This is a genomic window from Amycolatopsis minnesotensis, from assembly GCF_039529815.1.
GTDB lineage: Bacteria > Actinomycetota > Actinomycetes > Mycobacteriales > Pseudonocardiaceae > Amycolatopsis > Amycolatopsis minnesotensis.
In genome coordinates this window covers 57,672-173,014 of sequence record NZ_BAAANN010000007.1, presented here as the reverse complement: position 1 = coordinate 173,014, position 115,343 = coordinate 57,672, and the positions used below count along the sequence as shown (strand labels likewise).

Genomic DNA, 115,343 nt, shown 5'->3' with positions numbered 1-115,343 from the left:
GCCTTGTCGCGCACCAGGCCGTGGTTGCGGAACGCGCGCGCCCGCTCCAGCAGCGCTCCGGCGGCCACCACGGCGCCGCCCTCGGCGGTGGTGAGGTTCTTGGTGGGGAAGAAGGAGAACGTGGTCAGGTCCGCGATCGAGCCGACCGGCCTGCCGTGCCACGCGCCGCCGATGGAATGCGCCGCGTCCTCCAGGAGCAGCGCGTCACCCGCGACGGCCTTCAGCTCGTCCAGTTCGGCGGGGTGCCCGGCGTAGTCGACGGCCGCGACGACCTTCGTGCGCGAGGTGACCGCCGCCTTCGCCGCGGCGGGGTCGAGGTTCGCGGTGTCCGCTTCGACATCGGCGAACACCACCTTCGCGCCCTGCAGCACCGCGGTGGCCGCCGTCGCCACGAAGGTCATCGGCGAGGTCACCACCTCGTCGCCGTCGCGAAGACCGGCCGCCGCATAGGCCGCGTGCAGCGCCGCGGTGCCCGAAGTGACGGCAACCGCGGGCACGCCACCGGTGTGCCCGGCGAGATCGCTTTCGAACCGCGCCACCGCGGGCCCGGTGGTCAGCCAGTCACCGCGCAGCACCGCCGCGACGGCTTCGACGTCTTCGTCCACAACGGACTGACGGCCGTAGGGGAGGAAGTCACCCATACTGCTCGACCAGCCGCCGCAGCTCGTCCGCGTCGAGCCACAGGTCGTTCGTGTCGGACCGGTAGGCGAACCCGTCCGGCACCGATTCGCCTTCGGACGGCGGTTCGTAGCCCCAGCCCGCGATATGCGGCTGCACCACGTACCGGTCGCTGAGCCGCACGGTCCGCCGCGCGTCGTCCGGCGCGATCATCTCCTCGTGCAGCTTCTCGCCCGGCCGCACGCCGACCTCGTGCATCGGGCTGCCCGGGGCGATCGCCTGCGCCAGGTCCACCAGCCGCATGCTCGGGATGCGCGGCACGTACAGCTCGCCGCCGTGCATCTGGTCGACCGAGCCGACCACGAACTCCACCGCCTGCGGCAGCGTGATCCAGAACCGGGTCATTTCCTTGTGCGTGATCGGCAGCGATTCGCCCTTTTCGGCGAGCGCGCGGAAGAACGGGATCACGCTTCCCCGCGACCCCATCACGTTGCCGTAGCGCACCACCGAGAACCGGGTCGGGTGCGTCGCCGCGTAGTGGTTCGCGCTGATGAACATGCGGTCCGCGGTCAGCTTGGTCGCGCCGTAGAGGTTGATCGGGCTCGACGCCTTGTCGGTGGACAGCGCGACGACCTTCTTGATGCCGGTGTCGATCGCGGCCTCGATCACGTTCTGCGAGCCGATCACGTTCGTCTGCACGAACTCGAAGGGGTTGTACTCGCCGGTGTCGACCTGCTTGAGCGCGGCGGCGTGCACGACGTAGTCGACGCCGTGCATGGCGCGCTCCAGGCGGCGGCGGTCGCGGATGTCGCCGATGAACCAGCGGAGCCTCGGGTCGTCGCCGAAGAGCTGGCGGGCCTCGTACTGCTTCAGCTCGTCCCTCGACAGCACGACGAGCCTGCTCGGGTTCAGCTCGGCCAGCGCGTAGGAGATGAACGCCTTGCCGAAGGAGCCCGTCCCGCCGGTGAGCAGGATGCTCGAACCTTCGAGCTCGCTCATCGATGACCTCCGCGTTCGACGACTTCTGCCGTCGGCCATCATGTCACCCATGCGTGGTCAGCCCGCCGGGAACACCGTGAACGCCGTCATCCAGGCGCGCGCGTCGTCGAACAGGCTGCCAGGAAAGGTCCTGCGCCCCCTGGGCGGGCGCAGCGTGCTCGGCTGGGTCGTGCGCGCCGCCGCGGCCACGCCCGGCATCGACAAGGTGATCGTGGCCACCTCGCAGGCCCCCGACGACGACGGCGTGGCCGAGGAGGCCGTGCGCGTGGGTGCGGAGGTGGTGCGCGGCCCGCTCGACGACGTGCTGGCGCGGTTCGTGCTGGCCTGCGAGCGGCACCCCGCGGCCGCGATCGTGCGGCTGACCGCCGACTGCCCGCTGCTCGACCCCGAGGTGATCGGCCGCATCGTCACGCTGTGGCGCGCGGACCCGTCGATCGACTACCTGAGCACCACGCTCGTCGGCGGCACGCTCGGCCGCACCATGGCGCGCGGGTTCGACGCGGAGCTGGTGCGCCACGACGTGCTCGCCGAACAGGACGTGATCGCGACCGGCGCGGCCCGCGAGCACGTGACCTCGGGCGTCTACGGCGACCCCGGCCGGTACTCGTGCGTCGGCGTGGTCGTGACCCCGCCGTCGGAGGACCTGCGGGTCACCGTGGACACCCCGGAGGACCTGGCGCTGCTCGAAGCGGTCGTCGCGGAACTCGGCGACGGGATCCCCTCCTGGCGCTCGGTCGTGTCGCTGCTGCGGTCGCGCCCCGACCTGGTCGTGCTGAACGCGCACGTCGAGCAGAAGAAGCTCACCGGGTGACCCGGCTCCTGCTGCGCGCCGACTCGTCGGCGACGATCGGCGCCGGGCACATCGCGCGCGTCGTGGCGTTCGCGGAAGAGGCCGTCGGTCGCGGATGGACGGTCGAGTTCTCCGGGCACACCGAAAACGCGGGCTGGCTCGCGTCCCGGTTGGACGAACTGGGCGTCCGCCGCCTGCCGCCCGTCGAACTCGGATCCGCCGCCCGCGCCTTCGACGCGGTGCTCGTCGACCACTACGGCATCGGTGAAGTGCGCGCCGAGGTGCGGGCGGCGGGCGCGGTGCTGGTGTCCATGGAGGACGGCACGTTCGGCAGGCGCGCCGCCGATGTCGTGGTGGACTGCGGGTTCGCCCCCGCGCCCCGGCCGGACGACGGGTCTTCGATCGTCCTTCGCGGACCGGAATACGCGCCGGTGCGCGGTGTGGTCCGCGCGGCGAGGGAAAAGCGCGCGGCACGCGAAACCGAGAACGCCCCGGTGCGCGTGCTCGTCGTGCTCGGCGGCGGTGGCGTGTGGGTTGACGCCGTCGAGTCCCTTTTTGCCGCTTTGCGGGACACCGGGTTGCCGTTCTCGGCGGAGGCGCTCGTGCGCGGTGAGCCGTCGGTGCCCGAAGCCCGCCCCGGCCAGGAGTTCCGGCTGTCGCCGCCGGGGACGAACCTGCCCGAACTGCTCGCCGGAACCGATCTCGCGCTCAGCGCCGCCGGGGTCACCCTGCTCGAACTGTGCTGCGTCGGCGTGCCGACCGCGCTCGTGCAGCTCGTGGACAACCAGGCGACCGGCTACCGCGCCGCGCTCGACCTCGGGCTCGCCGCCGGGATCGGCACCGTGGACCACCTCGACGCGCACGAGGTCCTCACCGGGCTCCTCGGCAGCGCCGCACGACGCGCCGGGCTGGCGTCCGCCGCGTCCGCCGTCATCGACGGCCGCGGCGCGGCGCGCGTGCTCGACGCCGTGCGGTCCCGGACGGACGCTCGGTAGCACCGCGGTCCCGGCTTGCGTCACCCGGTCGTGGCGTGCCTAGCATGGGGCGATGGCGGATTCGGACGAGCGCGCCGAGCGGGCCGGCCCCCCGAGGCGCGCGCGGTACTACCTGGTCGCGCCCGCGGGTTTCCCCAACTACGGCGACGAACTGATCGCGGCGGGGTGGCTGCGCCACCTCGCCGAGGTGGCGCCGGACGCCGACGTATGGGTCGACACGCACTCACCCGGCTCCGCGGCCGTGCTGCTCGACGGGCTGCATCCCCGGCTGCGCTTCACCGAGACGCTGTGGCGGCTGTGCTGGGAAGCCCCCTCGGACGAGCCGTGGGAGATCGCGTCCTGGGTGCAGTCCGCGGTGCACAACCCCGGGATGGCGCCGCGCTGGCACCACGGCATCGAACTGCTCGCCGGCGCCGACGTGGTGCACCTCGTCGGCGGCGGGTACGCCAACGCGCTGTGGCCGCGGCACATCGGGCTGCTCTCGGGTGCCGTCGCGGCGGTCAAGCGCTCCGGCGGGCGCGCCGCGATGACCGGGCAGGGCCTGCTGCCGGTGCGCGACGAGACCACCGCGCTGCTGTGCGCGCTCGCGGACCGGTTCGACGTCGTCGACGTCCGTGACGAGCCGTCGGCCGAGCTGCTCTCCGTCAGCACCGGTGTCGACGACGTGTTCCTCGCCGTGCGGCCCGAGCTGTACGCACCGGCCGAGGACGCGCCGGAGGTGATGCTGTGCCTGCAGTCCGACCTGCTCGAAGGCGGTTCCGCGAAGCTCGCCGCGATGGTGCTGTCGACGCTGCGGTCGTGGAAGGTCGACCCGGAGCGGATCGGCGTCGTCGAAGGCATGCCGCGCGCCGACCGTGACGTCTACGCGCTGTTCGAGCACGAAATCCCGGGCGCCCGGTTCTACCCGTTCGCCGAGATCTGGGACGGCGGGCTGCCCGTCGCACCCGGCCAGACCTGGCTGTCCACCCGCTTCCACCTGCACCTCGTCGCCGCCGCCGGTGGCGCGCCCGGCGTCGCGATCTCGGTGCGCCCCGACTACTACGCGGTCAAGCACCGCTCGCTGGCCGCGCTCGGCTCCGGGTGGACCGTGCACGAGGACCTCGCCGCGGTGCCCGACCGGCCGGCTGGCTCCGGTTTCCCGGCGGCCGCCGTCGAGGACTACGCCGCCGCGAAACGGGCCGTCGCGAACCGGATCTACCCGGAGCCGCCCGCTCCGCGCCGACTCTGGCCCCGCCTGGGCCGCTCCTGACCCGGGCCGCCTGAGGCGCGTGCGGCGCTAAAACTCGCGCTGGGCGGGCCACGCGCTCGATCAGGTCCCCCGCTTCGTCTCTTGGGTACAGCTCGCCGAACTCGTCCTGCTGCCACTGAGCCCGGGGGTCGGCTACGGCATCGGCCGTGCCTGCCACCGCGACGAATACACCTCGTTCCACGCGGCGGGCCCACCCGGCCCGGCGGGGAGGTCTTCGCCGCCGAGCCCGGCCGGGGTTCGTCAGAGGTACTGGCCGGTGCCGCTGATACCGGGGATCGGGCCCTCGTGGGCCGCCGAGCTGCCCGGCGGCAGGCCGCGGCGCATCTGCTCCAGCTGCACCCGTGCCGCCATCTGCTGCGCGAACAGCGCGGTCTGGATGCCGTGGAACAGGCCCTCCAGCCAGCCGACGAGCTGGGCCTGCGCGATCCGGAGCTCCGCGTCCGACGGCGTCTGGTCCTCGGTGAACGGGTGCACCAGCCGCTCGAGTTCGTCCTGCAGCTCGGGCGCGAGGGCCTGTTCCAGCTCCTTCACCGAGGTCTGGTGGATCTCGCGCAACCGGTTGCGGCTCGCGTCGTCGAGCGGTGCGGCGCGGACCTCCTCCAGCAGCTGCTTGATCATCGTCCCGATCCGCATCACCTTCGCGGGCTCTTCGACGAGGTCGCCGACGGACTCGGTGTGTTCGATCTCGCCGTCGGCCCCCTGCGTGAGACGCGCCGTGCCGACCGGGGAGCCGTCCGGGCCAACGACCACCACGTGGTGTGACTGTTCGTCCTCGCCGTTACCGGCTGTGTCTGGATTCGAGGAAATCGGCTCGCTCATGTGCTCCATCCTGGCCTACGCCCGGCACGCTCCGCAGCGCGTGCCGGTGACATACCGGCGGTCCGTATCCGAGCGTAGCGAGACCGGTCGCGCGGCGTGGCCGCGAGCCCAACCCCGCCCGCGAGGCGAAACCGCGCCTCCGTACGGTGTCACCATGGCGTTCGACGTCGCTCGAATTCGTGGGTTGTTCCCCGCGCTGGGTGACGGCTGGATTCACTTCGACGGCGCTGCCGGAATGCTGGTACCTGAACAGGTCGCTTCGGCCGTGTCGACGGCGATGCGCGCGCCGGTTTCCGGACCGGGGGGTGCTTTTCCGGCCTCCCAGCGCGCGGAAACGATCGTGACCGCCGCGCGGCGCGCGGTGGCGGACCTGGCCGGGGCCGACCCGGCCGGTGTCGTGCTGGGCCCGAGCGCTTCGGTCCTGCTGCGCCGCCTCGGCGACGCGCTGTCGGAGCGGTGGACGCTCGGCGACGAGGTCGTGGTGTCCCGGCTCGACGAGCAGGCGAACCTGGCCCCGTGGAAGCGCGCCACGAAACGGGCCGGTGCCGTGCTCCGGTGGAGCGAGATCGACATCGAGACCTGCGAGCTGCCCGCGTGGCAGTACGAGAACCTCGTGTCGGCGCGCACCAAGGCCGTCGCGATCACCGCGGCCTCCGGCTCCGTCGGCACCCGGCCGGACGTCCCGACTATCGTCGAGTTCGCCAAGCGGGTCGGCGCGCTGGTGGTCGTCGACGCGACGTACGCGGCCCCCTTCGTGCCGCTCGACATCGCCGAGCTCGGCGCCGACGTGATGGTGCTGTCCGCCCAGTCCTGGGGCGGGCCGTCGATCGGCGCGCTGGTCTTCCGCGATCCCGAACTGCTGGAGCGGCTGCCGTCGGTCTCGCTCGACCCCGGCGCGCGCGGGCCGTCGCGGATGGAACTCGGGCCGCACGCCTACCCGCTGCTCGCCGGTGTCGTCGCCTCGGTCGACTACCTCGCCGGCCTCGACGACGCCGCCACCGGCTCACGCCGCGAACGGCTGGTCACCTCGCTCGGCTCCGCGAAGTCCTACCACGCGGGCCTGCTCGCGCAGCTCTCCACCGAGCTGCGCTCGCTGCGGCACGTGATGGTCATCGGCGACGCGATGCGCAGGATCCCCGCGCTCGCGTTCACCATCGCCGGCAAGAAGGCACCCGAGGTCGCGGACTACCTTGCTTCCCAAGGACTCTGCGCGTTCGCCGACGACGGGTCGAGTGGGGTGTTCGCGTCGCTCGGGGTGGGTGAGGTGGGTGGCGCGGTGCGGATCGGGCTGGCGCACTATTCGAACGTGTTCGAGATCAACCAGCTGGTCCGGGTGCTCGAAGAGCTGCGCTAGGACTTCGCCGCCAGCAGCACCTTGCCGAACACGCCGCCCTCGTCCAGCGCGCGGTGCGCCGCCGAAGCCTCCGCCATCGGCGTCACCTGGCCGACGATCGGTTGCACCGAGCCGCTTTCCACCAGCGGCCAGAGCCGTTCGCGGACGTCGGCGACGATCCGGCCCTTGTCCTCGACGGGGCGGCCGCGCAGTCCCGCCGCGGCGACGGAAGCCCGCTTGCCGAGCAGCGCGCCGATGTTCAGCTCGCCCTTGAAGCCGCCCTGCATGCCGATCACCGCGAGCCGCCCGCCGATCTTGAGCGCGTCGATGTTGCGGCCGAGGTACTTGGCGCCCATGTTGTCCAGGATGACGTCCGCGCCGCCGAACTCCTTGCGCACCTCTTCGACGAAGTCCTGTTCGCGGTAGTTCACCACCAGGTCGGCGCCGAGCTGACGGCACCGGTCGAGCCGCTCCGGCGATCCCGCGGTCACCGCGACGGAGGCCCCGAGCGCCTTGCCGACCTGGATCGCGTGCGTGCCGATCCCGCCGGCGCCGCCGTGCACCAGCAGCACCTCGCCCTCGGTGAGACCGGCGCCCATCGCGACCATCGACCACACCGTGCAGGCGACCTCGGGCAGCCCCGCGGAGGCGAGCAGGCTCACCTCGCCCGGCACGGGGAGGAGTTGCACGGCGGGCACCACGACCTTTTCCGCGTAGCCGCCGCCCGCGAGCAGCGCGCACACCTCGTCGCCGACCTGCCAGCCCTCGGCACCGGGGCCCAGCTCGGCGACCGTGCCGGAGCATTCCAGGCCGAGGATTTCGCTGGCACCCTGCGGCGGCGGGTAGTTTCCCTGGCGCTGCAGCAGATCGGCGCGGTTGACGGCGCTCGCCGTCACGTCGAGCAGCACCTCACCCTCGCCGGGCACCGGGTCGGGCACCTCGGCCCACTCGAGAACGTCAGGGTCGCCGAATTCGCGGATCGTGATCGCGTGCATGCGCCCGACTGTATGCCCGCCGCGACGGGCTGAGCCAGGTGAGCCGCGTCAACCCAGGTCGCGCGCGCCGAACGTGTCGCAGCGCGCGGGGTCACCGGTGGAATAGCCGGTGGTGAACCACTTTTCCCGTTGCTTCGAGGTGCCGTGCGTGAACTTCGAGCGGTCCACCCTGCCGCCGCCGAGCTTGGTCTGGATGTAGTCGTCGCCGATCCGGGACGCGGTGTCCAGCGCCCGCTTGACGTCGTCGTCGGTGATGTCGGAGATGAGCGGTTTCCCGCTCTCCGCCGGGGTCGTGGTGGCGTGGTTCGCCCACGTACCCGCGTAGCAGTCCGCCTGCAGCTCCAGCCGGACGGAGCCGGACGACGCGCCGCTGCCCTTGCCGACCCGCGAGGACGTGCCCAGCAGGTTCTGCACGTGGTGCCCGTACTCGTGCGCGAGCACGTAGGCCTCCGCGAACGGGCCGCCTTCCGCGCCGAACCGCGTGCGCAGCTCGTCGAAGAACGCCAGGTCGATGTAGACCTCGGAATCGGCGGGGCAGTAGAACGGGCCGACGTCGGACGACGCGTTGCCGCAGCCGGTGCGCACGCCGCCGTTGAAGAAGTTCGTCGGCGCCTTGCGGTAGGTGGTGCCGGAGCGCTGGAGCTGCCCGCCCCAGTAGTCCTGGATCGAGTTGATCGTCGCGACGATCGCGCAGTCGTGCTTGCGGTTCGCGTCCGCGCCGGTCCGGCACTCCTGGGAGAGGGAGCCGTTGTCGACCTGCCTGCCGGAGCCGACCCCGCTGAGCCCGCCGGGCGCCGCCGCGTTCGAGCCTCCGCCGATCCCACCGCCGATCCCGCCGCCGAACTGGGAGAACAGGAAGTAGATCACGAGCCCGACGACGCCGAGCCCGCCGCCGCCGAGCGCGACCCTGCCGCCGATCCCGCCGCCACCGCCGCCACCGCGCAGGTCTTGGACTTCGGACGTGTCGAGGCCTGCGTCATCGTCGAATCTCACGGTGCGGAGAATATCGTGCAGACCCGGCAAATGCCTGGGTGCGGCCTCCCGTCGGAGACCGCACCCAGGACTTACCGAGGTTTGTCCATTGTGCTGGACAGGTGTTGTTGTTGGACAGGTTGTGCTCACTGTCGGGCGGTTGGCCACACGCGGGTCGGTTCGGCGTCCTGCGCTGCCGGCACGTCTCAGAGGCCGCGCCGAAACAGGCTCGAATCACGCCGCTGTGCGCGAAGAGAAGTGGATGAGCGCACTCGGAGGTTCACCCGTAACTGCTCACAATCGCGACCGGGCTGGTGTCAGGCCACCTCGATCGTGGGGTCACAGCAGGCGGTCAACCGCAAGGAACCGTTCGTCACCACACCACCTTGCCTCTCCCGGGAAGGGGCCCGAACAGTCGAACCCGGTGGTTCGGCTCGGCTCGGGTCTGGCATCCGATGACATCCAAGGATGCGCTTCTGTGGCGCAAGTCTCAACCGTTTCGTAATCGCTCGAACGGGGAAACTTTTCACGCCGCGGCGGCGGCATTCCCGCGACGAGGCCGAGATCGGCCGGGCGGAGCTTTCCGCGCGTGGAGGTTCTACTCTGCGTAGGTGACCGAGGGAGCAGTGTGAGCGAGGACCCCCATGGTGTTCGCTGGCTCAGTGACGACGAGATGCACGCGTGGCGTTCCTACATCGTCGCCACCATGAGACTGCGCCAGCGCCTGCACAGGGAACTCGCCGAACGTCACGACGTGTCACTCACCGACTACGAAGTGCTCGTCTGCGTCGCGATGCAGCCGGACCACCGGATCCGGATGAACGAACTCGCCACACTGCTCGGCTCCACCAAGAGCAGGCTCTCCCACCAGGTCGGCCGGATGGAGACCGACGGGTACCTGCGCCGCGTCAAGGACCCCGAAGACCGCCGCGGCGTCGTCGCCGAACTGAGCCCCGAAGGCATGGCACTGCTGGAAAGCGCCGCCCCCACCCACGTCGAAGGCGTCCGCGCGCACCTCATCGACCTGCTCTCCACCGGCGAACAGGCCGCACTCGGAGAAGCCTTCACGAAGGTCTTGGAACACCTGTCGGCCACCGACACCTGAACCGCTACCCTCGTGGCAGGGAAGCGTGGCAGAGCGGCCGAATGCACTCGCCTTGAAAGCGAGCGTTGGGAAACCAACCGGGGGTTCAAATCCCTCCGCTTCCGCATTGGGGAGTGTGCCGGCGGAGTGCGCCGACCATCATGCTCCAGTCATTTCCCCCGGGGCCGAGCCCCGGACCCCGGCCGGAGGCTCCGCCCTCGGCACCCCCGCTACTGGGGGCGGGCGGGTCTGGGGAAGCGCGCGTTTCTTGGGGCTGGGTAAGGGCGCGTTGCTGTTTGCCGGGAAGTGTGCGGTGTCGCTCGGGGAGGGCGGGGGACCTGGCCGGTCAGCGGGGGCTGAGCGGCCAGGCGGGGCCTACCGCGTGGTGCCGGGTTTGGGTGGGCAGGTCTGCCAGTGGAAGTGGTAGACGGTGCTGTAGTCGGTGTCGGTCGAGTCCATGGTGGCGAAGCTGGTCGTCTCCTTGGTGTTCGACGTGCCCGCGTCCACCCGCAGTTCGGTGTTGATGTTGAAGTTGCGCTCTTCACCGCACGGCGCGTACACGACCTGGTCGACCCCGATCTTGTCGGTGGACTGCCAGTTGTCGTCCTTCGGCCCGTCGAACTTGTGCGAAACCGGGATCGTCTGCGACATTCCCTGGAAGTAGTAGTTCGCCTTTTCGGTGAAGCTCGCCCCCTTCTTGATGTTCGCGTAACCGCGGTAGTCGGTCTGCGCGATCGCGTAGGTGAACCCCGACGGAACGTGCACGACGAGGCTGAGCTGGCAGTTCTTGCGGAAGTCCGTCGGTTTCGCGCCGACGCCGACCTGGGCGAGGTAGTCGCTGTAGGTCACCGTGAACTTCGTGTTGTCCGTGGAGACCGCCACCGCCGCACTGCCCTGCGGACAGCCGGAACCGTTGACGGTAACCACATCGATGACTATCTTGTCCGGCGGCGGGTCCGGGAAATGCGGCCCTTGTGCGGCGCTCGCGGGTGCCGTGACCGCCGAAAAAGCCAATAGGGTAGCGGCTATGGAATTGAGCATCGAATTAACCTCCGGCATCATGCCATTCGTTGGCCGATCGGAACGTCAACAACAGAATGTTCGGCAGAGCGGGGTGTGCCAGTGTCGGTAGCTGCCAGGCAAACCGGAAGCAAGCGCGTCAGATCGCATTCATGGCCGACGTGCTTCCGGGGCAGTTGTTAAAACGCGGCGGCCGTTCTTTGGCGCGAAGAGCGGTCGCCGCGCGTGGTGGGTCTTCGGTCGTCAGCACTTCTTCCAGTGGAAGTGGTACTTGGTGCTGACGCCGCCGTCGGTGGAGTCCATGGACACGAAGCTGCTGTTGTTGCCCGAGGAGCCCGCGTTCACCCGCAGTTCGGTGTTGACGTTGAGGAAGCGCTCCTCGCCGCACGGTGCGTAGACCAGGTCCGCGGTCTGCGTGCGGTCGGTGAACTGCCAGTTGTCGTTGTACGGCCCGCCGAACGGGTGCGAGGACCGCGTGGTGGGCGAGGTGCCCTGGATGTAGTAGCTGGCCTGCTGCACCGCGCTGGCACCCTTCGACAGGTACGCGAAACCGCGGTAGTCGGCCTGCTCGACCGCGTAGGTGAAGCCCTGCGGAATGTGCACGCGCAGCCCGAGCTGGCAGTTCTTCCGCAGATCGGTCGGGCCGGAGCCGTCGCCGACCTGCGCGGTGTACTGGCTGTAGGTCACGGTGAAGGCGGTGTTGTCGGTCGCGGTGGCCACGGCGGCCGTTCCGCGCGGGCAGCCGGAGCCGTTGACGGTTTCGACGTCGATGACTACCCGGTCGGGCGGGGGAGGATCGGCGACCTGAGCGGCCGCGGGGGCGGACATCATGGACAAGGCCATGCCGGCGGCGGTGATCATGGTGAGCATGCGTTACCTTCCAACGAATGGCAATTGTTCCGGGGTGCACCGGGCAGGCGGGGACGAATCTGCCCGACTCGACTGTCCTCGTCCACCATCGGCCGAACAAGCGCGGTAACACCGGGCGGGCTACGTATTTATTGGCGCCCTGAAACGTTTTGTCGTCCGCCCGGCGGCGGGATGCGCCGATCGGCCCTACCTAGCCTGACGCACGCCACCCGGGTGTGAACGCGCGTCGACACCAGCGTTTTCGCCGCTATGAACCGGCGCGACGGGAACGTGCGCCAAGCGTGCCCGAATCGAGACCGGGACCGGTGGTGCGATTTCGCGTGAAAACCCACTCGGCGAGAATGGGAAAGCCCCCCGGAAAGGGAGGGTCAGGACTTGGCTGCCTTCGCGGCGATCCGGGCCTGCACTTCGGGGCGGCGCAGCGGCGGCACGGTGGCGGGCGGCTGGCGCCGCTCGGGCAGTGCCGCGAGCAGGCGCGTGGTCGTTTCGGTCACCTCGGCGACGGCGGTTTCGAAGGCATCGCGGGTGGCGTCCGAAAGGGATTGGACCCCGCTCACCTTCCGCACGTACTGGCGCGCGGCGGCTTCGATTTCCTCGGCGGTGGCCGACGGCTCCAGGCCACGCAGCGTGGTGATGTTCCGGCACATGCACTTCAGCGTACGCGCGGGCGCCCGGCGGCACAGGCGATTTCGGACCGTCGCGGACGGCAACCGGGAGGTCACCCGATCGAGTCTATTTTCGACGGTCTTGCGTTAATTCATGGTGCTGACGGTCGCATTACCGGCGCGCGCTGCTAACTTCGGTGCTGCCTCGAGCTAGCAGTGCGTGCCGCTCCGGTCACGCGACGCACGCGGCGGCCGCGGCGGCTGCAGTGCTGAAGCTGCAGTGGTTGAGAGCGAACTGTTGCAGGCGAACTTTCCCCGTACTGGGAGGCATTCGTATGGTGCGCGTCGCCACGCGGCCCCGCTCCGGCGCCGAGCCGGACATCTCCTTCACCGACCGCACCGGCATCGTCGCGGCGAGCGTGCCGACGCCGAGGGCCCCGCTGCCCGCGGAACGCGTGCCGGGGTCGCCGAAGCGGAAGCACGGCGTCCTCGCGTGCGCGGCGCTCGCGTTCGTCATGGCCGGCTGGGTCGCGGGCACCGTGTTCGGCGGCCAGTCCGAGACGCGCACCACGACCCAGCTCGCGGATCCCTCGCCTGCCCTCGTCGAGGCACCCGAGGCCGGATCGGTACCGCCGCGGGCCCCTTCCGCCGCACTCGAACCGATGCTGCCCGCGCCCGCCCCGGCATCCGTGCGCGTTCAGCGACCGCAAGCGCCGAAGGCCACCGCCGCGCCGCCGAGCAGCAGCACCCGCAAGGCGCCGCCGCAGACCGTGCGGCCCCGCGTGGACACGCCGCCGCCGGCACCGAAGCGGAACGATCCCGTCGGCGGCCCGATCGAGCAGATGACCCGCCCGTGGCTGGACGCCGCGAAATCGGTCCTGGACGGGTTCATGGGCGGGAACGATCGGGCCCGTGCCACCGGTATTCGTGCTCGGGACGGCCGGTAGCGCCGTAGCGCAGGCCCATCGTCACCGAGCCCGATTCCGTCAGGGCGGTCAGGTACCGCTGCGCCGTCGCGCGCGCGATGCCGAGCTCCCCGGCGATTTCCGCGGCCGAAAGCGGCCCGTCAGCCTGCTTGAGCTGGTCGGAGATCAGCCGTGACGTGGCGCTCGACTGCCCCTTCGGCGCGGCGCTGCGGTCCTGTTCGTGCAGCGTGCGGAACGCGCGGTCGATCTCGTCCTGGCCGAGGTTGCCGTCGGCGGGCAGCAGCGAGCGGTAGCGCGCGTAGCTGAGCAGCCGTTCGGTGAGCTGACGCGTGGTGAACGGTTTCACCAGGTAGTTGACCGCGCCGCCGCGCACGGCCGCGCGCACCGAGCGCGCGTCCGCCGCCGCGGACAGCACGATCGCGTCCGCCGGCAGGTCCGGCAGCAGCGCGAGGCCCGATTCGTCGGGCAGGAACACGTCCAGCAGCACCAGGTCCGGCGCCAGCTCCCGCACGCGCGCCCGCGCCTCGGCCGCGGTGTGCGCGGTGCCCACCACGGTGAACCCCGGTGTCCCCTCGACGAAACCGGCGTGCACGCCCGCCACCCGGAAGTCGTCGTCGACGATCAGCGTCCTGATCATGGGAGTTCCCCTCCGTCCGGTCCGCCGCCCACGATTCCGGGCAGTGCCGCCACGAACAGCGCGCCGCTGTTCTCGCCGCCGGGGTCGCCCAGCCACACGTCACCGCCGCGTGCCCGCGCCGCCTGCCTCGCGAGCGCGAGGCCGAGGCCGTGTCCCGGCGTCAGTTTGGTGGTCGCACCCTCGGTGAAGAGGGTTTCCCGCAACTCGGCCGGGATCCCGTCTCCACTGTCCACTACGGACAGGTGCAGTTCGCTTCCCTGCGCCAGCAAAGCGATCTCCACGGTCGCCGGCCGCCGGTCGCCCATCCTGGCCGCGTGCAGGGCGTTGTCGAGGAGGTTTCCCGTCACCGTGTTGAGCGCGATCGGGTCGGTGGTCGCCGCCGGTACCCACGAATCGTCCGAGACCCGCAACGCGACGCCCTTTTCCACGGCCTGCTCGGTTTTCGCGACGAGCAGCGCCTGCAGGTACGGATCGGCCACCGTCTCGCCGACCGGGCCCGCGCCCGACGCGACGGAATCGGTGAGCGTCTGCAGGTACTCCACGGCCTCGTCGCGGTGTCCGAGCTGCAGCAGCCCGGACAGGGTGTGCAGCCGGTTGCGGTACTCGTGGCGCTGCGCGCGCAGGCCGTCGGTCAGCGAGCGCACCGAGTCGAGTTCCCTGGTCAGCGTTTCGAAATCGGTGCGGTCGCGCAGGGTCAGCACGGTGCCCAGCTCGCGGTCGTCGTGGCGCACCGCGCGGGAGTTGACCACCAGCACCCGTTCGCCCGCGACGGCGAGCAGGTTGGTGACCTCGGCGCCGTCCGCCAGCGCGGTCCGCAACCGCGGCGAGATGTCCAGTTCGGACAGATCGGCGCCGACCGGCAGCGCGATGCCGAGCAGGCGCCCGGCTTCTTCGTTGCACACCGTGATCCGGTTCTCCCCGTCGACGGCCAGCACGCCTTCGCCGATCCCGTGCAGCACGGCTTCGCGTTCGTAGAGCAGTTCGGTCAGTTCGTGCGGTTCGAGGCCGTGGGTCTGGCGGCGGAGCCGCCGCGTCAGCAGCGCGGAGGCGCCGATGCCGAGCAGCAGCGCGAGCCCGCCGAATCCGCCCGCGACGAGCAGCAGGTGCTGGAAGTCGGCGGTGGGGTCGTCGGTTTCGAAGCCCACGCTCACCTCGCCGACGATGCGGCCGCCAGGTGTTTTCACGTAGGTCTTGCTGCGCACCGACAGGCCCAGCGTGCCCTTTTCGACCGCGCTGGCGACCTCGCCACCACCGATCGGTACGCGGTAGTCGGTGCTGACCGGCTGGCCGATCTGCGTCGGATCGGGGTGCGCCAGCCGGATTCCCCGGTCGTCGGTGATCACCACGAACGACGTGTCGGTACGCGTCCGGACGGCGAGCGCGTGCGACTGGAGCGCCCCGCCCGCGCGTTTCGCGGCGACATCGGCGACCACGGCCTGGTCCGCCGCCACCGAACGCGCGATCGCGAGCGCGCGCTGCCCGTAATCGTCGGTCAGCGTGTTCCGCAGCAGCGCCGCGACGAGCGCGAGCCCGACGACGAGGAGCAGCACGACCACGCCGACCTGCAGCAGCAGGATCTGCCTGCTGAACCGCAGCCGCGCGAACAAGCCCCGTTCCGCCATGCAGCGCACCGTACTCGCAGGTCAAGAGCGTGAGCAAAACGTGCGAAACGCGAAGAAGGCGCCGTGGCGAAGCAGAACGCGGACAAGCTTCACCTCGCGGCGACGGCCTCCTACCTTGCACTGTGACCGGCAGCACATGACCGGCAGCACAGACGAAGGAGTCGCCGCGATGGCCCCACCGCTGATCGAACTGGCGGGTGCGACGAAACGGTTCCCGAGCGGGAGCGGATCGGTGCACACCGCGGTTCGGGACCTGGACCTCACCGTCGGCGAGGGCGAGTTCGTCGCCGTCGTCGGCCCGACCGGGTGCGGGAAGTCGACGACCCTCTCGCTCGTTTCCGGCCTGCAGCCCGCGTCGGCGGGGATGGTCAGGGTGAACGGTGCCGACGTCCGGTCCATTCCGGACGGTGTCGGGTACATGTTCCAGACGGACGCGGTGATGCCGTGGCGTTCCGTGCTGGACAACGTGGCCTCCGGCCCGCGGTTCCGCGGGGTGCGCAAGGCGGAAGCCCGCGCGCGGGCCGCGGACTGGATCGAACGCGTCGGGCTCAAGGGTTTCGAGAAGTACTACCCGCACCAGCTTTCCGGCGGCATGCGCAAACGCGTCGCGCTCGCGCAGACGCTGGTCACCAGCCCGCGGATCCTGCTGATGGACGAGCCGTTCTCCGCGCTCGACGTGCAGACGCGCGCGCTCATGCAGGACGAGCTGCTGCGCCTGTGGGCCGGCAGCGACGCCGCGGTCATCTTCGTGACGCACGACCTCGACGAGGCGATCGCGCTCGCCGACCGGGTGGTGGTGATGACGGCCAGCCCGGCCACGGTCAAGGACGTGTTCGAGGTGCCGCTGCCGAGGCCGCGCGCGGTCGAGGAGCTGCGGCTGACCGAGGAGTTCATGGGGTTGTACCGCCAGGTCTGGGAATCGCTGCGGACCGAGGTCGACAAGGCGCGTGAGAGGGGTGCGGGCAATGCCGCGTGATGCCGTGCTGACGAAGGAAGAACCGGCCTCGCGGGTCTACGAGTCCGAAGAGGACATTCTCGCCAGGCAGCGCACGAAGACGCGGCGCCGCAAGCGCAACATCTGGTTGCTGCGGCTGGGCATCCTGGCCGCCTGGCTGGGTAGCTGGGAGCTGACCGCGACGCTGTGGATCGACCCGTTCTTCTACTCGAAGCCGTCGAAGATCTGGGAACGGCTCGTCGAATGGTTCAGCATCGGCACCGATTTCGGATCGATCTGGTACCAGCTCTGGGTGACCGTCGAAGAGGCCGTGATCGGGTTCGCCATCGGCTCCCTCGCGGGGGTGGTGCTCGGCGTGGTGCTCGGCCGCAGCGCCTACCTCGCCGATGTGCTGGCGCCGTTCATCAAAGCGGTCAACGCGGTGCCGAGGATCGTGCTCGCCGCGCTGTTCGTGATCTGGTTCGGCCTCGGGCTGACGTCCAAAGTGGCCACCGTGATCGTGCTGGTGTTCTTCGCGGTGTTCTTCAACGCCTTCACCGGTGCCCGCGAAGTGGACCGCAACCTCATCGACAACGCGCGGATCCTCGGCGCGAGCCGGTTGCAGGTGATGGGCTCGATCGTGCTGCCGAGCGCGACCTCGTGGATCCTGTCCTCCTTGCACACCGCGTTCGGGTTCGCGTTGATCGGCGCGGTGGTGAGCGAGTACGCGGGCGCCCGCGCCGGTGTCGGGTTCCTGATCTCGAACGCGCAGGGCACCTTCGACTCGGCTGGCATCTACGCGGGCATGATCATCATGACCGTGGTCGCGCTGATCGCCGAGTGGGGGATCGGCTGGCTGGAGCGCAAGCTGCTCCGCTGGCGGCCCAATGCCGGTGACAACGCCGCTTCCCCGATCTGAGGTGATGACGACGATGCGCAGGAAGATCGGGCTGCTGCTGGCGCTCGTGCTGGTGGCGGCGGGCACGATGGCATGCCGTGATTCGCGGACGCTGGACCTCGGCGAGGGCACCCCGCACCTCAAGATCGTGGTGGGCGGCCTGGAAAAGGTCATCTACCTGCCCGCGATGCTGACCCAGCAGCTCGGCGGGTTCAAGAAGGAAGGGCTCGACGTCGAACTGCTCGGCGAGCAGTCCGGTGCGACCGCCGAGACCGGGCTGATCTCCGGCGAGGTGCAGGGCGTGGTCGGGTTCTACGACCACACCATCGACCTGCAGGCCAAGGAGCAGTGCATCACGAGCGTGGTGCAGATGGCGAACATCCCCGGCGAGGCGGAGGTCATTTCGGCGAAGAAGGCGGGCGAGATCCGGTCCGCGGCCGACTTCCGCGGCCGCAAGCTCGGCGTCACCTCGCTCGGCTCGTCGACGGACTTCCTCACCAAGGCGCTCGCCGCGAAGGACGGAGTGTCCTCAAGCGACTACACGCCGGTGAAGGTCGGTGCCGGGCAGACGTTCATCGCGCCGCTCACCCGCGGCGAGATCGACGCGGGCATGACCACCGACCCGACGATCGCCCAGCTCACCACCACCGGCCAGGGCAAGGTGCTCTACGACCTGCGCACCGAGCAGGGCACGCGCGCCGCGCTGGGCGGGCTCTACCCGTCGACCTCGCTGTACATGAGCTGCGAGATCGTGCACCGGTACCCGGAGGTGGTGCAGAAGCTGGCGAACGCGTTCGTCGGATCGTTGCGCTGGATTTCCGCGCACAGCCCCGAGGAGATCGCGGCGAAGATGCCGCAGTCGTTCGCGGGCGGCAACCCGCGGCTGTACGTGAAGTCCATCAAGGACAGCATCGGGATGTTCAACGCCGACGGCAAGATGGACCCGGCCGCCGCGCGGAACGCGTTGCGGGTGCTGGCGAGCTTCTCGAAGAACGTGGCTCCGCGCAAGGACAAGATCGCGCTGGACAGGACCTACACCACGAAGTTCGCCGACGCGGCGGCCACCAAGCCGTGAGGGCGCCGGTGGCCCGCGCTCACCCGCGCAGGCCACCGACCGCCCACGCGACGACCATCAGCGCGAGGATCAGGGAAAGCCCGGCCTGGGCGAGCATGGTGAGCTTCGCCCAGCGGCGCAACGGCATCACGTCGGTCGGGCTGAACGCGGCGGCGTTGGTGAACGAGACGTAGAGGTAGTCGAGGTACCCGGGTTCCCAGTCGGGCGGGGCCAGCTTCGGGTCGCTCATCTGCGGGAACATGAAGTCCGGGTAGTCGGCCTCGCCGAGTGCGCGCGCCGCCGGGCCGCCGCGGTCGAACTCCCAGTACCACAGGGAAAACACCACGATGTTCGTCCAGTAGACGATCACGCCGGACAGCAGCACGCGACCGGCGCTGCCGGTGATGGACCCGTCCACGATGCCGATCACCAGCTCGATCGCGGACAGCGCGTTCGCCGCGCTGACCAGCGCGACGAGCACCAGCGAAATCAGGCGTTCGCGCCTGCTCCGCCGGTCCACCTTGCCGGGGTTGACCAGCAGCAGCGCGACAATGAGCAAAGTGGACAGTGCGGGCAGCAGCCAGCGCGGGCTCAGCACGAGCGCGCCGGGCAGGGCGAGCTGCGACGCGAGCGTGCCGGTGACCACGGCCATCGCCTGCCAGCGGCTCTCCCCCTCGGTCCTCCGCTGCCAGGCGGGCACACTCTCGGCGGTCATCGGCCCACGGTAATCGGGTCTGCCGCGCTTCCGCATGCTCGCCGCTTCTCCGCGGGGCGCTTCGTCGGCGGTAGGCAGCGGATCGTCCCCGAAGGCGCCTTTCGGGGAGTCTGACGCCGCGGACTCGGCCTTCGCGGTGTGCGGAGCATGCCTGGGGCTGGTGCCCTGAAGGTGGCCTTCGCGGCGTCAGATTCCCTCAAGGGCGCCTTCGGGGCATGAGCGCGGGAGTGGGGGAGGCGTGCGGGAGCGGCGAAGGCTCACGAGGTGGGGTTGAACCCGGGGTCGCATCCACGGCGTTCACGCCCCTGAAGGCGTCTTTCGGGGAGTCTGACGCCGCGAATCCCGCCTTCGCGAGGTGGCGGCTTCAATCGAGTATGCCCCGAAGGTGGCCTTTGCGGCATCTGAGTCCGTCAAGGGCACCTTCAGGGCATGCGGGAGCACCCTTGACCTCTGCAAGAGCATCATCAGGGCACCGGATGCCTCCTCATGAGGGGCACCGTGCATGCCCTGAAGGTCGCCTTCGGGGACGTGAGCGCCGCGAATTCCGCCCTCGTAGGAACTCGTGCTGTCCGGAGGGGATCGCGTGATGCCCCGAAGGGGACCCTCGGGGACCTGAGCACCCCCGAAGGGCACCTTCGGGGCATGAGCAGCGCCCCGCCGCGCGCCCGCGAGGGGGAGAACGTGGTGCTCACGTCCCCGACGGTCGCCTTCAGTCATCTGTGTCCCCTGGCGGGGACGGTCCTGCCAGGGGTGAAAATATGGCGCGCGCCTGCGGTGGAGGGGCGATCTTGCTGTGCCCGGCGAATCTGCCTATTTTCGAGCCAGGACAGTGCGCGCCGGGGAGGAACGCGTCAGACGGCTTCGGGGGAGCAGGTGGGGCTGTCGGCTTCGAGCCAGACGACTTCGGTGCGCGAGCGCGCGCCGAGTTTCCGCAGCACCTTCGCCACGTGCTGTTCGACCGTGCGCGGCGACAGGAACAGCCCTTCGGCGATCTCCTTGTTCGTGCGCCCCGCCGCCAGCATGCGCGCGACTTCCCTTTCCCGAGGCGAAAGTTGCGTCCCGTAGCCGCGCCTGCCGCGAGGCGAAGGGGTCCACGCGCCGTGTTCGCGGAGCGCGTGGCGGCAGCGGCCCGCGTCCCTCGTCGCACCGAGGCGGGCGTAGACCTCGGCGACCTCGCCCAGTTCGGCGGTCGCCGCGCTGTCACCGCAGGCCAGCCTGCTCAACGCGGCCCGTTCCTTCGCCCACGCCGCGGCGTAGGGCATCGGGAGGTTCGCGTAGGCCTTCGCCACTTCGGCGAAGTCCGCGCCCGCGTCGGCGTGCTTTCCCCGTGCCACCAGCAAAACCGCCTTCGCCGCGGCGAGCGCGGCGGCCGCGACCGGCGCGTCCCTGCCGTCGATGCCGCGGGTGAACTCGTCGACGAGGGTTTCCGCGGCGTCCCACCGGCCCGCCGCCGCGTACGCCTCGGCCGCCACCGGGATCAGTTCGGCGGCCCACACCCACACGCCCTTGCAGCGCACCGAGGTCATGCCGCTGTCCACGATCGCGCAGGCGGCGGCGATGTCACCGGCGCCGAGCCGGACACGCGCCAGCATGCCCGCCGCGGCCAGCACCACCGGGACGACACCGTGTTCGGGCGCGTGCACGCTCGTCTCGGCGAGATACCGCTCAGCCTCGGAGAATTCGCCGCGCACGGCCGCCAGCCCGCCGAGCACGAGCGCCGCTTCGGCGGTGACCGGGCCGAGATCGGGGTAGCGGCGGCGGAGCGTCTCCCCGGTTTCGGCGAGGCCCGTCCAGTTCCCGGTGAGCCAGTCCAGCCGCAGCCGCGTGCCCCTCGCCAGCTCGATGGTGAACAGCGCGCCGGTGGAGTTGGCCTGCACCATGCCGTCGCGCAGGAGCCGGTCGGCACGCCCGTGGTGCCCGATCCAGGACTGCGCGTCGGCGAGGTTGCACCACAGCCGCGCGAGCTGCACGCGTTCGGCGACCGTGCGCCCCGCTTCGGGGAGCCGTTCGAACTCGGTCCACGCGCTGCCGTCGCCGATGTGCGCGCGGCAGGCGATCCGGTCGCCGGTCAGCGCGAGCCGCAGTTCGGGGTCGTCGAGCCGCTCGTACACCTCGCGGGCGCGTTCGCCCCACTGTTCGTGCCAGCTCAGCGGCATCAGCCCGTCGATCGGCATGGCGAGCAGGTTGATCCCGCGCGCGGCGAGCTCCGGGCGGTCGGACAGCTCGTCGATCGCCTTCTCGACTTCGAGCCGCGCGCGGCCGAGCTCACCGGCGCGGCGCACGAGCAGCAGCCCGAGGTTGAGCCGGATCGTGCCCCGCATGGTCTGGGACAGCGTCCGCTCGGCCAGCACGCGTTCCAGGGTCGCGGACACGTCGGAGCGCAGCCCGCGCAGCGCGATCTTGCTCAGCTTCGTCGCCAGTCGCTCCACATCGGACTCGGCGAGCTTGCCCTGTTCGAGCAGGGCCTGGAGGGTGTCGATGGCGAGCGCGGTCTCGCCGAGTTCGATGGCGCGGTCGGCCGCGGCCTCCCCGTAGCGCTGCCACTGGTCCGGCAGGCCACCGGCGCGCGCGTGCCTCGCCAGGTCGGCGTACGGCGGCGGCACCACGTTCGCGAGCGCGCGCAAAGCGTTGGCGTGCAAGGGTTGCCGCTCGGGTGCGCTGGTCGCCTCGTACACCGCGCGGCGGGCGAGGGTGTGCCGGAAGGCGTACCGGCCGCGGTCGGCCTCGCCGAGCAGCCCGCCGTTGACCGCTTCCGAAAGCGCCGAGGACAACCGCGCGCCGCGCAGGCCCGCGATCATGCCGAACAGGCTCGACTCGCCGGGGGTGCCGAGCACCGCGGCCGCCCTGACCAGGCGCGCGGCGGGCTCGGACAGCACGCCGAGCCGTTCGACGGCCGATTCGCGCAGCAGCACGGGGACCGCGATCCGGTCGAGGACCTGCGGAGACGGTGCCGCGCCGGAAAAACCGAGATCGCGGACGGCGCGCAGGGTTTCGGTGACCACCTGCGGGATGCCCGCGGTGTGCTGGTGCAGCACGCGCACGAACTCGTCGTCGATCCGGGAGAGCCCGAGCACGTCGGTGGCGACGGTGCCGACCGCCTCGGTGTCGAGCGGTCCGAGGTGCAGGGTCGCGACGGGCACGGAATCGGCCGCGCGCAACGGAACGCCGAGCGCGGCACCGGTCTGGCCCGCGCGGTAGGTGAGCAGGAGCGTGAGGCGCCGCGGCGGCTTGGCGACGAGGAAGGCGAGCAGGTCCTTGGTGTTTTCGTCGGCCCACTGCAGGTCTTCGAGCACGAGCACGGTGGGACCGCACGCTTCGAGCAGTTCGCGGACGGCGCGGAACTGGCGGTGCCGCTGGGCGGCCGGTTCGGCCATCGGCTCCGGCGCGGGCGGCAGCAGATCGGAGATCTCGGGGAGCAGCGGGCGGAGTACGCCGGTCACCGGGCTGAGCGCGCCGACGGGCTGTCCGGTGACGGTGCGCAGCGCGTCCAGGATGGGGCCGTAGGGAAAGGGTTCGCGCAACGGCGGGCACGAGCCGGTGAGCACGCGCACGCCGTCGAACTCGTGTCTTCGCAGCAAAGCCGCGACCAGCCTGGTCTTCCCGATCCCGGCCTCGCCTTCGATGAGCAGCACGGCGGGGCGCTCGCCGCTGATCCGCGCGAGGGTGGCGATTTCCTCGTCGCGGCCGGCGAGCACCGGCGTCGGCGTTCGCACCGACACCAATGACGACGGAACCGTTTCGGAAAGGGGCCGGCCTGCCATCCGCACCATGGCGCTCGCTCCCTCGATGGGCGGGCGACTGGGTGCCGCCTGCCAGGATTGGCCGAGCCTAGGCAGTCCGTGATCGGTTCGTAAACCAGGCAGAACGGGCGGTCCGCAAGCGCCGCTCGACCGTACGAAAACCGACCGTCACCGTTTCGCCTACGGAAAGGCAGAGTTTCATCACGGTTAGTAGGGAGTGCCAGGACCGGGTCCCGAAGGACGGCATATCACTCGAAAGTGGTGTACGAATGACTACGTTGAGTGGTTCCCGGAAGTTCCTACTTTAGGCTCGGCCCGATCGGGTGATGTTGAACCGGTGCCCCGCCCGGCCCGGAGGATACTGCGCCATCCGAACCGCGCTGGTGAGGTCCTGCGAGTTGCGTCGTCCCTGAAGGCGTCCTTCAGGGAATCTGACGCCGCGTTCTCGCCCCCCGCGGTGCGGAGTATGCCGCCGCTGATGCCCCGAAGGGCGCCTTTGCGGCATCAGTCTCCCCGAAGGCGACCTTCAGGGCATGCGTAGCGGACCCCACCTGGGCCTCCGTAGCAGCATCTTTCAGGGAAGGCGCACGCCGATTCCGGCGAAGTGGATGACCGAAGCTGATGCCCCGAAGGTCGCCTTCGCGGCATTAGATTCCCCGAAGGGCCCCTTCGGGGCGTGCACGCCGCGTTCCTGGCCCTCGCGAGGCGTGGCATGGCGATGCTGGCGTCCTGAAGGTCGCCTTTGCGGCATCAGTCTCCCCGAAGGCGACCTTCAGGGCATGCGTAGCGGACCCCACCTGGGCCTCCGTAGCAGTATCTTTCAGGGAAGGCGCATGTCGATTCCGGTGAAGTGGATGGCCGAAGCTGATGCCTCGAAGGTCGCCTTCGCGGCATTAGATTCCCCGAAGGGCCCCTTTCGGGGCGTGCACGCCGCGTTCCTGGCCTTCGCGAGGCGTGGCATGGCGATGCTGGCGTCCTGAAGGGCGCCTTTGCGGCATCAGTCTCCCCGAAGGCGACCTTCAGGGCATGCGTAGCGGACCCCACCTGGGCCTCCGTAGCAGTATCTTTCAGGGAAGGCGCATGTCGATTCCGGTGAAGTGGATGGCCGAAGCTGATGCCCTGAAGGGCGCCTTCGCGGCGTCAGATTCCCCGAAGGGCCCCTTTCGGGGCGTGCACGCCGCGTTCCTGGCTCTCGCGAGGCGTGGCATGGCGATGCTGGCGCCCTGAAGGTCGCCTTCGCGGCATCAGATTCCCCCAAGGCCCCTTCAGGGCATGAGCGCGGGAGCGAAGCAGATACGCGGAAGCGGACAAGGTTCGTGAGGGTCGCATTCGCGGCGTTGAGGTCCCTGAAGGCGTCCTTCAGGGCAGGCGGGAGCACCCGCACCCCCAACACCCGATCTCCACAGAAGCGCCCTTCGAGGCCCGCACCGCTCGCCCGCCTACCCCGAGTGCCGCGAGGTCCGGGCCGGAGGCCCGGACACTCCCAACCCGGCCAGGCACCGGCGAGCCGACGTGCCCCGCGGCGGGGAGCGTCCAAGTCGCGTGCAGGGCCGCCAGGCCCTCCGAATTTGCGATGGCGGGGGCGCCCGCGACTCAACAGCCACTCACCTCGAGTGCCGCGCCCCCGGCAGCGCGAATTTCGACACGCGACATCAAACGTTGGTGATCTCTTCGATCAGGGCTTCCACGTCGAAGTGCTCGCTCTCGGCACCGGCGGGCACCAGTTCGAGGGTGTTGGCGACGAAGGATTCGAGATCGGCGAGTTCCATCTCGACGAGCGCGTAGCCGTCGGGGGATTCGATCTCGAGCGCGATCAGGTCCTCGTCGAGGGCGAGATCGGGCCGGACGCGGACGTCGCCGATACCGGAGGGCTCGGTGAGGCCGGTGACCAGCAGGTCGCGGGCGAACACCCACTCGATCCAGCGGCCGCGCTCGCTGCGGAAGGCGATCGTGACCGCGAACGGCTCACTGGCCAGAAAGGACAGTCGCGAAAGGACAGGTGCGGTGCTGCCGTTCATCGACACGAACTGGGTCTGGTGCACTGCGTCGGTCTGCACGGTGCCACTCCTCGCGGTTGGCGAAGGTTCGCGTCGTGCGAACCAGTCGGACAGCGGGGAGAGCGCCGGTGGCCCCGCTCGTGATGCCAGTTCCGTGTCATTCACGCTATCCGGTGGCAGGCGGGGTGAGGTGTAACACTTCGGCCACTGTCTGACGACTTCTCGTGGGAAATCCACAGTGGCCTGGAGCACAGCCCGGTTTTCGCTACCGACCGCAGTTCCGCGGTTACCAGGGGGCCGCGCCGGTGGTCCGTTCAGTCGAGCGGGACGGTGAGCCCGACCTTCACCCGATCCATGGCGACGCTCGTGGTGAAGTGCCGGACATCCGGGTTGTCGAAGAACATGCGGTGCGTGAACGCCTCGAAGCACGCCATGTCGCGGCAGACCACCACGAGGATGAAGTCCGCCTGCCCGGTGACGTAGTAGCACTGCTGCACCGCGTCGTCGGCGAGTGCCTGTTCGCGGAAGGCGTGGATGACGTCGATGCGTTCGCGTTCCATCTCGACCGAGACCACGAAGGTCATCGGCACGCCGAGCACCCGCTGGTCGAGCACCGAGACGTCCCGCGCGATGACCCCGCACTGGCGCAGCCGTTTGATCCGCCGCTGCACCGCGGCCGCGGACAGCCCCACTTCGGCGCCGATGGACTCGGCGATCGTGCGGGCGTCGGTCTGCAGGCGGTCGAGGATCTTGAGATCCACCGCGTCGAGAGGTGGCGTCGGCACGTCGGCCAGGCTATCCGGATACGCCGGACGGGGCGGGCAGGCGCTCGGAGCCGATGGTGTAGCCAGCACCACCGCGCCCGGCGGGGGCGTACTGGAGAATCGGCGCATGGCAGACAGACGGCCCGTGCGGGCCACGGGCAGGGTGCGCGCAGTGGTGTCCGCGGTGCCCTTCTCCCTCATGACCTTGGTCACCGGGCTCGTGGCGATGGTCGCGCTGCCGGTGCTGCTGGGCACGGCCGTGCTGTGCGTGGTCTGGATCGGGGTGTTCGCGCTGCCGGTCGAGTTGCGCCTCCTCGGCAAGGTCACCGATTTCACCCGCGCGCTCGCCGCAAGGCGGCTGGGCGGCACCATTCCCGGGCACGGGCCGCGCGGGCGCTCCCTGCGCGAGCTGCTCGGCGAGCGCGGCACCTGGCGGGACCTGCGCTGGGTCCCGGTGGCGATGCTGTGCAACACGGTGGCGGGCATCTTCGGCCTGACGCTGGCGCTTCTTCCGCTCGTCGCGCTCTTCTCGATCGGGTTCTGGTGGCTGTTCCCCGCGGACGCGCCGATCAAGGTGATCGCCGACATCCCGATCGAAAGCTGGGCCGGCGCCGCCTACGCGGGCATCCCGATGTTCGTGATCACCGTGGTCCTTTCGCTGTGGCTGCTGCCCCTGCTGACTCGCGGGAGCGTGGTGCTGAACGCGAAGCTGCTCGCACCGTCCGAAAAGGACGAGCTGGCGCAGCGCGTGGAGACGCTGCGGGAAAGCCGCGCCGGAGCCGTCGACGCGCACGGCGCCGAGCTGCGCCGGATCGAACGCGACCTGCACGACGGGACGCAGGCGCGGCTGGTCTCCATCGCGATGCGGCTCGGGCTCGCCGAGCGCCAGCTCGAAAAGGATCCGCAGGCGGTCGCGAAGCTGCTTGCCGACGCGCGCGCCGGTGCCGAGGACGCGATGACCGAGCTGCGCACGGTGCTGCGCACGATGTACCCGCCGATCCTCGCCGACCGCGGCCTCGACGGCGCGCTGTCCGCGATCGCCGCGCAGAGCACCGTGCCGACCGAGGTGACCGTCGGCGAACTGGGCACGCTCGCCGCGCCGGTGGAGGCCGCCGCGTACTTCGTGATCACCGAGGCGCTGACCAACGTGGCCAAGCACGCGGACGCGTCCAAGGTGGAGGTGACGCTGACCCGCGACGTGGACGTCCTGCTCGGCCAGATCGTCGACGACGGCGCGGGCGGCATCGACGAGACCAAGGGCACCGGTATCGCGGGCATGCGGCGCAGGCTCGCCGCGCTGGACGGCACCCTGTGGGTGACCAGCCCGGCCGGCGGGCCCACCAAGATCGTGTGGGAGTGCCCGTGCGGATCGTGATCGTCGAGGACAACGTCCTGCTCGCCGAGGGCATCAAGCTCCTGCTCGCCACCGCCGGCCACGAGGTGGTCGAGCACGTGGACACCGCGGCCGCGTTCGTCGATGCGGTGGTCGCGCACGAACCCGATGTGTCCATTGTGGATGTCCGGCTGCCGCCGTCCTTCCGCGACGAAGGAATCCACGCCGCGATGCGGGCGCGGCGCGCCCGCCCGGGGACCCCGGTTCTCGTGCTTTCGCAATACGTCGAGGAGACCTACGCCGGAGAACTCCTTTCCGACGGGCACCCCGGCGTCGGCTATTTGCTGAAGGACAGGGTGGCCCGCGTCGAAGAGTTCCTGGAGGCGCTGGACCGGGTCGCCCGCGGCGGGACCGCGCTCGACCCTGAAGTCATTTCACAATTGCTCACCCGCAAGCACGATCCGCTCGTCGCGCTCACCGCGCGGGAACGGGAAGTGCTCGATTTGATGGCGCAGGGCTTCGCGAATGGCGAGATTGCCGGGAAGTTGACGGTGACCGAACGCGCGGTGCACAAGCACATCGGCAACATATTCGCGAAGCTCGACCTGCCCCCGAGTGATAGCGGGCACAGGCGAGTCCTCGCCGTACTCGCCTATCTGGGCTAACGCGAGCCCGTCCGAGTGAGTGAAATGTGACCTGGAACACAACTGACCGGTCTACCGGTTGGTAGGGCTTAGAAGTGTGCGGAATGGGGTTTCACGGGGTCCAACGAGGAGGGTTCGCAGTGCGCACGCAGGATGCGCCCGGGTTTGCGGGGCGCCGCGCGGCAGTGCTGTGCGGGCTCGGCGGTTATCTGCCGTCACGGGTGCTGGACAACGCGGAACTGTCCGGCCGGATGGACACCTCCGACGAATGGATCCGCACCAGGACCGGAATCGCCGAGCGCAGGATCGCCGATGATATGTCCACTGTGGACATGGCGGTGGAGGCGGGCCGCGCCGCGCTGAACAGCGCCGGCCTCGACCGGGTCGACGCGCTCGTGCTCGCCACCTCCACCCCCGACTACGTGTGCCCCGCGAGCGCGCCGCAGGTGGCCGCCGCGCTCGGGCTCTCCGGTATCGCCGCCTTCGACGTGAACGCGGTGTGCAGCGGCTTCGTCTACGCGCTCGCGACCGCCGCGGGCATGATCTCGGCCGGGATCTCCGGCTCCGTGCTCGTCGTCGGCGCCGACAAGTTCAGCGCCGTGGTCGACCCGGGCGACCGGGGCACCGCGCCGATCTTCGGCGACGGCGCCGGCGCGATCGTGCTGCGCGCGGGCGCCCCGGCCGAGGACGGCGCGCTCGGCCCGTTCGACCTGCACAGCGAGGGCGAGGGCACGGATCTGCTGTACGTGCCGGCGGGCGGGGTCCGGCAGCGGTTCGCGGCCGAGGAGCAGGACAACTTCCTCGTCATGCAGGGCCAGAAGGTGTTCCGGCAGGCGTGCGCGCGGATGGCCGAGTCGTCCCGCGCGGTGCTGGACCGCGCGGGCTGGGACGTGGCCGAGGTCGACCGGTTCGTCGGGCACCAGGCCAACATCCGCATCCTCGACGCGGTGGCGAAGAAGCTCGGGCTGCCCGCGGAGGCCGTGGTCGCGAACATCGGCACGGTGGGGAACACGGTCGCCGCGTCGGTGCCGCTCGCGCTGCTCGACGGCGTCAAGGAAGGCCACCTCGTGCCGGGGCACCGGGTGGTGGTCAGCGCCTTCGGCGCGGGCCTGACCTGGGGTTCGACGGTGCTGCGGTGGCCGGAGGTCACTCCGGGCTGACGGCACGGACGGCCCAGGTCGTGGTGGGGGTCTCGCGGCCGCGGAGCTGAACGGTTTCGTCCTCGGCCCAGCGCGCGCGTTCGCCGGCGGCGGCGGCCGTCAGGGTGACCTCCGAGGCGAGGATGCGGCCGGAGGTGTGCTTCGCGTACTCGGTGAGCCGCGCGGCCTCGTTGATCGGATCGCCGATCACGGTGTACTCGAACCGGCTGCTCGTGCCGAGCTGACCCGCGAACACCGGTCCCGACGCGACCCCGATGCCGAGGTCCAGTTCGCCGTCGGCGCGCACCGCGTCCCTGATCGCGCGCGCCGCGCTCAGCGCCGAGGTGGCCGGGTCCGCGAGCTTCGTCGGCGCGCCGAACACGCACAGCGCGGCGTCGCCCTGGAACTTGTTCACCAGTCCGCCGTGCGCGTTCACGGCGTCGACGACGCTGGTGAAGAACCGGTTCAGCTTGTCGACCAGCTCCTGCGGCGGGGTGCGGGCGGCCAGCGCGGTCGAATCGACGACGTCGACGAACAGGGCCGTCACCTCGCGCACGTCACCGGAGAGCGAGGCGCCGAATTCGAGCGCGTGCCTGGCCACCTCGGTGCCGACGTGCCTGCCGAACAGGTCCCGCATCCGGTCCTGCTCGCGCAGCCCCGCGGTGAGATCGTTCACCGAGGTCTGCAGCATGCCGATCTCGCTCGAATCGTCGACGTCGACGCGCACCTCGGTGCGCCCGCGCGCGATGTCGTCGAGCGCGACCCGCAGCCGGTGCAGCGGCGCCGCGACGGCCTTCGCGAGCAGCGCGGTGGTGAACGCGCCCAGCACCAGCCCGGCCACCGACAGCAGGATCAGGCTGGCCGCCGGGTCGGCGTGGCTCAGGTTCGGCGGAGTCGCCACCAGGAACACGCCGAGCAGCGGGACGCCGCTGGCGAGCGACCAGGTCAGCACGAGCCTGGTCAGCACGGTCGTCGGCAGCTTCTGCTTGGGCTGGTCGACGGCGAGCGCCAGCATCATCACCGGCCGCGCCACCCATTCCGCCGCGAGGTAGGTGATCCCGGCGGTGGTGAGCCCGCCGAGGCCGATCGTCAGCGCGACGGCCACCGCGTCCGCGGCCGAGCCGAGCACGCCCGCGAGCGTGGCCAGCAGCACCGTGCCGACGAGCCACAGCGTGCCGCTCACCCGCGCCATGTCGCCGGGGATCCGCAGCGCGCGGCGCGCCTCGTCCGGGGCGGGCGGCCTGCCGAGGATGAACCACACCGCGGTGCGGCGCTGCAGCCAGGCCGTCCACGCCGTCCCGGCGAGCAGCGACACCGCCACGTACCCGGCGGCCGACACGGTCATCACCCACGACCGGTCGCCGATATCGCCCGGCGTGCCCTGGAGCAGCAGGAGCAGCGCCACCACCCCGGCACCGACCACACTGGACCCGAACCCGAGCACGGCGAACCCGATGCCGGTGCGCAGCACCAGCCTGAACCGGCTCCCGAGCCGAAGTCCCTTGCCCACACGTCGATGCTATGGGTACGCGGCCCAGGGATCTAACGGCCGATCTTGCCCAGTTCGGCGATGTCGCGGCATCAGCGCCGCCACGGAGGTCCCCGCCAGGGTCAGGATGCCTTGACCGCCTTCTCCAGTTCGGCGCGCGTCATCTTGGACCGGCCCTTGACGTCCTGCTCGCGCGCGAGCTTCTCCAGGTCCGCCTTGCTCAGGTCGGACACGGCAGCCTTCTTCTTCGCGCGCTTGCCGCCCTTCCGGCCTTCCACGCTGCGGGAAAGCGCCTCGAACAGGTCGACGACCTTCGTCGGCTCGGCCGGTCCGGACTCCGGCGTGACCGTGCGGCCCGCCTTCTTGTCGTCGATGAGCTTCTTGACGCGTTCGGTGTAGGTGTCCTCGTACTCCTCGGGCCGCCACGGCCCGGTCATCGAGTCGACGAGGCTGACCGCCATGTCGAGCTCCTTGCCGCGCGCCTTCTGCTCCGGCAGCTCCTTCAGCTCCTTCGCGGGGTCGCGGATGTCCGCGGCGAAGTGCATGGTGTTCAGCGTCAGCACGCCGTCACCGGCGCGGACCGCGGCGAGGTACTCCCGGCCGCGCATCACGAAGCGCGCGATCCCGGCCCGGTTCGTCTTCGCCATCGCCTGCAGCAGGAGCACGTACGCGCGGTGGAACTCCTCCTTCGCCGGGGCGAGCCAGTAGGTCCGCTGGAAGTAGATCGGGTCCACCTCTTCGAGATCCACAAAGGACTCGATATCGATCGTGCGCGAGCGGCCCGGCGCTATCTCGTCCAGTTCCTCCGGCTCGACGAGCACGTACTCGCCGTCGTCCAGCTCGTAGCCCTTGACGATCTTGTCGTAGTCGACCTCTTTCCCGGTGCGCTCGTTGACCCTGCGGTACCGGATGCGGTCGGCGGTGCCGCGTTCGAACTGCCGAAAGTGGACCGAATGGTCCTCGGTCGCGCTGTACAACGCCACCGGCACGGTGACGAGGCCGAAGTTGATCGACCCGCTCCAGATCGGCCTCGCCATCAGCCCCTCCTCAGCTTCCGCAACGCCTTCTCCGCGGACGCGCCGCCCTTGTGCAGGTCGCGCCACGGGTCTTCCTTGCGCGCGAGCCGCTTCCCCAGCTTCGCGGGCGGCCAGCCGCCCGGTTCCGCCTTGCCCAGTTCGGCCCAGTCGAGCGGAGTCGCGGCGGCGGCGCCCGGCCGCGCGCGCAGCGAGTAGGGCGCGACGAAGGTCTGCGCGTAGCCGTTGCGGTTGGTGTCGAGGAAGACGCGGTCGCCGCGCTTGTCCTTGCGCTGCGCGGTGGTCAGGTGCTCGGGGTCGCGCTCGGCCAGCTTGTCCGCGGCTTCGCGGGCGAGCGTGCGCACCAGGTCGTGGTCCGCGGTCGCGTCGAGCGGGACGACGAGGTGGAAACCGCGCCCACCGGTCGCCTGCAGGTACACCTCGAGCCCGATCTCCGCGAACTGGTCGCGGGCGCCGCGGGCGATCTCGCGCAGTTTCGCGGTACCCGTGCCGCCGGGCGGGTCGAGGTCGAGCACCATCAGGTCCGGCCGCTCCGGACTGTCCACAGTGGAGGTCCAGATGTGGAACTCGATGGTGGCCTGGTTCGCCAGGTACACCAGCGCCGCCTCGTCCTCGCACACCACGTGGTGCACGGATCCGCCGTCGCGCTGCGGCATTTCCTCGACGCGGACCCAGTCCGGGAAGTGCTCCGGCGCCTCCTTCTGGAACCAGCCCGCACCGTCGATCCCGTCCGGGTAGCGGCGCAGCGTCAACGGCCGCCCCCGCAGGTGCGGCACCATGGCGGCGGCCACCGTCCGGTAGTGCGCGATGACGTCCCCTTTGGACAGTCCGTCTTCGGGGTAGAAAACCTTGCCGGTGTGCGAAACTTCGACGTCTTCGGCCTTCATCGAGCCTCCCGGACCACGTCTTCGGCCGCCTTGTCGTTCCGGAGCCCGACGAACCGCGCGTGGCGCAGCTTGCCGTCGCCGGTCCACTCCGAGAAGCCGATCTGCGCGACCAGCTCCGGCCGCACCCAGTGGATTCCCTTCTCGTGCACGGGTTCGGCGAACGGCGAGGACTTCCGTTCGAGCTTCTTCAGCTTCGCGGTGAGGTCCCGCAGGATTTCCTCGGTGTACCCGGTGCCGACCTTCCCGGCGAAGCGCAGGCCGCTCTCGTCGTGGTAGCCGAGCAGCAGCGCGCCGAACCCGTGCCGCGCGCCCTGCGGATCGGTGAACCCGCCGATCACGAACTCCTGGTCCTTGACGCACTTGAACTTCAGCCAGTCCCGCGACCGCCCGTGCTGGTACGGGGCGTCGGCGCGTTTGGCGATCAGCCCTTCCCAGCCGTTCGCGCAGGCTTCCCGGAAGAACTTCTCCCCGTCGCCGTCGCGGTGCCGGGACAACCGCAGCGGGTCTTCGAAGTCGAAAGCGTCTTCGAGCAGTTTCTTCCGCTGCCACAACGGCAGGCTCGTCGCGTCGTGCCCGTCGAAGTACAGGAGGTCGAACAGGTAGTAGAAGACCTCGATGCCGGTCTTGCGGGCGCGCTCGGGATCGGTCAGGTGGATGCGCGGCTGCAGCGCGCCGAAACTCGTCTGGTTCCCGGCGAACGCCACGATCTCACCGTCCGCGACGAACCGGTCACCGCCGTGCTTCGCCAGCGCCTCGACGATTTCGGGGTAGGCGCCGTTCATCGCCTTCTGGTTGCGCGACCACAGTTTCGGCTCGTCACCGTCACGCGAGCAGATCGCGCGGACGCCGTCGAGCTTGCGCTCGTAGAGCCAGTTCTCACCGGAGAACGGCTCGTGGGTCAGCGTCGCGAGCGTCGGTTCGCGCCAGCCGGGCCCGGTCACCCGAGGTCCTCGTTGGTGTCACCGGAGAGCACGGACTCGGGCCGGGTCTTCGCGGGCTTGCGCCGCCGGTCGGCGCCCCCGTCGTCCTTCTTGATCAGCAACCACTGCTCCTGCCTGCCGGAGTAGCGGGTCTTGACCAGGGAGAAAGCCCCGCTCACCTTCGTCCCGTCGAGCTTGACGCGAAGATGCCCGTCGCGCAACGCGTCACAGGGTGAGCCGTCGCCGAGATGGCTGAACGTGCCGGTGTCCCACACGATCACCGTGCCGCCGCCGTACTCGCCTGCCGGGATCACGCCCTCGAAGTCCACATAGTCCAGTGGATGGTCCTCGGTGCGGATCGCCAGCCGCTTCTCGTCCGGATCGAGCGACGGTCCTTTGGGGACGGACCAGGACACCAGCACGCCGTCGATCTCCAGGCGGAAGTCGAAGTGCAGGCTGGAGGCGTCGTGGCGCTGCACGACGAAGCGCGACCCGGCGAGCCGCGTCGAGCCCTGAGGCTCGGGCGTCCGCTTCGGATCGCGCTTCGAGCGGTACGGGCCCAGCTCGTCCTTCGCCATAACCGCTGGATACCCGCGGGTGGATCACCTCAAAACCGGCAGCGGACCAGGTGGCTCATGTTGCGCACGAACGCGATCCGGCTCAGCACCTTGAGCGACCAGCGCGCGGCGGCGGAGAACCGGTCGATGGTCTCCGGGCCGGCGAGGTCGATCGCGCTCACCGCGTCGACCACGGTCAGCCCGAGGCCCTCCAGTTCGGCGGGCCCGCTCAGGCCCCAGCGCAGCGTCGCGCCGGAGCGGCGGACCGGCGTGTTGATCTTCTGGGTCGCGATCGAGGCCCTGCTGAACACGTCGAAGGCCATCTCGCCGGACGGGAAGCGCTCGACCAGCGCCCGCAGCAGCGCGCGGCCCTTCGCCGGGTCGAGGTACATGGTCAGGCCCTCGGCGACGACGAGCGCGGGCCAGTCCGCGGGGACTTCGCCGAGCCAGCCGAGATCGGTGACGGAGCTGCCGATCATCCGGTAGCCGTCGCGGGCGGGGTAGAGCCGCTCCCGCAGCTCGACGGTCTCCGGGTAGTCGACGTCGAACCAGCGGACCGCCGGGGGCGGGTCCATCCGATAGACGCGCGTGTCCATCCCGCAGCCGAGGTGGAGCACGGTCGCGGCCGGGTTCGCGTCGAGGAACTCCCTGGTCCAGGCGTCGAGCGCGGCGGCGCGCGCGGCGACCGACAGTGCCGCGTCGGTGTTCATCCCGAACCTGCGCCAGTCGTAGTCGATCTTGTCGACGGCTTCGGCCGCGGCGTGGTCGCCGAGGATCGGCCGGTCGAGCCTGGCGTCCACCGCGCGCCCGTACAAGGTGGCGAGCATGGTCGCCTTCTCCTCGGTGAAGTGCACCTTTTCCATCCGACGGCCCCCGCGCTGAGAACTTTTCACAACTTTGTGAAAAGTTTAGCGGAAACGGGGTCACCCGCGCGCGCGGTAGGCCCTGGTCTTCATCCGGTTGCCGCAGCCCGCGGTCGAGCACCAGCGCGCGTTGCGGGGCTTGGAGTGGTCGTAGAAGACCCACTGGCAGTCCGGCGCGCCGCAGGTCTTCATGCGCGCCCACGAGCCGTCCGCCGTCGCGATCACGACGCTGGCCAGCAGCTCTTCCAGCCGTCCGCGCAGGCCGGTGTCGATCGGCGCGAGGCCGTCGACGCGGGCCTTGAGCGGGAGTTCGGCGCCGAGCGCGTCGAACTCGGCGGGTCTCGCGGCTGTTCCGTCGCGGTTCGCTTCGGTCAGCCCGCGCAGCGCGGTCCGCAGGCGCACGGCGAGCGCCGCTTCGTCGTCGGTGTGCTCGCCGAGCCAGTCCGGCAGGTCGTCGCTCGTGCTCCGGCCACCGAACGAGCGCGCGTCCAGCGTGTTGACGAAATCGAAGACGGGGACGAGCGGCGCGGGCACCCGGTGGAACTCCGCGGCCGCTGGACGGCCCTGTTCCCAAGCCATGGCGACACCACCTAACGGTTTTACTATACACTGACACCGGTAAACTCGTTAGCTAGTGTTTGGGGATGAAAAAATGCACGCCAAGAACGCGATCGTCACGGGCGCGAGCAAGGGGATCGGCCTCGCGGTGGTGGAGGCGCTCGTCGCCGACGGGTACCGCGTCGTCGCAGGCGCCCGCACGGTTCCGGAGGAGCTGACGGCGCTGACCCCGCTCGCGATCCCGGTCGACCTGACCACGGCCGAGGGCAACGAGCGCCTCGTGGAGTACGCGGAGGCCGAACTCGGCGGGATCGACCTGCTGGTCAACAACGTCGGCGGTACCGCGCTCGCGGACGGCTTCCTCTCGGCCACCGACGAGGACTGGGCGCACACGCTGGACCTCACGCTGATGAGCACGGTCCGCGCCACCCGCGCCGCGCTGCCCGGCCTCATCGAACGCCGCGGCAGCGTGGTGAACATCGGCTCGGTGAACTCGCGGCTCGCGGTGCCGCACCTGGTCGCCTACTCGGCGGCCAAGGCGGCGCTGGCGAGCCTCGGCAAGTCGCTCGCCGAGGAGTTCGGCGCGCGGGGCGTGCGCGTGAACACCATCTCGCCCGGACCGGTCCGGACCACGGTGTGGACCGAACCGGGCAGCAACGGCGAGGAACTGGCGCGCCGGGCTGGCCTGACGCTGGCGGAGTTCGTCGACCGGATCCCCGAGCTGACCGGACTGTCCACAGGGGACATGACCGAACCGTCCGAAGTGGCCGCACTGGTGGTGTTCCTCGCGTCGCGGCAGGCGCCGAACATCAGCGGCTCGGACTTCGTGATCGACGGCGGGATGCTGAAGGAGATCTAGTCCGGAATGTCCTCTTCGGACAGACCGCGGCGAAGCTCGGTGAGGCTCCTGGCGAGCAGCCGCGAAACGTGCATCTGCGAGACGCCGATCCGCTCGGCGATCTGGGTCTGCGTGAGGTTGTGCACGAACCGCAGTGCGAGGATCTTCCGTTCGCGATCGGGCAGCGCCGCGACCAGCGGCTCCAGCGCGCCGCTGTTCTCCACCCCGGTCAGCCCGGCGTCCTCGGCGCCGAGCAGGTCGCCGAGCGCGGCGCTGTCCGAGTCGGCCGTGAGCACCTCGTCCAGCGAGGTGGAGTTGTAGGCGTTGCCCGCTTCGAGTCCTTCGTAGACATCGTCCTTGCTGATGCCGAGGTGCTCGGCCAGTTCGCTCGGCGTCGGGGCCCTGCCGAGTTCCTGGGAGAGCTTCGTGCTCGCGTTGGACAGGGAAAGGTGGAGTTCCTTGAGTCTTCGGGGGACGCGCACCAGCCACCCGGTGTCGCGGAAGTGCCTGCGCACCTCACCCATCACGGTGGGCACCGCGAAGGACAGGAAGTCCGCGCCGCGCTCGGCGTCGAAGCGGTCGACCGCGTTGATCAGGCCGACGGTGCCGACCTGGACGAGGTCCTCCTTGGCGACACCGCGGCCGGAAAACCGCTGCGCGATGTGCTCGGCGAGCGGGAGGTGCCCGGTGACCAGCTTGTCGCGGATCCGCGCCCGGCGCGGGTCGTCCGCTTCGAGCGAGGCGAGTTCGGTGAACAGCGGCCGAAGGTGCTCGTATTCGTGGGACGAGGTGGGATACCGCGTGCCGGTTTCGCTCACGGCGTGGCCACCGGCTTCCGCTTGGAGAGCTGGATGTGCATCAGGTTGCCCTGCCCGTTCGCGGCGATCCAGCCGGTGGCGGAGTCGGTGAGCGTGGTCAGCACGCGCCAGCCGAACGTGCCGGTGCTGGGTGCCTGCTGCTCGCGGGTGAGCACCCGGCCGGTGAAGCGCAGTTCGTCGTCCGCCAGCGTGAACGTGCACACCATGGTCGATTCCGGTGCCGCCTTGGTGATCAGCGTGGAGGCCGCTTCGTCCACAGCGAGCCGCAGATCCGCGATGGCGTCGAGGTCGAAGTCGGCCCGTGTCGCGATCGTGGAAGCGAGACCGCGGATGATCGGGAGCTGCACGAGGTCCGCCGGGAGCCGAAGCTCTATGTCGTGGGAGCCCTTGCCGGTTCCATCTGTCACGTCAACCCGCCGATCAGCGCCCGAGCGCCTGCTGGAGTTCCTTTTTGGTCATCGTGGACCGGCCGTTGATGCCTCGCTTCTTGGCGTCGTTGTAGAGCTGCTCCTTCGTCGGGCCACCGGGCCCCTTGCGGTTCCCGGCGCGCTCGCCGCCCCGCTGCTGCGGTGACTTGTCCTTGACCGAGGTCCTGCTGGCCCGCGCGGACTCGCCGCTGCGCGCGCGGTTCTTGTTGACCGTCCGCGCGGCGATCTCCTCGGCCCTGCCCTCACCGGCGCCACGGTCCTTCTGCGACGCCTTGACGTGTTCGTACTGGCGCTCTCGCTTGTCGTTCCATGCTTGCTGGGGCATCTCGCACCTCCTTCAGCACGGGATACCCGCTCCGGCCATGGTCAAACCGGGCCGAACAGGGGTGTTCCGGCGCCGCGCCGCTGCTCGAACGCGGTTTTGGCGAATCCCGGACCCGGCTCAGCGAATTCTGTCTGACCAACCACAACCGCTACGCGTGAAGTGTCCACAGTGCTTAAGGTGCGCAGCGTGACGTGGTGGCATGCGGTGCTGATCGGACTGGCCGGCGTGTGGGCGGGCACCATCAACGCGGTGGTGGGATCGGGCACGCTGGTGACCTTCCCGGTGCTGGTGGCGCTCGGGTACCCGCCGGTCACCGCGACCACCTCGAACGCGATCGGGCTGGCCCCCGGCACGGTCACCGGGGCGTACGGCTACCGGCACGAGCTTGCCGGGCTGTGGCCGCGGGTGGCGAGGTACGCGGTCGCGTCGTTCCTCGGCGCGATCGGCGGCACGATCCTGCTGCTGTCCCTGCCCAAGGACGCCTTCGAAGCGATCGTGCCGGTGCTGGTGGGGCTCGCGGTGGTGCTGGTGATCGTCCAGCCGAAGGTCGGCGGCTGGGTGACGAAGCGGCGCGAGGCGAACGGGACGCCGCAGTCGCACGGCGGCCCGCTGCTGCTGTTCCTGATCTTCCTGATCGGCATCTACGGCGGCTACTTCACCGCCGCGCAGGGCGTGATGCTGGTCGCCGTGATGGGCATGCTGCTCAGCGACACGCTCCAGCAGCTCAACGGCATCAAGAACGTGCTCTCGGCGGTGGTGAACCTGGTCGCCGGGACGATCTACGCGTTCACCGCGCCGGTGGACTGGGCGGTCGTCGGCCTGCTCGCGCTCGGCTCGACGCTCGGTGGCTTGCTCGGCGCGAAGATCGGCCGGAAGCTTTCGCCCACCGTGCTGCGCGCGCTCATCGTCGTCGTCGGCGTCGCCGCCGTGATCCAGTTGATCCTGCGGTAGTTCCGGGTACCGGCTCCAGCCCGGGAGCCCTCCCGGAAGGGAGCCGTACCGTCGCGGCCCATGACGAGAATCGGCAAAGCCCTCGCGACCGTCGCCGCAGCCGCGCTCCTGGCCGTCACCGGCGCCGCCACCGCCGCTGCCACGACCGCTGCCACGACCGTGACGCCACCGGGAACCTGGATGTCGTTCATCGCCTACGGTTCGGGACCGAGCCAGGAGGCGGCGAGGGACAACGGCATCTACTACGTCCAGATCCAGGTGCCGTCCAACGGCTACGACTGGGCCACGCAATGCCAGGTCGACTCCGTCAACTACACCATGCTCACGCCCGAGCCGTACCTGTCCTGGCAGGCCTACGTCGCCGCCCACTGCCTGAACTGACCGCCGCGCCCCGGTATCAGGCCCGTATGCCCTGAAGGATGCTCCTATAGAGGTCAAGGTGAGGTCCGCTGCGCATGCCCTGAAGGTGCCCTTCGGGGAATCTGACGCCGCGAAGGTCACCTTCAGGGCATGCGCTGGGATTTCGCCGCCCGCGCCTCTTCCCCCCGTCCGCGCCCAGGCCCCTGCAGGGGCCTTCAGGGATGTGCATGCCGCGGATGCGGCCTTCACCGGGGCTGCTCCGCTCCAGGGCGCATGCCCTGAAGGTGCCCTTGAGGGAATCTGACGCCGCGAAGGTCACCTTCAGGGCATCAGCACCACCACGCCGCCCGCCGTGAGGGGCGAGATCGCGGCGTCAGATTCCCCGAAGGCGCCCTTCACGGACCAAGGCCCCGACGGCTCCACGCATCCGCCACCCACCTCACCGGAACCGACGCGCACACATCACTGTGACTTTCGGGGACTCAGATGCCCCGAAGGTCACCTTCGGGGCGCTGCAGGGTGGTGAGGAGGGCGCGCCAGGCGGGGGCGGAGGCGGCGAGCTGGCCGGAGGCGGGGGCCTTGGAGTCGCGGATCGCGGTACCGGTGGCGTGCTTGGCGACTTCGACGCAGCCGCCGTTGCCGCCGCCGCTGTGGCTGCTCTTGTTCCAGACGAGCGCGACTTCTACGCAGCCGCCGTTGTCGCCGCCGCTGTAGCTGCTCTTACGCCAGACCAGTCCGCGGTTGTCCACTGGAGGCATCCTTCGCGTAGTTGTACTCGCTTGCCAACCTGGCAAGCCACTCTCGGGATTCTCCTCCATCCAATGCGAATTCGGCCACTCTGGACAAGCGCTGGCGATACACATCGAGGTCTTCGGACTTCTCCAGGAACAGGCTCGCAGTCTGGTTTTCGACATACACCACGGGTCGATGTTCGGCGAACCGCATCAGCTGGAAGGTATGGCCGAGAACCCCGCTCGGGCAAGCGGCCTCGGGCACCACCCGGATGGTGCAGTGATCGAAAGAGCTGATCAGCAGGAGATGCATCACTTGGTCATGCATCAGTGCTGCGGGAACAACCTGGGCACGCAAAGTCTGCTCTGGCAGGTAGAACGTGAACGCGGGGGCATCCGGTTGCCGAAGCCGCTTTTGGCGTGCCATGCGCGCTCGGACCCGCATCTCGATACCGGCGTCATCGAATCGGCCGGTCCATCCGAACAGTGCTCGTGCGTAGTCCTTGATCTGCAACAAGCCCGGAACGACCTGCGGTTCGAAGGAGATGATCGAGGTCGCCAGGTTCTCTTGCGCGATCAGTGAGCGCAGCTCGTCCGGCAACCGTTCCTGGTGCGGTCGCAGCCGATATCCGTCGTCGCTTTCCCGCAAGACCTCCAGCAGCTCCACGACCTCCTTCCTCGGCGTGCCGCAGTTCGCCAGGAACATGGTCAGGTCCAGCTCGGCCACACCCCGGTGGCCGCTTTCCATCCGCGAGACCTTGCTGGCCGAGCAGTCCAGCCGCCCGGCCAGCTCCGCCGCCGTCAGGTTCGCCCGTTCACGGGCGTTCCGCAGCGCTTCGCCGATCTCGCGCTTGTGCGCCGATGAGTTCCGTTTCCGCACCATGCGGCCAAAAGTAGGCCGCCGCCATACCGGAAGGACACAGCGCCACGGCCGGATCATCCCAACGGGCGTGGCCGTGACACCTGGTCAAGCGTCGCGAAAGGCGCGAGCCGCGTCGAGGAAGGTGTCGTTCTCCGAAGGCGTCCCGATCGTCACTCGCGCGCCTTCGCCCGCGAAGGGGCGTACGACGAGTTTGCGGTCGAGCATGAACTCCGCGAACTCCACGGTGCGCTCGCCGAGCGGGAACCACACGAAGTTCGCTTGCGTTTCCGGGATCTCGTAACCCAGTTCGACCAGTGCCGCGCGCACGCGGTCGCGTTCCGCGGTGATTTCGGTGCAGCGCGCCAGAAGCTCGTCCTCCGCGTCCAGCGAGGCCACCGCCGCCGCCTGCGCGACCGCGTTGACGCTGAACGGGGTGAACACCTTCCGCAGCGCGACCACGACGTCCTCCGGCGCCACCGCGTACCCGACGCGCAGGCCCGCGAGCCCGTACGCCTTCGAGAAAGTCCGCAACACCGCCACATTGGGGAATTCGCGTGCGAACTCCATGCCGTCCGGCACTTCCGGGTCGGTGACGAATTCGAAGTACGCCTCGTCGAGCACCACCAGGACGTGCGGCGGGACCTTCGACAGGAACTCCCGCAGCGCTTCGCGGTGGAGCACGGTGCCGGTGGGGTTGTTGGGGTTGCAGACGTAGAGCACCTTCGTGCGCGGTGTGACCGCGGCGAGCAGCGCGCCGAGGTCGTGCGTGTGCGAGGCGTCGAGCGGTGCGGTGACCACGCGCGCGTTCGCGACCTGCGTGGTGATCGGGTACGCCTCGAACGAGCGCCACGCGAAGAGCACTTCGTCACCGGGCTCGCACAGCGACTGCACGAGCTGCTGGCACAGCGAAACCGAGCCGCAGCCGACCGCGATCCGGTCGGCGGGCACGCCGAGCTTCTCCGAAAGCCGGTTCACCAGCGTCCACGCGCCGCTGTCCGGGTAGCGGTTCGCTTGCGCGGCCGCGTCGGCGATGGCCGAGAGCACACTCGGCAGCGGTCCGCCGGGCACCTCGTTGCTGGCGAGCTTGATCGCTCCAGGAATCGAGCGTCCCGGCTTGTAACCGGGCAGCGACACCAGATCGGGTCGAGTGGTGACGGACATGCTCAGCGCTCCTCGTCAATCGGGGCCGGTAAGGCCAACCTGAAAGGTATACGCCTTGTCGAGTCCCGTGCCCGTGACTTTCGTCGTGAACCTTCGTGAGCCGAACTCCTTCTCCTGTTCACTCTGCGGTGGTTGAGTGTGTACATGACGCAGACCCACACCGATGACTACGAGCGTTCGGACGGCCGCGCGATCCGCCTGACCTACGCCGAGCCGGACGGCTCGGTGCGGGGTGGTCTCGTCGTCCTGCACGAAGGCGACGGCGTGACCGACGGCGTCCGATTGCTTGTCGCGAGCCTCGCCGACGAGGGCTGGCTCGCCGTCACGCCGCATTTTTCCGGCGAGAACCTGACCCGCGACGACGTGCTCGGCGCGACCGACATCACGCTCGCCTGGCTCGTCGACCACGGTGTGCAGGCCGATCTGCTCGGGGTGGTCGGCTTCGACCTCGGCGGCACGGCCGCGCTCGTGGTGGCCTCCAACCGCAGGCTCGGCGCCGCGGTGAGCGTCGGCGGCCAGGCCGCGGGTGAACTGCCGGTGCTCGTCGACATCGCGGGCAAGCTCACCAGCCCGTGGCTGGGCATCTACGGCGACGCCGGTGACGAAAGCGGCGGCGAAGAGGTCGAACAGCTCCGCGAGGCCGCGGCCCACTCCGGCGCGGTGACGAACGTGGTGCGCTATCCCGGCGCCAACCACCGGTTCGACGCGGATCCCGAAGCCGCCGTGGAAGCCTGGCAGCGCACGCTGAACTGGTTCGACGCGCACCTCCGCTGAGGCGGGCCATGGCCCGGCTCCGGTGACATCCCCGAAGCGCTCACGGAGATGTCTACAATGGACGCTCATTCGGCGTGCGGCGGCTGGCAGGCGAATCGAATCCGTCGAGGCGACGCCGCTGACCGACTACGCCCCGGCGTAACGCTTGACGCGATCGAACCGCTCTTACCCGGGGAGGCTTCGTGGCGCGCTGTCACCACGAGACTTACCCGATCGGTTCGTGGTGGTGAGTGCGGTGCCGCGCACGCTCAACGGTAGAAAGTGTGAGGTACCGGTTAAGAAGATCCTGTCCGGGGTAGCACCCGAACGGGCCGTGAGCAGGGACGCGCTGGCCGATCCCGGCTCGCCGGCGCCGTTCGTCGAGCTGGTGCCGCCGGGATGGGCACACAGGGGAATTGCGGGGCACATGATCTTGCTGAAGTACAGGTGAGCGGGGAGGCAAGGACAGAGCTGCGCTGGGCGCTGACCGGGAAGGTGCCCGTGGTGGCCATCACCTGGGTCGCCAGGCTGGCCGGGCTGGCCGCGGTCGTCTCGGTACTGGTGCCCATCGGGCGGCGGAACCTGCGCGGGCACATCGCCGAGTGGCTGGAGCTGCCGCAGGACGCGACGACGGCCGCCGCCGCGGTGGTGCTGGTCACCGGCGTGCTGCTGGTGCTGCTCGCGGCCGGGCTGCGGCGGCGCAAGCGGCGCGCGTGGCAGCTCGCGGTGGCCACCTGCGTGCTGCTGTCGGTGTCGCACATCGGTCTCAAGCACGCCGCGGGCGCGGGCATCGTTTCGGCCGCCCTGCTGGTCGCGCTGCTGCTCACGCGGCGGCACTTCGTGGCGCTGCCCGACCCGGTGACGGGCCGCTGGCGCGCGGTACGGGTCTTCGTCCAGCTCCTGCTGGCCGGGCTGGTGATCAACTTCGTGCTGCTGTCCGCGTCCTCGCATTCGGTCGTCGAGCCGATGTCGTTCCGCGACAAGCTGGTCCACTCCGCGCTCGCGCTGGCCGGGGTGAGCGGGCCCGCGGTGTTCCACCAGGACTGGCTGGACACCCTGACCGCCGCCGTCGGGCTGCTGTTCGGGCTCGGCGCGGTGCTGGTCGCCGCGTACTTCCTGCTGCGCTCCGCCGAGCCGGCGCCGAACCTGCCGGACTCCGACGTCGAGCGGCTGCGCGAGCTGATCGACGCGCACGGCGAACGGGACTCGCTCGGCTACTTCGCGCTGCGCCCCGACAAGTTCGCGGTGTTCTCCCGCTCGGGGAAGGCGGCGCTGACCTACCGGCCGATCGCCGGGGTCGCGGTGTGCTCCGCGGACCCCCTCGGCGACAGCGAAGCGTGGCCAGGGGCGATCGAGGAGTACCTGGAGGTGTGCCGCCGGCACGGCTGGGTGCCCGCCGTGCTGGGCTGCTCCGAGCTGGGCGCCACGGTGTGGGCGCGGTTCGGCCTCGACGTGCTGGAGATCGGCGACGAGGCCATCGTGGACACGGAGACGTTCACCCTGGACGGGCGCATCATGCGGGGCGTCCGCCAGGCCGTCTCGCGGACGAAGCGCGCCGGGTACAAGGTGCTCGTGCGAAAGGCCGAGGAGCTGACGCACGAGGAGATGTCCGAGCTGGCCGCGCTGGCGGCGAACTGGCGGGGCACCGACACCGAACGCGGCTTCGCGATGGCGCTCGGCCGGATCGGGGACGCGGGCTCGGTGCTGGTCACCGCCGAGCAGGGCGGGCGCGTGCGCGGCCTGCTCCAGTTCGTGCCGTGGGGTGAGCACGGCCTGTCACTGGACGTGATGCGCCGTGATCGTGCCGCGGACAACGGCGTGAACGAGCTGATGATCTCGGAACTGCTCACCGCGGCGAAGGACCATGGGATTCGTCACGTTTCGCTGAACTTCGCCGCCTTCCGGGCCGTGCTCGAACAGGGCAGGCGCATCGGCGCCGGCCCGGTGGCGCGGCTGACCGCGAACGTCATCGGCTTCTTCTCGAAGTGGATCCAGATCGAGACCCTGTACCGCTTCAACGCCAAGTTCCAGCCGCGCTGGCTGCCGCGCTACCTCGTCTACCCCGGCGTGCGTGAGCTGCCGAGAGTCGGCCTCGCGGTCTTCGAAGCCGAAGGACTCGGCGGGCGCTCCCCGCGCCTGCTCAAGGTGCTGCACCGCTGAGGGAGGGGGGTGCTTTGCCCGGCCTGGAAGACCCTGTGTAATCTGTCTCGGCAGTGGTCGTTGGGCCTGGGAGGCTTCGCCTAGTCTGGTCTATGGCGCCGCACTGCTAATGCGGTTGGGGGTAACCCCCCCTCCCGGGTTCAAATCCCGGAGCCTCCGCCGGTGCTCGACTCGCTCGAGCACCACCGTCGACTCCGGTCGGCGACAACTGAACACTGCGCCCGTAGCTCAACGGATAGAGCATCTGACTACGGATCAGAAGGTTAGGGGTTCGAATCCCTTCGGGCGCACGTCTGGTTGAGACAGCGGAAACCCCCTGCATGCAGGGGGTTTCTTCTTTTTGAGTCTCGGCGCACTGAGCGCGGGGCGCGGCTCGTTGCGACCTTGGTGCCCCGGAGTGTTCGGATTCCCCGAAGGGCGCCTTCGGGGAATCCGACGCCCCAATCTCGCCCTTCGCGGCGCGCGGCGTGGTGATGCTGGTGCCGTGAAGGTGCCGTTCACGGCACCAGATTTCCCTCAAGGGCACCTTCAGGGCAGGTACCCCGGAGCAAGGTGGGCCCACGAAGGCCGCATTCACGCCCCTGAAGACCCCTTTCGAGGCGCCAGCACGGAAACGAGAAGAGGCGCGAGCTGCGATATCCCAGCAGATGCCCTGACAGGCGCCCTCGGAGAAGGCGCGGCGGACCTCGCCTCGACCTCTGCGGAAGCGTCCTTCAGGGCATGAACGGCCCTGGCCGCACGTTCGCGAAGGGAAGAAAAGTGGCGTCAGAGTCCCCGAAGGTCACAGTGATGATGTGTGCGCGTTGATTCTGGTGAGGTGGGTGGCGGATGCGTGGAGCCGCCCGGGGGCTTGGTCCGTGAAGGGCGCCTTCGGGGAATCTGACGCCGCGATCTCGCCCCTCGCGGCGTGCGGCGTGGTGGTGCTGATGCCCTGAAGGTGACCTTCGCGGCGTCAGATTCCCTCAAGGGCACCTTCAGGGCATGCGCCCTGGAGCGGGAGCAGCCCCGGTGAAAGGCCGCATCCGCGGCATGCACATCCCTGAAGGCCCCTGCAGGGGCCTTCAGCGCGGACGGGGGAAGAGGCGCGGGCGGCGAAATCCCAGCGCATGCCCTGAAGGTGACCTTCGCGGCGTCAGATTCCCTCAAGGGCACCTTCAGGGCATGCGCCCTGGAGCGGGAGCAGCCCCGGTGAAGGCCGCATCCGCGGCATGCACATCCCTGAAGGCGCCTGCAGGGGCCTTCAGCGCGGACGGGGGAAGAGGCGCGGGCGGCGAAATCCCAGCGCATGCCCTGAAGGTGCCCTTCGCGGCGTCAGATTCCCCGAAGGGCACCTTCAGGGCATGCGCAGCGGACCTCACCTCGGCCTCTATAGGAGCATCCTTCAGGGACCACGCGCACGCCTCCACCGCCCCTCGCTGGAATCGACGCGCGCACAGCACCACCGCGTCCTTCGGGGCGCGACCGTCGTGGAACCTGGTCATACCGTCCATTTTGGACGTCCATTGAGGACGAATCAACGACGGCGCTTCGCGAGGCCGGTGTGGGCGAGACCGCGGGCGAGGAGGTCGAAGGCCGCCTCTGTTTCGGTGACGGCGGTTTCGTGCACGTCGTCGGCGCGTTCGCCCGCGAGCATGCGCTGGGTGTTGCGCGTGCCCAGTGCCCGCAGGACCGCGGTCGTCTGGTGCGCGGCGGTGTAGGGGACGATGTCGTCGTCGGCGGTGCCCAGTGCGGAGGCGAAGGCGGCGGTCAGGGTCGCCTCTTGGCTGGCGGCCTGCGCGCTCACCCGCATCATGAGCGTGGGGGTGTCGAACACCATTTTGATGAACGCCAGGAAGTTCTCGCTGTCGGAAAGGCCGGTGCTCGGGTCGTGCGCGGCGAGGCCGGCGAGGTAGTGCTCCCGCAGCGCGTCGAGCGGGGCCTGTTTCGCCTGGCGTTCGGCGATCACGCGCGCGTATTCGCCGGCGTGGTCGGCGATGTGGTGCATGACGAGGTCTTCCTTGGCGGGGAAGTAGTTGAAGACCGTCATCTTCGAGACGTCCGCCGCTTCGGCGACTTCGGCGACCGAGACGGCGTCGAAACCCGACTCCAGGAACATCCGCAGCGCGACGCCCGCCACCGTTTCCCGCGTGCGCAGCTTCTTGCGCTCACGCAACCCGAGCTTCTCCGTCACCCGCCGAGCCTAACAGCCTGACCAGCGCAGTCTTGTTAGGACGATGCGGTTCTGGAAGGCTCGGCGGATGGGGTTCTCGGCATTTCCGGCCACCGCGGCGTGGCGGCACCAGGGTCTTCGCGACGGGTTCGAGGTCGTCCACTTCCACCGGCTCGGCGACGGGTGGCGGTTCACCGGATGCACTACGGCCGTCGAGGAGGGGCAGACCTGGATCGTCGGCTACACGATCACCGTCGACGCGAAGTGGGCGACGCGGCGGGCCGAGGTTCGCGGGCACTCCGCGACGCGGGTGCTCGAAGCGGACGGGGCGGGCCGCTGGACTGTCGACGGCGCGTACGTGCCAGAGCTCGACGGCTGCCTCGACGTGGACCTGGAGTCCTCCGCGGTGACGAACACGCTGCCGGTGCACCGCCTCGCCCTCGCCGACGGTGCCACGGCCGAGGCCCCGGCCGCCTACGTCCGCGCGCGGGACCTCGGTGTGACGACGCTCGCGCAGACCTACCGCGCCGACGGGCTGAGCTACGACTACCGCGCGCCCGCCTTCGACTTCGAATGCCGCCTGAGCTACGACGAATCGGGCCTGGTGCTGGACTATCCCGGAATCGCCGTGCGCGCCGCGTGACGAGTAGGGTCGGGCGCATGGAAGGCCGCAAGCCCCGGCTCGACCAGCACCGCATCACCGAAGCCGCCGTCGAACTGCTGGACGAGGTCGGCCTCGCCGAGCTGAGCACGCGCAGGCTGGCCGCGAAGCTCGGGGTCCAGTCGCCGACGCTGTACTGGCACGTGAAGAACAAGGCCGAGCTGCTGGACCTGGTGGCCGAGGCGATCTGCACGGACGCCTTCGACATCGACGAGAGCGCGCCGTGGCGCGACCAGCTCGTGAGCGGGCTCCGCCAGTTCCGCGCGCTGGTTCTCACCCATCGGGACGCCGCCACCTTGCTGCGGGAACGGCCGCCGGTGGGGCCGCACCGGCTCGGGCACGTCGAGACCACCGTCCGGATCCTGCTCGGCGCCGGGTTTTCCGCCGACGAGACCGCGGGCATCTCCCGCCTCCTCACCGCGCACGTGCTGACCTCCGTCGCCGGTGAGCAGCCGGATCCCGCGGAAACGAAGGCCTTCACCGACCGGCTCGCCGACTACCCGTGTTTGTCCACTGTGGCCCCCGCGTTCGGCAGGCTTTCCGACGACGACCTGTTCGAACTCGGTGTCAAGGTCATTTTGGACGGACTGGCCGCCGCCCGGAAAACCGGTTGAACCGCGCGGTCGCATTTTGATCTCATTCCCGGTGCCGCCGGTTTTCCGATTCAGGCCTGAGAAGGCCGGCGGGCCAGGCGCGTTGGTCCAGCGGTACGGACACCGGGTGCTCCGCCCGGAGGCGCGGGTTCGATTCCCGCACGCGTTGCCCAGCGCGGTTCGAGCGCACCGCGACCGGACCGGCACACCGGAGGCCACCCCATGAGCACGCCACCCGCGGCGGAGCGGACGGACGGATCATCCGTCCGGATCGGCGCTCTCGTCCCGCTGACCAGGCCCGGCTGGGTCGAGGCGGGGCACCACCTGCTCGCCGGGCTCGAACTGGCCGCGTCCGAGGTCAACGACACCGGCGGGATCGCCGGACGGCCACTCGAGCTGGTGATCCGGGACACCGCGGCCGATCCGCGGCTGGCCGTGGCGGCCGTCGACGAATTGGCTGGTCTGGGCGTGACCGCCGTGGCGGGGGAGTACCACAGCGTCGTCGCTCGCGCGGCCGCCACCAGGGCCGACGCCATCGGCCTGCCGTTCCTCTGCTCGTCGGCCGTTCTCGACGCGCTCACCGACCAGCCGACGGAGTGGGTCGCGCGCCTCGCCCCGGCGCAGTCCCACGGCTGGCGGATCTACGCGGACTTCCTCCTCGGCGCGGGCCACCGCCGGATCGCGGTAGCGACCCAGCCGAGCGCCTACTGGGCGTCCGGGAGCAGGATCCTGCGGGACCGCCTCGTGCCGCAGGGCGGCACCGTCATCGAACTGGACACGGGCACGCTCGCGCCCGCGGCTGTGTGCGACGAACTCGCCGGCAATCGCGCGACGGCCCTTCTCCTCCTGGCCGGTCACCCGGAACCGGCCGTGTCCCTCGTCCGGTCCGTCCGGCACGACCGGCGCCTCACCGAGATCATGATCGGCGCCCCGGCCGGGCAACCGGAGTTCGCTGAATGGGCGGCGGCACTGGACGACGACGGTGCCGCGATTCCGTTCCTGCGCTACCTGCCCGAGTTCCTCAGCCCGCTCGGTACACGCGTCGAGAAAGCGCTACGCGAACGGCTGGCCGGAGCCCCCTCCTTCGTCGCGTTCGAGGGCTACGACACGGTCTCCGTCCTCGCCGACGTACTGCGTTCCCACGGCACGGATCGGGCGCGCATCGCCGAATCCTGGCCGCACGTCTCGGTCGAAGGCACCCGGGGGCGGATCGAGTTCTCCCGTGCGCCGGGCATCGGCGTCCGGCAGTGGGCTTGGGCGCCGGTCCAGGTCGTCGACCGGGATCCGGCGGCACCCGATCGCTTTCGGATTCGCTACACCGGCTGAGTTCGTCGCTTTGCTCAAGAACCGGCATCGATTTGCCAACTGAGCACTCGCCCGTCCAGCCCATCGCTAGCCTGTTCCGGGCATCGCCGAGGGGGCATTGCGCCGATTCGGGGAGCTTGGACGTCCGTGAACGGAACTTGAGTGGCCACTGACCTGCGCGGGGCCGCTCAAACCTGGCGAAGGAGCGGCGAGTGGACGGTATGGAGAGCCTGCGGCACGCGATCGCGACGGTACCCATTCCCGGCGCGCCACCGCGGCTCTCCCACCACGGCGCCGCGGTCGGCCTCGCGCTGCTGGACGCGTCGCTGCGGCTCAACCACGTGCGCAGGCTCACCGAGCGGCTCACGCTCGTCGAGCACGGCGCCGCGCGGCGGGTGACCGAGGTCGACATCTCGCTGCGCCTGCTCGACGAGGGTCAGCGCGACGCCACGGCCGGCCTGCAGGGGCTGATCGGCAAGGAGCACGGTGAACGCCACGGCGGCAGCACGTTGTGGGTGCCGATGGCGAGGCTGCCGCGGCGCGCCGTCTCGGCCGTCGACGTCTACGGCGCGTCGGGGGAAAAGCTGCCCCGGCTGAGCCAGCTCGAAACCTCGCGGCTGGTCGCGTCCGGCCTTTACCGGCTGCTCCGCGGCATCCTGGCCAGCGACGAGCACGCGCAGTCGCCCAAGCAGGACCTCAGCGGCTTCCTCTTCCGCTGGCACGAGCCGCGCTGGCTGGTGCAGCGCTCGCTCGTCACGCTGCTGACCGAGCGGGACCACCCGGCGGAGCCGTTCACCCTGCCGCCGTCGGAGGGCACCGTGCCCGGGTACGGCAAGCAGTGCCGCGACATGGCGTTGAAGATCCTCGACGACTACGGCCACCTGCTCGTCGAGTACGCGGAACTGCTGACCGTCGCGGTCCGCGACTACCTGCTGGTGGTCGGCGTGGACGACACCGTGGACGAGCACCGGCTGCGGTACGAAACCCCGTTGCACGTCAACGAAATCCCGCAGAGCCGGTTCCCGCGGCTGGCCGAGCAGTGGAAGCGGCTACGCGCCGGGCACCGCGGCTACTTCGCGCAGTACGAGACGTCGATCCCGGCCACGCTCAAGTCGTACCACCTGGTGGTGGGCACCGCGCCCGAGGTGGACGTGGCGCGCATGTTCCTGTCCACCGACGCCGACCACCTGCAGACCGAGAACATCGCGGAGGACCTCGGCTCGATCGCCGCGAAGCTCGAAGCGTCGCCCACCGAGCCGAGCCTGCGCAAACTGCTGGAACTGCAGGTGCAGACGGTGCTGCGGACGCTGGCCGAGCTGATGCGCCGCCGCCGGTGGGAGGCGGACCAGTCGGGGGTTACGGTCGCGATGGAAGCGATGCCGGCGTGCGAGCGGCTGGTGAGCGCCGCGGTGACCGGCGAGGGGGTGCGCGTCCAGTCGAACGAGGTGGACAACGCCCTGCTGCGCCATCCCGCGGTGACCGCGGAGAACCTGCGCGCCGCCGCGGCCGAGATCACCGACTGCCAGGTCGGGGACGATCTGGTGCTGGTCAGCAGGTTCCCCGACAACGAGGCGCAGGCGTACTGGCGCCGGTCCGGCACCGGTGACGTGCGGGGCGACCAGGTGCGGGTCAAGGCGGGGCTGGTGCTCAAGGACTCGACGGAATCGGGGCCCCGCAACGTGATGCTGTACGCGATCGCCGTCGCCGTGATCTCCTACGCGCTGGGCTGGCTGCTGGTGGGCGGTCCGTGGCCGTACGGGCGCGCGGCGACCCAGAAGCTCGGGCACGTCTCGGACGGGCAGTCGGTGATCACGATGTTGTTGCTGGTACCGGGATTCCTGTACTCCCGGCTCGCGGTGACGCCGAGGCGGTCGGTCGCCTCCTACCTCCGCACGCTGCCGCTGGTGTTCGGCCAACTGTCCATTGTGGCCGCTGCCGCGTTCGCGGCGACGATCGCGACCTCGAGCAGGGGTGAGGTGGTGCAGGTGTTCCTGACCATCGCCGTGGTGCTGCCGGTGCTCGCCGCGCTCCTGCTGCTGCGGCAGCGGGCCTGGCACGAGTCGACGATCCCGCTGAACCGGATCGGGGTGCCGCGCTGGGCAGGCAACGGGCAGGAGCGCGGCGAAGGCCTGCTGCCGGTCAACGTGTGCTTCGATTCGAACGGGGGCTCGCGATGAACCGGCGCCTGCCGACGCGCAACGTCGCCGATCTCGCCCGCGCGGGGTTCGAGATCGCGCGCCAGCCACTGACCAAAGTGGACTTCGAGGTGCACCACATCGCGGACAGGGCAGGCTATCTGCGCAAGCTCGCCAGGCTCGGCCAGGAGCAGGGTGAAGCGGACGCGGTGTTCCTGGAGACGCTGTCCTCCGGTGCCAACGGCGGCGGCGTCGCGATCGGCACGCACACGCGCAACCCGGTGGAGAGCGTCGCCGCGCTCGAACAGCGCGACGGCCACAACCGGCCCGCCCGACCGGAACAGGACGACGGTGGCTGGATCTTCCACCAGACGGCGTGGCCGAACCCCACCTTCATCTACGAGTCCGCCCGCACCTTCGAAGGCCTCATCGCGATCGACCTCGCGCCGTCGAAACTCACGAAATGGCACGGCAAGGCGGTGCGCAACCTGATGCAGGCGGTTTCCGAGGCCGCCGCGAACCTGGCCGGCGCGCCGCTGCTGACCCTGCAGTGCCCGGCCCAGCTACCGCCGAGCGTGAAGACCAGGAACCACGACCTGCGGACCCGCAAGGAAATGCCGTCGGTGTGCTCGGCGCCGGCGATCCGGTTTTCCATCGCGTTGAACGATTCGTCGGCGGAGCGCCGGTTCCTGCTCTCCGATCGGATCCGGCGGCTGTGCGACGAACGCGGCTACGGGTTCTGGATCGCCGACACCCGGCCCGCGCACCGGCCGGGGAACTGGTTCGAGGTGTGCCGCCCGGCGAAGACGCGGCCCATCCCGCCGGAGGACAGCGCCACCGTCGCCACCTGCCTCCCGGTGACCTGCGCCGGGCCCGCCCGCGTCGGGTCGACCCACGCGATAGTGCGGTTCCTGCGGCGCTATCCCGGCGTCGGCGTGGTCAGCTGTTCGGGCACCTCGCTCGCCGACGTCGCGTTCGTCCACTTGCAACTGTCCATTGACGACGCCGTGGCGGACGTTTCGGCGGAGCGCGTGAACAAGATCCTGCTGAAGCTGTCGGCGGAGAACTCGGTGCAGGCGAGGCCGCGCGAGTTCCTGCGCGACCTGTTCGGCAGACTCGGGCTCCGCGCCGACCGGCGCGACCGTGGCCAGCCGAGGCAGACGGACCCGGCGAGCGACTACCAGACCTTCGTCGGCCCGGCGTTCGACTACCGCGACCCCAGCCCGTTCGACTGGGTCGGCCTCTGGTTCTCGTGGCAGATCGCACGGAAGGACGACGGGCTCTCGGGGCCGATCGAATGCCTCTACCGGGCGCTGGAGCGCGTGGTGCCGTCGGTGGCGCTGGCCGGGATACCGCCCCGTCCGCTGAGCGAGGTCGCTTCGACGGAGTACCTGGTGTGCCGCGCGACCGAGCAGTCGGTGGTGCGCGGCAAGGGAAAGCTCGCGGTGCCGAGGCCGGTGCTCGCCCAGTTCGGCGGCAACGGGACCGAGGCGCCGGTGTCCGAACTGTGCGTCGCGCTGGAGGAGGCGTGGCGTTCGGAGCTCGCGATGTCGAACATCACCGGGCTGAGCGAGCTGACGGTCGCGTGGCGAGAATCGTGGCTCGGCCACTACACGATCACGTGAGCTCGTAGGCCGCTCCGATGCTCCTATAGGGGTCGAGGCGAGGTCGGCCGCAGATTCCCCGAAGGCGTCCGTCCGGGAGTCTGCTGGGATTTCGCAGCTCCTTCTCGTGTCCGCGCTCGTGCCCCGAAAAGGAAGCCTTCATGGGCGTGCGTGCCGCGGATATGGCCCTCGCGGGCCTGTCCCGCTCCGGGGTGGGTGCCCTGGAGGGGCCCTGAAGGGGCCCTTGAGGGAATCCGATGCCGCGAAGGCGTCCTTCAGGGAATGCGCGCCAGTTCCATCCGGTGCTGCCGCGCTGGTCAGGCACCACGCCTTGGTGCCGGGTGAGCCGAGGCCGCGCCCATCGGAGGATGCCCTTCGCGGCTGTACGAGAATGCCCCTTCGTGTGCCAGGGGGTCCCCCGAATTCAACATTACCGCGAAGCACCGACATTTTCCCCGAGCACCGGCATTTCTTGAGCACCGACAGGGCGAGCACGACGTCGGAGCAGCGACTCGGAGCAGTAGCTCGGAGAAGTAGCCCGGAGAAGCAGCTCGGAGCAGTGGCCCGGGAATCGGCCGGGCGAAGTGGCTCGAAGTCAGAGGAAGACGCGGGCGATCTCCAGCCATTTCTGTGCGTCTCCGCCGATCGCCGTGAGGTCGGTTTCGGCGAGCGGCCTGCGGTGCGTGACGCGAAGGCAGAAGTCGAGCGCGCTGCCCTGGATCCCTTGTGCGGCGTCTTCCGGGCCCCATGCCCAGAGCCGCCCGTCGGGGCCGGTCAGTTCGACGCGGAACGGCGCCGCCGGGATGGGCAGCCCGGCAGCGTGGAACGACAGCTCCCGCCCCAGTACACCAAGGCAGGCCACGTGCCGGAGCCGGTTCGCCGGACGGCGCGAGACATCGAGCGTGTCGAAGATGTCCTGCCCATGCGCCCAGGTTTCCATCAGCCGGAGCGGCACCATCAGCGCCGGGGTCAGCCGCGAGCCGAACCACGGGAACGCGTGGTCCAGCGGCAGGCCGCGGAGCGCCGCCGCCAGCTCGGTTCGACCGGCGCGCCACTGCGCCAGCAGTTCCGCGCGCGGTTTGGCCGCGCCCGCGGCGGCGTCGAGATCGGCGTGGCGGGGGCCCGCGGCTTCGGTCTGCTTCAGCACGGCGGCGAAGGCTTCCGGGGTCCGGATCGCGATGAGCGCGTTCGCGTCGGCTGACGCGAGGTGCGCGATCTGGTGCGCGATCGTCCATCCCGCGGCCGGCGTGTCCGTGGACCAGTCGGTCCGCGCCGACACCAGCGCGTCCAGCTCGGCCCCTTCGGCCTCCAGGTCGGGCAGCGCCAGCTCGTGCTCCACGGCGGACAGGTCAAGGCCGTAGTCCAGCATCCGGCATCACCTTCACACGCGTCGACGGCGGCGGATCTGTCCCGTGTGGACGGACAAGGTCGCCTGGTGCGGTCAGGTTATCCGAGGTGGGTCGTGGGGTCGCGGCTGTTTTCGCCGGCGAGGGTGTTCGGTGACCATCGTTGGCCGAACGAACAGGGCCGCCGCTCCTTGACAGGTACGTCCCTTCTCAAATAACGTTCCGATCCGGAACGGAACATAATAACGAAGGAGACTCGCATGAGAGCGGTGGTGGTGGACGCGTCGCAGGAGCTGACCGTGGCCGACGTGCCGGAGCCGGCTGCTGGCCCAGGGGAGGTCCTGATCGAGGCCGAGGCGATCGGCGTCGGCTACATGGACGTCATGAGGCTGCGGGACGGCTCGACCAGTGCCGGTTCGATACCCGGCCTCGAGGTTCTCGGCCGGGTTCGGGCGGCGGGTTCCGGCGTGCCGGAAGGGCTCATCGGGCGGCGGGTGCTGGCGCAGCCCGATTTCGGTGGCTACGCCGAGCAGGTCGCGGTCGGCGCCGACCGGCTGCTCCCCGTGCCGGACGGTGCCGACCCGGTCGAGATGGTCGCACTGGGCTTGAACGCGCTGGTCGCCGAGGGTGCGGTGCACCGAACCGGGGTGCTCCCCGGTGACCGGGTGCTCGTCCGCGGCGCGGGTGGCGGGATCGGCGTGCTCGCCACCCAGATCGCCCGCGCCCGCGGCGCCGAGGTCACCGCGGTGACCTCATCCCCGGAGCGGGCCGAGCGCTTGCGGGCGCTCGGCGCCGCGAAGACCGTCGACCGCACCCGCCCCGAGGACACCTACGGCACCTACGACGTCGTCGTGGACACCGTGGCGGGGCCGCGGGTGCGCGAGCACCTGGAACTGTTGCGCCCCAACGGGCGCTATGTCCTTTGTGGAGGCGTCGGCGGCGTCCCGGGGCCCGACGTGTTCGAGCCGCTGCTCCGCGACTTCCACAGGTCGTCGACGCTGCTCGCGTTCAGCCTGAGGTCGGTGGCGCCCGAAGAGCGCGGCAAGTCCTGGGAACGGGTACTCGCCCTGCACGACGGCGGCGGGCTCGCGGCCGTGCTCGACCGGAGCTTCCCGCTCACCGAGGCCGCCGCCGCACTCCAATGGGTGGAGCGGGGAAAGTCGTTCGGTAAGGTCGTCCTGCTCCAGGGACAGCAGCGGTTCCCGTGATGCGGGGTGGGAGAGTTCGATGGCACGCCAGCGGGACGAGCGGATCGACCGGGCGGTGCTGGCCGCGGTGGCCGCGCTCCTGCGGGAGGTCGGTTACCCGGCGTTGACCATGGAGGCCATCGCCCAGCGCGCGGGCACCACCAAGCCCGCCATCCGCCGTCGCTGGAAGAGCCAGAAGCACCTGGTGGTCGCGGCCTTGGCGGAGGAGCGCACCGGGGTCGTGGCGATCGACACCGGCTGCACCTGCTGCGATCTCGTCGGCCATCTCGAAGCGCTCCGGATCGGGATGGCCGACCCCGCCTTCGGTGGCGTGCTCCCGGCCTTGACGGCCGACCTGGCCGACGATCCCGAGCTGCGGGAAGACTTCCTCGCCGTGGTCTGGGAGCCTCGCCGCGAGGCGTGCGTCGCGTCGCTGAGCAAGGGCGAGGCGCGCGGTGACATCCGGCCGGGGCTCGACGTCGATCTGGTCCTGGACCTGTTCGCCGCCCCCGTCGTCTTCCGCGTGCTGTTCGGCCATCGGGAACTGGGGCCGTCGTTCGTCCGCGGCGTCGTGGGCGGCGTGCTGTCCGGGGTGGGCGCGATCGCGGGCGGTCTCTGCGAGCACGCCGAGCCGGGGTGAACTCCCGGCTCGGCGACCCGTTGCGCGGTCAGCTCCCGGCGCGGCCGGCGGTGCGGGCGATGCCGTCGATCAGGCGCGGCCAGACTTCGCGGGGCATGTCGTGGCCCATGCCGGGCACGAGGTCGAGTTCGGCGCCGGGGATCGCCTTCGCGGTCGCCTTGCCGCCGGACGGGTTGACCAGCGGGTCGCGCGCGCCGTGGATCACCAGCGCGGGGATCCGGAGTTCGCGCAGGCCGGGCGTGCGGTCGCCGGCGGCGAGGATGGCGGACAGGTGGCGCGCGGTGCCCGCCGCGTTGAGGCCGCGGTCGAAGGACCGGAGCGCGCGGGCGCGCAGGCGCGGCTCGTCGAACGGGAAGCCGGGCGAACCGATCGTGCGGAACGTCCGCAGCAGCGATTCGGCGTAGCCGTCGCGGTCCTTCGGCGGCGCGGCGAGCATCGACGAGAGGACCTTCGGGTGCGGCAGCCCGACGCGGCGCGAGCCGGTGGTCGACATGATCGAGGTCAGCGACCGCACGCGGCCGGGGTGCCGGATCGCCAGCGACTGGCAGATCATGCCGCCCATCGAGACCCCGGCGACGTGCGCGGCGGGCACGTCGAGCGCCTGCAGCAGGCCCGCGGCGTCGTCGGCCATCTCGGTGAGCGGGTACGGCGATGACCGCAGCAGGTAGGACTTCACCAGCGACGACCGGCCGTGCAGCGCGGTGGACCGGCCGGTGTCACGGTTGTCGAACCGGATGACGAAGAAGTCCCGCTCGGCGAGCTGCTCGCAGAACTCGTCTTCCCACCAGGTCATCTGCCCGCCGAGGCCCATCACCAGCAGCAGCGGCCGCGCGCCGCGGTCGCCGAAGGTCTCGTAGCAGAGATCGATCCCGCCGACCTTCATCAGCTCTTCGGTCATGGTGGACACGCTAGCCACGCCGGTCGCCATGGCAAATAACCAAGGTCACGCGGCGGCCGCGCCGAGTTCCAGCGCGAGCACGCCGCCGACGACCAGGACGAGCCCGCCGGCCTGGACGATCGTGAGCTTGTCGTCGAACGCGGTGGCGCCGATAACCGCCACCAGCGCCACCCCGGCCGCCGCCCAGGTGCCGTAGGCGACGCCGAGGTTCAGGCCGCGCTTGAGCGCGAACGAGAGCAGCACGTAGGCGCCGACCACGCCGAGTACGGCCACCGCGGACGGCACGAGCTTGGTGAACCCGTCCGAGAACCGCGTCGCCACCGTGCCGGTCACCTCGGTCACGATCGCGCCGAGGAGGAAGAGGTACGCCATGGTGAGAGCCCCCTGAAGTAAACTTGGACATCTGTTCAACAAGAAGCTTAGCAAGGTAGTTGAACAGATGTCCAACTAAAAGGGGTCAGTTCAGGCCCAGCGCGTGGCGCAGGATGGCGACGACGTCGCGTTCGCTCGGCGCTTCGTCTTCCAGCAGGGAGGAGGCGCAGAGCCCGTCCGCGGTGGACACCAGCGCGCGGACGACCAGGTCGTCGCCGGTGTACTGCCGGGCGATCGCGGCCACCGTCTCCCGCCACCGGCGCGCCACCGGCCGCAGCGCGGGGCGCCGCACCGCGAGCAGGCTGAGCTCCTGTTCGGCCAGCGAGCGCAGCCGTCCCGGCCCCGAGCAGTCGGCGATGATGTGCGCGAGGCTCTCGATCTGGTCCCGGCCGCTGTCGATGATCTCGCGGAGCTGGCGGATGTAGTCCTCGACCGTTTCGGTCAGCGCGGCGACGAGCAGGTCGTCGAGGGTGGCGAAGTAGTAGGTCGCGGAGCTGGCCGGGACCCCCGCCTCGCGCGCGACCGCCCGGTGGGTGACGCCGGAGACGCCGTCCCGCTCGATGACGTGCAGCGTCGCGGCGATGATGGCGGCGCGGCGCCGCTCTCCCCTGATCCGGCGCCCGTCCGGCTCTTCGTCGCTGACGACGGTCGCGGGCCTGTTCACGTGACCGAGGGTACCGCTTCGGCCACCGGCGACCCCACTGTCCGAAAAGGACTGTCCACAGTGGCCGTCAGGCCAGCAGGCCGCCGAGGTTCGCGACGGACTTCCGCAGCTCGCCCTTCAGCGCGCGCCCGATGGTCATGCCGATCGGGCCGAACACCGGCTTCCCGGTGACCTCCGCCTCGATCGCGATGACGGACCCGCGCGCGTCCGGTTCCACCGACAGCACGAGGTTGACCTTGATCCCGCCGACACCGTCGCCGTGGATGGCGAGCCGGTGCGGCTCGTCGTAGGTCACCACCCGCCAGCTGATCCGGTTGCGGAAGCCCTTGACGGTGACGACCGAGGTCAGCGTGGTGCCCTCGGAGAACTCGCTGGGCACCGGCCCGCGCCAGGCCTCGTGCAGGATGAGCCATTCGTTGAACCGGTTCAGGTCCGCGGCCGTCGCCCAGGTCTTCTCCGGTGGGCTGGGAACGGCGCCGGACGCGCTGACCTTGGCCATGCAACCCCCTCCTCGTGCGTGGTCACGACGAACATACGCGCTACACACCGGTCTCGTGTGTCACAACATTGGGTGCGAGGAGGTCTCGATCGGGTGGTCGCGACGCCGTGCCTGCGCGCAGGGTGACCGCGGCGCGGAGCGTGATTACGGCGCAGTCTCGGGTGGCGCTCGGTTCACCACGGCCACCGTCCCACTCGCTTTCACCTGGTAGGAATAGCGCCGTGACCCTCGCAGCGCGCTTCACCGGATCCCTGCTCGCGGGTGCCGTCGGGGACGCGCTCGGCGAAGGCGTCGAGTTCGATTCGATCGAGGGCATCCGCGCGCGGTACGGCCACGAGGGCCTCCGCGGGTACGTCGCGCCGTCGACCGGGTTCATCACCGACGACACGCAGATGACGATGTTCACGCTGGAAGGCATGATCAGGGCGCACATCGCGGCCCGCACCGGCGGCCGAGGCGACGTGCTGCTCGCCCTGCAGCACGCCTACCAGCGCTGGTACCACACGCAGGGCCCGCCGTGGGCGCGCGCGGGCGGCCGGTTCGCCGCGGGCACCGACGCCCCCGACGGCTGGCTGATGACCCTGCCCGGCCTGTTCCACCAGCGCGCGCCCGGCGCGACCTGCATGTCCGCGCTGCGCGCGTTCGCGGGCGGCGGCGAGCCCGGCACGTTCACCTACCCGCTCAACGACTCGAAGGGCTGCGGCGGCGTGATGCGGGCCGCGCCGGTCGCGCTGTGGTCGGCGGACCCGCGCGAGGTGTTCCGGGTCGGCGCGGTGTCCGGCGCGCTGACGCACAGCCACCCCAGCGGCTACCTCTCGGCTGGCGCGCTCGCCCTGCTCGTGCACGTGCTGCTCCACGACGGCTCGCTGCCCGACGCGATCGAAGCCGTTCGCGGCGAACTCGTCCGGTGGGAACGGCACGAGGAGCAGCTCACCGCGCTGGACAAGGCGGTGGCGCTCGCCGCCAAAGGACGTCCCACACCGGAACAGCTCGCCGGGGAACTCGGCGGCGGCTGGGTCGGCGAAGAAGCGCTCTCCATCGGCGTCTGCGCCGCGCTGGCCGCGACCGACCTCACCGACGGGCTGCTGCTCGCGGTCAACCACTCCGGCGACAGCGACTCGACCGGTGCGATCTGCGGCAACATCCTCGGCGCGATCCACGGCCCGGCCGCGATTCCCGGGCACTGGCTGCTCGCGCTCGAACTGCGCGAGGAGATCGAGCTGCTGATCGCGGACGCGCTCGCGGAGTTCGGCCCGGTGCCGCCCGCCGCGCCCGCGTGGCTCGCGCGCTACCCCGCTTGGTGACGTTTCTTCCCTGCCGAAAGTCCATACCGCGCCCCAGTCCTCGGCCGGTTTACTCTGCGCATGACCAGAATGCTGAAAGTGCTGCTGGCGGCGGTGCTCGCGCTCGTGCTGGTGCCGGGTGCCGCTTCGGCCGCTCCAGTCCGGCTCGCGCTGCCGAAACCGACCGGCGGTTACGCGGTCGGCTCGTCGACGCTCGCGCTCACCGACTCCTCCCGCGCCGACCCGTGGGTGCCGTCGTCCGGGCCGCGGCGGCTGATGGTGTCGCTGTTCTACCCGGCGCTGCTGCCCGTCGGCCCGTCGCGGCCGTACCTCACCGTCGGCGAGGCGAAAGCGCTGCTGGACGGGCAAAAGATCACCGGCGTCGACCCGGAACCGGTCGCCGGCACCGCCACGGCCGCGCACGAGGGCGCGCTGCCGGTGCCGAAGCGGTTCCCGCTCGTGGTGCTCTCGCCGGGGTTCACCCTCTCGCGGTCGACGCTCACCGGTCTCGCCGAGGACCTCGCCAGCCGCGGGTACGTGGTCGCGGCGATCGGCCACAACTACGAGGCGTTCGGCACCGCGTTCCCCGACGGGACGATGACCACGTGCGTCGCCTGCGATGCGCACGAAATCGCGAAAGTGCCGCTGGTTCGTGCCGCCGACACCGAATTCGTGCTGGGCGCCCTGCGGACGTCGTGGCCGTTGCACTGGCTCGTCGACCGGTCCCGGATCGCGATGGCCGGGCATTCCATCGGCGGCAACGCGGCGGCGCGGGCGATGCTCACCGACCACCGGATCCGCGCGGGCATCAACCTCGACGGCTCCTTCTTCGCGCCCGTGCCACCCTCGGGGATCGACCGCCCGTTCCTGCTCCTGGGCACCCGCGACGGGCACAACCCGGCGGGCGATCCTTCGTGGCCGCGCGACTGGCCGAACTTCACCGGGTGGAAGCGCTGGCTCACCGCGGCGGGCACCGGGCACATGTCGTTCACGGACCTGCCGGTGTTCGGCGACCAGACCGGCCGCCCGAGCCCCGGCGTGCCGATGACCGGCGCGCGCTCGATGGAGATCACGCGCTCGCTGGTGGGCTCGTTCTTCGACCTGACCCTGAAAGGTGTTCCGGCGCCGGTGTTCGACAACCCGGCCGCGAAGTTCCCGGAGCTGGCCGTTTCGAATCCGAACCACGTGCGTACCCTGCGGTGAAACCGGGAAAAGCGTCTGTCCGCAATGGACTCGGTGGCTCAGCGTGAGCGCATGGGCAGAAAGCGAACGCCACGGCCGTACAGCGTCAAAGCACGCGAAGTGGGTTCGGAACTCCGCAAGCACCGCGAAGGCGCGGACCTTTCGCTGCGCCAGCCAGCGTTGAGGCTGGCAGTGATGTGGGCACGCATCGAAAAAGGGTCGCCGGTATCGATGCTGCGGCCCTTGGCGAGGAGGACACGCGGGCGTGGCTGACTCGGCTGGCAGCCGCCTACGACGGCGCGGAGAACCTACCCCCAGCCACACGCCTGGTGACACCGCACTGACTTGGAACAAAAGTTCATACCGCAACGAGAGCGGCCAAGACTGCGTCGAGGCCACCGAACTCGGTGTGGGCGCGGCGGTACGGGATGCCAAGGCGCCCAGCGCGGGCCACCTCGCCGTGCGCCCCGCTGCCTGGAGCGCATTCCCGGTCTCGGCCGACCTCCGCATGCCCTGAAGGATGCTCCTATAGAGGCCGAGGTGAGGTCCGCTGCGCATGCCCTGAAGGTGCCCTTCGGGGAATCTGACGCCGCGAAGGTGACCTTCAGGGCATGCGCTGGGATTTCGCCGCCCGCGCCTCTTTCCCCCGTCCGCGCTCAGGTCCCTGCAGGGGCCTTCAGGGATGTGCATGCCGCGGATGTGGCCTTCGCCGGGGCTGCTCCGCTCCAGGGCGCATGCCCTGAAGGTGCCCTTGAGGGAATCTGACGCCGCGAAGGTCACCTTCAGGGCATCAGCACCACCATGCCGCACGCCGCGAGGGGCGAGATCGCGGCGTCAGATTCCCCGAACGCGACCTTCACGGACCAAGCCCCCGGGCGGCTCCACACATCCGCCACCCACCTCACCGAACCGACGCGCACACATCACTGTGCCCTTCAGGGACTTGAGCGCCCCGTTGGTCACCTTCGGGGCATGCGCGTCGCGGTGGCGAAGTGCGCGAGGGGTGGATTTGCGGCGTCTGGTTCCCCGAAGGCCGCCTTCGGGGACTTGAGCGGGCTTTCGGAGATCCGATTGTGCTCGATCCTCTTCGGCATTCGCCGCTCACATGCCCTGGCTCGTAAATAAGCAGATTCGCCGGGCACAGCAAGATCGCCCTCCACCGGAGGCGCGCGCCCCTGTTTTCACCCCTGGCAGGACGTCCCCGCCAGGGGACACAGATGACTGAAGGTGGCCCTCGAGGACTTGACTGGATCGCCCGCTACATCGTGAAGGGTGAGTTCGCGGCGCTAGGTGCCCTGTAGGTCATCTTCGGGGCATGCGCGTTGCGGTGGCGAAGTGCGCGAGGGGTGGATTTGCGGCGTCTGGTTCCCCGAAGGCCGCCTTCAGGGCATGGCGAAGGCTGCCGCGGAGGGACCCGCATTCAGGGTTTGCGGGCGGAGACGAACTGGGCGAAACCCGTGATCCGCTGCCGCACTTCGATCAGGCCGAGCCGATCGAACACGTCGGTCACTTCGTCGCGGTCGAACATGCGCAGCCCGGTCGCCGCGCCCAGCAGGTTTTCCGGCAGGCGCAGCAGGCCGACGCCGGAGCGCGCGCTGGTCAGCACCGCGAGCCGTCCGCCAGGCGCGAGCACGCGCACCAGTTCGTCGATCACCCGGAACGGTTCGGGCACCAGGTACAACGCGGCGAAACAGCTCACCGCGTCGAACGCGCCGTCGGCGAAGGGGAGATCCCGCGCGTCGGCGCGCAGGTAGGCGACGCGGTCGCCGCCGTTGTCCCGCACGGCGCGCGCCAGCATCGGCGGCGAGACATCCAAGCCGACCGCAAAACCCTTGCCCCGCAAGGCTTCCCCGTAGCCTCGGGTGAAGTTTCCCGGGCCGCAGGCGACATCGAGCACGAGCTGTTCGCCGTCGAGGCCGAGGGTTTCGCGCGCGGCGCCGCGTTCGCGGTCCATGCCGAGCCCGTTCAACCCCAGCACCGCGGTGCCGACGGGGCGCCACCACCGCTCGTAGATCGCGGCGACGACCGGGTTCTGCATCGCGGCCTGCGCGAGTGTCGCGGGCCTGCCCGTTTCCGGCGGCAGCAGGTCGAGATAGCCACCGGAATCCCGCGGCACGCGGCCGTCGGCGAGGAGTCCGGCGAGCCGTTCGAGCGGTGTCATACCCGTCCTTTCACGCTGAGCAGGTCGATCGGTTCGTCCGGGTCGAGCACGATCCCCTCCGAGCGCAGCGCGGCGTCCATGCCACCCCAGAGGAACGTGGTCAGGTGGTCGATGAGCGCGTCCTCGCCGAGGTCGCGCGTGCGGAGCCACCACTCGGTCGACGCCCTGACCGCGCCGACGGTCGCGTGCGCCCACGCCGCCGTCGCGCCTGCCGCCCCGGACGGAAGGTTCGTCGCGAACAGCCTCGCCAGCGCCGCGGCGACCTTGCGGCTGTTGCCGAGCACCGGGTCGGTCTCGTGCGACCGGTCGACGAACCCGCTGCCGATCAGGAACCACGCCACGTTCGGGTTTTCCGCGACGAGGTGCACGTACGCCGCCACCGCGGTCCTGATCGCGCGCCGCGGGCCAAGGCCGGGGTCGAGCGCGGGCAGCATGCGCTGTTCGAGCGTGCGTAACGTGCGCTCGGCCACCGCGATGAAGAGATCGTTCTTGTCCGCGAAATAGCGGTACAGGCGCGGTTTCGCGACACCGGCTTCGGCCGCGATGTCCGCCATCGTCACCTCGCTCCCGTGGCGCGCGAGCGCGCGGAAGGAAGCGTCGAGGAAGGCCTCGCGCCGTTGCTCGCGGTGACTGCGCCAGCGCTCGGCGCGCCCGTCCCGGGTCATCCGGCAAGATTACCCGGTACCGCGGGTATCTAGAACCCGGAAACCCGTAACGTGATGTTCAGGCGCCCCTCCGGCAGCCCGATTTCCAGCGGTTCTTCGCGGGGCAGGGTCTTCGGCACCCCGTGGTAGGCGAACCTGGACGGCCCGCCGAACACGAACAGGTCACCGGACCGCAGGTCGACGTCGGTCCACGGCCGGTTCCGGTGCTCGGTGTTGCCGAACCGGAACACGCACGGGTCGCCGAGGCTGAACGACACCACCGGCTCGTCCGAGGCCTCGTCCTTGTCCTGGTGCATCCCCATGCGCGCGTCTTCGTCGTAGAAGTTCACCAGCGCGATGTCCGGTTCGTACCGCGTCACGCCGAGCGCGTCCCCGGCCGCGCGCCTGCCGAGATCCGCCAGCCAGCCGGGAAACGGGAGCACCGGCGAGCCGTCGCCGTCGTCGAGGTGGCGCGAGTAGCGGTACGGGTACCAGTGCCAGCCGAGGCACACCGTGCGCACGGACATCACCCCGCCGTTCGGCAGCCGCGCCGAGCGGAGCCGGCCCGGTCCGCTCGCCCAGTCACGGCACGCCGTCACCAGTTCACGCTGCGCGTTCTCGTCGAGCCAGTCCGGCACGTGGACGGCGCCCGGTGCGACCTCGGCCCGCGGGCGAGGGAGCGGCAATTTCACAATGTGCGAGGTTACGCTTCGGCCATGGCACGGCTCATGGTGGTTGAGGACGACGAAACGATCGGAAAGGTCCTCGAACAGAGCCTGCGCCAGCACGGCTACGACGTGGTCTGGCAGCGCACCGGCCGGTCGGCGATGGTGGCCGCCGAAGCCGGGTTCGACCTCGTCCTGCTCGATCTCGGGCTGCCCGATCTCGACGGCGTCGAAGTGTGCCGGCGGCTGCGCGGCCTCATCCCGCAGGCCGTGCTCGTGATCCTCACCGCCCGCCAGGACGAGATGGACGTGGTGGTCGGCCTCGAAGCGGGCGCCGACGACTACCTCACCAAACCGGTCCGGCTCGGCGAACTGCAGGCGAGGCTGCGCGCGCACCTGCGCCGCGGCCCGGTCACCCCGCACCGGCCCGCGCTGGTGATCGGTGCGCTCGAAATCGACGTCGCCGCCCGCCGGGTCACCCTCGGTGGCGACGAGATCGCCTTGCGCACCAAGGAGTTCGACCTGCTGGCGAAGCTCGCCGAGGCACCGGGCGTCGCCGTCAGCAGGGACACCCTGATGGCCGACGTGTGGGACGCGCACTGGTACGGCTCGACGAAAACGCTCGACGTGCACATCGCCGCGCTGCGCCGCAAGCTCGCCGACGCCGCGCCGCCCGGGGTGGCCGTGCCGCGGATCGCGACCCTGCGCGGGCACGGGTACCGGCTGGAAGAGCCTGGCTGAGGCAGACTCTCGGCGTGCGCAAGCGGATCGTGACCCTGACCGTGCTGGCCGCGGTCCTCGCGATCAGCCTCTTCGGCCTGCCGCTCGCCGTCGGCGTCTCGCGGTACTTCACCGAGGACGAGCACGCGGTGCTGGAACGGGTCGCCGACTCCACCGCGCTGTCGGTGTCCGACGAACTCGCCGACGGCCTGCCGATGCCGCCGGTGACCTCACCGAGGAAGGGCGTGCGGGTGGCGGTGTACGGGCCGGGCGGCACGCGGCTGGCGGGGGAAGGCCCTCCGGTCGCCGACGAGGTGGTGCTCGGCGCGCACATCGACGACTTCGTCGCCGGTGATGTCGACGGCGACACCGCCATCGCGGTCCCGGTGATGAGCGGCGCGCGGCTGACCGGGGTGGTCCGGGCCGCCACCTCGCACGCCGAGGTCCGGCAGCGCACCGCGGTCACCTGGCTGACCATGCTGTTCCTCGCGCTGATCGCGATCGCGGCGACCTGGCTCGTCGCGCGGCGGCTCGCGGCACGGCTGGCACGGCCGCTGGAGGAGCTTTCGACCGCGGCGGAACGCTTGGGGGACGGCGACTTCACCGTCCGCGCACACCGCGCGGGCATCCCCGAGATCGACTCGGTCGCGGACACCCTGGACACGACCGCGCGCCGCGTCGGCGACACCCTCGCACGGGAGCGCGCGTTTTCGTCGGAGGCGTCCCACCAGCTCAGGACGCCGTTGACGGGCCTGCGCCTCCAGCTCGAAGCGGGCCTGGAAACCCCCGGCACCGAGCGCGCCGCGCTCGAAGCGGGCGTGGTGTCCGCGGACCGGCTGGAGCAGACCATCGCCGATCTGATGGAACTCGCGCGGCACCGGCCAGCGGCGAGCGAACCCGTCGACGTCGACACCCTGCTCGAAGAGGTCAGGCAGTCGTGGGAATCACTGCTCGCCGCGTCGGCGCGCGAGCTGCGGATCGTGGTCGACCAGCCGCCGCGCCCCGTCGTGCCGCCCGCCGCGGTCCGTCAGATCCTGACCGTGCTGCTGGACAACGCGGTGACGCACGGCCGCGGCACGGTCACCGTGACCGCGCGCGACGCGTCGGACGTGTTCGCGCTCGACGTCGCCGACGAAGGCCCCGGTCTCGACGGGGACGAGGATCCGTTCGGGCGCACCGGGAAGGGCCACGGGATCGGGCTCGCGCTGGCGCGGACCCTCGCCGAAGCCGAAGGCGGCCGGTTGCGGCTGACCGTGCCGTCGCCGCCCACGTTCACGTTGCTGTTGCCTGTCGCTGTTTCATGACGGTCAGCACGAGGTGCCCGGCGAGCCCGATGAGCAGGCCGACCGCGAGCCCGCCGAGGACGTCGTGGGGGTAGTGCGCGCCGACGTAGACACGGGAGAAGCCCATTACCAGTGTCGCGACAAGCGCGAACACCCCCCACGCCCGCTTGAGCAGGAACACCGCGCCGGTGAACGCCGCGAAGACCACCGTGTGGTTGCTGGGAAAGCTGTAGTCCGTCGGCCCGTCGCACGGCAGCACGGTGACCACGTGCTGGATCGCCCGGCACGGCCGCGCCTCCACCACCCAGTCCTTGATGCCCGAGTTGACCAGGTAGGCGAGCACCATCGCGACCGGGATCCAGATCGCCTTCCGCGGTTCGCCGCGTCGTTCGCGCCACAGGATCGCCGCGACCGCGACGGCGAGCAGCACCACGCCGTACTCGGTCACCGCGACGAAGATGCCGTGCAGCCAGGGCGTTTCGCGGGCGAATGTCGTAATCGTGAGGTACCAACCGGCGTCGAACACCGGGCCGAAGGTAGTCACGCGCCTGTCAAGCGCCGGTGTACGGACGGTTAACGGACGGTTCGCTCAGGACATCCCGAGCCCGCGCGTGATCGCGATCTCCAGCACCACCCGCTCCGGGTTCTCCCTCGGCTGCCTGCCGTACCGCTCGGCGTACCGGTTTTCCGCGTCCCGCACCGATTCCGCGTCCGTGCGCACCACCGCGCGGCCTTCGAGCGTGGACCAGCGCGCCCGGTCGACCTGGCTCACCGCGACCGGTGCGCCCTCGTCACCCGCGGCGAACACGTTGCGCGCCTTGACACTGCCGCGCGAGCAGAGCACGCGCGCCACCGCGAACCCTTCGTCGACCGTGACGCCGACCGGGACCACGTGCGGCAGACCGGAGGGACGCAGGGTGGTGAGGGTGGCCAGCCGCCACTCGGTCCAGAACTCCCGCAGCCGCTCGCTCGGTGCCATTCGCGGTCCTCTCCCGGTTTTCGGTGCCGCCCGGCCTGTCGCACGGGCCTCGAAGCGATCTTGTTGCCAGGATGCACGGACCGGTTTTTCCTTCGACGACAGGGGGATCGTCATCATGATGGGGCGCACACACGCCTTGACCGGGTGGTGTGCCGGCCTCGCGCTGGCGCCCGCGGTCGGCGCGGACACCGTGCACCAGGCCGTCGCGTTCGCGGCCACCACCGCGGGTTTCGCGCTGCTGCCGGATCTCGACCACCCCGGCGCGCGGGCGTCGAAGCTGCTCGGGCCGGTGACCGGCGCGATTTCGTGGCTGCTGCGCAAGGTGTCGGGCTTCCTGTACCAGCTGACCAAGGGCCCGCGGGACGAAAAGCGCACCGGGACGCACCGGCACCTCTCGCACACGGTCCTGTTCGCGGCCGGGCTCGGCGCGCTGACCACGGCCGCGACGAAGGCGGGCGGCTGGTACGTCGTCGCGGGGATCGTGCTGTTCGGGGTACTGCTGGCCGAAGACGCGCTCGGCGACTGGCTGCTGCCGGTGGCGGGCGGTGCGGTGATCTGGTGGGTGTACAGCGTCGGCGGGCAGGGGGCCGGACAGCTCGAAGAGCTGTCCGGCTGGCTCGGGATCGCCGTCGCCGTCGGGTGTTTCGTGCACTGCCTCGGCGACGCGCTCACCGAATCCGGGTGCCCGTTCCTGTTCCCGGTGCCGATCGCGGGCGAGACCTGGTACGAAATCCGCCCGCCCAAGCCGCTGCGCTTCACCACCGGCAAGAAGGTCGAGAACCTGCTGATCTTCCCGGTCTTCGTGGTGGCCGCCGCGCTGCTGTTCCCCGGCGTGTGGCCCGCCGTCTCGCAGGCGGTCGGCGACTTCCTCAACCCGGGCGCCGTGCAAGCGGGCCAGTAGACGCGGGTGGCGCGCGCCTCCGCAGGCCCTGAAGGTCGCCTTCGGGGTATCTGACGCCGCGATCTCGCCCCTCGTGGCGTGCGGCGTGGTGGTGCTGATGCCCTGAAGGTGACCTTCGCGGCGTCAGATTCCCCGAAGGGCACCTTCAGGGCATGCGCAGCGGACCTCACCTCGGCCTCTATAGGAGCCACCTTCAGGACATGCGCAGCGGACCCCACCTCGGCCTCTGTAGGAGCATCCTCCGGGCATCGACTCGCGTTCGGCAGCAGGACATCGCGAAGGGCTAGGCCAGTGCGGTGCGCAGGATGTCGACGGCCTGGCGGATGGCGGCGTCCGCGGCGTGCGTTTCACGCAGGGCGTTCAGCATGACGAAGTCGTGGATGGCGCCCTGGTACCGCACCGCGGTCACGGGCACGCCCGCCCGGCGCAGCTTGTTCGCGTAGGCCTCGCCTTCGTCGCGCAGCACGTCCGCTTCGCCGGTGATGACGAGTGCGGGCGGCAGGCCCGCGAGGTCGTCGAGGGTGGCCCGCAGCGGCGACGCGGTGATCTCGGCGCGCTCGGCCTCGTCGGTCGTGTACTGGTCCCAGAACCAGTGCATCCCGGTGCGGCTGAGGAAGTAGCCGTCGGCGAACAGCTCGTACGACTCGGTGTCCATGGCCGCGTCGGTGACCGGGTAGAACAGCACCTGCTGGACGAACCGCGGCCCGCCACGCCGCTTCGCGAGAAGGGTGACCGCGGCGGTCATGTTCCCGCCGACGGAGTCGCCCGCGATCGCCACGCGCGCCGGGTCGAGGCCGTGTTCCGCACCGTGCTCGGCGACCCATTTCGCGGCCGCGTAGTTCTCCTCGATGGCGACCGGGTAACGGGCTTCCGGGGAAAGGCTGTACTCGGGGAACACCACGGCGGCGCCGGTGCCCGCGGCGAGTTCGCGGACGAGCCGGTCGTGGGTGTGCGCGTTGCCGAACACCCAGCCCGCGCCGTGCAGGTACACGAGCACCGGCAGCGTGCCGGGATGGTCAGCTCCTCGATCTCGGCCGCGGGTTTGGCGATCTCGCCCGACTGCACCTCGTCGACGGTCTTGCGGCCCTCGGCCGGACCGAGTTCGTACAGGTAGGGCGGGGCGTCGGTGGCTTCGGCGAAGGACTGGGCCGCTGGTTCGAGAGCGATGTGGCGCGGGTTGGCGGTCATCTCGTGCTCCTGGGGGTCGAGGCGAGTCGGACTCCGTAAAAGTAGCGTGCAACTAAATTGCACACAACTGAATGATGCCCAATGAGATGATGCGCACTTCGGGTGGCAGTGCGGGAATACCGCGCGCATGCTGGATCGGTGACCCTTCCGATCGAGGACCGCCTGTGCTTCTCGCTCTACGCCGCGTCCCGCGCGGTCACCGCGCTGTACCGGCCGATGCTCGACGAGCTCGACCTGACCTACCCGCAGTACCTGGTCATGGTCGCGCTGTGGGACGGCGGCCCGGCGCAGGTCAAGGACCTCGGCGAGGCGCTGAGCCTGGACTCGGGCACGTTGTCGCCGCTGCTCAAACGGCTGGAGAAGGCCGGGCTCGTCCGCCGCGAACGGCGCGCCGAGGACGAGCGCACGGTGTGGATCACGCTCACCGGCGACGGTGCGGCGCTGAAGGATCGGACCGAGCCGCTGGTGCCCGACACGGTCGACCAGGCGATGGGCCTCGACGCCGCACAGGCCCGCGTGCTCCGGGAAACGTTGCGGGGGCTGACGACCTCGGTCACCGAGTTCCGGCGCGCCTAGACTCGGTGGTGATGAGCAGCAAGCCGACCCTGCGTGCTGACGCCCGCCGCAACCGCGAGCGGGTGCTGACCGCCGCGCACGAAGCGTTCGCGGAAGAGGGGCCGATGGTGCCGCTCGACGAGATCGCCCGCCGCGCGGGGGTCGGCGCGGGCACGGTGTACCGGCACTTCCCCAGCAAGGAAGCGCTGTACGAAGCCGTCATCGTGGACCGCATCGAGCAGATGACCGAGCAGGCCCGCCAGCTCGCGGACGCCGGCGGCGACGCGGGCGAGACGTTCTTCGACTTCCTCGAAATGGTCGCCGAGAAGGCGATGCTGAACCTCGCGCTGTGCGACGCGCTGGAGGGCGACGAGCACTACACGGCGGGCCTGTCCACCGCGGCCGCGTTCCACCACCAGCTCGGCAGGCTCCTCGCCCACGCGCAGGAGGCGGGCGAGGTCCGCGACGACATCGAGGCGTCCGACATGCACGCGCTGATCGCGGGCTACGTCGCGATCCAGCGCCGTTCCGGTACCGGCAAGGGCCTCGGCCACGTCCTCACCGACGGCCTCCGCGCCCGGGGATCGCGTTGACCACATGTTCGGCCGAGGGCGCGGGAACACCGTGGTCCCGTTCCGCGAGCGCGGACACCTCTCTGTCCACTTCTCTGTCCACTTCGGACGTCCGGGCGCGTGCGCGAACGCCGGGCTAGCCTGAGGGCGGGACGATCGAGCGAGGGGCCGGGATGGCAGCGACCAGGATGAGCCGCGACGAGCGGCGGCTGCAACTGCTCGCGACGGCTGCGGAGATCATCCGCGCGGACGGCACCAACTCGCTCACCTTGGTCAGCCTCGCGGAGCGCGCGGGCGTCTCCCGGCCGATCGCCTACGACCACTTCAAGAGCCGCGAGGGCCTGCTGATGGCCCTGTACCGCGAGTACGACCAGCGGATCGGCCGGGCGATCCGGCAGGCGCTGGGGGACCGGCCCGAATCGGTCGACGCCGTGGTGTCGGTGCTGAGCACGGCCTACATCGACGGGGTGCTGGCCGCGGGCGCCGAGTGCGACGAGGTCCACGCGGCGCTGTCGGGCAGTCCGGAGACGCGGGACTTCCTGCGCGAGTCGCGAGAGTTCTACGTCGACGAGTTCCACTCCGCGCTCGCGCCGTTCGTGCCGCTGCGCCGCCGCGCCGATTTCGCGGTGCTCACCGGGATTCTCGGCACGGTCGAAGGGGTGGCCCGCGAGGCCGCCGCCGGGCGGCTTTCCCGTGCGGCCGCGATCGCCGGGAGCGTCACCGTCGTGGTGGGTGCCTTGCGGCGGCACGCCGAACTGACGGCGTCCACCAGGTCGTGAAACTCAACCTACACAATGTAAGTTACATTGTGTAGGTTGAGTGTGCCGACCTGGAGGGAACCTCATGAACTCGAAGCGCGAGCCGGTGACGGTGTTCGGCGCGAACCCGCGAGCCGTGGCGATCGCCGGAGCGCTGGCGTCGGCGGGACACGAAGTCACGACGCGGAAGCCGGAACAGGTACCGGGTCCGACGGCAGCGCTCGTCGTGTTGTGCGTAGAGGACTACCGCGCCGTGGGGCGCCTGCTCGACGAGTACGGCGCCTTCCCGGATGCCCGCGCGGTCGTCAACCTCACCTCGGGGACGAGCGCGCAGGCGCGGGACATCGCCGCCCGGTTCCCGGCCGGGGGCGCGCGCTATCTCGACGGTGCGCTGATGGCCCATCCCGAACACGTCGGCCTGCCGGGCACGGTGCTGGTCTACAGCGGTTCCGCCGAGGCGTTCCGCCAGGGCGAAAACGCGCTTTCCCCGCTGGGCGGGGCGACCTACCTCGGCGCGGACGCCGGGCTCGCCTCGCTCTACGACCTGGCGATGCTGAACTTCGCCTGGGCCACCCCTGCTCGGGTACCTGCAGACGGCGACCCTGCTCGGCGCCGCCGGAGTGCGCGCCGAAACCCTGACGCCGCTGCTCACCCGCTGGCTCGGCACGACCGTGGCAGACGTCATCGGGGAGTACGCGGGGCAGCTCGACGCTGGGGAGTACCCGGGCGACGGCGAGTGGCTCGAACTCGACGCGCCGTTGATGGGGCACCTGGTGCGGGCATGCGAGGAGCACGGCCTCGATGCCGGGCTGCCGCGCCTGATCGAGTCGCTGACCGCCAAGGGGATCGCCGCGGGGCTGGGCGAGAAGAGCTTCGCGAGCCTGGCCGAGCTCATCCGGACGCCTTGACTTCAACCTTGGTGGAGGTTCTACGGTCGCGGGTACCGACGGACCAAGGGGGCGCCGCATGACCACCGAGATCGGGATCTTCCTGCCGCAGAGCGGGTTCCCGGCTGCCACCGGCGCCGCGCCGTACGCCGAGAAGATCGGCCTCGACGGCGTGTGGAAGGGGGATCACCTCGACCACGGCGTGCACAGCACGCTCGAACTCGCCGTCGCGGCGGCGGTGACCGAGCGGGTCGACATCGGGCTCGCCGTGCTCCTGCCCGCGCTGCGCCCGCTCGCCTGGGCGGCGCGGGAACTGGGCAGCCTGGCCCGGTTCGCCGGGCCGCGGCTGGTCGCCGGGGTCGGCGTCGGCGGCGCGACGGACGAGTGGCGGATGGCCGGGGCGTCGCCGTCCGATCGCGGCCGCGCGACCGACGAGTTCCTCCGCGCGCTGCCGGGGCTGCTCGGCGGGAAGCCCACCGAAGTCGCGGGAATCGGTGACGTCACGCTCACGCCGTCGGCGCCGATGCCGCCGATCTGGGTCGGTGGCGGGTCGGCGGCCGCGTTGCGGCGCACGGCCCGGTACGGGGCGGGCTGGCTCGGCGCGATGCAGAGCCCGGATCAGGTGCGCGAGACGCGCGCGCGGCTGGCCGAACTGGCCGACGGGGAAGGCCGCCCGGCGCCGCGGATCGCGATGGTGATCCACGGGTCGCTGGTCGCGAAGCCGGCTCCCGGCCTGCGGGACCGCTACGCCGGCCAGCTCGCCGCGAACTACGGCATCGACGCGGAAGCGGTGCGGGACTTCGTCGTCACCGGGACACCGGCCGAGGTGTCGGCGAGGTTCGCCGAATACGCCGACGCGGGCGTCGAAAAGCTCGCGTTCGTCGGCGCGCCGGGCGGTGACGGCTGGTACCGCGCGGCGGATCTGCTCGCGGAGATCCGGCGTTCTGTGCTGTCATGAACGACATGACTACTGGGGTACTGCTCGGATTCACCGTCGTCGCGCTGCTCGGGGTGATGACACCCGGCCTGGACACCATGCTCGTGCTGCGGAACTCGATCCTCGGCGGGCGCCGCCGAGGGATCGCGGCCGTGCTGGGGATCAGCGCGGGCTGCCTGGTGTGGGGCAGCGCGAGCGTGCTCGGCCTCACCGCGCTGCTCACCGCTTCGCACGTCGCCTACAACGTCGTGCGCATCGCGGGCGCGGCGTACCTGCTGTGGCTCGGCGGCTCGGCGCTCTGGAAGAGCCTGCGCCGCAAGCGCGAGACCGTCGAGCAGGCGGTGCCCGCCGCGCCGAGCTGGTGGGTGGCGTTCCGGTCCGGCATGGTGACGAACCTGCTCAACCCGAAGGTCGGCGTGTTCTACATGAGCCTGCTGCCGCAGTTCATCCCGGCGGGCGCGCCGGTGTGGGGCGCGGCGCTGGTGCTGATCCACGTCGGCGCCGGGCTGGTGTGGCTCTCCGGCCTGGCTTGGGCCGCCACCAAGGCGAAGCGGTTCCTCAGCAGGGACGCGGTGAAGCGCTGGCTCGACCGCGTGACCGCGACCGTCCTCATCGGACTCGGCGTCAAGCTGGCGGCGGAGGTGGGCTGACCGGTTCGGCGAGGCCGAGCTGGATCGCCGGGCCGAGGTCGTCGCGCACCGCCCAGTGCTCGATGATCCTGCCCGCGCCGGAGAAGCGGAACAGGTGCATGTGCGCCCATTCGAACCGCTTCCCGGTGGCGGGCACGGCGCCGAGCTGCGGCATGCCGTCTCCACTGTGGACACCGGTGACGGTGAACCGCGCCGCCACGCGATCGCCCTCCGCGACCAGGTCGTGCACGGTGACCGAGGTTTCGCTGAACATGGCGTCGAGCTTGGTGCGGACCTCGCGCCACCACGCGACACCGGGCCGTTCACCGTCGTGGTCGTAGACGTTCTCCGCGAGGATGTCGTCGAGCCGCTCGTACTCCCTGGTCTCCAGGATGTCGAGCCACCGGCGCACGACCGCCTTGTTCGACGCGGGCGTCATCCCACCACACCTCTCGGCCGTTCGTCCCCATGACCGGAAGTCGGCGCGTCCGTCGCCGCCGTTACCCGGCGAGCGCGGTGCCGCGCAGCTGCGCCCGGTTCGCGATGCCGAGCTTCGGGAAGATCTTGTACAGGTGGTAGCCGACCGTGCGCGGGCTGATGAAGAGGCGCGCGCCGATCTCCTTGTTGGACAGCCCCGACGCGGCGAGCCTGGCCACTTCCCGCTCCTGCGCGGTGAGGGGGTGCGCGGTCGTGTCACCCGCGCGGGCGCCCGCGGCGCGCAGCTCGGCGGCCGCGGCGCCGGTCCACGGTGCGGCGCCGAGACCCTGGAACGCCTCCAGCGCGGCGCGGAGCTGGGTGACCGCTTCGGCGACCCGTCGTTCCCGCCGCAGCCATCGCCCGTAGCGCAACCGGGTCCGCGCGCGGTCGAACGTCCGCAGCTCACTGTCCGGTGTGGACAGTGCAAGGGTGAACTGGGTTTCCGGTTCTTCGGCGGGAAGTTGCGCGCGGCAGCTCGCGAGCGCGGCCGGGTCGCCGGTGAACTCCCCGAGCACCGCCCGCGCTTCGCCGGCTTCGCCGCAGCGGACGAGCGCTTCCACCCGGTCGGCGACGGCCGCCGCGGCGATCGCGGGGTGCGGCAGCCGCCGCAGCCGCTCGGCCGCCTCGCTGAACTCGCCGTGTGCGAGGTGCAGGCACCCGAGCGCCCAGTTCGCCCGCGCGGCGGCGAGGTCGTTGTGCGTCACGGCGGCCGTGCGCAGCGCGAATTCCGCGTGGTGGCGGCATTGCCGGTCGGCACCGGTGATCGCGGCGAGGTGCGCGAGGAGGGCGTGCGCGTCGGTGGCGGTTGCCGACAGGCTCATCGCCGTCGCGCGGGTCAGCGCTTCACCGGCGTGCGCGTGCGCGTCGACGAGGTGGCCGAGGCGCAGTTCCAGTTCGGCGAGCCAGGTCAGGACGACCGTGCCCATCGCCCCGATCCCGTACGCGTCGAGGCGTTCCACCGCGACCACGCCGAACGCGCGCGCCGCGCCGGGGTACGGGCCGTGTCGGCTGATCGCCATGCTCAGCACCCAGCGGTGCGCGTTGCGCTCGTCCAGTTCCGGTGGGGCGCCGTCGAGCACCTGCCACGGCCCGGCGGCCAGTTCGCCGCACAGCGACGCCGCGAACCATTCGCCGAACCGGCGGTAACCGGGGGCGCGCACGCGCCGGACGTACTCGACGGCCTCGTCGACGCGCCCGCGGTGCGATGCCGCGTCGGCGGCCATGAACAGCAGCCCCGCGGCTTGGCCCGGCTCGGTTTCGCTGAGCGCTTCCGCGGCGAGTTCGAGGTTTTCCTGCGCGGCGGCCTGATCGCCGCCGTACAGCTCGACGAGCCCGCGCAGGCGCGCGAGCCCGGCGCGGCTCTCGCGCTCGTCACCCGCGTGGATCGCGCGTTCGGTGAGCGCTCGCGCCCGCTCGCCGTCGCCGGACTTCCACGCGTGGTGGGCTTCGGCGATCAGCTCCTGCGCCCCGGCCATGGCGTCAAGCTAGCGGGCGGCGGCTGAGAGATCGTTAAGCTTCGAGCACGCGGTAGTGGTACTCCGAGGCCGTGGTGAACCCCATCCGCTCGCCGGTGCGTTGTCCGCGACCACCTGCGGCCGCACGCGTCGCACGGTGGTGGCTTCCAGCAGCGCGCGGATGATCGTGGTCGCGTGCCCGCGCCGCCGCGCGTCGTCGCGGACGGCCACCCCGGCGAGCCCGCCCCACTCGCCGTCGAGGGCGAGCCGCCCGGTCGCCGCGATCTTGGCGAGCACGTCCTCGGCGGCCACGGTCAACACCAGCGTGGTCAGCACCAGCCGGTAGCCCGCGCGGTCGAGCCGGTCGTCGAGATCGGCGGGCTGTGCGCGGGGGCCGATCTGGAACGCCGGGGTCAGCGCGCGGTCGCGGTACAGCCGTTCCACGCGGGCGATCGCGCCGTCGATGTCCAGTTCGGTCCGCGGGCCAGCTCCGCCGCATCAGCTCGTCCATCCCCGTAAGCGTATAAATTCAGATCTACGCATAACCATGCATTTGCAGGTCGTGGACGTTCCGCAGCGGCGAGAAGACGAGCCAGCCCATCGCGAGCAGCACGCCACCCGCGGCAACGAACAGCGTCGCCCGCAGGCCGGCGCCCTCCGCGAGCACGCCACCCAGGAGGCTGCCCAGCGGGGCGACCCCGAGCACCAGAAACCGGACCGTCGCGTTGACCCTGCCCCGGACGTGCTCGCCCGCCGCCGCCTGCTGGAAGCTCGCCGACAGCACGTTCATCGCGACGATGCCGAAGCTCGAGCCGAACCCGGCGAGCACGTAGCAGGCGAGCGCCCAGCCCGGCGCGGTGAACGGGAAGAGCTGGTAGCTCACGCCCTCGAAGATCCCGATGCCCAGCAACGCCCTGCCGTACCCGAGCCGGTCGGCGAGCGGGCGCGCCGCGAACGCGCCCACCACGGCACCGGCCAGCGTGGACGTGCTGAGCAACCCGATCGCGAACGGCGAAAGGCGCACTTCGCGGCTCAGGAACACCACGACGATGGCGATCTGCGCGGACTGGAAGAAGCCGTGCGTCGCACCGTGGCCCGCGACCGCGCGCAGCACGGGGTGCCTGGCCACGAACCGCAGGCCCTCGACGATTTCCCGGCGCAGGTGCCGTTTTTCCGCGGCGGGCGGGACGTGCTCCGGCGTCTTGACCGCGCGCAGCCACAACGCCGACCAGAGGTACCCGAGCGCGTTGAGGCCGACGACGGACGCGCCGCCGACCGCCTGCACCGCGAAACCGGTGGGGCTCGGCGCGGCCACCGCCGCGATCGACATGTTCGCCTGCAGCCGCGCGTTGCCCTCGACGAGCTCGTCGCGGCCGATCAGCCGCGGCAGGTAGGTCTGGTGCGCGACGTCGAACCACACCGTCAGCACCCCGGTGATGCCGACCGCGACCAGCAGGTGGGTGATGGTGAGCGAGCCGAAGGCGGCGGCAAGGGGCACGGTGGCGAGCGCCGCGGCGCGCCCGAGATCGGCGACCACCAGCACCGGCCGGACCCGGATCCGGTCGCACCAGGCGCCGACGTGCAGCACGAACAGCAGGTACGCCGCCGTTTCGAGGGTGCGCAGCAGCGACACCTGGAACGCCGACGCGTGCAGCGTCTGCGTCGCGAGCAGCGGGATCGCCAGCACGCTGATCCGGGTGCCGAACTGGCTGAGCGCGTCGGCGAGCCAGAACCGGCGGAAGTCGGGCCGCCCCAGAAGCCCCGCTTTCATGACGACGAGCTTGCCAGAAACTCCCGTGCCGACACGGCCTGAACGCTCTGTAACGACAACGGAGATCAACGCGAGTAGTCTGTGACGCGTCCAGCAGCGGACACGGGAGGCGACTCCGCCATCCGGTGACCGTCTGTCAGGGGATTGGCCATGCCCGGTCGGTGGTACCGAGGAGGTGTGCCATGGTTCGGCAGGCACCGGACGCGGGGACGATCGCGGTCGGCTCCCTCGCCGGGTTCGGGGGAGGGCTCCTCGTCGCCGCGTTGATCATCGTCGTGAAACCGGCCCCGAAACCCGCCAATGCCGTGGTCCCGCCGGCGGTCACCGTGGTGTCCTCGGTGACGCAGGCGGCCCCGCCACCGCAGACCGTCACGCAGCCCGCCGCCGAGCCCGCCCCGGTCACGGTCACCGTCACCGCGACCAAGGTCGTCACCGAAACCGTTGTCGCGCCACAGCTCCCGGTGCAGCAGTCGGGTGGTCCCGGCAGCCCGCGCAACATCCCCGAAGGCGACCGGCCCTAACCGCTTGTGTCCCGAAGGCGACTTCGGGTTCGGGGGAGTGCGGGCCGTGGAGGCGGAGTCTTCTTCGGTTCGGCGTGCCGATGGCTCGCTCATGCCCTGAAGGGGCCCTTGGGGGAATCTGGTGCCGCGAAGGCGTCCTTCGGGGCATGGGCATCACGAGGCTCCGAAGGGTGAGGGGTGAGAATGCGGCGTTAGACGCCCTGAAGGGCGCCTTCGGGGCATGCGCGGTTGGGGGTGCCGCTTTGCGGAGGCGGAGTTCGTGGCTTCGGATTCCTTGAAGGTCGCTTTCAAAGGGGCAGGCCCTTGGGTGCGGTGCTTTCTTCGTTCCGGCGCTATGCCCTGAGCTCGCGCATGCCCTGAAGGGGTCCTCGGGGGAATCTGATGCCGCGAAGGGCCCCTTCGGGGCATCAGCTTCGGTCATCCACTTCGCCGGAATCGACGTGCGCCTTCCCTGAAGGATGCTGCTATGGAGGCCGAGGTGGGGTCCCGCTGCGCATGCCCTGAAGGTCGCCTTCGGGGAGTCTGATGCCGCGAAGGCGACCTTCAGGGCGTCAGCATCGCCATGCCACGCGTCGCGAGGGCCAGGAACGCGTCGCGCATGCCCTGAAGGGGCCCTATCTGGTGCCGCGAAGGCTCCCTTCGGGGCCTGGGCATCACGAGGCCCCAGCGGTGAGGGTCGCGATCGCGGACCACCCGGGCGGCGACACGGTCAGCCACGAGTTCGATCCCGCGGTCGACGCCGGGGGCGTGCGCTCGGTGCTCGCGATCCCGGCGATCGTGCGGCGATCCTCCGCGCGGCCCGCACGGAGGCGCATCGCGCCGCTGTGCGTTCCCACTCCGGGATCTCCGACTCGGGCATGCCAATCCACCGCGGTGAAGCTGTCCTCGCGAGAAGAACCCGGTACGAGCTGACGGCCCCGCTCAAGCGGCCGCACCGCTGGGGAAACTCGTTAGGGAACCGCTCAAGGTTCGTGTGCTAGCGGCGCGCGGGCGCCGGGGCGGCGGTTAGCGTCGCGGCGTGTCCCTTTCTTCGCCCGTGCGACGGCACTACGCCTTCTTCAGCTTCCCCGGGATCGGTCACGTGCGGCCGACCCTGCCGATCGTGCACGAGCTGGTCGCGAGGGGCCATCGGGTCACCTACTTCGTCGCGGACCGGCTCGCCCACCTCGTGGCTGGCTCCGGCGCGGAAGTCGTCGAGTACTTCTCGGAGTTCCCCGAGCCCGTCGGCGAGGTGCGCACCGTCGACGAGACGGCGCGGATGCTCATCGACCTCATGCGGGAAGGGCTGGCGCCCTTGCACGGCGCGCTCGAAGCGTTCGCGGAGCAGCCGCCCGACCTGATCGTCCACGACGACAACAGCACGCACACGGCGCGGCTGCTGGCGCACCGCTGGAACCTCCCGCTGGTCCGGCTCTACCCGCACTTCTACACGATCGACGAGCCGGCCGGCGACCCCCAAACCGAACAGCCCGACGACGGCGAGGTCACCGCGGCCAGCCTCGGCGCGCACGCGGGCCTGATCGCGGCGGGCGAGCGCATGTTCGCCGACCTGGCGGCGCTCGGCTACGACCGCGAAACCGCGCTTTCCGTGCTGCGGTGCGAAGACGCGGCGTCGAACCTCTCGTTCGCGCCGCGCTTCCTGCAGCCCGGCGCGGACGAGGACCTGCCGGACCGGTTCCTGTGCATCGGCCCCTCGCCGGATCCGGTGCCGGAGGGAAGCTGGGAGCCGCCTGCCGGGCGCGCCGCGATCCTGGTGTCCCTCGGCACCTCGGCGAAGACCTCGCCCGAGTTCTTCCGCCGGTGCGCGCTCGCGCTCGCGGCCGAGGACCGGCAGGTGGTGCTGACCGTCGGCGGCAGGGTCGACCCCGCCGAGGTAGGCGAGCTGCCCGACGGCGTCGAGGTCCACCAGTGGCTGCCGCACGCGCTGGTGCTGCCGCATGCCAGCGCCTACGTCGGTTCGGCAGGCCTGAACAGCTTCAACAGCGCGCTGCGGTGGCACGTTCCACTCGTCTCGGTCCCGCTGACGCTCGAGCAGGAAGCCACCGCGTCCCGTGTGGACGAACTCGGCTTGGGCGTCCGGCTCGACTTCGACGACGTGACACCGGAATCGGTGCGCCAGGCGGTTTCCACGATCACCTCGGACCCCGCCTACGCCGAACGGATGCGCCGGATGAGCGAGACGATCGACGCGGAGAACGCCGCCTCGCGCGCGGCCGACGAGATCGAGTTCCAGACCCCGGTCGCCGTGCGCTGAGCTCAGTCCGCGAGCCCGGCCTCCTGGGCGAGCAGCCCGGCCTGGGTGCGGTTGGCGCAGTCGACCTTGTCCAGCAGCCGCGACACGTAGCTCTTCACGGTGGCCTCGGAGAGGTGGAGCTTCTTCGCCACGTCGGCGTTGGACAGCCCGCGGCCGAGGCAGGCGAGGATGTCCAGCTCGCGCTCGTTCAGCCCGGTGAGCCGCTGCTTGGCCTCCTCCGAGCGCTGCCTGCCGCCGCGGGAGGCCGCCATCAGCCGCCGCGTGGCCTCCGGGGCCAGCACCGTGTGCCCCGCCGCGGCGACCCGGATCAGCTTGATCAGCTCGTCCGGCGGGGTCGACTTGATCAGGAAGCCCGCCGCGCCCGCGCGCAGCGCGCGCAGCACGTAGCTGTCGACGTCGAACGTGGTGAGCGCGACGAGCACCGGCGGCTCCGGCATGGTGGCGATCCGCTCGATCGCGGTGATCCCGTCCACGCCGGGCATGCGCAGGTCCATCAGCACGATGTCGGGGGAGAAGCGGCCCACCGCCTCCACCGCTTCCGCGCCGTCGTTCGCGCTGCCGACGACCTCGATGTCCTCGACCGGTTCCAGGATGGCCGTCAGGTGCGCGACCACCATCGACTCGTCATCGACGAGCAGCAAGCGAATCAAGGCTCCGGCTCCCAGCGGTCGGCACGTAGGCGGGCAGGGTGGCCCGGACACGGTAGCCGCCGCCGGTGGTGACCCCGGTTTCCAGGCTACCGCCGATCAGCTCCACCCGTTGCCGGAGGCTGGACAGCCCGGTGCCGGAGCCGGTGCCCGCCAGCGCCGGGTCCGCGGTCCGTTCCGGCGCCGCGTTTTCCACCGTCACGTCGACCCCGTCCTTGCGGTAGCGCAGGTCGACCGTCACCCGGGCGGACGGGGCGTGCTTGCGCACGTTCGTCAGCGCTTCCTGGATGATCCGGTAGGCGGTGCGGGCCACCGTCGGCGAGACGTCCGACGAGGCGCCGGCGCGGGCGAAGTCGACGTGGACGCCGACGGACTCGCACTCCTCGACCAGCACGGCCGGGTCCAGCGGCGGTTGCTCGCCCGAGGACCGGCGCGTCCCGGCGGCGTCCCCGCGCACCGGCTCCGGCTCGTTCTCCTTCGACCCGTGCAGCACGCCGATCAGATCGCGCAGCTCGTCGAGCGCCTGCGTGCCGGACACGCGGATGTCGTTCGCCGCCTGCCTGGTCTCGTCCTCCTTCGTGCGGACGCCGAGCGCGCCCGCCTGCAGCACCATCAGGCTGATCCGGTGCGTCACGACGTCGTGCATCTCGGTGGCGAGCTGCCTGCGCTCCTCGGCCCTGGCCTGCTCGGCGAGCAGGTGCCGTTCGCGTTCCGCGCGCTCGGCGCGGTGGCGCAGGTGCAGCATCAGGTCCTGGCGGGTGCTGTAGTACACCGCCACCAGCGTCGGCACGGCCGTGCTGAGCAGGCCGAACGGGGTGACCTCCCAGTCCGGCTGCCACAGCCGGGCGCCGAGCACGGTGAAGGCGCCCGCGATCGGCAGCCAGGCGGAGCGGTCGAGCAGGCGGACCACGCCGATGATCACCACCGGTGTCGCCGAGGGCACGGTCATCGAGGTGATCGGGTCGACCGGCACCAGCAGGCCGGGTGCGAACACGTCCGAGCCCGCCAGCGCCGCCGTCACCGCGAGCGCGATCGCGGCCACCGTGCGCGGGTACTTCAGCAGCAGGGGCAGCGTCGCGTCGACCGCGAGCTGGAGTACGAGGTTCGCGTGCGGGCCCGCCCACCCCGTGGTCGGCGAGCCGTTGACGTCGAGCGCGATGTCGAGCAGCGCGAGCCCGGCGGCGAGGCCGAGCAGCAGAGCCGGGAAGCGCCGGCGGGAAAACGCGTCCCGCAGGCGCGCCGGGGCGCGGTGCCGGGAAAAGCCGTCGGCCGGGTCGCCGTTCACGAAAGCGATGATACCGGCGAATGCGCGCACGGCCAGACCGCATCTCGGGCGGTGGCGCGGCATTGTCGCACGGGCGCACCGGGTGAATTCTGGGGTTTTCCCCATATCTCGCGGGGCGGCGGTGTCCGCGTTTCAACTTTCGTTGCACCCGCTGACCACCTTCTGCGCTACCAGATCAACCGCGGCACGGGGTTTCATGGAAACAACCGCAACGCCTTTCGGAGAATCGATCGTGATCGAAGCGAATTCCCTCACCAAAAAATACGGCGACGTGAAGGCGGTCGACGGCCTTTCCTTCGAGATCAAACCGGGGGTGGTCACCGGCTTCCTCGGGCCGAACGGGTCCGGCAAGTCGACCACCATGCGGATGATCCTCGGCCTCGACGCGCCGACCGAAGGATCCGCCGAGGTCAACGGGAAGTCCTACGCCGGACTCGCCGCCCCGATGCACGAAGTGGGCGCGCTGCTCGACGCCAAGGCGGTCGACGGCGCCAGATCGGCGCGCAACCACCTGCGGTGGGTGGCCAAGGCGGGCGGGGCCGGCCGGAAGCGGGTCGAAGAGGTCCTCGACACCGTCGGCCTCACCTCGGCGGCCGACGCGAAGATCACCGGGTTCTCCCTCGGCATGTACCAGCGCCTCGGCATCGCCACCGCGCTGCTCGGCGACCCGCCGACGCTGATGTTCGACGAGCCGGTCAACGGCCTCGACCCCGAAGGCATCTACTGGATCCGCACACTCATGCGGGACCTGGCCGCGGAGGGCAGGACCGTGTTCGTCTCCAGCCACCTGATGAACGAGATGGAGGAGACCGCGGAGCACGTCATCGTGATCGGGCGGGGCAGGCTCATCGCGGACATGTCGATCACCGAGCTGACGCAGGGCAGCGCGCGCAGCCACGTCCGGGTCGTCTCGCCCCGCGCCCCGGAACTCGCCGAAGCCGTGGAGCGCGCGGGCGGCTCGGTCACCGTGGCCGAGGACGGCGCACTGCTGGTCGCCGGGCTCGGCTCCCCCGAGATCGGGGACATCGCGCTGGACCGCCACATCGGCCTGCACGAGCTGTCACCGCGGCGCGCCAGCCTCGAGGCCGCGTTCATGGACCTGACCAGCGACAGCGTGCAGTACCGGTCCGGCGGTCACGTCGCCGACGAGCGCGCCTTGGCCGAAACCCTCCGCACCCTGCAGCCCGAAGGGAAGTGACACCCGTGACCACGTCCTTGAGCGCGACCACCGGGCCGAGGGTGCCGGGGCTCGGCGCCACCTTCTCCTCGGAGTGGACGAAGCTCCGCACCGTGCGGTCCACCTGGGCCACGCTCGGGGTCGCGCTGCTCGTCAGCGTCGGGCTTTCGCTGCTGTTCACCCTCGCCAACGCGGCGTCGTTCGACGAGCTTTCGACCCAGCAGCGCGCCGCGTTCACCCCCGGCGACACCAGCATGGTGGGGATGAGCCTCGGGCTGATCCTGTTCGCCGTGTTCGGGGTGCTGCTGGTTTCCGGCGAGTACGCGAGCGGCATGATCCGGCTTTCCCTGACCATCACGCCGAAACGCGGGCGCGTGCTGACCTCCAAGGTGCTGCTGGCGTTCGCGGTCGCGTTCACGGGCGGCACGCTGTTCGCGGTGGTGTCGTTCGGCGGCGGGCAGGCGATGCTCGGCGGCGACGGGCTGCCGCACCTCGGATTCGGCGACCCCGGCGTGCTCCGGGCCATGTTCGGCTGGGGCCTGCAAGCCGCCGGGTTCGCGTTGATCGCGGTCGCGCTCGGAGTCCTGCTGCGCAGCGCCGCCGGTGCGATCGCCACGTCGATCGGCATCATCTTCGCCCCGCTGATCGTCAGCGGCCTGCTCTCGGACTGGCTCCGCGAGCACATCATGGCCTACCTGCCGTCCTCGGCGGCGGGATTCCTCGGCGCGATCGAGCCGGACGTCCATTCGCCCGAGTACCTGACCCCCGGGATCGCCGGGCTGGTGCTCGCCGGCTGGGTGGTCGTGCTGCTCGGCGCGGCCCACCTGGTGATGCGGTCGAGAGACTCCGGCTGACCCCACTGGACCCGGGCGCTTTTGGCGCCCGTCAACAGGAACCGCCCGGTCGCACCCCCACGGCCGGGCGGTTCCGTGTTGTTTATCGCGTGTCGAAATTTGCGCTACCGGGGGCGCGGCTCTCCAGGTGAGTAGCTGTTTAGTTGCGGGCGCCCCCGCCATCGCAAATTCAGAGGGCCTTGGCGGCCCTGCACGCTCCCGGCGCGCCGGGTCGCCGGGTGGGTGGCTGGGTTGGGAGTGACCGCGCCTTCGGCGCGGGCCTCGCGGCACTCGGGGGGTAGGCGGGCGAGCGGCACTCGGGGGGTGGGCGGGCGAGGGGTGCTTGGGGGTGTGGGCGGGCGAGTGGCGGTTGGCTGTAGGCAGGCAGGCGGGCGGGCGGCGGATCTCATGGAGGGCGGGGCCTGTCTTGGCCCGTCATTGCCCCGAAGGTGACCTTCGGGGAATCTGACGCCGCGATCTCGCCCCTCGCTCGCTTCGCCTGAGGGGTGCTGATGCCGTGAAGGTGCCCTTCGCGGCGTCAGATTCCGTCAAGGGCGCCTTCGGGGCATGTGGGGTCTCTGTTGGGGCGGCGCGGGTTCTTAGGAGGGGTGGAGTTCGGGGCGTTCGGGTTCCCGGAGGTCGCGGTGATGATGTGTGCGTCGATCCGGTGAGTTGGGTAGCGGAGTGTGGAGCCGCTGGGGTCCCTGAAGGTGACCTTCGGGGAATCTGAGGCCGCGATCTCGCCCCTCGCTCGCTTCGCCTGAGGGGTGCTGATGCCCTGAAGGTGCCCTTCGCGGCGTCAGATTCGCTCAAGGGCCCTTTCGGGGCATGTGGGGTCTCTGTTGGGGCGGCGCGAGTTCTTAGGAGGGGTGGAGTTCGGGGCGTTCGGGTTCCCGGAGGTCGCGGTGATGATGTGTGCGTCGATCCGGTGAGTTGGGTAGCGGAGCGTGGAGCCGCTGGGGTCCCTGAAGGTGACCTTCGGGGAATCTGAGGCCGCGAAGGTCACCTTCAGGGCATGGACGTCGTCATGTCGCGCGCTGCGAGGGGCGGGATTGGGGTGTCAGATGCCCCGATGGTGGCCTTCGGGGCATGAGCGGCCTCGCCCGCAGAGGCGCTTTCAGGGCGGTGCGGGCGTTCCGGCTCGGTGTGGCGCGTGGGTCAGGCCATGTTCAGGATTTCGTCGGCGGCTTGGCGGTGGCCGCCCGCGCGGGCGAAGTGTTCGCTCATGGTGTGCACGCGGTCGGCGATGGCGGTGTCTTCGGCGACGGCGAGGACGGTGTCGCGGACGCTTTCCGCGGTGACGTCCTGGCGCGCGATCTTGCCGCCGAGGCCCAGTTCGAGGATGCGGTCGGTGTTGACCTCCTGCTCGCCGTGGTGCGGGACCCCGACGACGGGGGTGTCGCGGGACAGCGACTCCATGATGCTGCCCATGCCGGCGGAGGTGACGAAAGCGCGCGCGTGGTCGAGTACGGCGGGGTGCGGAAGCCATTGGTGCGCTTGAACGTTCGGGGGGAGCGGGCCGAGGGTGGCCGGGTCGGTGCCGCCGCCGAGGGTGAGCACCAGGTTCCACGGCAGGCCCGCGAACGCCCGCGCGCACGAGCGGAAGAAACCGGGCTGGTCGTTGAAGGTGGAGGTGCCGAGGGAGACCAGCAGCACGGGGTGGCCGTTGTCCGGCGGGGACCACTGGCCCGCGAGCCGCCGGGGGCCGAGGCAGGGGCCGACGAAGGCGTGCCGGTCGTCGAAGGTGTCGCCGGCGTACTGGAACTCCCTGGGGATGAAGACGAGTTTGCGGTCGCGGGCGTCGCTGACGAACTCTTCGAGGCCGGTGGTGATGCCCTCGGCCTTCAGCAGCGCCTTGACCTCGGCGACGATGTCGATCGGCTCTTCGGCGGGACCACCAGAGTCCACAGTGGACTCCAGTGCCGCTTCGCGTGCGGCGTACTCCCCGACGCGTTCGGGCAGCGAGAAGTGCTCGTTCGAGACGAAGCACGGCGAAAGCTGCAGCGTCGGGCGGGCGAGCGGGGCGGAGAGAAGCCTGCCGGCGAGCCACATCGTGGAGTCGAAGCCGAGCACGTCCGGCTTGTCGTCGAGCAGTTTCGCGCGGATCGGCGCGATCGGGTCCGCGCACGAGGAGAACCCGGCGAGCGCGTCCGCGATCGAGTTGGCGTCGGTGGCGCCCTCCCTGGTCGCGCCGTAGCGGATGACCTCGGCGCCGGCGGCTTCGAGCGGCGCGCCGAACTGGTCGGTGGACGCGACCGTGACGCGGTTCCCGCGCGCGGTCAGCTCGCCGACCACGTCCAGGATCGGTTGCACGTGGCCGTAGCCGGGGATGGCGCAGAGCGCGATGTGGGTGGTCACCGGTGGGGGTCCTTCCTCGAAGCGTCCGCGAGCCGGTGGATCCGCCGCGCCGCGACGGCGGCGCCGCCCGCGCGGGCGATGTGGTCCCGCATCAGGCCGGCCTGCTCGTCGATGTGGTCGTCGTCGGCGACCTCGCTGACCGCGGCGCGGATCCGGTCCGCGGACACCGTCGCGCGGTCGAGCCACACGCCGAGCCCCAGCTCCGCGATCCGGTCGGCGTTCGCCTGCTGCTCGGGGTGGTGCGGGATGACCACCATCGGCGTGCTGTGCGCCAGCGACTCCTGCACGCTGCCCATCCCGCCCTGGCACACGAACACCGACGCGTGCCGCAGCACCTCGCCGTGCGGAACCCACGGGTGCACCTCGACGTTCGGCGGCAGCTCGCCCAGCTCTCCGGGGGTGATGCGGTCGCCCAGCGTCAGCACGACGTGCCAGTCGGTCCCGGCGAACGCTTCGGCGCACCGCTTGAACAGCTCGGGGTGCTCGTTGACCGTGGTGCCGAGCGAGATCAGCGCCGTGCGGGTGGTGCCTTCCGGGGGCCGCCACGCGTCCGGGCCCACCTCGCCGGGCACCTCGGGGCCGACGAACAGGTGGTCGTCGTCGAAGGTGTCGCCGTGCATCTGGAACTCACGCGTGATCGTCACGACGTTGAGCACGTCCTTGCCCGCCATCACCTCGCCGAGGATCTCCCTCGGCAGCCCGTGCGCCTCGGCGTGCGCGGCGAGGTCCTCGCCGAACTGCCGGATCGACGGGTGCTCCGGGTCGATCGGCGGGGCCAGCTCCGCGAGCTTGTCGCCGAGGGAGAACTTTTCGTTGGACGCGAAGGTCGGGATGACCTGCACCGACGGCCGCCGCCATGCGGCCGCGAGCACGCGGGACGGCGCCCACAACGTGGTGTCGTAGACGACGAGGTCCGGCGGCTCCGGGCAGGCCGCCTCGATCACCGGGGTCACGCCGAGGGTCTCGTGCAGGTAGCGCAGCGTCCGATCGGCCAGTTCGTCACTGGTCAGCTTGTCCGGCGGGGCCGAAGTGGACAGTGGCGTGGTGTAGCGGGCAGTCGTCTCCGCGCCCGCCGCGCGCACGCGCTCCTCGAAGCCGGAGCCGGTGGTCGCCGTCACGCGGCAACCGCTTCGCACCGTCTCGCGGATGATCGGCAGCATCGGCAGCGTGTGCCCGAAAGCGGGGTAGAGCAAGAACAGCACCTGTGGCCCGGCCATGTGCGAATCGTTCCCGACCGGGTGCTAGGAGAAGCACTAGAGCCCGCGGCGGCGGGAGTATAGCCGCGCGGATTCGAGTGAATTCCCCACTTCGACTAGGTCCAACCCGAGCGGGATCGGACCTACCTTCAGGCTCGACTGCCCTCGTGCGGATGACGAAGTGGGTGACGCCTGAAGTGGCTAAGGAAGACGAGCTCGTCGAGAACCTCAAGTGGGTCACCACCGAGCTTCGTCAGGCGCGGCGCCAGCTGCGCGCGGCGGAGGAGCGTGGGCACGAGCCGATCGCGGTGGTCGGCATGGCGTGCCGCTACCCCGGCGGCGTGGAGAGCCCGGACGATCTGTGGGATCTCGTCGCCGAAGGCCGTGACGCCATCACCGAGTTCCCCGCCGACCGCGGCTGGGACATCGACGGGCTCTACCACCCGGACCCCGGGCGCGAGGGGTCGTTCTACATCAAGCACGGCGGGTTCCTGTCCGGCGCGGGCGACTTCGACGCCGAGTTCTTCGGCATCAGCCCCCGTGAGGCGCTGGCCATGGACCCGCAGCAGCGCCTGCTGCTCGAAGTGGCGTGGGAGGCGATCGAGCGGGCCGGGATCGCGCCGCACGCGCTCCGGGGCAGCGGCACCGGGGTGTTCGCGGGCGCGCCGTCGTCGCTGTACGGCCTCGGTTCGCCGGACTGGACCCCCGATCTCGAAGGCTACGGGCTGACCGGCGGCGCGGTCGGCGTGCTGTCCGGGCGGATCGCCTACACGCTCGGGCTGGAAGGCCCCGCGGTCTCGGTCGACACGATGTGCTCGACCTCGCTCGTCGCGCTGCACCTGGCCTGCCGCGCGCTGCGCGACGGCGACTGTGGGCTCGCGCTCGCCGGTGGCGTGACCGTGATGCCCACCGTCGGGGCGTTCATCGAGTTCAGCCGTCAGCGCGGGCTTTCGCCGGACGGCCGGTGCCGCGCGTTCTCCGCGGAGGCATCGGGCGCGGGGTGGAGCGAGGGCGCCGGGCTCGTGGTGCTCGAACGGCTTTCCGACGCGGTCCGCAACGGCCACCGCGTGCTCGCGGTGGTGCGCGGCTCGGCGATCAACTCGGACGGCGCCAGCAACGGCCTGACCGCGCCGTCGGCGTCCGCGCAGCAGCGGGTGATCGGCCAGGCGCTGGAGGACGCGCGGCTGGCCGCGGAACAGGTCGACGTCGTGGAGGCGCACGGCACGGGGACGCCGCTCGGCGATCCGATCGAGGCGCGGGCGTTGCTGGCCACCTACGGCGTGCAGCGCGGGCAGCGGCCCGCGCTGCGGCTGGGCACGCTGAAGTCCAACATCGGGCACACGCAGGCGGCGTCCGGGATCGGCGGTCTGATCAAGATGATCATGGCGCTACGGCACGAAACGATGCCGAAGACGCTGCACGCCGAGCACCCCACGCCCGAGGCCGACTGGTCGGCGGGCGGGGTGCGACTGCTGACCGAGGCGGAGCCGTGGCCGGCGGGCGACGAGCCGCGCCGCGCGGCGATCTCGTCGTTCGGGGCCAGCGGCACGAACGCACACGTGATCCTGGAAGAGGCGGCCACCGAAGCGGCGCCGGAGGAGCCATCCGCCGGGATCGCGCCGTGGGTGATCACCGCGACGAACGAACAAGCGTTGCGGGAGCAGGCTTCCCGGCTCCGCGGGCTGACCGGCCCGGTTCGGGCGGGGTACGCGCTGGCCACCACCAGGACCCCGTTCGCCTGCCGCGCGGTGCTGGTCGGCGAGCACGACACCGCGCTTCGCGCGCTGGAGTCCGGTGAGCCCTCGGCGACGCTGGCCACGGGTGTGGCCGATCTTTCCGGCAAGGTCGCGTTCGTCTTCCCCGGCCAGGGCGCGCAATGGGCGGGCATGGCGCGGGAACTGCTGGACTCGTCACCGGTCTTCGCCGAGCGCATCGAGGCGTGCGAGGCGGCCCTGTCGCCGTACGTCGGCTGGTCGCTTCGCGCGGTGCTGCGGGAAGAGCCTTCGGCACCCGCGCTCGACCACGACGGCACCGTGCAGCCCGCGCTGTTCGCGGTGATGGTTTCACTCGCCGCGCTGTGGCAGTCCTACGGCGTCCGGCCGTCCGCGGTCATCGGGCACAGCCAGGGCGAGATCGCCGCGGCCCACGTCGCGGGCGCGCTTTCGCTCGAAGACGCCGCCAAGATCGTCGCGCTGCGCTGCCGCGAGCTGGAAAAGCTCGGCAGGGACAGCGGACTGCTCTCGGTCGCCGCGCCGGAGTCCGTTGTGGAACAGGATCTGGCCGGTGGCGGGGTGACGATCGCCGCGCTGAACGGCCCGTCCGCGGTGGTCGTCGCCGGTGCCGTCGACGAACTCGCGCGGCTGAAGGAAAGGTGGGAAGCGAAGGGGATCCGCGCGCGCCGCGTGCCGATCGACTACGCGTCGCATTCGGCTCGGGTCGAGCCGCTGCGCGAAGACCTGCTGACGGTGTTCGACGGGATCAGCCCGCGTGCCACCGAGATTCCGTTCTATTCCACTGTGGACGTAGAAGAGGTGGATGGCGCTCAGCTCGGCGCCGGGTACTGGTACCGGAACCTGCGCGAACCGGTGCGGTTCGCGCCGGGGATCCGCAAACTCGTCGATGCCGGGTTCGACTCCTTCGTCGAACTGGGCGCGCGCCCGGTGCTGACGGCCGCGGTGCAGGACATTGTGGACGATGCCGGTGCCGAAGCGGTCGTGGTCGGCTCGCTGCGCCGTGACGACGGCGGGCTCGACCGGTTCCTCATCTCGCTCGCCGAGGCGTACGTCCGCGGTGTCGACGTCGACTGGGCGGCGGCCTTCCCCGCCGGGACCACCGCCGCGAGCCTGCCGACCTACGCCTTCCAGCGGCGGCGGTACTGGCTCAGCACCCCTGGCAGGCCGGGCGAGGCCGCGCTGCCCCCGGGGCTGGCCAGGACCGGCCACCCGTTGCTCACCGCGTCGATCGCGCTCGGCGACGGCGACGGGTTCCTGTTCACCGGCAAGCTTTCCGCCGACGCGGAGCCGTGGCTCGCCGGGCACGAGGTGCTCGGTGCCGCCGTGGTGCCCGGCAGCACCTTCGTGGAACTGGCGTTGCGCGCGGCCGAGCAGGTCGGCGCCACCGCGGTCGGCGAGCTGACCATGCACGAGCCGCTGGTGCTGCCCGCGCGCGGGGACATCGCGCTGCGGGTGCTGCTCGGCCCCGCCGACGACGCGGGCAGGCGGCCCCTGACCGTCCACTCGCGACCGGAATCGGCCGAGGACGCGTTCCCGTGGACCCGAAACGCTTCCGGTTTCGCCGGGGCCGTGGTGGTGGACGGTGGTGAGGAACTCACGGCGTGGCCGCCCGCTGGAGCGGTCCCGGTGAACGAGCCCCTGCCCGAAGCGCTGCGCTCGGTGTGGCGCGCCGGCGGGGACGTTTACGCCGAGATCGAGGCAGGGGAAGAAGCCGAGTCGTTTGTGCTCCACCCCGCGCTGCTCGACGCCGCGCTGTCCGCGGCTGGTTTCGCGGAGTCCGCTGTGGACGGTCCGCTGCTGCCGTTCGCGTGGCGCGGGATCGTGTTGCACGCCACCGGTGCGTCCTCGTTGCGCTGCCGCATTTCCTTCCCCGCCGGGGACGAGCTGGCGATCCGGCTCGCCGACTCCGCCGGTCAGCCGGTGGTGTCCGTGGAGTCGCTGCGGCTGCGGCCCGCGACCGGGGACCTGCTTCGATCCTCCACTGAGGACGATTCGTGGTACGGCCTCGACTGGGTGCCGTCGACCGCCACCGCGACCGCCGCGGCCTGCCTGCTCGGTGAGGACGAGTTCGGCTTCGGCGGCCGGTTCGGCGGTGTCCGGCTGTCCGATTCGGACGCTCCGCTCGTGCTCGCGCCGTTCGCGCCCGACACGACGCTGCCCGTGCACGAACGGGCACGCGCGCTCGTGCTCCGCGTGCTCGACACCGTGCGGACCTGGCTCGCCGAAAACGAGGACTCCGACCGCAGGCTGGTGATCGTGACTCGCGGCGCGGCGACCGATCCCGCGGCCGCCGCGGTAGGGGGCTTCGTCCGCTCGGTCCAGGCCGAGCACCCCGGCCGCCTGGCGCTGGTGGACTTCGGGCAGGGCGCGGAAGACGCGCTGCTGGCGGCCGTCGCCGCGGGTGAGCCGCAGGTGCGGGCGGTGGACGGCCGCGCCGTGGTGCCGAGGCTGGCACGGGTGCGCCCGGAACCGTCCGGACCGGCCCGCTTCGAGGGCACGGTGCTGGTCACCGGCTCGGCGACCGGGCTCGGCGGGCTCATCGCCAGGCACCTGCTCGACCGGCACGGTGTCGATCGCGTGCTGCTGCTGAGCAGGCGGGGGAAGGACGCCCCCGGCGCGGCCGGACTCGGCGACGGGCTGCTCCCGCTCGCCGTCGACGTCTCCGATCGCGAGGCGCTGGCGAAGGTGCTCGCCGAGTACCCGGTGCGCGGGATCGTGCACACCGCGGCCGTGGTGGACGACGGCCTGCTCGCGTCGGTGACCGCCGATCAGGTCGGCCGCGTGTTCACCGCCAAGGTGGACACCGCGGTGGCGCTGCACGAACTGACCGAGGGCATGGGCCTGAGCGCCTTCGTGCTGTTCTCCTCGGTCGCCGGGGTGCTCGGCGGCGCCGGGCAGGCGAGCTACACCGCGGCCAACGCGTTCCTGGACGCGCTCGCCGAGCGGCGCGTGCGGGACGGCCTTCCCGCGGTGTCACTGGCTTGGGGCCTGTCGGCGCTCAAGGGCGGCATGGCGGGCAGGCTCAGCGATGCCGAACTGGACCGCGGCACCCGCTCCGGGCTGGTGCCGATGGCGGCGGAGGAAACGCTCCGGCTGTTCGACGCCGTGTGCGCCGCCGGGGTGGCGCACGCCGTTCCGGCCAGGCTCGACCTCGGCGCGTGGCGTGAGCCGGGCGTGCTCGTCCCCGCCGTGCTCCGGGCACTCGTCGGTACCAAGGTGCGGCGGGCAGGCGGGCGTGCGGGTGGTGACCGGGCCGCGCTGGCGGACCGGATCGTCGCGCTCGCGCCGGCGGACCGGCTGGACGCACTGCTGGAAGTGGTGAACGCGCAGGCTTCGGCCGTGCTCGGCAGGGCGGGATCCGACACCCTCGAACCCGACCGCGCCTTCCGCGACTTCGGGTTCGACTCGCTGACCGCCGTCGACCTCCGCAACCGGCTCGGCGCCGCGGCCGGCGTGCGCCTGCCCGCGACCGCCGTGTTCGACTTCCCGACCCCGCGCGCGCTGGCGGCCGAGCTGGTCCGCCTGTGCACGGGGGAAACGAACGACGCACCGTCCGTCGCGGTGCGACAGTCCACTGAGGACGAAACGCTCGCCGTCGTCGGGATGGGCTGCCGGTTCGGCGGCGGTGTCGATTCGCCCGCGGCGCTGTGGGACGTCGTCGCGGGCGGCGTCGACGTGATGGGCAGGACCCCGCCCGGTCGAGGGTGGAGCCGCGGCATCGGCGGGTTCCTGACCGATGTGGCCGGGTTCGACGCCGCGTTCTTCGGCATCTCGCCGAGGGAAGCACTGGCCATGGACCCGCAGCAGCGCCTGGTGCTGGAATGTGCCTGGGAGGCACTGGAAACCGCCGGTGCCGACCCGCGGGCGCTGCGCGGCTCGGACACCGGGGTGTTCATCGGGTCCAGCCTGCACGACTACGCGGAGCGCACGAAGAACCTGCCCGAGGTGGAAGGGCTGCTGGCGACCGGGAACGCGGCCTCGGTGCTGTCCGGCCGGGTCTCCTACCTGTTCGGTTTCGAAGGCCCGTCGGTGTCGGTCGACACGGCGTGTTCGTCCTCTTTGGTCGCACTGCACCTCGCGGTGCAGGCGCTGCGCTCCGGCGAGTGCTCGCTCGCGCTCGCGGGCGGGGCCACCATCATGGCCACCGAGGCCATGTTCGCCGAGTTCGAGCGCCAGGGCGGGCTTTCCCCCGACGGCCGGTGCAAGGCGTTCGGGGACGGGGCCGACGGCACCGCGTGGGGCGAGGGCGTCGGCGTGCTCGCCGTGGAACGCCTCGCCGACGCCGAGCGGCTCGGGCACGAGGTGCTCGCCGTGGTGCGGGGCACCGCGATCAACTCCGACGGCGCGTCGAACGGGCTGACCGCGCCGAACGGGCCTTCGCAGCAGCGGGTGATCCGGCGCGCGCTGGCCGGTGCCGGGCTCGCACCGTCCGATGTGGACGTCGTCGAGGCGCACGGCACGGGCACCAAGCTCGGTGACCCGGTGGAGGCGCAGGCGCTGCTGGCCACCTACGGCCAGGACCGGGCGCACCCGCTGCTGCTCGGTTCGGTGAAGTCGAACATCGGGCACACCCAGGCCGCGGCGGGCGCCGCCGGCCTGATCAAGGTCATCGAGGCGATGCGTCACGGCGTGGTGCCGCCGACGCTGCACGCCGACCGTCCTTCGTCCGAAGTGGACTGGACGGCGGGCGCGGTCGAACTGGCCACCGCGGAGCGCGCGTGGCCCGAGGCGGACCGGCCGCGCCGGGCGGGTGTCTCGGCGTTCGGCGTGAGCGGCACGAACGCGCACGTCATCGTCGAGCAGGCGCCGCCGAAGCCGGTGCCGGAGCGCACGCCGCCGACCGGTTTCGTGCCCTGGATCGTCTCGGCACGGGGCACCAGGGCGCTGCGCGGGCAGCTCACCGCGTTGACCGGGCTTCCCGGAAACCCCGCCGACACCGGCTTTTCGCTCACCGCCCGCGCCACGTTCGAAGACAGGGCCGTGCTGGTGGGCGCGAACGCGGCGGACTTCGAGGCCGAACTGACCGCGCTCGAAGCGGAGGCCACCGGCGTCGTCACGGGACGGGCGGTCCCTGGCGGGCCCGGCCGCACCGTGTTCGTCTTCCCCGGCCAGGGTGCGCAGTGGGTCGGCATGGGCGGGCGCCTGTGGGCCGAGTCGCCGGTGTTCGCCGAGGCGATGTCCGAATGCGCGGCCGTGCTGGACGGCCTCGTGGACTGGTCGCTGCGCGAGGTCGTGACGGCCGAAGAGGGCAGTGCGGCGGCGGAGCTGCTCGACCGCGTGGACGTGGTGCAGCCCGCGCTGTGCGCGATGATGATCTCGCTCGCGCGGGTGTGGCAGCACCACGGCGTGCTCCCGGACGCGGTGCTCGGGCACTCGCAGGGCGAGGTCGCCGCCGCGTGCGTGGCCGGTGTCCTCACGCTGTCCGAAGCGCTGGGCGTGGCGGTCGCCCGCTCGCGGCTGATCCGCGCGCTGCCGTCGGGCGGCGGGATGCTCTCCGTGCTCGCGTCGGAGGAGGCGCTCGCCCCCGTGCTCGGGGACGGGGTCGGCGTCGCGGCGGTGAACGGGCCGTCGGCCGTCGTGCTCTCCGGCGAGGTTCCGGCGCTCGAACGCGTCGTGTCGTGGTGTGCCGAGCGGAACCTGCGCTCCCGGTGGGTGCCCGTCGACTACGCCTCGCATTCGTCCTATGTGGACGCCGTGCGGGACGACCTGGTGGCCGCGCTGGACGGGCTGAGCCCGCGCCGCGCGACGGTCGCGTTCCACTCCACCGTGCTCGGCGCGCTGGTCGAAGGACCCGAACTGGACGCCGGGTACTGGTTCCGCAACCTGCGCGACCCGGTCCGGTTCGGACCCGGCGTCGAGGATCTCGCGCGCGGCGGGCACGGCTGCTTCGTCGAGCTGAGCCCGCACCCGGTGCTGACGATGAGCGTGGAAGAGGTCGTGGGCACCGGGGTCGTGGTCGGCTCGCTGCGCCGCGGCGACGGCGGGCTGGACCGGTTCCTGCGTTCGCTCGGCGAGGTCTGGGTCCGCGGCGTCGACGTCGACTGGAGCGTGTCGTTCGACGGCGCGGCCAGGGTCCCGCTGCCCACCTACGCCTTCGACCGGCGCGACTACTGGCCCGAAGCGGTGCCCGAGCCGGCCGGCGCCGGTGCGGCGGCGGATTTCTGGACCGCGGTGGAAAGCGGCGACGCGGACCTGCTGGCGAAACTCGTCGACGGTCAGTCCACTGAGGACAACGCGTGGCCGGAGGTGCTGCCGAGGCTGGCGAGCTGGTGGAACGGCAGGCGCGCCGAGGGGGTCACCCGCGACTGGCGCTACCGGATCACCTGGGCGCCGCGGGAAGCCCCCCGCGCCGCGGACACGGGCCGGTGGCTTCTGGTCGTGCCCGCCGACGGGGACCCGGCGTGGACCGGGTCCGTGACCGCCGCGCTCCGCGCCGGGCACGCGGGCGAACTGGCCGTGGTTCCGGTGGCGGCCGACGTGACCGCGTCCGGGCTGGCGGCGTTGATCAAGGCGGCGGGCCGGTTCGACCGGGTGATCTCCACGCTCACCGAGGAACGCGGCTGGCTGGACCACGGGGTGGCGAGGTCGTGGTGGCTCTCGGCGCTGCTGGTGCGCGCGCTGGCCGAACTGGGGACCACCGCGCCGGTCTGGAACGTGACGCGCCAGGCCGTCGCCGAGTTCGGTGACGCGGTGCTGCCCGAGCGCTCCGGGGACTGGGCGCTGGGCAGGGTGATCGGCCTCGAACAGCCCGACCGGTGGGCGGGCACGGTGGACCTCCCTGCCGGGTTCGGCGACGAGACCGCGCGCCTGCTGGCCGGGGTCCTCGCGTCGGCGGGCGAAGAGGACCAGCTCGCGATCCGCGACGGCAAGCTCTTCGGCAGGCGGCTGACCCGGGACACCGCCGGGGAATCCGGCGGCCTGCGGAAACGCGCCACCGGTGACGGCGCGGTGCTGGTCAGCGGGGGTACCGGCGGGATCGGCGCGCGGCTGGCCGAGTGGCTCGCCGAAGCGGGCGAAACCGAGCTGGTGCTGGTGAGCCGGTCGGGCCGGGAAGCCTCCGGCGTCGAAGCACTCCTCGCGCGGCTCGCCGAAAGGGGCGCGCGCGCCGAGGTGCTGGCCTGCGACGTCGCCGACCGCGCGGCGGTCGAGCGGCTGAGCGCGGGGCTGGCCGCCGACGGCGTCCGGGTCGGGTCGGTCTACCACGCCTCGGGCGCGGTGGACGACGCGCCGGTGCTCGAAGCGGACCTCGGATCCTGGGCACGGGTGTGCGGCCCGAAGGTGCTCGGCGCGCAGAACCTGGAAGCGGTCTTCGGGCCGGGACTGGAGTTCGTGGTGTTCTCCTCGAACGCCGGGGTGTGGGGCAGCGCGGGACAGGGCGCCTACGCCGCGGCCAACGGCTTCCTCGACGGGTTCGCCGCCGCGCGCCGCGCCAGGGGCGAGCACGGGCTGTCGATCGCGTGGGGAGCGTGGGGCGAAGTCGGCCTCGCCGCCGAGCCGGCGGCCGCGGCGAACCTGGAGCGCCAGGGCGTGCGGCCGATGGACCCCGCGCTGGCCATGGACGTGCTCGGCGCCGCGGTGGAGGCGGACGAGACCTTCCTCGCGGTCGCCGACGTCGACTGGGCCCGGTTCGCGCCGATCTACACACTGGCGCGCGCCCGCCCGCTGATCGGGACCATCCCGGAGGCGGCGGGAACCGGACCGGTGGCGGCCGAAGCGGCACCCGGCGACCTGCTCGCGGAGCTGGGGAGCCTAACCCGCGCGGACCGAGAAGAATTCCTAGTTCGACTGGTGAGTACCCAAGCGGCCGCTGTCCTACGTTACGACGAGAGTGAGGCCCTGGACGCCGACAAGGCGTTCCGTGAGCTGGGGTTCGACTCGCTGACCGCCGTCGACCTGCGCAACGACCTCGGGCGGCGCACCGGGCTGGCACTGCCTCCGACCCTGGTGTTCGACCACCCGACGGTCGCCGCGCTGGCCGCACACCTGCACGAGCTGCTGCTGCCATCGGCCACCCCGGACTCCGGGCTCGACCAGTTCGAGGAGGCGATGGCGACCGCCGACCTCGACGAGGCCGAAAGGAGCCGGATCGCTGAACGACTTCGGATGCTCCTCCGGACGGTCGACCGGTCCTCGGAGCGGGGCGCGGGCAGCGCGACCGAGCAGCTGGGATCGGCCAGCGACGACGAGATCTTCGACTTCATCGACAACCAGCTTCGCAGGTCCTGACCGCGGCCCCGGCACGAAGAGTGCTCGCCCGAGAATCCAGACGAGGTGCCGAGCGTGAACGAACAGAAACTGCGGGACTACCTGAAGTGGGTCACGGCGGATCTCGCCGAAACCCGTGAACGGTTGCGCGAGACCGAGGAGCGGGCACGCGAGCCCATCGCGATCGTGGGCATGGCCTGCCGGTACCCCGGCGGCGCGCACACCCCCGAAAAGCTGTGGGACCTGGTGGCCTCCGGCGGCGACGCGATCGGCGGCTTCCCGGAGAACCGCGGCTGGGACCTGGCCGCGTTCGACGGGCAGCAGGGCGGTTTCCTGCACGACGTCGGCGACTTCGACGCCGGGTTCTTCGGGATCGGGCCGCGCGAGGCGCTCGCGATGGACCCGCAGCAGCGGGTGCTGCTGGAGGTCGTGTGGGAGGCCGTCGAGCAGGCACGGCTCGACGCGGGCACCCTGCGCGGCACCAGGACCGGCGTGTTCATCGGCGCGGGCCCGTCGGGGTATGCCGCGTCGCCGGACACCGAGTCCGAGGGCAGCGAAGGGCACCTGCTGACCGGGCTTTCCGGCGCGGTGCTTTCCGGCCGCATCGCCTACACGATGGGCCTGGAAGGGCCCGCCGTCACCGTGGACACGGCGTGCTCGTCGTCGCTCGTCGCGCTGCACATGGCGGCGCAGGCGCTGCGCGCGGGCGAGTGCTCGACCGCGCTCGCGGGCGGCGTCGCCGTGATGGCGGTGCCGATGGCCTTCGAGGAGTTCGCCCGCCAGGGCGGGCTCTCCCCGGACGGGCGCTGCCACGCGTTCTCCGACGACGCGGCGGGCACCGGCTGGGGCGAGGGCGCCGGCGTGCTCGTGCTGGAACGGCTTTCCGACGCCCGCCGCCGCGGGCACCGGGTGCTCGCCGTGCTGCGCGGGTCCGCGGTCAACTCCGACGGCGCGAGCAACGGGCTGACCGCGCCGTCGATGGCGGCGCAGCAGCGCGTGATCACGCAGGCACTCGACAACGCCGGGCTCGCACCGTCCGATGTGGACGTCGTGGAGGCGCACGGCACCGCGACCACGCTCGGCGACCCGATCGAAGCGCAGGCGCTGCTCGCCACCTACGGGCGGCACCGCGAGCGGCCGCTGCGGCTCGGCACGGTCAAGTCGAACATCGGGCACACCCAGGCCGCCGCCGGGGTCGCCGGTGTGATCAAGATGGTCATGGCGCTGCGCGCCGAAACGCTGCCGAAGTCCCGGTACTCGGCCAATCCCACGTCCAAAGTGGACTGGTCGGCCGGGTCCGTCTCGCTGCTGACCGGCAACGAGGCGTGGCCCGAATCGGAGACCCCGCGCCGCGCCGGTGTTTCCGCCTTCGGCGTGAGCGGCACCAACGCGCACCTGATCATCGAGTCGGCACCCCCGGTCGAGGAGTCCGCCGCGGACGTTGTCCCGGCGCCTTCGGTGGTGCCGTGGGTCCTGCACGGGCGCACCCGCACCGCGCTCGCTTCGCGGGCGCGCGCGATGCTCGGCCACCTCACCGGGAACGCCGATCTCGCCGCGATCGGGTACTCGCTGGCCACCACGCGTGCCGCGCTGCCGCACCGGGCCGCGGTCACCGGCGGTTCGGCCGACGAACTGGCCGAGGGCCTTCGCGCCGTCGCCGACGGCCTGACCTCGCCGCACGCGGTGCCGGCCGGGATCGCGCGGGGCGGCAAGCTCGCGCTGGTCTTCTCCGGCCAGGGCGCGCAGCGCGCGGGCATGGGGCGGCTGCTGCACGCGGAGGTGCCGGTCTTCGCCGCCGCGCTGGACGAGGTGTGCGGGCACCTGGACGCCGAACTGGGCGTCGACCTGCGCGCGCTGATGTTCGCCGACGACAGCGAACTCGACCAGACCGTCTACACCCAGGCCGCGCTGTTCGCGTTCGAGGTCGCGCTCTCCCGCACCCTGCACTCCTACGGCGTCGAGCCCGCGTTCCTCATCGGACACTCGATCGGCGAGCTGACCGCCGCGCACGTCGCGGACGTGCTGTCGCTGCCGGACGCGTGCCGCCTGGTCGCCGCGCGCGGACGGCTCATGCAGTCCGTCGAGCGGCGCGGCGCGATGGTGTCGCTGCGCACCGGCGAAGCGGATGCGGCCGGGTTGCTGGACGGGCTGGCCGCCGAGATCGCCACCGTCAACGGGCCCGCCGCCACGGTCGTCTCGGGTGACGAAGACGCGATCACCGAAGTGATCCGCCGCGCCGAGGAGCGCGGCCTGCGCACCCGCCGCCTCCGGGTGAGCCACGCGTTCCACTCCGCGCACATGGACGAGGTGCTCGACGAGTTCCGCGCCGTCGCGGGCGGGATCGCCTACCGGGCACCGCGGATCCCGATCGTCTCGAACGTGACCGGTGAAATCGCCGAAGGGCTCGACACCGCCGAGTACTGGGTTTCGCACCTGCGCCGGGCAGTGCGCTTCGCCGACGGCGTGCGGACGCTGTTCGCGCGCGGCGTGCGCCGGTTCGTCGAGGTGGGGCCGACCGCGGCGCTCGCGGGTGCCATCACCGAATGCCTCGAACAGGAGCCGGTGGCACCGGGTGACCGCGAGCCGTTCGTCGTCACCACCGGCCGCGCGGACCGTGCCGAGGACGCCGCGCTGGCCGCCGCGGTCGCGGGCCTGCACGTCGACGGGGTTTCGCTGTCGTGGGACGCGGTGTTCCCCGCCGCGACCGTCACCGACCTGCCGCTCTCGCCGTTCGAGCACGAGACGTACTGGCTCGGCGAGCGCCGCGGCCGCCACCTCGTGGAGGACTGGCGCTACCAGATTTCCTGGCGCGGCACCGAAACCGCCGCCCCTTCGCTGACCGGCACCTGGCTCGTGGTGAGCGCCGGCGGCGCGCCGGAGGTGGCGGACGTGTCGGCCGCGCTGCGGAAGGCGGGCGCGACGGCCGTCCCGGTCGAGGTCGATGAGTCCACTCCGGACTCCAGGGCGGCCCTGCGCGAAGCACTGTCCGCTGTGGACGGTTTCGACGGCGTCGTCTCGTTGCTGGGCATGGCACCCGAGCGCACGCACCCGTCGGAGTGGCCCGGCCTGTCGTTGACCGCGGCACTGGCGCAGGCACTCGGCGACCTCGACGCGGGCGCGGCGCTCTGGATCCTGACGCGCGGTGCCGTCTCGACCGGGCGGACCGACCCGGTTCCGGCGCCGGTGCGGGCGACCGCGTGGGGCTTCGGCCAGGTGCTCGCACTCGAAGAGCCCGACCGCGCCGGTGGCCTGATCGACCTGCCCGAACAGTTCGACGAGCTCGCGGGTGACCGGCTCGCCGCCTGTCTCGCGACCGCCTCGGAAAGCCAGTTCGCGATCCGCGGCTCGGGAGTGTTCGGCCGCAGGCTGGTGCGCCGAGCCCCGTCGCCGCTGCGCGACCCCGGCTCGTGGTCCACCGGGACGACCCTGATCACCGGCGGTTCCGGCGCGCTCGCCGCGCACGTCGCCCGCGCGCTCGCCGCGCGCGGCGCGGAACACCTCCTGCTGGTCAGCCGCCGGGGCGCGGACGCGCCCGGCGCGGACGACCTGGCCGCCGAGCTCACCGCGGCCGGTGCCCGCGTCACGATCGCCTCGTGCGACACCGGTGACCGCGCGCAGCTCGAAGCGCTGCTCGCGGGGATCGACCCGGCCGTCCCGCTGACCTCGGTGGTGCACACCGCGGGCGTGGTCGACGACGGCGTGCTCACCGCGCTGACCCCGGACCGGTTCGCCGCGGTGCTGCGGCCGAAGGCCGACGCCGCCCGGCACCTGCACGAGCTGACCCGAGACCTCGACCTGTCGTCGTTCGTGCTCTTCTCCTCGCTGGCGGCCACCGTCGGCTCGTCCGGACAGGGCAACTACGCCGCCGCGAACGCCTACCTGGACGCACTGGCCCGCGCGCGCCGCGCGGAGGGCCTGCCCGCGACCTCGATCGCCTGGGGCCCGTGGGCCGAGGGCGGGATGGCTGACGACGCCACCGTCTCGCGGCACCTGCGCCGCGCCGGAACCCCGCCGATGGCACCGGAACTCGCCTGCGCCGCACTGCTGGACGCGGTCGCGGCACCCGGCGGCGACGGCACCGTCGCGATCGCCGACCTCGACTGGTCGCGGTTCGGCTCGTCCCCGTCCCCGCGTGCTTCGGCGCTGCTGTCCGAGATCCCGGAGGCGGCCGTCACCGAGGCGGTGCCCACGGGGAAGGCCGAGGACGGCGAGGCCGCGCGGCTGCGGGCCATGTCCGCCGGGGACCGGCTCGCCGCGCTCACCGAGATCGTCCGCACGCAGGCGGCGGCCGCGCTCGGCCACTCCGGCGCCGACCGGATCGAAGCCGCGCAGTCCTTCCGCGACAACGGGTTCGACTCGCTGACCGCGGTCGAGTTCCGCAACGCGATGACCGCGGTGACCGGCCTGCGGCTGCCCGCGGGCCTGGTGTTCGACTTCCCGACCCCGGCGGAGCTGGCGCGCCACCTCGCCGACGAGTTCGGCGACGGTGCCGGCACCGCTGCCGCGGTGCCCGCGGTGCCCGCTGTGTCCGTTGTGGATGGCGGAGAAGACGAGATCGCGATCATCGGGGCGGGCTGCCGCTTCCCCGGCGGCGTCGAAACCCCCGAGCAGTTCTGGCGCCTCGTCGACGACGAGGTGGACGCGCTCGTGCCGTTCCCCGCCGACCGCGGCTGGGACGCGCTCGACATCGGCGGCGGGTACGCGGCCGAAGGCGGTTTCCTCGACGACATCGCCGGGTTCGACGCCGCGTTCTTCGGTGTCTCGCCCCGTGAAGCGCTCGCGATGGACCCGCAGCAGCGCCTGCTGCTCCAGACCTCGTGGGAGGCACTGGAGCGGGCCGGTATCGACCCCACCTCGGTGCGCGGCGACCGCGTCGGCGTGTTCCTCGGCACCAACGGGCAGGACTACCCGGCACTGCTGGAACGGTCCGAAGAGGACCTGGCGGGGCACGCCGGTACCGGCAGCGCGGCGAGTGTCCTTTCCGGACGGATCGCCTACGCGCTCGGCCTGCAGGGCCCCGCGCTCACCGTCGACACCGCGTGCTCGGCCTCGCTCGTCGCACTCCACCTGGCCTGCCAGGCGCTGCGGCGCGGCGAGTGCTCGACCGCGCTCGCCGGCGGCGCCACCGTGATGAGCACGCCCGGCGCCTACGTCGAGTTCGCCAGGCAGGGCGGGCTCGCCGCGGACGGGCGGTGCAAGCCGTTCGCGGCCGCCGCCGACGGCACCGGCTGGGGCGAGGGCGTCGGCGTCCTCGCGCTCGAACGCCTTTCCGACGCGCGGCGGCTCGGGCATCCGGTGCTCGCCGTCGTCAAGGGCACCGCGGTGAACTCCGACGGCGCCAGCAACGGGCTGACCGCGCCGAACGGGCGCGCGCAGCAGCGGGTCATCACCGACGCGCTCGCCGGCGCCGGGCTCGCACCGTCCGATGTGGACGTGGTCGAGGCGCACGGCACCGGCACCTCGCTCGGCGACCCGATCGAGGCGGAGGCGCTGCTCGACACCTACGGCCGCGACCGGCACGGGGAGCCGCTGCTGGTCGGCTCGGTGAAGTCCAACATCGGGCACACCCAGGCCGCCTCCGGCGTGGCCGGGGTGCTCAAGATGGTGCTGGCCATGCGCGCCGGGGTGGCGCCGCGGAGCCTGCACGTCGACGAGCCCTCACCGCGGGTCGACTGGTCGCGCGGCGGCGTCCGCGTGCTGGCCGAATCCCTCGCCTGGCCGGAGACCGGCCGCCCCCGCCGGTCCGCGGTGTCCGCGTTCGGGGTCAGCGGGACCAACGCGCACGTCATTCTCGAACTGCCGGACGAACTGCCGGACGAGCCGCCCGCGGCCGAAGCGCCGCAGGACGGTCCCGCGGTGTGGGTCCTTTCCGGACGGTCGGAGGCGGCGGCCCGCGCGCAGGCGGCCGCGTTGCTGCCGCTGGCGGAAGACCCGGGCGCACGGGTGCGCGACATCGCCAGCGCGCTGCTGAGCACCCGCGCCGCGTTCGACCACCGCATCGCCGTGCTCGGCGACGACGCCGCCGAACTGGCCGCCGGGCTGCGTGCCGCCGCGGACGGCGGCGCGCTGACCGGCACGGCGCGCACCGGCAAGGTGGCGTTCCTGTTCCCCGGCCAGGGCGCGCAGCGCATCGGCATGGGCCGGGGCCTCTACGCCACGTCGGCCGTTTTCGCCGAGGCGCTGGACGAGGTGTGCGCGGCGTTCGAGCCCCAGCTCGGAATTTCGCTTCGCGACCTCCTGCTCACCGGCGAGGACCCCGAGTCGCTCGACCGGACCGATCACACGCAGCCCGCCCTGTTCGCCGTCGAAACGGCGCTGTTCCGGCTGCTGGCGCACCACGGCCTGCGGCCGGACGTGCTGACCGGGCACTCGATCGGCGAGCTGACCGCCGCGCACGTGTCCGGGGTGCTGAGCCTGCCCGACGCGGCACGGCTCGTCGCCGCGCGCGGGCGGCTGATGCACGCCGCGCCGGTTGACGGCGCGATGCTTTCGGTCCGCGCGCCGGAAAACGAGGTCGTCGCCAAGGTCGCGGACCTTCCGGTGGACCTCGCGGCGGTCAACGCGCCGGACTCGGTGGTGCTTTCCGGTGCGGCGAGCGCGATCGAGGAAGCCGCGGAGCTGCTTTCGGGCGAGGGCCACCAGGTCAAGCGCCTGCGCGTCGGCCATGCCTTCCACTCGCGCCTGATGGACCCGGTGCTCGACGAGTTCCGCGCCGTGCTGGCCGGGATCTCGTTCGGCGAGCCGGAGATCCCGCTGATCTCCAACCTCACCGGCGCGCGGGCGACGGCGGCGGAACTGCGCACGCCGTCGTACTGGGCCGAGCACGTCCGCCGCCCGGTGCGGTTCGCCGACGGGCTGGCGGCGCTGGCGAACGAGGGTGTGACCCGGTACGTCGAGGTCGGTCCTGGCAAGGCGCTGAGCGGGCTGGTGTCCGATCAGGACGCGGTCACCGTGCCGCTGCTGCGCGAAGCCGACGAGCCTCGCTCGGTGCGGGGCGCGCTGGCGAAACTGCACGTGCACGGCGTCGCCTTCGATGCCGCGAACGCGTTCGGGCCGGGGGGATCCGGCCCGGTCGAGCTGCCGACCTACCCGTTCCAGGCCGAGCGGTTCTGGCCGCGCCTGCGCCGGGCCGCCGCGACGGCCACCGCCGACGGCGAGTTCTGGGCCAGGGTGAGCGCGGGCGAGGCCGACGAACTCGGCGCGGAACTGGACCTCGGCACCGGTGAACGCGACGCGCTGGCGCGGGTGCTGCCCGCGCTCGCGTCCTGGCACCGGTACCGCGGCACCCGCGACGCCGTCGAGGGCCTGCGCTACCAGGCGACCTGGCAGCCCGCGACGATCAGCGGCGGGATCTCGGGCCGCTGGCTCGTCCTCGGCGACGCGCCGGTCACCGCCCAGCTCGCGGACGGGCTCGCCGCACGGGGCGCGGAGGTGTCGACCACGCTCGGTGGCGCCCCCGACGGAATCCTGTTCGCACCGGGTGAGCACGGTCTCCCCGAAACCCTGCGCACCCTTCGGGAACTGGCCGGAGCCGGGATCGAAAGTCCGTTGTGGACGGTGACGACGGGTGCGGTGTCGATCGGCAGGTCCGATCCGCTCACCGACGTCGGGGCCGCCCAGGTCTGGGGCTTCGGCAGGGTCGCCGCGCTGGAGTCGCCGCGGCGCTGGGGCGGGCTGGTCGACCTGCCCGCCGCAGTGGACGGGCGCGCGCTCGACCGGCTCTGCTCGGTGCTGTCCGGGCCGGAGGACCAGGTCGCGGTGCGGGCTTCGGGATGCTTCGTGCGAAGGCTCACCCGCGCGTCACGATCGCAGAATCCACAGAATCCGCAGTGTCCACTGTGGACGGCCAATGGCACGGTGCTGGTCACCGGCGGTACCGGCGGGATCGGCGCGCACGTCGCGCGGTGGCTCGCCACCCACGGCGCGGAGCACCTGGTGCTCACCAGCCGTCGTGGCGCGGCGGCCCCTGGCGCGGCCGAGCTGGAGGCCGAGCTGACCGAGGCGGGCGCTCGCGTGACCATCGCGTCCTGCGATGTCGCCGACCGCGCTGCCGTGGCCGAGCTGATCGGTGGCATCGGGGACCTCACGGCCGTGTTCCACGCGGCCGGTGTCGTCGACGCGACCCCGATCGCCGAACTGGACGAGGACGCGGCCGCCGCGGTGCTCGCCGCCAAGACCCTCGGCGCCGATCACCTCGACGAGCTGGCCGGGGACGACCTGGACGCGTTCGTGCTGTTCTCGTCGGTCGCGGCGGCATGGGGCAGCGGCGGGCAGAGCGCCTACGCGGCCGCCAACGCCCACCTCGACGCGCTCGCCGAACGACGTCGTGCCCGCGGTGCGGCCGCGACCTCGGTGGCGTGGGGCCCGTGGGCCGAGGGCGGCATGGCCGCGGCCGACGGCGCGGCGGAGAACCTCGAACGCGCCGGGCTCACCCTGCTCCGCCCGGAGCAGGCGCTGCTCGCGCTGGAAGGCGCGATCGGGTCCGGCGTCGCCGGGCTCGTGGTCGCCGACGTCGACTGGGACCGCTTCCTGCCCGCATTCACTCTTCGCCGCCCGAGCCCGCTTCTGTCCACAATGGAGCCGGAAACCCCGGCCGCACCGGCGGCGGCTCCCGCCGAACAGGGCGAGCTGGCCGGGCTGACTTCGGTGGAGCGCAGGCGCTTCCTGCTCGATCTCGTCCGCTCGCTCGCCGCCAGCGTGCTCGGGCACACCGGTGCGGACGCGGTGCGCGCGGATTCCGCGTTCGCCGATCTCGGCTTCGACTCGCTCACCGCGGTCGAGCTGCGCAACGCGCTGAGCGGGCGCACCGGGCTCGAGCTGCCGGTCGGGCTCGTGTTCGACTTCCCGACCCCGGCCGCGCTCGCCGCCCACCTGGAGGACCTGCTCGGGACCAGTGGCGAAGAGGCCGCTGCTCCCGTCGCCGCGTCCGATGTGGACACTGTGCACGACGACCCGATCGTCATCGTCGGCATGAGCTGCCGGTACCCCGGTGGTGTCGGCAGCCCCGAACAGCTTTGGGACCTGGTTTCCGGCGGCGGCGACGCCATCGGCGCGTTCCCGGTGGACCGGGGCTGGGACTGGAGCAGCCTGTACGACCCGCGCGAGGGCGTGCCGGGCAAGTCCTATGCCCGCGAGAGCGGTTTCGTGGACGGCGTCGGCGAGTTCGACGCGGCGTTCTTCGGAATGAGCCCGCGCGAGGCGCTCGCCACGGACCCGCAGCAGCGGCTCGTGCTGGAGACCGCGTGGGAGGCGTTCGAGCGCGCCGGGATCGTGCCCTCGGCGCTGCGGGGGAGCGACACCGCGGTGTTCATCGGCGCGGGCGCTTCCGGCTACGGCCTCGGCGTGGACGACGTCCCCGAGGGCGTCGAGGGCTACCTGATGACCGGCGGCGCGGGCAGCGTGCTGTCCGGCCGGGTCGCCTACACGCTCGGCCTCCAGGGCCCGGCGCTCACCGTCGACACGGCGTGCTCGTCTTCGCTGGTGGCACTGCACCTGGCGGTACAGGCACTGCGACGCGGTGAAGCCTCGCTCGCACTCGCCGGTGGTGTCACCGTGATGGCGACGCCGGGCGCGTTCGTCGAGTTCTCCCGGCAGCGCGGCCTCGCCGCGGACGGCCGGTGCAAGGCCTTCGCCGCCGCCGCGGACGGCACCGGCTGGGCCGAGGGCGCGGGCATGGTGCTGGTGGAGCGCCTGTCCGACGCGCGCCGCAACGGGCACCGGGTGCTGGCCGTGGTCAAGGGCAGCGCGGTGAACTCCGACGGCGCGTCGAACGGGCTGACCGCGCCGAGCGGCCCCGCGCAGCAGCGGGTCATCCGGCAGGCACTGGCCGGTGCCGGGCTCGCACCGTCCGATGTGGACGTCGTCGAGGCGCACGGCACGGGCACCAGGCTCGGCGACCCGATCGAAGCGCAGGCGCTGCTGGAGACCTACGGGCAGCACCGGGAACGCCCGCTCCTGCTCGGTTCGGTGAAGTCGAACATCGGGCACACGCAGGCCGCCGCCGGTGCGGCCGGGGTGCTCAAGATGGTGCTGGCGCTCCAGCACGATCTCGTGCCCGCCACCCTGCACGTCGACGAGCCGACCCCGCACGTCAACTGGGGCCGGGGTGCCGTCGTGCTCGCCGAGCGGGCACACGAGTGGCCCGCCGGTGACCGGCCGCGCCGCGCGGGTGTCTCCGCGTTCGGCGTGAGCGGGACGAACGCGCACGTGATCATCGAAGAACCGCCCGCGGAGCCGGAAAAGGCCGAGGCCGAGCCGGCTTCCTCGCTGCCGTTGCTGGTTTCCGGCCGCAGCCGGGCCGCTTTGCGGGCCAACGCCGAAGCGGTGCTGAAAGTCGTGGAAGAGGCCGGCCCCGTGGCGGTGGCGTGGTCGCTGGCGACCCGCCGCGGCCATTTCGAACACCGCGCGGTGGTGCGCGGTCACGACCGCGACGAGCTGCTGTCCGGCCTGCGCGCGCTGGTGGACGACACCCCGTCGGCGCAGCTCGTGCGCGGGGAGTCGGAGCCGAGGACGGTCGCGTTCGTCTTCTCCGGGCAGGGCGCCCAGCGCGCCGGGATGGGTGAGGCGCTCTACGCGCGGCACCGCGTGTTCGCGGACGCCTACGACGAGGTGTGCGCGCATCTCGACCGGCACCTCGACCGTCCACTGCGGACGGCGCTGTCGGACGAGGGCCTGGTGGACCGGACGCAGTACACCCAGGCCGGGCTGTTCGCGGTCGAGGTCGCGCTGTTCCGGTTGCTGGAATCCTTCGGGGTGCGGCCGGAGTTCCTCTGTGGACACTCCATCGGCGAGCTGACCGCGGCGCACGTCGCCGGGATCCTCGACCTGGCCGACGCGGCCGAACTGGTCGCCGCGCGAGGCAGGTTGATGCAGGCTTTGCCGGACGGCGGGGCGATGGCCGCGCTGGAAGCCGACGAGGACGAGGTGCGCGGGTTCCTCGGTGCCGAGGTGGGCATCGCCGCGGTCAACGGGCCGAAGGCCGTCGTGGTCTCCGGGACCGAGGACGCCGTGCTGGCCGTGGTGGACCAGGTGCGCGCGCTCGGCCGCCGCACCCAGCGCTTGCGGGTGAGCCACGCGTTCCACTCGCACCTGATGGAGCCGATGCTGGCCGAGTTCGCCGGGATCGCCGGGCGAATCGCGTACCGCGCACCGGAACTGCCGGTGGTTTCGAACGTCACCGGCGCGCTCGCGACCGGCGACGAGCTGCGGAGCGCGGGCTACTGGGTCCGGCACGTGCGCGAAGCCGTCCGGTTCGCCGCCGGTGTGGAGTCCCTGCGCGCGCAGGGCGTGGACTGCTTCGTCGAGGTCGGCCCGGATGCCGCGCTGACGTCGATGGTGTCCGAAACCGTGCGGGGCGAGGCGCCGGTCGTCGCCGTGGGGCGCCGCGATCGCGACGAGGCCGACGCGCTGGCCGCCGCGCTGGCGAAGCTGCACGTCGAAGGCGTCGACGTGGACTGGGCCGCCGTCGGCGGTGCCGGGCGCGATGTCGACTTGCCGACCTACGCCTTCCAGCGGAGCCGCTACTGGCTGACGCCGGGACCCGCGCGCGGCGACCTGTCCGCGCTGGGCCAGGAGCCCGCCGGGCACCCGCTGTCGGCCGCGGTCGTTCCGGTCGACGGTGACGACGGGTTCGTGCTCACCTCGCGGCTGTCCGTGTCGACGCATCCGTGGCTCGCCGAGCACCGGGTCTCCGGCCGGATCCTGTTCCCCGGCACGGCGTTCCTCGAACTGGCCGTGCTCGCCGGGGACCGGGCCGGGCTCGGCACGGTCGAGGAGTTCGTGCTCGAACAGCCGCTCGTGCTCCCCGAGGACGGTGCCGTCCAGCTCCAGGTCAGGGTCGAGCGCGCCGCGGGCGTCGCGCGCGTGTACTCGCGGCCCGAGCCCTCCGGTGACACCGCGCGGCCGTGGGTGCGGCACGGGACCGTGATGCTCGGTGCCGAGGACGACGTGCCCTTCGCCGAGTCCGAGTTCGCTACCTGGCCCCCGGCCGGTGCGGAAGCCGTCGACGTGGAAGGCGTGTACGACCGGTTCGCCGCCCGCGGTGTCGACTATGGGCAGTTGTTCCGCGGTCTGGATTCGGTGTGGCGGCTCGGCGGGGACCTCTACGCCCAGGTGCGGCTGCCCGCCGCCAAGGAGGCGCGGTCCTTCGGGCTGCACCCGGCGCTGCTGGACGCGGCCCTGCACACGCTCGACTTCAGCGCGGCGGACGGTGAGCCGACCGCGAAACTGCCCTACGCCTGGACCGGCGTGCGGCTGCTCGCGGTCGGGGCGACCGAGCTGCGCGTGCGCATCCGGCCGACCGGGCGGGAGTCCGCTTTCACCATCCACGCCGTGGACGGTCAGGGCCTGCCCGTGCTGTCCGTGGACTCGCTCGTGCTGCGCGCGGTACCGGGCGGCACCGCGGAAGCGGCCCCGGAACCCGTTGCCACCAAGGAGAAAGCCCCGTTCGGCGGGCGCCGCTCGGTGCGCGCCGCCGCGGTGCCGGACGGGGACGCGAACCCGCTGCGCGAGCGGATCTCCGGGCTGGCGCGCGCGGAACAGGACGAAGCGCTGCTCGCGCTCGTCGTCGAGCAGGCCGCGGTCGTGCTCGAATACGACAGCGCCGATCAGGTGGAGTCCAAGCGGCCGTTCAAGGACCTCGGGTTCACCTCGTTGTCCGCGGTCGAGTTCCGCAACGCGCTGAACGCCGCGACCGGCCTCCGGCTGCCCGCGACGCTGGTGTTCGACTACCCGACCCCGGTCGTGCTCGCCGGTCACCTGCGCGAGGAGCTGCTCGGCGAGGGCAAGGCGTCGGCGATGCCGAAGGTGACCGTGACCGATTCCGGTGAGCCGATCGCGATCGTCGGCATGGGCTGCCGCTACCCCGGCGGCGCGGACTCCCCGGAAGAGCTGTGGGAGCTGGTTTCCCAGGGCGTAGACGCGATTTCGAGCCTGCCGACCGACCGCGGCTGGGACCTCGAAGGCCTGTACAACCCGGACCCGGACGTGCCGGGCACCTGCTACGCCCGCGAAGGCGGCTTCCTGCACGGCGCCAGCTACTTCGACCCCGGGTTCTTCGGCATCGCCCCGCGCGAGGCCATCGCGATGGACCCGCAACACCGGCTCCTGCTGGAAACCTCGTGGGAGGCACTGGAACGGGCCGGGATCGACCCGCACAGCCTGCGCGACAGCCTCACCGGCGTGTTCGCGGGCGTGACCTACCAGGACTACGCGAACCTCCTGCTGCACGCGACCGACAGCTTCGAAGGCTTCCTCGGCACCGGGAACTCGCCCAGCGTGCTGTCCGGCCGCGTCTCCTACACCCTCGGGTTGCAGGGCCCGTCGGTCAGCGTCGACACCGCGTGCTCGTCGTCGCTGGTCGCACTGCACTGGGCGTGCGCGTCGCTGCGGCAGGGCGACTGCTCGCTCGCGCTCGCCGGTGGCGTCACCGTCATGTCGACGCCCGGTTCGCTGATCGAGTTCAGCCGTCAGCGCGCGCTCGCCGCCGACGGCCGGAGCAAGCCGTTCTCCGCGGCGGCCGACGGCGCGAGCTGGGGTGAAGGCGCCGGAATGCTGGTGCTGGAACGGCTTTCGGACGCGAAGCGCAACGGGCACGAGGTGCTGGCCGTGATCCGGTCCAGCGCGGTGAACTCCGATGGCGCCTCGAACGGGCTGACCGCGCCGAACGGGCCCGCGCAGCAGCGGGTCATCCGGCACGCGCTGGCCGGTGCCGGGCTCACTCCGTCCGATGTGGACGTCGTCGAGGCGCACGGCACGGGCACCAAGCTCGGCGACCCGATCGAGGCGGGGGCACTGCTCGCGACCTACGGCGCCGGGCACGACGAGTCTTCGCCGCTGTGGCTCGGTTCGGTGAAGTCCAACATCGGGCACGCGCAGGCCGCGTCCGGGGTCGCCGGGATCATCAAGATGGTCGAGGCGCTCAAGCACGAGCAGCTCCCGAGGACGCTGCACGCGGACACGCCGTCGCCGCACGTCGACTGGACGGCGGGTGCGGTCAAGCTGCTCACCGAAACCCGGCCGTGGACCGCGGAAGGCCGTCCCCGCCGTGCCGCGGTCTCCTCGTTCGGGATGAGCGGCACCAACGCGCACGTGATCCTGGAGCAGGCTCCGGCGACCGGCCGCGCGGAGTCCGCCGCGGTCCCGTCGGTGCGGCCGTTCCTGCTGAGCGCGAGCGCCCCGGCCGCGCTCGACGCGCGCGCCGCGCAGCTCGGGTCCCTTGTGGACGGTCAGGAGGCGACGGTGCTCGCGGATGTCGCGTTCTCACTGGCCACCACGCGCGCGATGCTGGAGCACCGCGGCGTGGTCGTCGGCACCGCGGGCGACGAGATCGCCGCTGCCGCGCGTGCCTTCGGTTCGGCCGACGAGCCCGCTTCGGTGGTGCGCGGTGTCGCCGATCTCGCGGGCAAGACCGTGTTCGTCTTCCCCGGCCAGGGCTCGCAGTGGCTCGGGATGGCCGAGGAGCTGATGGCCGCCTCGCCGGTGTTCGCGGACCGCATCGCCGCGTGCGAGACGGCCATGGCGCCGTTCGTCGACTGGTCCCTGCGCGACGTCCTCGCTGGCGCGCCCGGCGCACCCGGTTTCGACCGGGTCGACGTCGTGCAGCCCGCGCTGTTCGCCGTCATGGTCGCCACGGCCGAGCTGTGGCGCTCCTACGGGGTCGAGCCCGCCGCGGTGCTGGGGCATTCCCAGGGCGAGATCGCCGCCGCCTGTGTCGCGGGTGGACTGGCCCTTTCCGACGCCGCGAAGGTGGTGTGCCTGCGCAGCAAGGCGATCGGCTCGATCGCCGGGCTCGGCGGCATGGTGTCGCTGGCGACGGGGCAGGCCGAGGCAGAGGACCTGCTGCGGCGCTGGGACGGGCGGATCTCCGTGGCCGCGCTCAACGGCCCCGCGTCGACCGTCGTCGCGGGTGACGCCGAGGCGCTCGACGAGCTGATGGACGTGTGCGAAGCGGCCGGGACGCGCGCGAAGCGGGTCCCGGTGGACTACGCGTCGCACTCCGCGCACGTCGAACGCATCGAGGCCGAACTCGCCGAGCTGCTCGCCGGGATCGAGCCGAGGACCGGCACCGTGCCGTTCTACTCCACAGTGGACGACCAGTGGCTCGGTACCGCCGAACTCGGCGCTGGTTACTGGTACCGGAACCTCCGCCAGACCGTGCGGTTCGAACCCGCGACGCGGGCGCTGCTCGCCGCCGGGTACGACGCGTTCGTCGAGACCGGACCGCATCCGGTGCTCGGCATGGCGATCCGGGAAACGATCGAGGCGGCCGGGCTCGACAGCGAACCCGCCGTCGTCGGCTCCGTGCGCCGCGACGAAGGCTCGCTCGACCGGTTCCTGCTGTCCGCGGCCGAGCTGTTCGTCCGCGGCGTGCCGGTCGACTTCGGGCCGGTGCTCGACGGCGCGGGCACCGCACTGCCCACCTATCCGTTCCAGCGCGCGCGGTTCTGGCCGACCCTGCGCGACGGCGCGGGTTCGGCGGAGGCCACCGTCACCGCCGACGCGGTTTCGACGGAGTTCTGGCGGTACGTGGAAGAAGCCGACACCGCGGTGCTGTCCGAGCGGCTCGGGGTCGCGGCCGACGCGTCGCTTGGCGAACTGCTCCCGGCGCTTTCCGCGTGGCGGCACGGCGAAGACCGCCGGAACCTGGCACGCGACTGGCGGTACCGGGTTCGCTGGCAGCCGCTCGGCGAACGCCGTGACGCGAAGCTGACCGGCCGCTGGCTCGCGGTCGTCCCCGGCACCGAGTCCGAGTGGGCCGGTGACCTGCTCGCCGGGCTCGCCGGGCCCGCCGTCGAATTCGAGACGATGACCGTCGATCCGTCCACTGAGGACAGGGCGGCGCTGGCGGCGCGGTTCGCCGAAAACGCCGCCTACGAAGGGATCCTGTGCCTGCTGCCGCTCGACGAGCGGCCGCACCCGGTCGCCGCGGACGTCCCGGCCGGGCTGGCGGGGACCATGACCTTGGTGCAGGCGCTCGACGACGCCGGGGTCACCGGCGCCGTCTGGTGCGTCACGCGGGAAGCGACCGCGTCGGCGCGCACCGACCGGCTGACCTCGGTCGGCCAGTCGCTGGTGTGGGGCTTCGGCCGCGTGGTCGCGGTCGAGAACCCGGCGCGCTGGGGTGGTCTCGCCGACCTGCCCGCCGCGCTGGACCGGCGCTGCGCGACCGGGCTCGCGGCCGTGCTGACCTCCGGCGGCGGCGAGGACCAGGTGTCCGTGCGCTCGTCCGGGGTGTTCGTGCGGCGGCTCGTGCGCGCCGCCGAACCGGCCGAGGTGACGCCGTGGAGCCCGTCGGGCACCGTGCTCGTCACCGGTGGCACCGGCGCGCTGGGCGGCCTCGTCGCGGAGCGGCTCGCCGAGTCCGGCGCCGAGCACCTGCTGTTGCTCAGCAGGCGCGGGCCGGCCGCCGACGGTGCCGCGGACCTGGTGGCGCGGTTGGCGGCGCACGGTGCTTCGGCGACCGTCGTGGCCTGCGACGCCGCCGATCGTGACGCGCTGGCCGCGGTACTGGCCGAGGTGCCGTCGCTCACCGCGGTCGTGCACGCGGCGGGCACGCTCGACGACGGTGTCGCCGAATCGCTGACCGTCGAGCAGTTCGCCGGGGTGCTGCGGCCCAAAGTGTCCGCCGCGCGGAACCTGCACGAACTGACCGACGGGCTCGAAGCCTTCGTGCTGTTCTCCTCGACCGCAGGCGTGTGGGGCGGTCCCGGCCAGGGCAACTACGCGGCGGCCAACGCCGCACTGGACGCGCTGGCGGAGCACCGCGCCGGGCTGGGCCTCCCGGTGACCTCGATCGCGTGGGGCCCGTGGGCCGAGGCGGGGATGGCGCAGAACGCGGCCGTCGCCGAACGCCAGCGCAAGGGCGGTATCCACGCGCTCGACCCGGAACTCGCGATGGAGGTGCTCTTCGCCGCGGCCGGTTCCGGTGACGCCACGCTGACCGTGGCGGGGGTGGACTGGCCGACCTACGCGCCCGCGTTCACCGCGCTGCGGCCGAGCGCGCTGATCCGGGAGATCCCCGAAGCCGCGTCGGCCGCCGAAGCCGCGGCCGAAAACCGTGCGGGGGCGGGGCTTTCCGGGCTGCGAGAGCAGATCGCCGGGCTGGCAGGCGACGAGCGGGACCGCGCGGTGCTCGACGTCGTCCGCGGTCAGGCCGCGCTCGTGCTCGGGCACGACGGACCGGACGCGATCGAACCGCGCAAGGCGTTCTCGGACCTCGGGTTCGACTCGCTGACCGCGGTCGACTTCCGCAACCGGCTCACCGCCGCGTCGGGGCTGCGGCTCCCGGCGACGCTGATCTTCGACTACCCGACCCCGCGTGCGCTCACGCGGCACCTGCTCGCCGAACTCGGTGAGCCCGCCGTCGCTACCGTTGCCCCGGTCGTTCGCCAGTCCGAAGTGGACGATCCGGTGGTCATCGTCGGCGCGGCCTGCCGCTTCCCCGGTGGCATCGGCTCGCCGGACGAGCTGTGGGACCTGGTCCACTCGGGTGCGGACGCGCTCGGCCCGTTGCCGACCGACCGCGGCTGGCCGCTGGACGTGCTCTACGGCGACGGCCCCGGCGCCAGCGGCGCCCGCGAAGGTGGTTA

At 71.4% G+C, this 115,343-nt stretch carries 90 protein-coding genes, 4 tRNA genes and 3 pseudogenes (2 of these 97 cut by a window edge); 49 read left to right on the top strand and 48 right to left on the bottom strand.

The window, feature by feature from the left end; genetic code table 11:
- Positions 1-641: the 5' portion of a DegT/DnrJ/EryC1/StrS family aminotransferase gene (locus tag ABD256_RS11135; protein ID WP_344416432.1), read on the bottom strand. The gene continues 487 nt to the left of window position 1, outside the view; the window shows 641 of its 1,128 coding nt (coding positions 1-641); it begins with the start codon at positions 639-641; the stop codon falls past the left edge of the window.
- Complete coding sequence (pseB, locus tag ABD256_RS11130; RefSeq protein WP_344416430.1) at positions 634-1,617, bottom strand: UDP-N-acetylglucosamine 4,6-dehydratase (inverting); 984 nt, start codon at positions 1,615-1,617, stop codon at positions 634-636. Before pseB ends, ABD256_RS11135 begins: the two co-directional genes overlap by 8 nt.
- A gap of 49 nt (positions 1,618-1,666) precedes the next feature.
- Here pseB and ABD256_RS11125 point away from each other — a divergent pair, with 49 nt between their 5' ends.
- The 3 genes from ABD256_RS11125 to ABD256_RS11115 are packed head-to-tail and all read left to right on the top strand — an operon-like array spanning position 1,667 to position 4,651.
- On the top strand, positions 1,667-2,428 hold the full coding sequence (locus tag ABD256_RS11125) for a cytidylyltransferase domain-containing protein (protein WP_344416428.1): 762 nt from the start codon (positions 1,667-1,669) through the stop codon (positions 2,426-2,428).
- Positions 2,425-3,402, top strand: a complete 978-nt coding sequence (locus ABD256_RS11120; protein ID WP_344416426.1) for a spore coat protein — start codon at positions 2,425-2,427, stop codon at positions 3,400-3,402. Before ABD256_RS11125 ends, ABD256_RS11120 begins: the two co-directional genes overlap by 4 nt.
- A gap of 52 nt (positions 3,403-3,454) precedes the next feature.
- On the top strand, positions 3,455-4,651 hold the full coding sequence (locus ABD256_RS11115) for a polysaccharide pyruvyl transferase family protein (protein WP_344416424.1): 1,197 nt from the start codon (positions 3,455-3,457) through the stop codon (positions 4,649-4,651).
- A 240-nt stretch (positions 4,652-4,891) separates the two neighbouring features.
- Here ABD256_RS11115 and ABD256_RS11110 read toward each other — a convergent pair whose 3' ends face one another.
- Positions 4,892-5,479 carry a bacterial proteasome activator family protein gene (locus ABD256_RS11110; RefSeq protein WP_344416422.1) on the bottom strand — a complete coding sequence of 196 codons (588 nt, stop codon included), beginning with the start codon at positions 5,477-5,479 and terminating at the stop codon, positions 4,892-4,894.
- Positions 5,480-5,624: 145 nt separating this feature from the next.
- Here ABD256_RS11110 and ABD256_RS11105 point away from each other — a divergent pair, with 145 nt between their 5' ends.
- Positions 5,625-6,824 (top strand): cysteine desulfurase-like protein, encoded by a 1,200-nt coding sequence (locus ABD256_RS11105; protein ID WP_344416420.1) that lies wholly within the window; start codon positions 5,625-5,627, stop codon positions 6,822-6,824.
- Here the strand turns inward: ABD256_RS11105 and ABD256_RS11100 are convergent.
- Together ABD256_RS11100 and ypfJ are read right to left on the bottom strand one after the other, a co-directional pair.
- On the bottom strand, positions 6,821-7,798 hold the full coding sequence (locus ABD256_RS11100; protein ID WP_344416418.1) for an NAD(P)H-quinone oxidoreductase: 978 nt from the start codon (positions 7,796-7,798) through the stop codon (positions 6,821-6,823). The two genes, ABD256_RS11105 and ABD256_RS11100, sit on opposite strands and share 4 nt — an antisense overlap.
- A gap of 48 nt (positions 7,799-7,846) precedes the next feature.
- Positions 7,847-8,791 carry a KPN_02809 family neutral zinc metallopeptidase gene (gene ypfJ / locus ABD256_RS11095; protein ID WP_344416416.1) on the bottom strand — a complete coding sequence of 315 codons (945 nt, stop codon included), beginning with the start codon at positions 8,789-8,791 and terminating at the stop codon, positions 7,847-7,849.
- Positions 8,792-9,398: 607 nt separating this feature from the next.
- On the opposite strand from ypfJ, the gene ABD256_RS11090 reads away from it, so the two are divergent.
- Positions 9,399-9,875, top strand: coding sequence for a MarR family winged helix-turn-helix transcriptional regulator (locus ABD256_RS11090; protein WP_425546432.1), 477 nt, complete (start codon positions 9,399-9,401; stop codon positions 9,873-9,875).
- 19 nt (positions 9,876-9,894) lie between these two features.
- Positions 9,895-9,979 (top strand) — tRNA-Ser (locus tag ABD256_RS11085).
- Between the two features lie 250 nt (positions 9,980-10,229).
- Here the strand turns inward: ABD256_RS11085 and ABD256_RS11080 are convergent.
- The 3 genes from ABD256_RS11080 to ABD256_RS11070 all read right to left on the bottom strand — a co-directional run bounded on the left by ABD256_RS11080 (position 10,230) and on the right by ABD256_RS11070 (position 12,391).
- Positions 10,230-10,895, bottom strand: a complete 666-nt coding sequence (locus ABD256_RS11080) for a DUF4360 domain-containing protein (RefSeq protein ID WP_344416415.1) — start codon at positions 10,893-10,895, stop codon at positions 10,230-10,232.
- Positions 10,896-11,117: 222 nt separating this feature from the next.
- Positions 11,118-11,744 carry a DUF4360 domain-containing protein gene (locus ABD256_RS11075; protein ID WP_344416414.1) on the bottom strand — a complete coding sequence of 209 codons (627 nt, stop codon included), beginning with the start codon at positions 11,742-11,744 and terminating at the stop codon, positions 11,118-11,120.
- Positions 11,745-12,112: 368 nt separating this feature from the next.
- The gene (locus tag ABD256_RS11070) at positions 12,113-12,391 is read right to left on the bottom strand and encodes a DUF2277 domain-containing protein (protein ID WP_344416413.1); all 279 of its coding nucleotides are present in this window, start codon (positions 12,389-12,391) and stop codon (positions 12,113-12,115) included.
- A gap of 293 nt (positions 12,392-12,684) precedes the next feature.
- On the opposite strand from ABD256_RS11070, the gene ABD256_RS11065 reads away from it, so the two are divergent.
- Entirely contained in the window at positions 12,685-13,296 is a 612-nt protein-coding gene (locus ABD256_RS11065) for a hypothetical protein (RefSeq protein WP_344416412.1), read from the top strand.
- Here the strand turns inward: ABD256_RS11065 and ABD256_RS11060 are convergent.
- Together ABD256_RS11060 and ABD256_RS11055 are read right to left on the bottom strand one after the other, a co-directional pair.
- Positions 13,238-13,912, bottom strand: coding sequence for a response regulator (locus tag ABD256_RS11060; RefSeq protein ID WP_344416410.1), 675 nt, complete (start codon positions 13,910-13,912; stop codon positions 13,238-13,240). The genes ABD256_RS11065 and ABD256_RS11060 overlap by 59 nt on opposite strands.
- The gene (locus ABD256_RS11055) at positions 13,909-15,534 is read right to left on the bottom strand and encodes a sensor histidine kinase (RefSeq protein ID WP_344416408.1); all 1,626 of its coding nucleotides are present in this window, start codon (positions 15,532-15,534) and stop codon (positions 13,909-13,911) included. The genes ABD256_RS11060 and ABD256_RS11055 overlap by 4 nt, the downstream gene beginning before the upstream one ends.
- A 169-nt stretch (positions 15,535-15,703) precedes the next feature.
- Here ABD256_RS11055 and ABD256_RS11050 point away from each other — a divergent pair, with 169 nt between their 5' ends.
- The 3 genes from ABD256_RS11050 to ABD256_RS11040 are packed head-to-tail and all read left to right on the top strand — an operon-like array spanning position 15,704 to position 18,441.
- The gene (locus ABD256_RS11050; protein ID WP_344416407.1) at positions 15,704-16,510 is read left to right on the top strand and encodes an ABC transporter ATP-binding protein; all 807 of its coding nucleotides are present in this window, start codon (positions 15,704-15,706) and stop codon (positions 16,508-16,510) included.
- Positions 16,500-17,387 (top strand): ABC transporter permease, encoded by an 888-nt coding sequence (locus ABD256_RS11045; protein WP_344416405.1) that lies wholly within the window; start codon positions 16,500-16,502, stop codon positions 17,385-17,387. The genes ABD256_RS11050 and ABD256_RS11045 overlap by 11 nt, the downstream gene beginning before the upstream one ends.
- A 13-nt stretch (positions 17,388-17,400) precedes the next feature.
- Positions 17,401-18,441 carry an ABC transporter substrate-binding protein gene (locus tag ABD256_RS11040; RefSeq protein ID WP_344416404.1) on the top strand — a complete coding sequence of 347 codons (1,041 nt, stop codon included), beginning with the start codon at positions 17,401-17,403 and terminating at the stop codon, positions 18,439-18,441.
- A 19-nt stretch (positions 18,442-18,460) separates the two neighbouring features.
- Here ABD256_RS11040 and ABD256_RS11035 read toward each other — a convergent pair whose 3' ends face one another.
- The gene (locus tag ABD256_RS11035; protein ID WP_344416403.1) at positions 18,461-19,135 is read right to left on the bottom strand and encodes a hypothetical protein; all 675 of its coding nucleotides are present in this window, start codon (positions 19,133-19,135) and stop codon (positions 18,461-18,463) included.
- An 851-nt stretch (positions 19,136-19,986) separates the two neighbouring features.
- On the bottom strand, positions 19,987-22,854 hold the full coding sequence (locus ABD256_RS11030; protein WP_344416402.1) for an ATP-binding protein: 2,868 nt from the start codon (positions 22,852-22,854) through the stop codon (positions 19,987-19,989).
- An 854-nt stretch (positions 22,855-23,708) separates the two neighbouring features.
- Here ABD256_RS11030 and ABD256_RS11025 point away from each other — a divergent pair.
- Both ABD256_RS11025 and ABD256_RS11020 read left to right on the top strand, forming a co-directional pair.
- Entirely contained in the window at positions 23,709-23,855 is a 147-nt protein-coding gene (locus ABD256_RS11025; protein WP_344416401.1) for a hypothetical protein, read from the top strand.
- A gap of 100 nt (positions 23,856-23,955) precedes the next feature.
- Positions 23,956-24,102 (top strand): hypothetical protein, encoded by a 147-nt coding sequence (locus ABD256_RS11020; RefSeq protein ID WP_344416399.1) that lies wholly within the window; start codon positions 23,956-23,958, stop codon positions 24,100-24,102.
- 425 nt (positions 24,103-24,527) lie between these two features.
- Here ABD256_RS11020 and ABD256_RS11015 read toward each other — a convergent pair whose 3' ends face one another.
- Together ABD256_RS11015 and ABD256_RS11010 are read right to left on the bottom strand one after the other, a co-directional pair.
- Positions 24,528-24,932, bottom strand: coding sequence for an SsgA family sporulation/cell division regulator (locus ABD256_RS11015; protein WP_344416397.1), 405 nt, complete (start codon positions 24,930-24,932; stop codon positions 24,528-24,530).
- A 254-nt stretch (positions 24,933-25,186) separates the two neighbouring features.
- Positions 25,187-25,657 (bottom strand): Lrp/AsnC family transcriptional regulator, encoded by a 471-nt coding sequence (locus tag ABD256_RS11010; RefSeq protein ID WP_344416395.1) that lies wholly within the window; start codon positions 25,655-25,657, stop codon positions 25,187-25,189.
- Positions 25,658-25,763: 106 nt separating this feature from the next.
- Here ABD256_RS11010 and ABD256_RS11005 point away from each other — a divergent pair, with 106 nt between their 5' ends.
- From ABD256_RS11005 to ABD256_RS10995, 3 genes are all read left to right on the top strand, one after another.
- The gene (locus ABD256_RS11005; protein ID WP_344416393.1) at positions 25,764-27,011 is read left to right on the top strand and encodes a sensor histidine kinase; all 1,248 of its coding nucleotides are present in this window, start codon (positions 25,764-25,766) and stop codon (positions 27,009-27,011) included.
- Positions 26,999-27,634, top strand: coding sequence for a response regulator (locus ABD256_RS11000; RefSeq protein WP_344416391.1), 636 nt, complete (start codon positions 26,999-27,001; stop codon positions 27,632-27,634). Before ABD256_RS11005 ends, ABD256_RS11000 begins: the two co-directional genes overlap by 13 nt.
- Positions 27,635-27,753: 119 nt before the next feature.
- Complete coding sequence (locus ABD256_RS10995) at positions 27,754-28,773, top strand: beta-ketoacyl-ACP synthase III (RefSeq protein WP_425546430.1); 1,020 nt, start codon at positions 27,754-27,756, stop codon at positions 28,771-28,773.
- On the opposite strand, the gene ABD256_RS10990 is transcribed toward ABD256_RS10995, so the two are convergent.
- From ABD256_RS10990 to ABD256_RS10960, 7 genes are all read right to left on the bottom strand, one after another.
- Complete coding sequence (locus tag ABD256_RS10990; protein ID WP_344416389.1) at positions 28,760-30,262, bottom strand: adenylate/guanylate cyclase domain-containing protein; 1,503 nt, start codon at positions 30,260-30,262, stop codon at positions 28,760-28,762. The two genes, ABD256_RS10995 and ABD256_RS10990, sit on opposite strands and share 14 nt — an antisense overlap.
- A gap of 101 nt (positions 30,263-30,363) precedes the next feature.
- Positions 30,364-31,278 (bottom strand): non-homologous end joining protein Ku, encoded by a 915-nt coding sequence (ku, locus tag ABD256_RS10985; RefSeq protein WP_344416387.1) that lies wholly within the window; start codon positions 31,276-31,278, stop codon positions 30,364-30,366.
- Entirely contained in the window at positions 31,278-32,162 is an 885-nt protein-coding gene (gene ligD, locus ABD256_RS10980; protein ID WP_344416385.1) for a non-homologous end-joining DNA ligase, read from the bottom strand. The genes ku and ligD (ABD256_RS10980) overlap by 1 nt, the downstream gene beginning before the upstream one ends.
- Complete coding sequence (ligD, locus tag ABD256_RS10975; RefSeq protein WP_344416383.1) at positions 32,159-33,103, bottom strand: non-homologous end-joining DNA ligase; 945 nt, start codon at positions 33,101-33,103, stop codon at positions 32,159-32,161. Before ligD (ABD256_RS10975) ends, ligD (ABD256_RS10980) begins: the two co-directional genes overlap by 4 nt.
- Positions 33,100-33,660 carry a DNA polymerase ligase N-terminal domain-containing protein gene (locus tag ABD256_RS10970; RefSeq protein ID WP_344416381.1) on the bottom strand — a complete coding sequence of 187 codons (561 nt, stop codon included), beginning with the start codon at positions 33,658-33,660 and terminating at the stop codon, positions 33,100-33,102. Before ABD256_RS10970 ends, ligD (ABD256_RS10975) begins: the two co-directional genes overlap by 4 nt.
- Positions 33,661-33,689: 29 nt before the next feature.
- A complete protein-coding gene (locus tag ABD256_RS10965) occupies positions 33,690-34,502 on the bottom strand; it encodes a class I SAM-dependent methyltransferase (RefSeq protein WP_344416379.1) in 813 nt (270 codons plus the stop codon).
- A 60-nt stretch (positions 34,503-34,562) separates the two neighbouring features.
- Positions 34,563-35,081 (bottom strand): CGNR zinc finger domain-containing protein, encoded by a 519-nt coding sequence (locus tag ABD256_RS10960; RefSeq protein ID WP_344416376.1) that lies wholly within the window; start codon positions 35,079-35,081, stop codon positions 34,563-34,565.
- A gap of 73 nt (positions 35,082-35,154) precedes the next feature.
- Here ABD256_RS10960 and ABD256_RS10955 point away from each other — a divergent pair, with 73 nt between their 5' ends.
- Positions 35,155-35,919, top strand: coding sequence for an SDR family oxidoreductase (locus ABD256_RS10955; protein ID WP_344416374.1), 765 nt, complete (start codon positions 35,155-35,157; stop codon positions 35,917-35,919).
- Here the strand turns inward: ABD256_RS10955 and ABD256_RS10950 are convergent.
- Genes ABD256_RS10950 through ABD256_RS10940 form a run of 3 tightly spaced genes read right to left on the bottom strand, consistent with a single transcriptional unit; the run spans position 35,916 to position 37,469 of the window.
- Positions 35,916-36,716 carry a SigB/SigF/SigG family RNA polymerase sigma factor gene (locus ABD256_RS10950; RefSeq protein WP_344416371.1) on the bottom strand — a complete coding sequence of 267 codons (801 nt, stop codon included), beginning with the start codon at positions 36,714-36,716 and terminating at the stop codon, positions 35,916-35,918. The genes ABD256_RS10955 and ABD256_RS10950 overlap by 4 nt on opposite strands.
- Positions 36,713-37,123 (bottom strand): ATP-binding protein, encoded by a 411-nt coding sequence (locus tag ABD256_RS10945; RefSeq protein WP_344416369.1) that lies wholly within the window; start codon positions 37,121-37,123, stop codon positions 36,713-36,715. Before ABD256_RS10945 ends, ABD256_RS10950 begins: the two co-directional genes overlap by 4 nt.
- Positions 37,124-37,136: 13 nt before the next feature.
- Entirely contained in the window at positions 37,137-37,469 is a 333-nt protein-coding gene (locus ABD256_RS10940) for a plasmid stabilization protein (protein WP_344416367.1), read from the bottom strand.
- A gap of 186 nt (positions 37,470-37,655) precedes the next feature.
- Here ABD256_RS10940 and ABD256_RS10935 point away from each other — a divergent pair, with 186 nt between their 5' ends.
- Together ABD256_RS10935 and ABD256_RS10930 are read left to right on the top strand one after the other, a co-directional pair.
- Positions 37,656-38,420: a sulfite exporter TauE/SafE family protein gene (locus ABD256_RS10935; RefSeq protein WP_344416364.1), complete on the top strand. Its 765-nt coding sequence runs from the start codon at positions 37,656-37,658 to the stop codon at positions 38,418-38,420.
- 60 nt (positions 38,421-38,480) lie between these two features.
- Positions 38,481-38,801: a hypothetical protein gene (locus ABD256_RS10930; protein WP_344416362.1), complete on the top strand. Its 321-nt coding sequence runs from the start codon at positions 38,481-38,483 to the stop codon at positions 38,799-38,801.
- A 461-nt stretch (positions 38,802-39,262) separates the two neighbouring features.
- Here ABD256_RS10930 and ABD256_RS10925 read toward each other — a convergent pair whose 3' ends face one another.
- From ABD256_RS10925 to hisC, 3 genes are all read right to left on the bottom strand, one after another.
- Positions 39,263-39,538: a DUF397 domain-containing protein gene (locus tag ABD256_RS10925; RefSeq protein ID WP_425546429.1), complete on the bottom strand. Its 276-nt coding sequence runs from the start codon at positions 39,536-39,538 to the stop codon at positions 39,263-39,265.
- A complete protein-coding gene (locus ABD256_RS10920) occupies positions 39,501-40,394 on the bottom strand; it encodes a helix-turn-helix domain-containing protein (RefSeq protein ID WP_344416357.1) in 894 nt (297 codons plus the stop codon). Before ABD256_RS10920 ends, ABD256_RS10925 begins: the two co-directional genes overlap by 38 nt.
- A gap of 84 nt (positions 40,395-40,478) precedes the next feature.
- Complete coding sequence (gene hisC, locus ABD256_RS10915; protein WP_344416355.1) at positions 40,479-41,534, bottom strand: histidinol-phosphate transaminase; 1,056 nt, start codon at positions 41,532-41,534, stop codon at positions 40,479-40,481.
- Between the two features lie 144 nt (positions 41,535-41,678).
- On the opposite strand from hisC, the gene ABD256_RS10910 reads away from it, so the two are divergent.
- From ABD256_RS10910 to ABD256_RS10890, 5 genes and pseudogenes are all read left to right on the top strand, one after another.
- Positions 41,679-42,308: a dienelactone hydrolase family protein gene (locus tag ABD256_RS10910; RefSeq protein WP_344416353.1), complete on the top strand. Its 630-nt coding sequence runs from the start codon at positions 41,679-41,681 to the stop codon at positions 42,306-42,308.
- A gap of 126 nt (positions 42,309-42,434) precedes the next feature.
- A pseudogene (locus tag ABD256_RS10905) lies at positions 42,435-42,738 on the top strand (hypothetical protein); the annotation flags it as partial.
- A 32-nt stretch (positions 42,739-42,770) separates the two neighbouring features.
- Complete coding sequence (locus ABD256_RS10900) at positions 42,771-44,447, top strand: phosphatidylglycerol lysyltransferase domain-containing protein (protein ID WP_425546436.1); 1,677 nt, start codon at positions 42,771-42,773, stop codon at positions 44,445-44,447.
- 69 nt (positions 44,448-44,516) lie between these two features.
- A tRNA-Ser gene (locus tag ABD256_RS10895) sits at positions 44,517-44,606 on the top strand.
- Between the two features lie 58 nt (positions 44,607-44,664).
- Positions 44,665-44,737: transfer RNA gene (locus ABD256_RS10890), tRNA-Arg, on the top strand.
- 1,223 nt (positions 44,738-45,960) lie between these two features.
- Here ABD256_RS10890 and ABD256_RS10885 read toward each other — a convergent pair.
- A complete protein-coding gene (locus ABD256_RS10885) occupies positions 45,961-46,617 on the bottom strand; it encodes a TetR family transcriptional regulator (RefSeq protein WP_344416349.1) in 657 nt (218 codons plus the stop codon).
- A gap of 43 nt (positions 46,618-46,660) precedes the next feature.
- On the opposite strand from ABD256_RS10885, the gene ABD256_RS10880 reads away from it, so the two are divergent.
- From ABD256_RS10880 to ABD256_RS10855, 6 genes are all read left to right on the top strand, one after another.
- On the top strand, positions 46,661-47,239 hold the full coding sequence (locus tag ABD256_RS10880) for a putative glycolipid-binding domain-containing protein (protein ID WP_344416347.1): 579 nt from the start codon (positions 46,661-46,663) through the stop codon (positions 47,237-47,239).
- Between the two features lie 17 nt (positions 47,240-47,256).
- Positions 47,257-47,871 carry a TetR/AcrR family transcriptional regulator C-terminal domain-containing protein gene (locus tag ABD256_RS10875; protein ID WP_344416344.1) on the top strand — a complete coding sequence of 205 codons (615 nt, stop codon included), beginning with the start codon at positions 47,257-47,259 and terminating at the stop codon, positions 47,869-47,871.
- A gap of 76 nt (positions 47,872-47,947) precedes the next feature.
- A tRNA-Glu gene (locus tag ABD256_RS10870) sits at positions 47,948-48,019 on the top strand.
- Positions 48,020-48,072: 53 nt separating this feature from the next.
- Positions 48,073-49,176: an ABC transporter substrate-binding protein gene (locus ABD256_RS10865; protein ID WP_344416342.1), complete on the top strand. Its 1,104-nt coding sequence runs from the start codon at positions 48,073-48,075 to the stop codon at positions 49,174-49,176.
- A gap of 200 nt (positions 49,177-49,376) precedes the next feature.
- Positions 49,377-51,332 carry a hypothetical protein gene (locus ABD256_RS10860; protein WP_344416651.1) on the top strand — a complete coding sequence of 652 codons (1,956 nt, stop codon included), beginning with the start codon at positions 49,377-49,379 and terminating at the stop codon, positions 51,330-51,332.
- Complete coding sequence (locus tag ABD256_RS10855) at positions 51,329-52,915, top strand: hypothetical protein (protein WP_344416339.1); 1,587 nt, start codon at positions 51,329-51,331, stop codon at positions 52,913-52,915. Before ABD256_RS10860 ends, ABD256_RS10855 begins: the two co-directional genes overlap by 4 nt.
- A gap of 574 nt (positions 52,916-53,489) precedes the next feature.
- Here the strand turns inward: ABD256_RS10855 and ABD256_RS10850 are convergent.
- A complete protein-coding gene (locus ABD256_RS10850) occupies positions 53,490-54,263 on the bottom strand; it encodes a TIGR03084 family metal-binding protein (protein WP_344416337.1) in 774 nt (257 codons plus the stop codon).
- Positions 54,264-54,500: 237 nt separating this feature from the next.
- Here ABD256_RS10850 and ABD256_RS10845 point away from each other — a divergent pair, with 237 nt between their 5' ends.
- Together ABD256_RS10845 and ABD256_RS10840 are read left to right on the top strand one after the other, a co-directional pair.
- Positions 54,501-55,448, top strand: a complete 948-nt coding sequence (locus ABD256_RS10845) for a quinone oxidoreductase family protein (protein WP_344416334.1) — start codon at positions 54,501-54,503, stop codon at positions 55,446-55,448.
- A gap of 19 nt (positions 55,449-55,467) precedes the next feature.
- Positions 55,468-56,067, top strand: coding sequence for a TetR/AcrR family transcriptional regulator (locus tag ABD256_RS10840; protein WP_344416332.1), 600 nt, complete (start codon positions 55,468-55,470; stop codon positions 56,065-56,067).
- A 28-nt stretch (positions 56,068-56,095) separates the two neighbouring features.
- Here the strand turns inward: ABD256_RS10840 and ABD256_RS10835 are convergent, their stop codons facing one another.
- The 4 genes from ABD256_RS10835 to ABD256_RS10820 all read right to left on the bottom strand — a co-directional run bounded on the left by ABD256_RS10835 (position 56,096) and on the right by ABD256_RS10820 (position 58,500).
- Positions 56,096-56,965 (bottom strand): alpha/beta fold hydrolase, encoded by an 870-nt coding sequence (locus tag ABD256_RS10835; protein WP_344416329.1) that lies wholly within the window; start codon positions 56,963-56,965, stop codon positions 56,096-56,098.
- 45 nt (positions 56,966-57,010) lie between these two features.
- The gene (locus tag ABD256_RS10830) at positions 57,011-57,337 is read right to left on the bottom strand and encodes a DMT family transporter (RefSeq protein WP_344416327.1); all 327 of its coding nucleotides are present in this window, start codon (positions 57,335-57,337) and stop codon (positions 57,011-57,013) included.
- A gap of 85 nt (positions 57,338-57,422) precedes the next feature.
- Entirely contained in the window at positions 57,423-58,001 is a 579-nt protein-coding gene (locus tag ABD256_RS10825) for a TetR/AcrR family transcriptional regulator (RefSeq protein WP_344416325.1), read from the bottom strand.
- A 67-nt stretch (positions 58,002-58,068) separates the two neighbouring features.
- Complete coding sequence (locus tag ABD256_RS10820) at positions 58,069-58,500, bottom strand: type II toxin-antitoxin system Rv0910 family toxin (protein WP_344416322.1); 432 nt, start codon at positions 58,498-58,500, stop codon at positions 58,069-58,071.
- Positions 58,501-58,721: 221 nt separating this feature from the next.
- Between ABD256_RS10820 and ABD256_RS10815 the strand changes: the two genes are divergently transcribed.
- From ABD256_RS10815 to ABD256_RS10805, 3 genes are all read left to right on the top strand, one after another.
- Positions 58,722-59,804 (top strand): ADP-ribosylglycohydrolase family protein, encoded by a 1,083-nt coding sequence (locus ABD256_RS10815; protein WP_344416320.1) that lies wholly within the window; start codon positions 58,722-58,724, stop codon positions 59,802-59,804.
- Positions 59,805-59,864: 60 nt separating this feature from the next.
- Positions 59,865-60,986, top strand: a complete 1,122-nt coding sequence (locus ABD256_RS10810) for an alpha/beta hydrolase family protein (RefSeq protein WP_344416318.1) — start codon at positions 59,865-59,867, stop codon at positions 60,984-60,986.
- Between the two features lie 244 nt (positions 60,987-61,230).
- Complete coding sequence (locus ABD256_RS10805; RefSeq protein ID WP_344416316.1) at positions 61,231-61,482, top strand: DUF397 domain-containing protein; 252 nt, start codon at positions 61,231-61,233, stop codon at positions 61,480-61,482.
- A 903-nt stretch (positions 61,483-62,385) separates the two neighbouring features.
- Here ABD256_RS10805 and ABD256_RS10800 read toward each other — a convergent pair.
- Genes ABD256_RS10800 through ABD256_RS10790 form a run of 3 tightly spaced genes read right to left on the bottom strand, consistent with a single transcriptional unit; the run spans position 62,386 to position 64,456 of the window.
- On the bottom strand, positions 62,386-63,126 hold the full coding sequence (locus ABD256_RS10800; protein ID WP_344416314.1) for a class I SAM-dependent methyltransferase: 741 nt from the start codon (positions 63,124-63,126) through the stop codon (positions 62,386-62,388).
- Positions 63,123-63,791: a TetR family transcriptional regulator gene (locus tag ABD256_RS10795; protein WP_344416312.1), complete on the bottom strand. Its 669-nt coding sequence runs from the start codon at positions 63,789-63,791 to the stop codon at positions 63,123-63,125. The genes ABD256_RS10800 and ABD256_RS10795 overlap by 4 nt, the downstream gene beginning before the upstream one ends.
- Positions 63,792-63,820: 29 nt before the next feature.
- On the bottom strand, positions 63,821-64,456 hold the full coding sequence (locus tag ABD256_RS10790; RefSeq protein WP_425546428.1) for an alpha-ketoglutarate-dependent dioxygenase AlkB family protein: 636 nt from the start codon (positions 64,454-64,456) through the stop codon (positions 63,821-63,823).
- A 30-nt stretch (positions 64,457-64,486) separates the two neighbouring features.
- Between ABD256_RS10790 and ABD256_RS10785 the strand changes: the two genes are divergently transcribed.
- Positions 64,487-65,176 (top strand): response regulator transcription factor, encoded by a 690-nt coding sequence (locus ABD256_RS10785; RefSeq protein ID WP_344416308.1) that lies wholly within the window; start codon positions 64,487-64,489, stop codon positions 65,174-65,176.
- Positions 65,177-65,190: 14 nt separating this feature from the next.
- Entirely contained in the window at positions 65,191-66,459 is a 1,269-nt protein-coding gene (locus ABD256_RS10780; RefSeq protein ID WP_344416306.1) for a sensor histidine kinase, read from the top strand.
- Here the strand turns inward: ABD256_RS10780 and ABD256_RS10775 are convergent.
- Complete coding sequence (locus ABD256_RS10775; RefSeq protein ID WP_344416305.1) at positions 66,428-66,964, bottom strand: phosphatase PAP2 family protein; 537 nt, start codon at positions 66,962-66,964, stop codon at positions 66,428-66,430. The two genes, ABD256_RS10780 and ABD256_RS10775, sit on opposite strands and share 32 nt — an antisense overlap.
- 63 nt (positions 66,965-67,027) lie before the next feature.
- Positions 67,028-67,417: a pyridoxamine 5'-phosphate oxidase family protein gene (locus tag ABD256_RS10770; protein WP_344416303.1), complete on the bottom strand. Its 390-nt coding sequence runs from the start codon at positions 67,415-67,417 to the stop codon at positions 67,028-67,030.
- A 118-nt stretch (positions 67,418-67,535) separates the two neighbouring features.
- Here ABD256_RS10770 and ABD256_RS10765 point away from each other — a divergent pair, with 118 nt between their 5' ends.
- Entirely contained in the window at positions 67,536-68,318 is a 783-nt protein-coding gene (locus ABD256_RS10765) for a metal-dependent hydrolase (protein WP_344416301.1), read from the top strand.
- A gap of 283 nt (positions 68,319-68,601) precedes the next feature.
- On the opposite strand, the pseudogene ABD256_RS10760 reads toward ABD256_RS10765, so the two are convergent.
- Positions 68,602-69,506 (bottom strand): annotated as a pseudogene (locus ABD256_RS10760) (alpha/beta hydrolase).
- Between the two features lie 138 nt (positions 69,507-69,644).
- On the opposite strand from ABD256_RS10760, the gene ABD256_RS10755 reads away from it, so the two are divergent.
- From ABD256_RS10755 to ABD256_RS10730, 6 genes are all read left to right on the top strand, one after another.
- Complete coding sequence (locus ABD256_RS10755) at positions 69,645-70,082, top strand: MarR family winged helix-turn-helix transcriptional regulator (protein WP_344416299.1); 438 nt, start codon at positions 69,645-69,647, stop codon at positions 70,080-70,082.
- Positions 70,083-70,093: 11 nt separating this feature from the next.
- On the top strand, positions 70,094-70,654 hold the full coding sequence (locus ABD256_RS10750; RefSeq protein ID WP_344416297.1) for a TetR/AcrR family transcriptional regulator: 561 nt from the start codon (positions 70,094-70,096) through the stop codon (positions 70,652-70,654).
- A gap of 152 nt (positions 70,655-70,806) precedes the next feature.
- Positions 70,807-71,412 carry a TetR/AcrR family transcriptional regulator gene (locus tag ABD256_RS10745; RefSeq protein WP_344416295.1) on the top strand — a complete coding sequence of 202 codons (606 nt, stop codon included), beginning with the start codon at positions 70,807-70,809 and terminating at the stop codon, positions 71,410-71,412.
- Positions 71,413-72,011: 599 nt separating this feature from the next.
- Positions 72,012-72,299 carry an imine reductase family protein gene (locus tag ABD256_RS10740; RefSeq protein WP_344416293.1) on the top strand — a complete coding sequence of 96 codons (288 nt, stop codon included), beginning with the start codon at positions 72,012-72,014 and terminating at the stop codon, positions 72,297-72,299.
- 58 nt (positions 72,300-72,357) lie between these two features.
- A complete protein-coding gene (locus tag ABD256_RS10735; protein WP_344416291.1) occupies positions 72,358-73,236 on the top strand; it encodes an LLM class flavin-dependent oxidoreductase in 879 nt (292 codons plus the stop codon).
- Positions 73,237-73,241: 5 nt separating this feature from the next.
- Positions 73,242-73,865, top strand: coding sequence for a LysE family translocator (locus ABD256_RS10730; RefSeq protein WP_344416289.1), 624 nt, complete (start codon positions 73,242-73,244; stop codon positions 73,863-73,865).
- Here the strand turns inward: ABD256_RS10730 and ABD256_RS10725 are convergent.
- The 4 genes from ABD256_RS10725 to ABD256_RS10710 all read right to left on the bottom strand — a co-directional run bounded on the left by ABD256_RS10725 (position 73,840) and on the right by ABD256_RS10710 (position 77,546).
- Entirely contained in the window at positions 73,840-74,283 is a 444-nt protein-coding gene (locus ABD256_RS10725; RefSeq protein ID WP_344416287.1) for an ester cyclase, read from the bottom strand. The two genes, ABD256_RS10730 and ABD256_RS10725, sit on opposite strands and share 26 nt — an antisense overlap.
- A 61-nt stretch (positions 74,284-74,344) precedes the next feature.
- A complete protein-coding gene (locus ABD256_RS10720) occupies positions 74,345-75,796 on the bottom strand; it encodes a LuxR C-terminal-related transcriptional regulator (RefSeq protein WP_344416285.1) in 1,452 nt (483 codons plus the stop codon).
- Positions 75,797-75,805: 9 nt separating this feature from the next.
- A complete protein-coding gene (locus tag ABD256_RS10715; protein ID WP_344416283.1) occupies positions 75,806-76,219 on the bottom strand; it encodes a GNAT family N-acetyltransferase in 414 nt (137 codons plus the stop codon).
- A 91-nt stretch (positions 76,220-76,310) separates the two neighbouring features.
- Positions 76,311-77,546: an MFS transporter gene (locus tag ABD256_RS10710; protein WP_344416281.1), complete on the bottom strand. Its 1,236-nt coding sequence runs from the start codon at positions 77,544-77,546 to the stop codon at positions 76,311-76,313.
- A gap of 182 nt (positions 77,547-77,728) precedes the next feature.
- On the opposite strand from ABD256_RS10710, the gene ABD256_RS10705 reads away from it, so the two are divergent.
- The gene (locus ABD256_RS10705) at positions 77,729-78,067 is read left to right on the top strand and encodes a hypothetical protein (protein WP_344416279.1); all 339 of its coding nucleotides are present in this window, start codon (positions 77,729-77,731) and stop codon (positions 78,065-78,067) included.
- 653 nt (positions 78,068-78,720) lie between these two features.
- On the opposite strand, the gene ABD256_RS10700 is transcribed toward ABD256_RS10705, so the two are convergent.
- Entirely contained in the window at positions 78,721-78,903 is a 183-nt protein-coding gene (locus tag ABD256_RS10700) for a hypothetical protein (protein WP_344416277.1), read from the bottom strand.
- A gap of 182 nt (positions 78,904-79,085) precedes the next feature.
- Here ABD256_RS10700 and ABD256_RS10695 point away from each other — a divergent pair, with 182 nt between their 5' ends.
- On the top strand, positions 79,086-80,321 hold the full coding sequence (locus ABD256_RS10695) for a macrolide family glycosyltransferase (protein WP_344416275.1): 1,236 nt from the start codon (positions 79,086-79,088) through the stop codon (positions 80,319-80,321).
- A 2-nt stretch (positions 80,322-80,323) separates the two neighbouring features.
- Here the strand turns inward: ABD256_RS10695 and ABD256_RS10690 are convergent, their stop codons facing one another.
- Both ABD256_RS10690 and ABD256_RS10685 read right to left on the bottom strand, forming a co-directional pair.
- Complete coding sequence (locus ABD256_RS10690) at positions 80,324-80,971, bottom strand: response regulator (RefSeq protein ID WP_344416273.1); 648 nt, start codon at positions 80,969-80,971, stop codon at positions 80,324-80,326.
- Entirely contained in the window at positions 80,946-82,253 is a 1,308-nt protein-coding gene (locus ABD256_RS10685) for a sensor histidine kinase (RefSeq protein ID WP_344416271.1), read from the bottom strand. The genes ABD256_RS10690 and ABD256_RS10685 overlap by 26 nt, the downstream gene beginning before the upstream one ends.
- A gap of 232 nt (positions 82,254-82,485) precedes the next feature.
- On the opposite strand from ABD256_RS10685, the gene ABD256_RS10680 reads away from it, so the two are divergent.
- Together ABD256_RS10680 and ABD256_RS10675 are read left to right on the top strand one after the other, a co-directional pair.
- Complete coding sequence (locus ABD256_RS10680; protein ID WP_344416269.1) at positions 82,486-83,451, top strand: ABC transporter ATP-binding protein; 966 nt, start codon at positions 82,486-82,488, stop codon at positions 83,449-83,451.
- Positions 83,452-83,456: 5 nt separating this feature from the next.
- Positions 83,457-84,284: an ABC transporter permease gene (locus ABD256_RS10675; RefSeq protein WP_344416267.1), complete on the top strand. Its 828-nt coding sequence runs from the start codon at positions 83,457-83,459 to the stop codon at positions 84,282-84,284.
- A gap of 1,137 nt (positions 84,285-85,421) precedes the next feature.
- Here ABD256_RS10675 and ABD256_RS10670 read toward each other — a convergent pair.
- On the bottom strand, positions 85,422-86,621 hold the full coding sequence (locus tag ABD256_RS10670; RefSeq protein ID WP_344416265.1) for a macrolide family glycosyltransferase: 1,200 nt from the start codon (positions 86,619-86,621) through the stop codon (positions 85,422-85,424).
- Positions 86,618-87,838 carry a macrolide family glycosyltransferase gene (locus ABD256_RS10665; protein WP_344416263.1) on the bottom strand — a complete coding sequence of 407 codons (1,221 nt, stop codon included), beginning with the start codon at positions 87,836-87,838 and terminating at the stop codon, positions 86,618-86,620. Before ABD256_RS10665 ends, ABD256_RS10670 begins: the two co-directional genes overlap by 4 nt.
- A 179-nt stretch (positions 87,839-88,017) precedes the next feature.
- Between ABD256_RS10665 and ABD256_RS10660 the strand changes: the two are divergent.
- Both ABD256_RS10660 and ABD256_RS10655 read left to right on the top strand, forming a co-directional pair.
- Positions 88,018-97,776, top strand: a pseudogene (locus ABD256_RS10660) (type I polyketide synthase); the annotation flags it as partial.
- A gap of 54 nt (positions 97,777-97,830) precedes the next feature.
- Positions 97,831-115,343, top strand: the 5' portion of a protein-coding gene (locus ABD256_RS10655; RefSeq protein WP_344416259.1) for a type I polyketide synthase. The gene runs 5,962 nt beyond the window's last position; 17,513 of the gene's 23,475 nt are visible here — the first part of the coding sequence; its start codon is at positions 97,831-97,833; the stop codon falls past the right edge of the window.

Excerpts from the sequence above, each read along its gene's own strand:
- ABD256_RS11005 (WP_344416393.1), top strand. The coding sequence starts at position 25,764 with ATGGCAGACAGACGGCCCGTGCGGGCCACGGGCAGGGTGCGCGCAGTG.
- ABD256_RS11115 (WP_344416424.1), top strand. The coding sequence starts at position 3,455 with ATGGCGGATTCGGACGAGCGCGCCGAGCGGGCCGGCCCCCCGAGGCGC.
- ABD256_RS10730 (WP_344416289.1), top strand. The coding sequence starts at position 73,242 with ATGACTACTGGGGTACTGCTCGGATTCACCGTCGTCGCGCTGCTCGGG.
- ABD256_RS11060 (WP_344416410.1), bottom strand. The coding sequence starts at position 13,912 with ATGATCAGGACGCTGATCGTCGACGACGACTTCCGGGTGGCGGGCGTG.
- ABD256_RS10910 (WP_344416353.1), top strand. The coding sequence starts at position 41,679 with ATGACGCAGACCCACACCGATGACTACGAGCGTTCGGACGGCCGCGCG.
- ABD256_RS10665 (WP_344416263.1), bottom strand. The coding sequence starts at position 87,838 with ATGGCCGGGCCACAGGTGCTGTTCTTGCTCTACCCCGCTTTCGGGCAC.
- ABD256_RS10710 (WP_344416281.1), bottom strand. The coding sequence starts at position 77,546 with ATGAAAGCGGGGCTTCTGGGGCGGCCCGACTTCCGCCGGTTCTGGCTC.
- ABD256_RS10765 (WP_344416301.1), top strand. The coding sequence starts at position 67,536 with ATGGGGCGCACACACGCCTTGACCGGGTGGTGTGCCGGCCTCGCGCTG.
- ABD256_RS10810 (WP_344416318.1), top strand. The coding sequence starts at position 59,865 with ATGACCAGAATGCTGAAAGTGCTGCTGGCGGCGGTGCTCGCGCTCGTG.
- ABD256_RS11070 (WP_344416413.1), bottom strand. The coding sequence starts at position 12,391 with ATGTGCCGGAACATCACCACGCTGCGTGGCCTGGAGCCGTCGGCCACC.
- ABD256_RS10735 (WP_344416291.1), top strand. The coding sequence starts at position 72,358 with ATGACCACCGAGATCGGGATCTTCCTGCCGCAGAGCGGGTTCCCGGCT.
- ABD256_RS11045 (WP_344416405.1), top strand. The coding sequence starts at position 16,500 with ATGCCGCGTGATGCCGTGCTGACGAAGGAAGAACCGGCCTCGCGGGTC.
- ABD256_RS10925 (WP_425546429.1), bottom strand. The coding sequence starts at position 39,538 with ATGCCTCCAGTGGACAACCGCGGACTGGTCTGGCGTAAGAGCAGCTAC.
- ABD256_RS10920 (WP_344416357.1), bottom strand. The coding sequence starts at position 40,394 with ATGGTGCGGAAACGGAACTCATCGGCGCACAAGCGCGAGATCGGCGAA.
- ABD256_RS10845 (WP_344416334.1), top strand. The coding sequence starts at position 54,501 with ATGAGAGCGGTGGTGGTGGACGCGTCGCAGGAGCTGACCGTGGCCGAC.
- ABD256_RS11035 (WP_344416403.1), bottom strand. The coding sequence starts at position 19,135 with ATGACCGCCGAGAGTGTGCCCGCCTGGCAGCGGAGGACCGAGGGGGAG.
- ABD256_RS10955 (WP_344416374.1), top strand. The coding sequence starts at position 35,155 with ATGCACGCCAAGAACGCGATCGTCACGGGCGCGAGCAAGGGGATCGGC.
- ABD256_RS11050 (WP_344416407.1), top strand. The coding sequence starts at position 15,704 with ATGGCCCCACCGCTGATCGAACTGGCGGGTGCGACGAAACGGTTCCCG.
- ABD256_RS11080 (WP_344416415.1), bottom strand. The coding sequence starts at position 10,895 with ATGCTCAATTCCATAGCCGCTACCCTATTGGCTTTTTCGGCGGTCACG.
- ABD256_RS10875 (WP_344416344.1), top strand. The coding sequence starts at position 47,257 with ATGGAAGGCCGCAAGCCCCGGCTCGACCAGCACCGCATCACCGAAGCC.
- ku (WP_344416387.1), bottom strand. The coding sequence starts at position 31,278 with ATGGCGAGGCCGATCTGGAGCGGGTCGATCAACTTCGGCCTCGTCACC.
- ABD256_RS10840 (WP_344416332.1), top strand. The coding sequence starts at position 55,468 with ATGGCACGCCAGCGGGACGAGCGGATCGACCGGGCGGTGCTGGCCGCG.
- ABD256_RS10960 (WP_344416376.1), bottom strand. The coding sequence starts at position 35,081 with ATGGCTTGGGAACAGGGCCGTCCAGCGGCCGCGGAGTTCCACCGGGTG.
- ABD256_RS11040 (WP_344416404.1), top strand. The coding sequence starts at position 17,401 with ATGCGCAGGAAGATCGGGCTGCTGCTGGCGCTCGTGCTGGTGGCGGCG.
- ABD256_RS10750 (WP_344416297.1), top strand. The coding sequence starts at position 70,094 with ATGAGCAGCAAGCCGACCCTGCGTGCTGACGCCCGCCGCAACCGCGAG.
- ABD256_RS11100 (WP_344416418.1), bottom strand. The coding sequence starts at position 7,798 with ATGCACGCGATCACGATCCGCGAATTCGGCGACCCTGACGTTCTCGAG.
- ABD256_RS10865 (WP_344416342.1), top strand. The coding sequence starts at position 48,073 with ATGAGCACGCCACCCGCGGCGGAGCGGACGGACGGATCATCCGTCCGG.
- ABD256_RS10880 (WP_344416347.1), top strand. The coding sequence starts at position 46,661 with ATGCGGTTCTGGAAGGCTCGGCGGATGGGGTTCTCGGCATTTCCGGCC.
- ABD256_RS10930 (WP_344416362.1), top strand. The coding sequence starts at position 38,481 with ATGACGAGAATCGGCAAAGCCCTCGCGACCGTCGCCGCAGCCGCGCTC.
- ABD256_RS10860 (WP_344416651.1), top strand. The coding sequence starts at position 49,377 with ATGGAGAGCCTGCGGCACGCGATCGCGACGGTACCCATTCCCGGCGCG.
- ABD256_RS11020 (WP_344416399.1), top strand. The coding sequence starts at position 23,956 with ATGTCGATTCCGGTGAAGTGGATGGCCGAAGCTGATGCCCTGAAGGGC.
- ABD256_RS10795 (WP_344416312.1), bottom strand. The coding sequence starts at position 63,791 with ATGACCCGGGACGGGCGCGCCGAGCGCTGGCGCAGTCACCGCGAGCAA.
- ABD256_RS10725 (WP_344416287.1), bottom strand. The coding sequence starts at position 74,283 with ATGACGCCCGCGTCGAACAAGGCGGTCGTGCGCCGGTGGCTCGACATC.
- ABD256_RS11110 (WP_344416422.1), bottom strand. The coding sequence starts at position 5,479 with ATGGAGCACATGAGCGAGCCGATTTCCTCGAATCCAGACACAGCCGGT.
- ABD256_RS11055 (WP_344416408.1), bottom strand. The coding sequence starts at position 15,534 with ATGGCGGAACGGGGCTTGTTCGCGCGGCTGCGGTTCAGCAGGCAGATC.
- hisC (WP_344416355.1), bottom strand. The coding sequence starts at position 41,534 with ATGTCCGTCACCACTCGACCCGATCTGGTGTCGCTGCCCGGTTACAAG.
- ABD256_RS10820 (WP_344416322.1), bottom strand. The coding sequence starts at position 58,500 with ATGGCCAAGGTCAGCGCGTCCGGCGCCGTTCCCAGCCCACCGGAGAAG.
- ligD (WP_344416385.1), bottom strand. The coding sequence starts at position 32,162 with ATGAAGGCCGAAGACGTCGAAGTTTCGCACACCGGCAAGGTTTTCTAC.
- ABD256_RS10970 (WP_344416381.1), bottom strand. The coding sequence starts at position 33,660 with ATGGCGAAGGACGAGCTGGGCCCGTACCGCTCGAAGCGCGATCCGAAG.
- ABD256_RS10720 (WP_344416285.1), bottom strand. The coding sequence starts at position 75,796 with ATGGCCGGGGCGCAGGAGCTGATCGCCGAAGCCCACCACGCGTGGAAG.
- ABD256_RS10800 (WP_344416314.1), bottom strand. The coding sequence starts at position 63,126 with ATGACACCGCTCGAACGGCTCGCCGGACTCCTCGCCGACGGCCGCGTG.
- ABD256_RS10835 (WP_344416329.1), bottom strand. The coding sequence starts at position 56,965 with ATGACCGAAGAGCTGATGAAGGTCGGCGGGATCGATCTCTGCTACGAG.
- ABD256_RS10770 (WP_344416303.1), bottom strand. The coding sequence starts at position 67,417 with ATGGCACCGAGCGAGCGGCTGCGGGAGTTCTGGACCGAGTGGCGGCTG.
- ABD256_RS10705 (WP_344416279.1), top strand. The coding sequence starts at position 77,729 with ATGGTTCGGCAGGCACCGGACGCGGGGACGATCGCGGTCGGCTCCCTC.
- pseB (WP_344416430.1), bottom strand. The coding sequence starts at position 1,617 with ATGAGCGAGCTCGAAGGTTCGAGCATCCTGCTCACCGGCGGGACGGGC.
- ABD256_RS10745 (WP_344416295.1), top strand. The coding sequence starts at position 70,807 with ATGGCAGCGACCAGGATGAGCCGCGACGAGCGGCGGCTGCAACTGCTC.
- ABD256_RS10940 (WP_344416367.1), bottom strand. The coding sequence starts at position 37,469 with ATGCCCCAGCAAGCATGGAACGACAAGCGAGAGCGCCAGTACGAACAC.
- ABD256_RS10965 (WP_344416379.1), bottom strand. The coding sequence starts at position 34,502 with ATGGAAAAGGTGCACTTCACCGAGGAGAAGGCGACCATGCTCGCCACC.
- ABD256_RS10830 (WP_344416327.1), bottom strand. The coding sequence starts at position 57,337 with ATGGCGTACCTCTTCCTCCTCGGCGCGATCGTGACCGAGGTGACCGGC.
- ABD256_RS11065 (WP_344416412.1), top strand. The coding sequence starts at position 12,685 with ATGGTGCGCGTCGCCACGCGGCCCCGCTCCGGCGCCGAGCCGGACATC.
- ABD256_RS11105 (WP_344416420.1), top strand. The coding sequence starts at position 5,625 with ATGGCGTTCGACGTCGCTCGAATTCGTGGGTTGTTCCCCGCGCTGGGT.
- ABD256_RS11125 (WP_344416428.1), top strand. The coding sequence starts at position 1,667 with ATGCGTGGTCAGCCCGCCGGGAACACCGTGAACGCCGTCATCCAGGCG.
- ABD256_RS10785 (WP_344416308.1), top strand. The coding sequence starts at position 64,487 with ATGGCACGGCTCATGGTGGTTGAGGACGACGAAACGATCGGAAAGGTC.
- ABD256_RS11075 (WP_344416414.1), bottom strand. The coding sequence starts at position 11,744 with ATGCTCACCATGATCACCGCCGCCGGCATGGCCTTGTCCATGATGTCC.
- ABD256_RS11025 (WP_344416401.1), top strand. The coding sequence starts at position 23,709 with ATGTCGATTCCGGTGAAGTGGATGGCCGAAGCTGATGCCTCGAAGGTC.
- ABD256_RS10850 (WP_344416337.1), bottom strand. The coding sequence starts at position 54,263 with ATGCTGGACTACGGCCTTGACCTGTCCGCCGTGGAGCACGAGCTGGCG.
- ABD256_RS10855 (WP_344416339.1), top strand. The coding sequence starts at position 51,329 with ATGAACCGGCGCCTGCCGACGCGCAACGTCGCCGATCTCGCCCGCGCG.